Raw genomic sequence first — 91,785 nt, forward strand, 5'->3', positions numbered from 1 at the left:
TCGAAGTGGTGGTCCGGCTTCGCGACCTCGGCAAGCGTTATGGGGAGACCGCGGTCCTCTCCGGGGTCTCGCTGGAGGTGCGGCGCGGGGAGAAGATCGGCGTGATCGGTCCAAACGGCGCCGGCAAAACGACGCTGCTCCGGATCGTCGCAGGGGTGGAGCCGCCCAGCGCGGGGCTCGCTGAACTCGGTCCCGGTGTGCGGGTCGGTTACTTCGCGCAGCACGCCGAGGAGACGCTCGATCTCGAGCAGACGGTGCTCGACGCCGTCTTGGGAGACCGCGCCATGTCGCCGGAGCAGGTCCGGCGCGTCCTCGGCCGGTTTCTGTTCTCGGGCGAGACCGTGTACAAGTGCATCGGCGATCTGAGCGGAGGCGAGCAGCGCCGGGTCGCGCTGGCGCGCCTCGTCCTCGACCGGCCTGATCTGCTGTTGCTCGACGAGCCGACAACGCATTTCGATCTGGCCTCGCTCGAAGCGCTGGAGCAGGCGCTCGGCGCGTTCGAAGGCGCGATACTGCTCGCGTCGCACGACCGCTATCTGCTGGACCATGTGGCGCGGCGCCTCCTGATCGTGGACGCGGGCGGCGTGCGCGGTGTGCCGGGTCCGTATCACGCCTACCGCGAGGCGCTCACCGCCGGGACCGCGACGGCGGGGGCGGGTCCCGCGCCGGCCTCGGGCAAGCCGTCGTCGTCGCCCGCCGCATCGTCGGAGTCACGCCCCGCGGCATCCGGGCAGGACCGGGCGCGCGAAGCGGCCGGAGGTCCCGCGCGAGACAGGGGAGGAGCGCGACGCGGATTCGGCCGCGGCCCTTCCGCGGACGTCGTGGACGTCCACACGATGCTCGAGCAGATCGCGTCGCTCGAAGAGGAACAGAAGCACCTCAGCCGCCTGATGGGCGACCCCGAACTGTATCGGGACGCGGCGCGCGCCCGCGAAACCGTGCGGCGGTACGAGGAGGTCAACACGGAACTCGAATCGCTCTACGCGCGGCTGACCGCCGCTGAAGAGGGCGCCGGTGGATAAGGCTGCGCCGGCGTCGCCCCCTGAGGGGACTAGCCGGCGGGATGCGCCGGCGTCGCGCGACGCGGGCACCTGCTTTGCGTGCGGCCAGGCCAACCCGATCGGCCTTCGCCTGCGGTTCGAGGCGGACGGGGAGGGGATCCGCGCCGAGTTCACGCCCGGTCCGCACTATCAGGGATACGAGGGCGTGCTCCACGGCGGCATCATCGCCGCGGCGCTCGACGACGCGATGGCCAACTTGTTTCATATGCGCGGGCGCGAGACTGTGACCGCGCGGCTCGAGGTCCGGTACCGCCGCGAAGCGCCGATCGGACAACGGTTGATCGTGACCGCGCGGACGACGGGCGAGCGGGGCCGCTTCTTCACCGCGGAGGCGACCCTGGCGCTTCCGGACGGCACGTGTCTCGCCGAGGCGAGCGGGATGCTCGCGCGGGGCGGGTGAGGCGTGGCGGAGAAGAACGGCGACGGGGATCTCCGCGTCATCGCGACGAACCGGCGCGCGCGGCATGAGTACTGGATCGAGGAGACGCACGAGGCCGGGATCGCGCTGACCGGGACGGAAGTGAAATCGCTGCGGGCGGGACACGTGATCCTCGGCGACGCGTTCGCGCGGGTCGACCGCGGCGAGGCGTGGCTGCTGCACCTTCACATCAGCCCTTACGAGCAGGGCAACATCCAGAACCACGATCCGATGCGGACCCGGAAGCTGCTGCTGCACAAGCGGGAGATCATGCGCCTGGGCGCCCGCGTTCAGCAGCGCGGATACACGCTGGTGCCGCTCCGCCTCTACTTTCGCAACGGCGTGGCCAAGGTCGAGTTGGGGCTCGCGCGCGGGCGCCACACGTACGATAAGCGCGAACGGATCGCCGAGCGCGATGCCGAGCGCCGCATCGCCCGCTCACTCGGCGCGCGGGATGCCGGGCGTGGGCCGTCCCGCCGCGAACGCTGATGCCCACGCTGAGCGCGCTGGCGCTATACGTGCCGGTCGCGCTCGTCATGGCGGTGACGCCGGGGCCGGCGACCCTCTTCGTGCTGAGCCGCGCGTCTTCGTACGGACGCGAGGCCGGGCTGCTCTCCGCCGCCGGCCTGCTGACCGGGACGATGGGGCTCATCGCGCTGGCGGCCCTCGGTCTGACCGGCATTTTGGAAGGGGCGCCCTTCGCGTTCGACGTGGTCAAGACCGCCGGAGCCGCGTACCTCGTCTATCTCGGGCTGCGGACGCTCGTCGCGCCGAAGGACCGCGGCGCTCTGGGCGCGGTTCGCGGGCGCGGGGATGTGCCCGTCCGCTCGGGGCCGCTGCTTTTCCGGGACGGGATCGTGACGGAATTGTTCAATCCCAAGGCCGCGCTGTTCTATGCCTCGGTCTTGCCGCAGTTTGTGGACGCGCGCCGGCAGGACGTGCCGCTGCAGATGTTCGCGCTCGGCGTCATCTTCGTCGTCTTCGGCGCCCTGTCGCTGGGTTCTATCGCCTTCTTCGCCGGCACCCTGCAGGCCAAGGTCCGCCGCGGGGGAGCCTGGCGGGGCGTGACGCGGTGGGTGTCCGGCGGCGTGCTCGTGGCACTCGGTCTGCGCCTCGCCGTCAGCCGAGTTAGATAACGCTGAGCCTGAACCTCGCGCCGGTTCCGCCCGGACTTAGGTTGTTCTGCCTGGGGAGTTAGACGTGCGTGATATAATAGTGGTGCCGATCACGGGACGCGCGGGTGTGGGTCCGCGCGCCTACTAGTCTAGGGGGCGAACGGTCTCGACTGAGCTCGCAGAAGCAGGGTTGCGCGCCGAGGTGGTCCGGGTCCTCGTTAAACAACCGGACGGCGCATACACGCCGATACACAGCTCGCACTCGCTGCTTAACTAAGTAGCGACGCTCCCCCCGCAGCGCCGGCGGGCGGGGAGTGGGCGCCACTCAGCCGGCTGCTCCGGGCCTCCTCGCTCCGGGAGGACCGGCTAAGACCTAGAGAGCTAGCGGGATCGGTATCCGGTCTGCGGGAGACCGGTTCCGCGAATTCAAAGCGCAGGCTACGCGCGTAGACGCTCTGCCCTCGCGGCTCTAGGACGCGGGTTCGATTCCCGCCGCCTCCACCATCTCGAGCCTTCGATTTGGCAACGCTCTTTCGCAACGAAGGCTGGACACTTGACGTCACCGTCGGCTGCGGGTAGAGTAACGCCAAGATGAAACCTTGCTCCGAGATCGGGCATTACGAATCGCCGCGAACGGCGCTGCGGCGACTTCGTGTGACTCTTTCTATGCCGCCCGTCCGGACGGAGCGTCCATGCACATAGGCTAGAGAGCAAGACTCGGTACGCGGTCATACCGGCTACGGGTGGTGCAGCCCGTAGCCGGTTTGTTTTTGTTCCGTACGAGTCACACGAGCCGAAGGCGTGGAGGCGGTGAGCATCATGGAAGACTACAACCACCGTGCGATCGAACCCAGGTGGCAGCAACGGTGGCTCGAGGCCCGCCTCTACGCGCCCGATGTGCGACGGGCAACGCGGCCCTTCTACAACCTCATGATGTTCCCGTATCCCTCCGCCGAGGGACTCCATGTCGGGAACGTGTACACGTTCTCCGGCGCCGACGTGTACGGTCGGTTCAAGCGGATGCAGGGATGGGACGTTTTTCAGCCGATCGGCCTGGACGGGTTCGGGATTCACTCTGAAAACTACGCGATCAAAGTCGGCGAACATCCGGCACGCGTCGCCGCACGAACGCGGCGCCGTTTCTACGCGCAACTTCAGGCGACGGGCTGTGGGTTCGCATGGGAGCATCGGCTCGAGACGTACGATCCGGCCTACTATCGCTGGACGCAGTGGCTATTTGTCCAACTGTTCAGGCGCGGTCTGGCCTACCGCGCCGCAGCCCCGGTCAATTGGTGTCAGAGCTGCCGTACGGTGTTAGCCGACGAACAGGTCATCGACGGCATCTGCGAGCGGTGCGGCACCACCGTCGTGGTGCGTCAGCTGGAGCAATGGTTCTTTCGGATTACCGCGTATGCAGATCGGCTGCGCGACAATCTCGAGCAGCTGGATTGGTCGGACAAGATCAAGAACGCGCAGCGACAGTGGATCGGCGAGCGCGGCGCCGGGCTGCACTTACGCGACTGGCTGATCTCGCGGCAACGGTACTGGGGCCCGCCGATTCCGATGGTGTTATGCTCCGTGGACGGCTGGGTCCCGGTGAAGGAAGCAGACCTTCCGGTTCTGTTGCCCGAAGCGGAGCAGTATCAGCCGTCGGCTGATGGCCGCACCCCCCTGGGCCACGACGAAGCTTTCCTTCAGGCCACATGCCCGCTGTGCGGCGCACCGGCGCGTCGCTCGGACGAGGTCTCCGATACCTTCCTGGACTCCGCGTGGTACTTCCTGAGATATCCATCCGCCGATGTCCATGACCGGCCGTGGGATCCTGAGATCACGCGCCGCTGGCTTCCTGTCGATATGTACATCGCGGGCGCGGAGCACGCCGTGCTGCACCTGCTGTACACACGCTTCATCACCATGACGCTGTACGACATGGGCCACCTCGAGTTCGAGGAACCCTTCCGGCGGTTGCGCGCCCACGGCCTGCTTCGCAAGGACGGCGCCAAGATGAGCAAGTCGCGCGGCAACGTGGTTGCACCGGACGACTACATTCGGACGGCCGGCGCCGACGCGCTGCGAACGTACCTCCTGTTTACCGGCCCGTTCGATCAGGGGGGCGACTTTCAGGATAGGGGGCTGCGAGGCATCACGAGGTTTCTCGGCCGCGTATGGCGGCTCACATGGGAGGCGGCCGGCGTAGCGGGCCGGGCGCGGGACTCGACGCTCGCGGGCGCGCTGTCCGATACTGTTCGCAAAGTCACCGCCGACGCGGATGATCTGCGGTTCAACACCGCGATCGCGGCACTGATGAGGTTCGTCAATGTGTGGGACGCGAACCGTGAACGAGCCGCGCGCGACGTGCCGCACGTGTTCCTGAGACTGCTGGCGCCCTTCGCCCCGCACCTGACCGAAGAGTTATGGGTGGCGGCCTTGCGCGAGTCGCCGAGTATTCATGCATCGTCCTGGCCGCAGAGTGACGCCCAGTGCCGCCAGGGCACGACGGCGATCATCGCGATACTCGTCAACGGGAGGGTGCGGGATCACATCGAGGTGCCCTTTGCCGCAACCGAGGAGGACGTGATCGCTCGGGCGCTCCAGCGCCCGGCCGTGCGCCGGCTGGTTGTCGGGGATCCAGCACGGGCAGTATACGTACCGGGGCGCGTGCTCAACATCGTGGCGCGTGCTTGACCTTCGCTTCCCGCAGCACGGCGTGGAACGGAAGTTCTGCCGTAGTTCGAATTCTTTGCGTCCGGGTCCACCATGCAACGAATTCGAACTGCCTTCTGCGGGCGCAGGCATATCCGAGTCCGCGACTTTTCGCCGCTACGGGTCCGCCAATAGCAAACAAGTGTTCGATATGATACGATTAGCTCGGCGCGGGATTCTACAATAAACCTAAGCGGTTGGGTATAATCGTAAATAGTGGTCACAGTTCACGCTCGAGGCGTTGCCTTTCGAGTGTATCCTCAAGACCACGGGCGTCGTCACGTACACGGTCTATATGCGGGGGTCGCAGTTATAGTAAGTCTAAGAGTAGATGGTACCGTCGCTCTCGCGAATCGTAAGGATCGCGTCCGACCTGGCAACGCGAAACGTAGCGACGTACGATGGGTGTTGGAGACCGCGGCAGAGCAGTTCGAAGCCCTTGTTGCTGCGTGGGAGGCTATGCACAAATGACGCGGCACCGCGTCATCACAACGGATGCAGAAGTCGACGCCGCCATCGCGGAAGCGCGTGCGCAACAAGATGATCGGGCGCGTGCGGTTGCGGCGTACTATGATGCGTCGAACGATAGGGTCGTTATTCGTCTCGCTTCAGGTGTTGATGTTGCTATTCCCCGTAGGCACCTGCAAGGTCTTGAGAACGCCACAGACGCCCAGGTCGCCAATATCCAGATTGAAGGGGCAGGATCTGGGCTGCATTGGGCGTCCCTGGACGTGGACCATTACGTTCCTGGGCTCCTGGCAGGTGTGTTTGGAACAAGGCGTTGGATGAGCGAACTTGGACGAAAGGGCGGCTCTGTCAGAAGCGTGGCCAAGACGGCGGCCGCTCGCGCCAACGGCCGCATGGGCGGGCGTCCTCGTCAACACGCCCGTACGGAGACTGGAAAGGGGGAGCGTGTAATGTCTCGCGGACTGGATGAACGTTATAGAGACAAAGACGGTGAGATCCGACGGAAGCAAGGCAACACCAGAGTGAGCACACTACGTCAAGTCTACGGGGAGGATTTTGCGCCCGACTTTCGCAGCGACGCGAAGCTAGAAACGGTCCTCGAGGAGACTGGCTGCGAATCGCTTTCTGAATACTTGAAAACGCGCCCGCACCGGTAACGATGGAACTGAGGTCATGCGCGGGTTAGTAAGGCGTGATTTGTTGAGGGGAACGAGACTCCGCCAGCCGGAGACGAGCCGTCTGCGCGATCGGATCGACCACCGCGCAGTAGCCGTGGCTAGGAAGACCCTTGGTTTCATGTTAGGTCCGGCCGCTGCTTTGATCGCTTCGCTCTTCCGACCCGCGCCATGCCCGCCGAGTCACTGGTGCTCGAAGTCCCAACGGGCTGCCTGCATAAGTGCGGTCAGCATATCATCGTAGGATCGTTGCTCGTCGGCACGGAATCCGAACTCGCGTAGAAGCGAGTGGACCCGCGCGCCTGCCATCCAAACCTCCTCCAGATTGTGTCCTCTGGCTCGCGCAAGGTTACAGGCGTCGAGCGCGACAAGTCGGCTGTCATTATCGGGCAGCCCCCGCACGAACGCGGAGAGATTGCGCAGCGTCGCGACGACCCGATCCAAACTCGCCAGCATCTCATCGCTCTTATCCTCGGCCGTCAGGTCCGAGAGCGTCGGCCGCCTCTCGCGTTACGAGCGTCGTCGCGCTGCGCGGCGACATCTCTAGTCTCGTCTTCGATGGCCTCGGCCACAAGTTCCGCGATCGTCCGCTTCACGCGCGTCACCCCTTCACCGACTGCCTGTCCTGCGTCTGGCAGTTGGGTCGATATCCTAGGAAAACCTAGATCGAATTGCAGCGACTAAGCTGACGGGAGCTTTTTCAGGATAATTCACGATTCCGGCCGCTTGACCTACGGGAGAGAGTGACTGTAATCTTGCGGCATGAGGTACGGTCGTCAGCTCGAGTTGAAGGCCAGATTGGACAAACTGGTACCGCGTGGTCTCCGGGGTAGCATACAAAACCGCTTCCGCGCACTCGTTTCGTTCTACGCCAGCCAGCCACGCTACTCGTTCGAAGATGGTCTGACTCTAGCGCTGGCTTCTATTAGAGAGAGCGATCCCAAATTTGTTCCGCTAATCAAACCTGACAGCTAGAAGTCGCCGTGAGGCAATTCTAGGGCATCGGTTAAATTGCGCGCCTCAAGCCAGGCAACTGCTTTCGCTACAGTCTTCGGGTCCACTTCGAGTCGCCTCGAGATTGTTGAGAAGTTCAGGCGCAGCTGAGACAGCCGAAATGCCTTGGGAGCGATCTATTGGTAGAGCGCCCTCGCGTTCGTGTCTAGCAACACAGAGTTGAGGGATAATTGGGCTGTGGTTCGAATTCTTTGCGTCCGGGTCCACCAGTTCACCTTGCCACGTCAGCCCGCCGGTTTGATGTTCTGGTTCACGCGGAACACGTTGGCCGGGTCGTACAACTTCTTGATCGCGGCGAGGCGCGCATAGTTGCCGCGATAGGTCGCTTTGATCCGGTCCTCGCCCTCGTCCATCATGAAGTTCACGTACGCTCCTCCGGCGGAATACGGGTGCAGCGCGTCCCAGTAATCCTTGGTCCAGTCGATGATGCGGCCGTTGTTGGCGGGATCCGGATCGACGCCCACGATCACCATGGCCCACGTGGCATCGCGATAGCTCCAGGCTGTCTCGTTGGCGCCCACGCGGTGTGCGGCGCCGTCGATGGGGTAGAGGTGCATCGTGGAATGCATGGTAGGCAAGAGCGCGCCGTGCGTTGTATGCTCGGCGATGGCCGCGTCGCTCAATTCGCGGACAAAGTCCGCGCGCCAGTACCATTGCAGCCCGGGCGGATACAAGGCATCGAAGATGGTCTGCAGTGCCGGGTGCGGCATCGGCCCCACCAGTTCCAGCGCCGGCGGTTTGAAGCGGCGCACCGGCGCAAACGTCTGCTCGAAGCGCTCGGCCGGGCCGGTGTAGCACCACACCACACCGCACATCTTTCTCAAGTGTAGGTGCTCCGGGAAGATCGGCGCCGGTGGCACCGTGAGGAAGGCGAAGAACCCGGTCAGGTCGTCGGGGGCGTTCGGGAGGAACCCGCGGTACCACTGCATGACTTCGGCGGCGTCGTCGAGGTCCCAGAGCATGGGACCGGCGCACACGGTGTCGATCGGATGGAGCCGGAACAGAAACGACGTCACGACGCCGAAGTTGCCGCCGCCGCCGCGGATCGCCCAGAACAGGTCGGGCTGCGACTCCGGGCCGGCCGTCACAACGCGGCCGTCCGCCAGCACCACGTCCGCCTCCAGAAGATTGTCGATGGCCAGGCCGCACCGCCGCGTCAGATGGCCGAGCCCCCCGCCGAGGGTCAATCCGCCGACGCCCGTCGTCGAGATGACCCCGCTCGGCGTCGCCGCCCCGAAGGCGTGCGTGGCATGGTCGACGTCCCCCCACGTGCTGCCGCCTCCGACGCGGACAGTGCGGGCCGCCGGGTCGATGCGCGCATAGCGGATCGGCGACAGGTCGATCACCAGGCCCCCGTCGCACACGCCGAGCCCGCCCGCGTTGTGGCCGCCGCACCGCACCGCAATGAGCAGATCGTGCTCGCGCCCAAACCGCAGTGCGGAGGTCACGTCCGCCACGTCCGCGCAGCGGGCGATGAGCGCGGGGCGCCGATCGATCATGGCGTTGTGCACGCGGCGAACCGTGTCATAGGCGGCGTCGCCGGGCAGGATGAGTTGTCCCCGAAACTCCTGTCGTAGCGTCTCTATGCCAGCCTGCATCGCCATGGCGGTCCCCTCCGTCGCCGATTTTGTAGGCTATTTGACCAGCGTGGTCGCTTCGGCGCCGAGCGGGAGCAGGATGCTCACCGCGACGCGGGTCGTGAGGGCGCCGCGGTTGACCACTGCGTGAACGGTGCCGGTCTGCTCGCGGAAACTCTCTCCGGCTTTGACCACCTGTTCCTGGCCCGCCTGCTGAAGGACGAGCTGACCGGTGAGCACGGTGGCCACCACCGGCCCCCCATGGATGTGCTTGGGAATGCCGGTGCCCGGTGCAAAGTCCAGCACCAGATTGATCAGGTCGTAGGGCTTGTCCGCGGCCGTGACCGGAAACGCGGCTTGGGACACGGTGACGGGGCCCGCGGACGTCGCGTTCCCCGCGGCAAGGGGACCGGCCGCCGCTGCGGCCAGCATGCCGATGGCAAGCACCCAACCGATGTTCCGCCGAGCGGATCGCATTTCTCAACACCTCCCGTGTGGTCGCGCTCGAGCGCGCGTGGCGTCGAACCCGTGTTGGGTCCGATCGGGGACACCATACGGGGAGAGGCGTTCGCGAAGCGTTCGCCGCGGCGTTCGCGGCGAGGATTGCCGCGGGGGGCCGGCGTCAGGAGGCGGGCTCGGGCGCGACGGCTAGGGGATAGGCGCGGTCTGCGAAAGTGCTGCGCGGGCGTCCCGGAGGTCGGGCGTCTCGAACCCCTCGGTGAACCAGCCGAAAACAGGGGCGAGCAGCGCTCGGGCTTCGTCATGCCGCCCCCCGGCCGCCCACCGGCGGGCGAGGCTCAGGGCTGCGCGCAGCTCGAGCGACTTCGCGGCCTGGGACTGGGCCACGTCCAGCGCCTTGAGAAACAGGGGCTCCGCCGCCTCCGGGCTCCCAAACTCGCCTTTCAGACGATAGAGCTCCGCGGTCCACCACACATCGCCGTTGTGGGCCGCGGTCGCAAGCGCCGCATCCACGACGGCCTCAGCCTGCGCCCGCCGCCCCGCTCGGGCGTGGACCTCGGCGAGCAAGGCGAGGAAGTAGGGCCGGCGCGTCTCGGCATGAATCGCCCGCAGACGGTCGAGCGCGGCCTCGATCTCGCCGACAAGTGCGCCGGCCGGCTCGGTGCCGGACCGCGCCCAGGCGCGGAGAATATCGCACCACTCCGCATAGTAGACGAAGCTGTACTTTCGGCAAAGCTCGTGGACCTCTTCGGCGTGCGCGAGGCTTCGCTCCGTTTCCCCGCGCAGCTGGAACAGCACGGCGGCATACGCACGCACCAATACCTGGCTATACGGATGGCCGAGATCGTCGGCAATCGCCACCGCCCGAAGGCAGCGCTCCGCGGCGAGATCGGGGTAGCCCAGCAGCCACAGCGTGTGCGACTCCCACGCCAACAGGAACACGCCCAGGTTGGAACCGAAAGGCGTCGGCCGCGGGTGGGCGAAGTCGTAAAGCGCGATCGCCTGCTCAAAGTAATCGCGCGCCTGCGCGAGCGCTCCGGCGCTCGCGAGGCCGCCGGCAAGTAGATGCAGGCTGTCGATCAGGAACCGGCCGTCCTTCTGCGCCAGCCGGTAAAACGTTGTCGCGAGGGTATGCTGCTCGCGAATGTTCCCTCGGACGAATTGCATGCCGCACAATCCCCAGAGACAGCGCATCACGGCTTCGGTGTCACCGAGCCGCTCGCCCAACGCGCGGACGCGCTCCAGCGCGGCCTCGATCTCCGGCGTCGCGTATCCGGACACGGCGTTGAGGGGAGCTGTCAGCGCGAGCTGCAGCGAGAGTTCGCGCCGGTCGCGCTGTGCGCTCTCCGGCAGCCGGTGGAGCAGGGCGAGCGCCTTCCGGAAGTGCTGGATGGCCCCCTCGCTTGCGGAGAGTCGCGTGTCTTCCCGCGCGGCGCGCTCGTAGAACTGGATCGCCCGGGCTGGCACACCGGCCTGCTCGTATTGTGAGGCAATCTGGGCGCTGGCGGCGTCGAGCTCGGTAGCATACAGTAGTTCGAGGGCCTGGGCGATCCGCCGATGCAGGAGCCGGCGCTTGGGCAGGGCGACCTCGGCGTACGCGACGTCGCGAATCCGGTCGTGGCTGAAGTCGTACGCGTCGGCGGCCTGCTCGCGAAGTATGCGACGCCGCCACAACTCATCGAGCGCGCGGATAAGCTCGGGCTCCTCGAGATCGCTGGCTTCGCGGATCACATCCAGGCGAAACTCGCGGCCGATCGCGGCCGCAAGGCCGGCCAGATCTCGGGCCGGAGGGGACAGCTGCGCGAGGCGCGCGGCGATGACCGCCTGGACCCTGGGCGGCAGCGTGGCCGGCCGCGTCCGGTCGTCCGCGCCGTCGCGAAACGGCAGGCCGGCACGGATGAACTCGACGAGAAAGAGCGGATGACCCTGGGTGCGGCGGAAGACGTCGGCAAGGGTCGGCGCGTCCAGCCGTCGCTCGGCCGTCTGCTGGGCGAGGGCCGTCGCCTCCGCCTCGCCCAGAGAGGCCAGCTCGATCTCCTCGCACTGGCCGGACTGGCGCAGCGCCAGCAACACTTCGGACAGCGTCGGATTGTCCGCCTGTTCTTCCGTACGCACCGTGCCGAGGAGCAGGAGTGGCGCGGTGGGGTCGAACCGGAGCAGGAAGCGGAGCCACTCGAGGCTGTCCCGATCGCACCACTGCAGGTCGTCGAGAAACAGCACCAGCGGCGTTGTCGCAAGCGCGCCGCGGGCGAGCGCCTCGAAGAGGCGCCGGCGCTCCCAGCCCTCGGGTGGCGCTCCGGAGGGCGCGAGGCCGGGGCGGTCCGCCGCCAGTTCGGGCAGCAGTCGCGCGATCTCGGCCCGCCAGACCTCTTCCAGCGCGACAAGCCCGGCCTTGAGCGCCGGTGCGCGCAGCCACTCCGCGATCGGGCTGTACGCGAGCCGTCCCTCCGCCGCGTACGAGCGGCTGCGGACCGCGGGGATACGCTGGGCTGCGCACCACGAGAGAAACTCTTCGGCCAGCCGTGTCTTTCCTATCCCCGCCTCCCCGTAGATCACGCAGCAGACGGACTCGCCGGCGGCCGCGCGCCGCCAAGCGCCGAGGAGATGCCGCCACTCCTTTTCCCGGCCCACGAGTGTCGAGGCCGCCCCCGGTGCAGGACCCGGGGCCCCGGATGTCTCGAGCTCCAAGAGGCGCCGGTAGGCGTCCTGCGTCGCGGCGTCGGGGTGCACGCCCAGGCCGCGCTGCAGAGTGGTGGCACACACGTGGTAGAGTTGTACGGCCGCGGCTCGGTCGCCGTTCAGCGCGAGGAGTCGCATCAGCCGGCGGTAGGTCGCCTCGTGCAGCGGGTCGAGCTGCAGAAGTCTGCGGGCGTGCCGCGCCGCATCCGCGTAGGCCCGCCGGGCCTCCAGCAGCTCGGCAAGATCTTCGAGCGCGCGCACGCACCGCTGCCGCAGCCGCTCCCGTTCCTCGAGTACCCAATCGTCGTAGCTGTCCGGGAGCAGATCGCCCGGATACAGGGCCACCGCCTCCTCGAGCGCCTCGCGCACCGGCGGCTGACCGTCCGGGTACGCGCGGCCGATGGCCTCCTCGAGCAGGCGCACGTCCACCGCACAGGGGGCGTCCGGCCGCCATCGCAGCATTCTCTCGGAGACATCAAGGCAGGCGTCCGACTCCGGCAGGGCGCGGCGGAGGTGATGGAGCTCGCGGCGCAGGTTGGTGAGCGCCTGGGCTTCGTCGGAGTCCGGCCAGAAGAGGAACGCGAGCCGTTGGCGCGGCTGCGGCTGATCACGACGCAGGACGAGATACGCCAGCAAGGCTTGCTGCCGCGCCGTCCGGATCCCGGTCACTTGATGTCCGTCGCGGGTCACGCGGAATCCGCCCAGTAGATCCACGCGAAGACCGGAGCCGGCCATACGAACCTCCCCGTGCCCGCACGGCGCGATTCTGCCTTATTCGCGCAATCGCGCCGCATTCCCCGGCCGCGACGGGCCGCTCCTCGTACGACGAGAAACCGATCGCTTGAGGCGAGGTTCTGTCGTGTTCGTTATGTGTACCTCAAAGCATGCTTGGGCGGCGGTTCGAATTCTTTAGCCCCGCGCTGGGCGCTCAGGGCTAATCGGCCGAAGATTATGCCGAAGCCAATCTTGGCCATCCTGAGTCATCAGGACGCTTGCAACTTGTATACAAGTGTACTACAGTACAGATCAACGTGGTGGCTGTGTCGGACTTTTCACGCTACGAGACTGCGCGCAGCCGAGGCGCGCGCCTCTATGGGCATCTGTACGCCGATATCCTAAGCGGCCGGCTGCGGCCGGGGGAGGCGCTGTCGGAAACGCGCCTCGCCGAACAGCACGGCATCAGCCGGACGCCGGTCCGCGAGGTGCTCCAGCGGCTCGTCAAAGAAGGCCTGCTTCGTGTCGTTCCGCAGATCGGGACATTCGTCGCGCCGATCAACCTCTCATCGGTCAACGGCAGCCAGTTCATTCGCGAGGCTCTTGAGTGCCGCGCCGTGCGCCTCGCCGCCGAGCGGGCGACGCGGGCGCAGATCGCCGAACTGCGCCGGCAGATCGTCAAGCAAAGGCAGGCGATCAAGTCCGAAGATCACCTAACGTTCTTTCAGCTCGACGAAGTGATGCACCGCGCAATTTTGGATATTGCAGGCCAGCCGCTGGTGTGGAGCCTGATCGCTTCGGTGAAAGCGCAACTCGACCGCGTGCGACATCTTTCCCTGGAAGATCGTGAATGGCTGACCATGATCTTCCGCCAGCACCGCGAGATCATCGGATGCATCGCACGGCATGATCCGGTCGGTGCCGATCACGCCATGCAGGATCATCTTCGCACGGTATTCGGCGCGATCTCGCGCATCGCGCAGCGGCACCCGGAGTTCTTTGAACACGAGCCGCCGCTCGCGCTCAAGCAAGACTTCGCCTGAACGAGCGATCGCGATGGAACAGACGTGGCGTTGGTTTGGTCCGGAGGATTCGGTCGCGCTCTCGGAGATTCGTCAAACCGGTGCGGTCGGAATCGTCACGGCGTTGCACCAGATTCCTTACGGCGTCGTCTGGAGCCGTGACGAGATCGCCGAGCGCAAGGATGCGATCGAAGCGGACAAGGCGGTTGGCTTGCGTTGGAGCGTCGTCGAAAGCCTGCCGGTCGCCGAGGCGATCAAGCAGGGCGAAGGCGACCTGACGGCGATGTTCGACAACTACCGGGCTTCGTTGCGCAATCTCGCGGCGCTGGGCGTCAAGACCGTCTGCTACAACTTCATGCCGGTGCTCGACTGGACGCGTACGCAGCTGGCCGCGCCGTGGCCTGGCGGCGGAACTACTTTGCGTTTCGATGCGCACGAATACGCGGCTTTTGACTGTTTCATCCTTCAGCGTACGGGCGCCGAGGCGGAGCAGTCGCCGGAGGTTCTCGCCGGCGCCCGCGCCTGGATACGAACCGCGTCGGAAAGCGATAAGGACACGTTGCTCGCCACCATCATGGCGGGGCTCCCGGGTGCCCATGAGCGTTACGATGTGCCGGGCCTGCGCCGCATGCTCGATCGCTATGCGGACATCGACCATGAAGGCCTGCGCCAGAATCTCGCTCGGTTCTTGCGTGAGGTGGTGCCGGCCGCCGAAGAGGCCGGCGTCCGCCTTTGTATTCATCCCGACGATCCGCCGCGCCCAGTGTTCGGCCTGCCGCGCATTGCCTCGACGCGGGACGATCTTGATTTCATCGTGAAGGCGGTAGACAGCGCGGCAAACGGCATCACGCTGTGTACCGGATCGCTGGGCTCCCGTCCCGGTAACGACCTGCCGGCAATCGCGCGGCGGTTCGCGCACCGCATCTATTTTGTGCATCTTCGCAATGTCACGAAGGAGCCGGACGGCTCGTTCGTCGAGGCCGATCATCTCGGCGGTGATGTCGATATTGTCGCGGTTGTGCGGGCCTTGCTGCATGAGCAGGCGCGCCGCAAGAGTGCGGGCGACCCGCAATGGCGCATTCCGATGCGGTCGGATCACGGGCACGAACTGCTGGATGACGCAGAGCGCAAGACGCATCCGGGCTATCCGCTGATTGGCCGCATGCGCGGTCTGGCGGAATTGCGCGGCGTCATGACCGCAATCGCATCGACGGAGAGGTTGCCGCTATGACGCCGCCGGCGTCCGCTTGCATCGCTCACGACCCTCGGCGTTCGGGGGACGCTCCACAAACGGAGGGAGAAGCGTCATGAGGAAAGGACTGACGGGAATGCTCGCAATCGCCGCCTTGCTGGCGGCGGCATTATCAGCGACGGCGCAGGACGTGCCCGCGCCCGGCAGGAGCCCCCGGATCGATGCGATCAAGAAGGCCGGTGTGCTGCGCGTCGGCGTGCTGGCCAACGCGCCGTGGCTGGTCGAGAATACGACGGGCGCCGGCGCGCATTGGTCCGGCCCCGCGTGGGACCTGGCGAAAGAATATGCCAAACGCCTCGGCGTGAAGCTCGACCCGGTGCTGGTGTCGCACGAAACGAAGATCCCTGTTCTGGCGTCAAATCAGGTCGACATCTCGATCACGCCGCTGGCCGAAACGCCGGAACGGACCCGGGTGGTTGACTTCATTCTCTACTCCAACACCAGCGTCTGCATGTTTGGTCGCGCGGACAATCCGAAGTTCACCAAAGCCAAGACGGTGGACGATCTCAATTCGCCGGACATTACCATTGCGTATTTCATCGGTGGCGCCGAGGAAGCCTGGGTGAAACAGCGTTTCCCGAAAGCGAAATACCTGGGTGTCGCCAATTCGGGGGCGACCGCGCCGCTGGAAGAGATCATGGCGAAGCGGGCCGATGCCGCGCCGATCAACCGCATTCCCTATGTGCCGATGAGCCGCAAGGTGAAGGGCTTGGCGGTGTTGCCGAAGGAGAACAATTGCCAGAACAGCACCGAAAAGGCCCAGCCGGTCGGGGTCGCCATCGATAAGAACCAGCCGGCATTCCTCGCGTGGGCACGCGCGGTGGAGAAGGCGATCCATCCTCAGCTCGCGGCGTCCGAGCAGAGGGTGATCGACACCATGAAGTAGTGCGGCTTCACTACTCGCACGACAGGCGGCGCGGTCCGGCAATGACGGGCCGCGTCGCCGGCCTTCGCAGTGAGGTGGGGTTCCCACGGCCATAAACCTCGATTTCACCCCGGTCTTGGACAGCGCCGGGTTCCTGCTCGGCGGGTTGGAGCTGACGCTCGCGCTCTCGCTCCTGACGATGCTGAGCAGCCTGATTCTCGGCGGCGCGATCGGCCTGGCGCGCTGCTACGGGCCGGCGTGGCTGCGCTGGCCTCTGGTGTTCTACATCGACTCGATGCGTTCGGTGCCGGTATTCGTGGTGCTGGTCTGGACGTATTTCGCGCTGCCGCTGCTCACGGGCGTAATCCTGCCGCCGTTCTGGGCGGCGCTCGCCGCGTTGACGGCGCACGTCGCCGCCTACGTGGCCGAGATCGTCCGCGCCGGCGTCACGTCCATCCGCCCCGGCCAGTCGCGCGCCGCTTTCGCGCTCGGCATGTCGCGGTCGCAGGCGGTTCGCACCATCATCCTGCCGCAGGCGGTGGTGCGCATGCTGCCGGCGTTCGGCTCGATCCTGTCGATCACCATCAAGGATACGGCAATCGCCGCCGTGATCGCCGTGCCTGAGTATATGAACAAGTCGCAGACCGTCGCCGGGCAAAGCTTTCACCCGATCGAGGTTTTTCTGGTGGCGATGGCAGTCTATTTCATCATCCTGTTTCCCGTCACCCGCGTCGTCGACATGATCTACGCGCGGGTCGCGTATCTTGGCCGGTCATGAATTTCGATTGGTCCGTCGTGTGGCACAACGCCGGCGCTTTGGTGGAAGGCACCAAGCTCACCGTTTTGCTCGCGGTGACAACGATGGCGATCGCCATTCCCGGCGGCATCCTGCTCGCGGTGATGCGGCTGTCTCGCGTGCGCGTTCTGGCGGTCGCCAGTGCGAGTTTCACGGAGCTGTTCCGCAATCTGCCGCTGATCCTCGTGATCTACACGGCCTATTACGTGATGCCGGTCGCGACCGGCCTCAGCCTATCGCCGGTTGTCACCGGCATCATCGCGCTGAGCCTGAACGTTGCTGCCTATAATGGCGAGACGTTCCGCGCCGGCATCGCCTCGATTCGCATGGGCCAGAGCGAAGCGGCCTATGCTCTCGGCATGACACGCTGGCAGACGATGCGCGATGTCGTGTTGCCGCAGGCGGTGCGCCGGGTGCTCCCGGTCCTGGCGAGCACCTGGGTATCGCTGTTCAAGGACACGTCTCTGGTATCCGTCATTTCCGTGGCTGAGCTCGCCTACACTTCGATGCGCGTACGCTCGCAGACGTTCCGCGTGCTCGAAATGCTGACGGCGATGGCGGCGATATATTGGATGCTGGGTTATCCGCAGGCCAAGCTCGTCGACTGGATCAACCGCCGCTACTCGGTCAAGGAATGAGTGCTGGCATGGATACCGCCGACCCCACGACGTTGCGGAAAGGAAGCAGCCAGGCGCCGGTCTTGGTTTATCGCAACGTCGTCAAGCGGTTCGCCGGCTTCGTGGCGTTGGCGGGCGTATCGGCAGAGGTGCGCAAGGGCGAGGTGGTGTGCTTGATCGGGCCGTCTGGCTCCGGCAAATCGACGCTGCTTCGCTGCACCAACGGGCTCGAACTGATCGACGACGGCGAGATCATGTTCGACGGCGAACTCCTGCCGCGCGACTGGGAAGGCATGCGGCGCGTGCGGCAGCGCATGGGTATGGTGTTCCAGAATTTCGAGCTGTTCCCCCACAAGACCGCGCTGGGCAACGTGACCATCGGGCCGACGACCGTGTTGGGGCTGTCGCGGGAGGCCGCCGAGAAGCGCGCGCGCGCTTTGCTCGAAAAAGTCGGGCTCGCGGATAAGGCCGCAAGCTATCCTTCTCAGCTATCGGGCGGAGAGCAGCAGCGCGTTGCCATCGCCAGGGCCCTGGACATGGAGCCGGAGGTAATGCTGTTCGATGAGCCGACCTCGGCGCTCGACCCCGAGACGATCGGCGAGGTGCTCAACGTGATGACTCAGCTTGCCCGGGAGGGCATGACCATGATCGTGGTAACGCACGAGATGACGTTCGCGCGTCTGGTCGGCGATTGGATCGTCGTCATGGACCGCGGGGCCATCATCGAGCAGGGACCGCCGAAGCAGATTTTCGAGGCGCCCACGGTCGAGCGCACGCGCGACTTCCTCAGCCATCTCGGCTGGTCGGGCTGAGGCGTCAGCGAAGAGAACCCATCCTCCGCCTATCTCCTGGCGCGCTCCAAAATCACAACGGGGATTTCGCGCTTGGTCTTTCGCTCGTACTCGGCGAAGTTTGGGTAGCCCTGTTTCTGCGCACTCCAGATCCGCGACCGCTCCTCGCCTCGCGCGACTCTCGCCGTAACGTCGAACGTCTCGTTGCCAAGTTCAACCGTCGCGCGCGGGTTCGCCATAAGGTTGTGGTACCAATCGGGATTCGTCGGCGCGCCGCCCTTGCTGGCGAACACGGCGACCTGTTGGTGTCCGAGATTCAGATACATCAGCGGGTTCGTGCGTGGCTTGCCCGACTTGGCGCCGACAGAATGAAGGATGAGCAGCGGTGCGCCCGCAAACGGTCCGCCGACTTTGCCGCCGTTGCCGCGAAACTCCTCAATGATCGCTTTGTTCCAGTCCTGGGCCATGGCGGCCTCCCGAAAAAGGCGTACCCCCCACCGAGCACTCCGGTTCCCTGTCCTGCGAAACGCCCACGGTCGTCAAGACGCTTCCCTCCGCCGGGCTCATCAAATGGCCGAAGCCTATCCTCGGTCAACCCGTCACTTCGACCTCGACCACCTGCAGGGTAAAGGGCTGCACTCTCACGATGACCGATTTCTCCGCGAGGTCCGGCGGCCGAGCAACGAGGCTCCCGCCGGCGATGAATCGTGCGTGCTCAGCCAAGGCAAACGACCGGCCGTCGCTGAGGACCAAAGTTCGGTCGGTCGCCGACGCGACGCGTCCCCTTTCTTCGCGCACCAGCACCTCTCCGTGCCGGATCGTCCCGCGAGGGCGCGGTCCCCCGCCGACTTCCACGACGAGGCTCACCGCGTCGCCGGAGAAGACTTGCCGGAGCTGGATCGGCTCGATGCGGTTTGTGTTGAGATCGCGACGAAAGAACGCGGTGTCGGGAGCGACGGTGAACGTCCGGGTCTGGTTTCCATACCAGGTGATGACGATATCCGGCGAACGGGCGGCGAGGTCCACTCGCACTACGGTTCCCTCTGCGGGCCCTGTCTTGGGCGGCACCGGCACCGCCGCCGGCGGCGAGGACGGCGGGGCCGGTCCGGGCGTGATCGACACGATGTGAAGCTCAGGATCCCATGCGACCGCCGCCCTTAACGCTTCGCCGACGAACCGCAGGGGCACGTAGACGCGGCCTGCGACGATGATTGGTGCCGCGTCCAAGGTGACGGGCGAATCATTGATGAACGCCTGGCGGCTGCCGGCCATGAGCCTGACCTGCGTGCCCCCGCCTGCCGGTACGTTGCGAGAGACGATGACGGCATGTGTTGACGGATCTTCCCAGGCCAGCGTGGCTCCGAGTTGTTCAAATAGTCCTCGCACGGGCACAAACACGCGGCCGTCGACGATCAGAGGGGGACGCTCGAGTGTGACCTCGTGTCCGCCAATCACCACACGAAGCCCCGAATCCGCAGGAGCCGGGAGCGCCGCGCTCAAGACAATCGCCAGCGCGGGGAGCGAAGCCACAAGGCTTCTACTCACGTGGTTCGTACCCGCGCCTCCCGGCCCCACGCGTCTGCCCGGGGCGTCAGCTATGGCGTCGTCACCTGCCATTTATAGTTCGGCGTCAGCACCTGAAGGTTGTACCTCGAGTTGTTCGTAAAGCACCACCCGGTCGACCACGCATACGAGTTCGACGAGTTGGCGTACGTCCAGGTTCCCCCCATCAGCGCCTGAATTTGGTCCGCGACGATCGGTGGGAGGGAGGGGCAAGCATTCGCCTGCTGCATATCGTTTTCGTGGACCGACCAGCCGCCGGAAGTGTCCGGCAGCTGAGTTGTGCTGACCTCGTACGCGAGATCCCACTGGCTGGTGTTGAAGTTGTAGATCATCGCATCATAGGTGACGGATGTCGCGCCGTCCGGGACGGCGGTCTGCACGAGCTCGACCCAAAAGACGTTGGCGCCGTTATAGTACGTCAGATAATTGCTCATGAACGTCGAATCCATCGGAATGGACGTGCCGATACCCTGGGCCATGCAGTGGTCCCAGACCCAGACCGCGCGCGCGGTTTGGGTGTCGCCGGGATACCGTGTGTAGGCCGTGGTCCATTCCAGGCACGAGTTGGCGTTCATGCCGGTCGGCGCGTAAAGAAAGGCCGGCGTCTGCACCGGCCCGAGTTCGAGGTCCGGGGAGGCCGCGTGCGCCGCGTAATATCCCACCGCCGTGCCCAGCGCCGTGTCCATGCCGAGATCGGTACCAGCGTCGCCGTCGCCAAGCGCCGGCCGAGGCGGTGTGCCCCGCTTGGGAAACCGGCGTTTCGGTGGACTTGCGAAGTGCGGCCGCTTCATCAGCAATCGATGCGCGGTCTTTCGATATTGCGCCTGATTTGTGACCGGCCTGGGTGGACTGGTAATGGTTCGCGCCGCGCGAGGCGCCCCCGCCACTTCGGAAATCGGGCCTACCGCTCCAAGCATCGTCAGACTCAGGGTGAGACTCAGGAGAACCCTAATCGGCCATCTCATCAACGCAATCACCGTCCCATTTGCCCCCTTAATTATGGTTTTGCCCAGCGTCCGTGGGGTCCACAGCCCCCGTTCTGGGCGGGCCGCCGACGCCCGGCGGCGAGTGCCATGTCCATGGGAGGAGCCCAGGCGCCAAAATGGTCAAGCTTGTGCCTTCGCCGACAGCGCGGTCAAATCCGTACGGCATGGTGATCAGCTCGAAGGGCATTCCCTATTTTGCGGAGTTCGGCTCGAACAAGATCGCCAGCATCGATCCGAAGACCCTGGAAATTCACGAGTACGCGCTGCCGCATGAAGACAGCCGGCCGCGGCGCGTGGCGATCACTACGGACAACGTGATCTATTACACCGATTACTCGCGTGGATATCTGGGCCCGTTCGATACGAAGACGGGCGCGATAACGGAATGGCCATCGCCGGGCGGGCCAAAGTCGCAACCCTACGGAATCACGATCGTGAACGGAGTCGTATGGTACAGTGAATCGAACACGAAGCCGAACACGATCGTTCGGTTCGATCCTGGGACGGAGAAATTCCAAACGTGGGCCATTCCCTCCGGGGGAGGAGTGGTGCGGAACATGGTACATGCGTTGTGGATTGCGTGCAGCGGCATGAACCGCATCGGGCGAGTGGAAATCAAATAGATCCCGCTCGCCGCGCCAAACTTGCCGTTGAACTTCAAATGAAGTTACGTTGACACGCGAGGATGGCGTGTGTACAGTAGCGGCACACGCAGGTACGAGTCGGTCCAGAGTTGCTCGACACATCATGATAGAGCGGCGGATACGCGCCGCCGTTGGTCGGTCGACAAAGGCAAACCCGCGGTAACTCGGGGGCGCAAAGCCACGGGACCCTTCGTAGGGTCAGCCGGGCCGCCAAAACCGGCAGCAGTGGAACGGTTTGCGGGGGCAGCCGGGTTGCCGAAGCCGGACGACCATCGTCGTTCGGCCTTATTATTTCCGGGTTGAAAGATACCGGACTCGTCCAAGTAGAGACACGCACGGCGATCAATCCGCACCGGGGGGGAGCGGGCATGGCTTCGGCGCCCATCACGGGGGCCCCAAACGGTGTTGCGCGGCGTGGGGCATCGTTGGCGCGCCTCACGGCGGCCCGCGCATGACGTGACGCGATACAGCGTGATCGACCGGGACTACGCGCCCACGACGTCGTTCCCTTGGCGCCTGCTTGGGCTGCCGGGCCGGATCGGTCCCGACCCGGCCGGTCCGCGCGAGCCCCGCTGGATCAGCATTATTCGCATCCTCTTCCTCGTCACGCTGATCCCGGCCTCATGGCTCGGCATCATCCACGTGGAGGAGCCGGCGGTCGCCGTCATCATCGTGCTGTTGGGCGGCTACGTGATCGTACTTACGCTGGGGCTGCGGTGGCTGCCGCCGGTTCAGCGAGCCGACCTCGCCGTCGTCCTGGATATCCTGGTGGTCACCATCATCGTGGTCATCTCCGGCGGACTCGGCAGTCCGTTCTTGTATCTGTATTACTTGGCCATCGTCGAAGCCGCGGCCCAACTCACGCTGCGCGATGCGCTGGCGGCCGCGGTGGTCACCGCGGGCACGATGCTGCTGTTGTGGGTTCAGGCTGGGCACGCGCAAGTGTTGAGCGCCCCCGGCTTTCGCCTGGGGGCGCTCATCGCGGGCGGGTTCTTTCTCGCGCTTCTCTTTGGGACCCACATTCAAGAGTTGCGCAGCGCGACGGCGCTCGCCCTCGCGTACGAGTACGCGATCGAAGGGTGGGCCCGCGCCCTCGACCTCCGCGACAGGGAGACGGTGGGCCACAGCCGGCGTGTCACGGAGACGACGCTGCGGCTGGCCCGGGCGCTCTGCGTGCCCCGGAAGGACCTCGCCTATATCCGCGCGGGGGCGCTGCTGCACGACATCGGCAAGATGGCCGTGCCGGACCGCATCCTCCAGAAGCCGGGCTCCCTCACACCGGACGAGTGGGAGGTCATGCACCATCATCCGGTGTGCGCCAACGAGTTTCTCTCCGCGGTGCCGTATCTGCAGCCGGCGACGGACATTCCGTACTGCCACCACGAGAAGTGGGACGGCAGCGGTTATCCGCGGGGGCTCAAGGGCGACCAGATCCCGCTGGCCGCGCGCATCTTCGCGGTCGCCGACGTGTGGGACGCGCTTCGCTCCGATCGGCCGTACCGGCCGGCGTGGACGGAGGGGGCAAGCCGCGCGTACATCCAGGAGCAGGCCGGTACGCACTTTGACCCTCAAGTCGTGGAGATCTTCCTGACGATCGAACCCTGCGCCCCACGCCGTCCGGCGGGAGGTCCGTCGTGATACGCTACAGCGTTCTCCGCCGCGCAAAACGCGGAATGCCGGAAGGAGGCGACGTGCCTCGTCTATCCGCCTCCGGCGGCCCGGACAAGACCGTCGCCTTCCTCGCTAATTTCGCCAGGAAGTTCACCGCGATCCTCAGCCTCGAGGCCTTGCTCCAATACGCGCTCCGGGCCCTGCGTGACGACGTCGGATTCGAGGCCTGCTCCGTCGCCCTGATCGACGACAACGGTGAGGGCGCGTTTGTCATTCGGGCCGCCTCGGGGCTGTGCGCACGCAGCCGCGGGCTCGCGATCCCTCGCGGGAAGGGTGTTCACGGCGCGGTGGCCCGCGCCCGCCAACCTCTGCTCGTGTCCGACATGGCCGCCGATGCGCGGGTGTACTGGCGGGACATGGGGGCGGGTTCCGGCATCTATGCGCCGCTCATGGCCCGCGGCCGTGTGACCGGCATCCTGAGCGCGGTGCGCCGCCAACCGGCGGCCTTCGATGAAACGGACCTGGACGTGCTCGTCGCCGTGGCGGGCTATCTGGCGGCGGCGCTGGAAGCGGCCCAGCTTCACGAGCGGCTTCGGGAGCAGGCGACGACGGACGGTCTGACGGGGCTCGCGAACCACCGGGCCCTCCGTCGGGCCCTGGAACGGGAACTGGCACGGTCTCGCCGGTCCGGGCAGCCGGTATCGGTCGTGTTCGTCGAAATCGACGGGTTCAAGAAAATCAACGACGAATTCGGGCATCTCCACGGCGATCAGATACTGCGGGCGGTCGCCACGGTGCTGCGGGGTTCATGCCGGGAGACGGACTTGGCCGGCCGCTTCGGCGGAGACGAGTTCGTGCTCTTGCTTTCACAAACCGAAGCGGAGCACGCGGTGCGGGTCGCGGAGCGGGTGCGGCGGCGTCTGGCCGAAATCGAGATTCAGCGTCCACGCGTGACGGCGAGTTTCGGCATCGCGACGTGTCTCAACCACGGAGTCTCCGCCGACGCCCTGTTGGAGGCTGCCGATCGCGCCATGTACCAGGCCAAGCGGGCCGGGGGCGACCGCGTACGCGTCACGTGAGACGGACACGATGTGGAACCGCGGCGCGTCCGGTTGTTCAGGCTAGCGCAGAATCAGGTGCCCCGTCACCGCGAGAATAAGGCCGGCCATCAGCAGAAAGACAAGGAACATCGCGTCACCCTCCTTGATTGGATAGTCTCCTGATTTTTCGAAGCTACCGCCCGGAATTCCTCGAACAAAGACGGCCGCCGTCCGCCGGTTCGCGCGGCCTGACGGCTAGTCCGGCCTGCCGTGGCCGGAGGCGACGCGGAGCACGCCCCGGCAGATATCGCGAAACGCCTCGTCGAAGCTGACGCCCTTGATGCCCCATGCGTAGCCGGCGCCCCGCCGGCGCCACCGCCAGGTCCCGACCCAGCCCGGGAGCGACTCGTTGAACTCGAGCGTGCCTGTGACCAGCGCTTCGTCCGCGGCCCCCGTCGTCTGAGGGGCCGGGAAGCGGCCGGGGCGGAGGCCCCACGCCGAGAACTGGGCTTGGGTCGGGAAGCGCACGCGCAGATCGAAGTCGCGGGCCATGTCGGCGAACGAGGCGCGCTGCGCGGCCCCGTCCGGACCGTCGGCGCTCAGCAGGTAGGACGCGGTGCCGATGCGCACCGCGAGCACCGGGACCACCACCGGGCGCGGTCCGCGCCAGGGCTGCTGCCCGAGATCCGCGACCATGTGGTCGACCCGCGCGGGGATGAACTTGACCGTGAGGTTGTAGGGACGATCGCGGGTGCCCTGCTCGTCGTGTACCGGTCTCCCGGCCATCCGATCCACGTAGGAATACGAGGCGACCAGCGCGTCCGCGCGCGCGGCCAACGCCGAGACGCGCGGGTCGTCATGCAGCCGGGGCTCGCCCGTGACGTTCACGAGCACCTTGCGCAGCGCCTGCGCGAAGCCGATCGGCCGGCTGCGCGCGTCGGTGCCCGTGACGATGACCGTCGCCTGATAGAGATCGTCCGCCGGCTGTGCGCCGCCGGGTGATCCGGTCGCGGCGGCGGCCGCGATTAGGACCGCGATCAGGGTCGCTCTCATCGCCTCGAGATGCCTCTGACCACCGTTTTTTTTGCCTCTAACCACCGTTTCGTAATCGGAGGTTACGGGACCTTTAGGGAGACGAGCCGCAGGAACGTCCGCTCCTCGGCGGCGATAAACCGCTGCTCTTCGGCGAAGCGGAAATTCGCGGCGGCATCCGGATCCGTCCGCAGCCGCGCGCGATAGGCTTCGTACGCCGCGAGGCTCTCAAAGGAGATCAGGCCGTACGCGACGTCGTTTGTGCCTTCGTGCGGCAGCCAGTACCCGACGACCTCGCCGCCGCACGTGGGGATGATCGTCAGCCAGCGACGTGCATACGTCTCGAACGCCTCCCGCTTGAACGGATCGAGCCGGTACCGGATGAACACCGTGATCGTCATATTGCGCCTCCCGTGAGGGGGTGTCGAGGCGAATTCTACAGGCGAGACGTTACGTGGTATCGTGAAATGTGATGGCCGACGACTCCGAGCGTCTCGAGTTTCCCGCCGCCGGCGGGGCGGTGTCCGCGTTGTGGACGCCCGCGGCGCGGGCGATCGCCGTGGCGGCCATCGCGCACGGGGCGGGAGCCGGTATGACCCATCCGTTTATGATGGGCGCCGCGGCCGGCCTTGCCGGCGGCGGCGTCTCCGTCCTGCGATTCAACTTTCTCTACATGGAGGCTCGCCGGCGCGTGCCGGACCGGACGCCTGTATTGCTCGACGCGTGGCGCGCGGCGACCCGGGAACTCGCGCGCCGCGGCGCCGGGCTTCCGATAGTCATGGGCGGGAAGTCCATGGGCGGCCGCATGGCGTCCATGCTGGCCGCGGAGGAGGGTACGGAGTTCCCGGGGGCGGCGCTGGTGTTCTTCGGATACCCGCTGCACCCGGCGGGGGCGACCGACCGGCTTCGGGATGCGCACCTCGCGGAGATCCGAGTGCCGATGCTGTTCATCCAGGGTACGCGGGACGCGCTCGCGCACGCCGACCTGATCGAGGGTGTGGTCCGGCGCCTCGAACCGCTGGCCCGGCTGCATGTGGTGCCGGACGGGGACCACTCGTTTCACGTGCGGGGGACAAAGCGTCCGGACCGCGACATCGGATACGACCTGGGTCGGCTCGCCGCGAGCTACGTCGGTGAGATCGCCCGGAGCCGGCGGGTATGATCGGGCTGTGAGCGCCTCCCCGGCCGCGTCATTCCCGATCGCGCCGCCGATCGATCCGATGCTGGCCGCGCCGGCCGAGGCGCTGCCGTCCGGCGACGGCTGGCTGTACGAGCCGAAGTGGGACGGCTTCCGCGCGTTGGTTTTTCGCAGCGCCACCGACGTCTTCATCCAGAGCCGCGACCTGCGGCGGCTCGACCGGTATTTCCCTGAACTGCACGACGCGCTGCTCGCGCAGCTGCCTGCCGGATGCGTGCTCGACGGCGAGATCGTGATCGTGACGGAGCAGGGGCTCGACTTCGCGGCGCTGCAGCTCCGGCTCCACCCGGCGGCTTCGCGCGCGGCGATGCTGGCGAAAGCGACGCCGGCCGCCTTTGTGGCATTTGACGCGCTCGCGGCGGCCGGCCGGGACATTCGAACCCTCCCGCAGGTCGAGCGCCGCGCGGCGTTGGAGCGTCTGCTGGGCGGCGCGACGCGGCCGATCTATCTGACGCCCATCACGCGGGATCGTGAAACCGCGCTCATCTGGCTTCGCGAGTTCGAGGGGGCGGGCCTCGACGGCGTCATCGCGAAGCCGGCCGCGGGAACGTACCAGCCGGGCAAACGGGCGATGATCAAGGTCAAGCACGTGCGGACCGCCGACTGCGTCGTCGCGGGGTTCCGCTGGCACAAGAGCGGCCGGGACGCGGTCGGATCGTTCCTGCTCGGCCTCTACGACGACCGGGGGACGCTGCACCACGTGGGCGTGGCGTCGGCGTTCCCGATGGCGGTGCGCCGGCAGCTGGCCCAAGAGCTCACGCCGCTGCGGCGGGACGCGCTCGCCGACCATCCGTGGCGCGAGTGGGCGAGTGCCGATGCCGCCGGGCTCGTCCGCATGCCGGGCGGTCAGAGCCGCTGGAGCGCCGGCAAAGACCTGTCCTGGGAGCCGCTGCGGATCGAGCGCGTGTGCGAGGTGAAGTACGATCACCTGCAGGGCCGCCGGTTTCGCCACGCGGCGCTGTTCCTGCGGTGGCGGCCGGACAGACGGCCGGCCGACTGCCGGTACGATCAGCTGGAGACCACGACGCCGTTCGAGCTGGCGCGGGTGTTCGGAGAGAGCCGCCGTCAGGCGTGACGCCGCGCCGGCCGGGCCGGCACCTCGTTCGGATCGGGGACGTCCGGCTCGGGGCGCAGTTCCACCGGTACGCGGCGCAGGTTGACTCGAATGCGCGTCCACGTGCTGGACCGGCCGCGCATCGCGTCGACCAGGATGTCGTCCGCGCCGAGGTAGCCGGCGGCACCGGCATGGCGCGCCCGCCAACGCTCCAGGCCCGCGAGCGCGTCCTCTTTGCGCTGCGCTCTCGCGATTTCGATCAGAGGGTACACGGGGGTGCGCGTCGCCGACGTCACAGCTGACGGCGGCGATGTCCGCCGGCGGGACGGCTGCGCCCGCGGCGGCTCCCCGGCCTGTTTGCGGTAGTGCGGCGGCCACGGCGCATCCCCGAGGCCTTCGCGCGCGTGCCGCACGGAGAGCTCGAGCAGCTCGACGAGCGAGCAGGGCGAGGCATCGATCGCGGCGTGCCGGTCGCCCACCTCCCCGAAGCGCCGCGGCATCGTCGCGAGCGTGAAGTCGCGGGGATCGCAGTCCCCGACCTCGTCCCAGGACAGCGGCGCCGAGACCCGCGCGTCCTCGGTCGGCCGCACAGAGTACGCCGCGGCCACCGTGCGGTCCTTGGCGTTCTGGTTGTAGTCGACGAAGACGCCGTGCCGTTCTTCCTTCCACCACTTGCTCGTCGCGAGCGCCGGCGCGCGGCGCTCCACCTCGCGGGCGAGGGCCAGGGCCGCCCGTCGGACTTCGTCGAACGTCCAGCGCGGCTCGAGCCGGACGAGCACGTGCATGCCGCGCCCGCCCGACGTCTTCGGCCAGCCGGTCATCGCGAAGTCATGGAGCGCGGCGCGGACGACCTGCGCCGTCTCGCGGACCTGCGCCCACTCGACGCCCGGGCCGGGGTCGAGATCGATGCGGAGCTCGTCGGGATGGTCGAGGTCCTCCGCGCGCACCGGATGCGGATGCAGCTCGAGGCAGGCGAGGTTCGCCATCCAGACGAGGGCCGCCGCGTCGCGCGGCACCACTTCGTCGGCGCTGCGACCCGAGGGGAAGCGAAGGGAGACCACCTCGATCCACTCCGGCCGGGTCCGCGGGGCGCGCTTCTGGAAGAAGAAATCGCCGCCGATGCCGTTCGGATACCGCACCAGCATGTTCGGGCGGCCGCCCGCGCCGCGGAGCGCGCCGTCGGATACGGCGAGGTAATAGCGGACGAGATCCAACTTGGTATAGCCTTGGCGGGGAAACAAGATCTTGCGCGGGTTGGACACCGCCACGCCGCGGCGGCCGGCGACGATCGTCTCTCGCTCGACGGGGGCGCCCATAGCCCGCTATCACCTTACCACGGCGATTCGCGCGGGTAACCTGACGGGGCGCGTCCCGGCCGGGACCGGGGCTACGCCTGGCGGGGAGCCGCGGCGGAGACTTCGTCCCTCTTGGGCCGCCGGTTTGCCTGCAGCACTTTCTTTCGCAGGCGCAGCGCCGCGGGCGTGATCTCGACGTATTCGTCGTCCGCGATGAACTCGAGCGCCTGTTCCAGGTTGAGCGCCCGGGGCGGCACGAGGCGGACTGCGATGTCGGATGTGGACGACCGGATGTTGGTCATCTTCTTTTCCCGCACCGCGTTGACGTCGAGGTCGTTGTCGCGCGCGTGCTCGCCGATGATCATGCCCTCGTAGACGGCCGTGCCCGGTCCGACAAACAGCTCGCCGCGCTCCTGCAGATTGTAGAGCGCGTACGCGGTGGTGACCCCGGGCCGGTCGGCGACCAATGCGCCGGTCGGACGGCGGGGGATATCGCCCGTCCACTCGATGTAGCCGTCGAAGAGCGAGTTCATGACGATCGTGCCCCGGGTCTCCGTCAGCAGTTCGTTGCGGAGCCCGATCAGGCCGCGGCTCGGCAGCCGGAATTCCAGCCGCACCCGTCCGGAGCCGTGATTGCGCATGTTGACCATCACCGCCTTGCGCGGGCCCAGCTTCTCCACGACCACACCGACAAACTGCTCCGGCACGTCGAGGAAGAGGCGCTCCACCGGCTCCATCAGCCGGCCGCCGCTCAGCTTCGTCACGATCTCGGGCCGGCCGGCCATGAGCTCGTAACCCTCGCGGCGCATCGTCTCGATCAGAATCGCGAGCTGCAGCTCGCCCCGGCCCATCACCGCGAACGTGTCGGGCGTCCCGCCGTCGGCGACCCGCATCGCAACGTTCGTGAGCAACTCCTTCTCCAGACGCTCGCGCAGGTTGCGCGACGTCACGTACGCGCCCTCGCGCCCCGCGAACGGAGACGTGTTAACGCAGAACTGAATGGCGATGGTGGGCTCGTCGATGGCGACCCGCGGCAGGGGGGCGGGCGCGTCGGGGTCGGTGATGGTGTCGCCGATCGCGATGCCCGCGACCCCCGCGACGGCGATGATGTCGCCGAGATCGGTGGCCTCGATGTCGGTGCGGTGCAGCCCACTGAACGAAAACAGCCTGGTGATGCGGGTCCGCGACACGGTGCCGTCCACTTTCGCGATGCCGGCGTCCGCGCCGGTCCGCAGTGTGCCGTTGAACACGCGGGCGATCGCGATCCGGCCGAGGTAATCGCTGTAGTCGAGGTTGGCGACGAGAATCTGCAGCGGGCCGTCGGCGTCGCCCCCGGGCGCGGGCACCGTCGACACGATCGTGTCGAAGAGCGGGCGCAGGTCCTCGCCCGGCTCCGCGGCGACCGGCGACGCGGTCCCGGCTCTGGCGTTGGCGTACAGGACCGGAAAGTCGAGCTGGGCTTCGCTGGCGTCCAGATCGATGAACAGGTCGTAGATCTCGTTCAGCACCTGCGGCGGGCGGGCGTCGGGCCGGTCCATTTTATTGATGACGACGATCGGCGGCAACCCGGCCTCGAGAGCCTTGCTGAGCACGTATCGCGTCTGCGGCAGGGGCCCTTCGCTCGCATCGACGAGCAGCATGACGCCGTCGACCATTTTGAGCGCGCGCTCGACCTCGCCGCCGAAATCGCTGTGACCCGGCGTGTCCACGATGTTGATCTTGACGCCGTGGTAGAAGACCGCCGTGTTCTTGGCGAGGATGGTGATGCCGCGCTCGCGTTCGAGCTCGTTGGAGTCGAGGACGCGGTCGACCACCGCCTCGTTGGCGCGAAACGTGCCGCTCTGGCGCAACATCGCATCGACCAGCGTCGTTTTGCCGTGGTCGACGTGCGCAATGATCGCGATATTCCGGATGGCCTGTGTCACCGTGCGCTCCAATCTGCTCTCAATTACCTGAGTATAAGCCATCGCACCCGCCGGACGCGGTGTCGGACGTCCGTTCGCCCCGGGCGGAAACGAATTGCGCACGAATTGTGAAAATTGGCCGAATCCGGGGGAAAAGTAATGCGTTCGGGGGGCAACGGGGAGAACTGTGGCTCGCTTCTTCTTCGGCAACGCGGTCTGGGGGTGTCTGCGTCTGCGTGACATTCCGGACCGAGGCCCATGGCATCCGGCCCGGATCGCGTATTGGGACGAAACCTACCTCGACGGTATCTCGCGCCTCGCGCTGATCGGCCAAAAGGTGCGTTCGGCGGCGGAGCTGGACGACGCCCTCAGCGCGTCCCGTCGCGCGCCGGGCATCCGGATGCTGTGGATTCACGAGGACCTGCTCGATGAGGTCCAACGCCGATGGGGAGACGCGCAACAGGCGGTGGCCGTGCCGCGGGGGGCGCACGCGCCTGCCGTGACGGCGGCGGCCGCTGCCGCATCGGCCGCCGCGGCGGCCCTCCTCGTCGTTGGTCTCCTGAGTATGGGGCGGACTCCACAGACTCCTACACCTCTGCCGCTGCCGAACCGGCAGACGGCGCGGGTGATCGCGGCGGTGCCGGGCGTCACCGCCCGGAGGATCGTCGGGCGCGCCGTCGCGTCGTACGCGTCGGCGATCGCAGCGCTCCGGCCGGCCCATCGCCCGCGGTCCGGCGCGGTCTACGCGGTCAGCGTCGGGACGTTCGCGAGCTCCATGACCGCCGAACGGATGAAGCATCTGGTCATGAGCAAAGGGTACATCGTGGTCGTTGTGCCTCACGGCGCGGTCTCCCAGGTGATGACCCCGCCATATCGGACACGCGCACAGGCCGAATGCGTCATGCGCGGACTCGAGGGGACCGGTCTGCCGGCGCATCTCGCGGCGTTGTAACGGCGCGATCCGGCGCGAAGGATTCGCGGCGCCGCTGTGTCCCCGCGCTAGTTTCCCGCGGCCTCCGGCACGGCGGCCGGGCGTTTCACGTCCGGGACGAAGAGCACAGCCACGTTCGCCACGAGCACCGTCGCGGCGATCACGTAGAAGATCGACAAGAGGCCGTACCGGTCCCCGAGATAGCCGCCGATGAGAGGCATCGCCGTCGGCAGCAGCGCCTGCGTGGTGAAGAGAATGCCGACGGTCGTGCCCTCGTATTCTCTCGGCACAACGCCGAGCGCCCACCGGAAGATGGCCGGCCGCATCGAGTACGTGAAGAAGCCCAGGACCGCGAGGGCGGCGACAAAGGCGGCGCCCAGGTTGAGCGCGGCGAATCCGACCAGGACGACGCTCGTGCTGAACATGCCCACCGTCGCGACCCGCTTCGGCCCGATGCGGTCCGAAAGCGTGCCGGCGATCGGGGTGGCAATCATGCCCGACCCCTGCACCACGGCCAGGTAGATGCCGATCAGGGCCGGCGACAGATGCTGCGCGTTCAGGAGGTACAGCGGCAGAAACGTGCTGAGACCGATCTGCGTCATCGCGCGGACGCCCGAGATCATTGCCAGCGCGAGCAGCCGGCCGTTCCGGGCGAGCAGCGCGAGTCCGGCCAGGTAGTCTTTGACCGTCGGCCCGCGCTCCGCGCGGCCGCCGTACCGGCGGTGCGCGTGGGCCATGACGCGCGTGATCAGCAGCGTGAGCAGCAGGCCGGCCGCCACGATGATCAGCATCACCTGCCGCCAGTTGAGCGCGGCGAGCAGAAACCCTGCTGCGAGCGGGGTCAACGTGTCGCCGAGGTTGGCGCCGAGCTCATGAAGGGCAAGCCCGTATCCCCGCCGGTCCGGGTACATCTCGGACAGCGCGGTGATGGCCGCGGGATGCCAGAGGAAGCTGCCGAGGCCGACGACGCCGACCGCGAGGAGGATGACGGCGTAGCTCGACGTGAGCCCGACGACCAGGTACGGCAGGGAGGCCCACGCGAGGGACACGCTCATGAAGAGGCTTCGCCTGCCGAGCGTGTCGACCACCGCGCCGGCGGGCAGGTTCACCAGCGTGCTCATCAGCTGGCGCAGCGACACGATCAGGCCGACCTGCGCGTACGAGAGGCCGAGGTCTTTGGCGAGGAACGGCAGCAGGAGGTAGAACGCCGCGGAATAGGCGTGCGTCATGCCGTGGCCGGCGCCGATCGCCCACATCCCGGCATTGGACCGGTCGGGTTTCGGAAGGGACCACGCCGGTCTGCGGACGCGGTTCACAGCAGAAAGTCTTTGGTGTCCTGCCGGGGAGGACCTCCGCGGGGCGAACGGTTCTAGACTAAGCCCCTCCGGACCGCGAACGCGGCGGCGTGGGCGCGATTGCGGAGACTGAGCCGTCCGTAGAGCGCCCGCAGGCAGTTCTTCACCCGGGACTCGGAGAGGCCGAGCTTCACCGCGATCTCCTTGTCGCCCAGGCCCAGCGCGACCTCCACGAGGATGTTCGTCTCGCGCGGCGTGAGCCGGTGAGGCCGGCGCGGGGCGCCGCCCGCGGCGGCGGCCTCGTCCTGCGCGAGGCCTTCGACCATCTGTCTCGCGAGAACCGGGTTGATCATGGTGGCGCCGGACTGCACGGCCCGGATGGCGTTCGACAGATTGACCGGCGAAATGTCTTTGAGGACGTAGCCGACGGCACCGGCGGCCGCGGCCTCGCGGAAGATCTCCTGGTCGGTCTGCGCCGTGAGCACGAGCACCTGCGTCGCGGGACACCGCGTCTTGATGGCGCGAATCGCGCCGATCCCGTCGGCGGCGGGCGCGGCGATGTCCATCAGCACGACGTCCGGCTTCGAGGCCGCCACCTCGTCGACCGCCGAGGCTGCGCTGCCGGCCTCGCCGACGATCTCGAGGTCGCCTTGCGACCCGAGCAGCACCCGCAGGCCGTGCCGGAGCAGGGCGTGGGGGTCGATGAGAAACACCCGGATCGCGTCGGCCGATCGCGACGACGCCGTCTCGCGGGGGCCGCCGGACGGTCCGTCGGGGGTGCCAGGCGGCGCGAACGGGTCCGGTCGCGGAATTGCCCTGAGTCGCGGTTTGAGCGGATGCAGCCCGAACTTTGCCGGATCCATCAGATGTTGTGTGCCCACGCGCGATGATCCGCAGACGCCGACTCGAAACGATTGCCGCGGGTACTCAAACGAGCCGGCGCGCGGACGCAAAATCCTCGCCGGCGGGCCCGGACGAACGCAGGCCGGCGCTGCGCAGATTTCCAATTAGCCGGGCGTGATCACCACATCGCGCGCGGCGCCGAACGGAGTCGGGGGCCGGCGCGCACATCGGAGGCAACGGAGACGATGACCGTGAAATCGCAGAGCGATCGCGCAGTGCGGGAGTTTCAGGCGGCGTACGCGGCGCTCCGCCGCATCGGCGGGGAGGACGCGCGCCTCTCGGTGCCGTACGCGCCGGTGCTGCCGCGGCGGGACCTCAGGAAGGCGCACGGATCCGACGTCTGGCTGTCCCGGTGCGCGGCGCCGGCGGCGTCCATCCAGTTCGCGCGCCTGCGGGCGGCCTGGGAGATGCTGCCGGACGGCGCCCGGTCCAAGGCCCACCTCATTCTCGCGGTCGAGCGGGCCGGATAAAGCGGGAGGTCGCGTACGGGTGTGCGGACGGCCGGACGCCGGATTTTGGTGAAGGCGTGTCTCAACGGCGGCCGCCGCCGGGCCGAGCACGCCGCGGTACCCCTGACCGCGGAAGAACTGGCGCAGGACGCCGCCGCCGCGGCAGCCGCGGGCGCCGCGGCGCTCCACATCCATCCGCGGGGGACGGACGGGGCCGAGACGCTCGATGCCGCGGACTGCGGAGCGGCGATTTCGGCCATCCGCGCCGCGTGTCCGGGGCTCCCGGTGGGCGTCAGCACCGGCGCGTGGATGGCGCCGGACCCGCGCGTGCGCGCCGGGTTGATCGAAGCCTGGATCGTGCTCCCCGACTACGCGTCGGTCAACTTCTCGGAGATCGGCACGGCGCATGTGTGCGAGGTGTTGATGCGCCGCGGCATCGGTATCGAGGCGGGTCTGTGGTCCGTGGACGATGTTCGGTCATTTGTCGCCAGCCAACTTGCCGCGTGGTGCCTGCGCGTCCTGGTCGAGGCGCTGCCGCGGGATCCGGAGCAGGCGGTCGCCGCCGCGGCGGCGATCGACGCGGCGCTGGACGACGCGGGGATCTGGCTCCCGCGTCTTCATCACGGAGACGGCGTCGCGACCTGGGCCGTGTTGGACGCGGCCTTGGATCTCGGGCGCGACATCCGCGTCGGTCTCGAGGACACGCTGCTGCTTGCGGACGGCGCCCCCGCTCGAGACAACGCGGACTTGGTGGCCGCGGCCGTACGGATGGTGCGCCGGCGAGGCGATCAGCCGGCCGCGGTGTGAGTGCGGAGATTCCCCCGCAGAATGCCGCACGGCCGCGGCATACCACGTGAAGGTCGGCGGAAGATTTGCCGGCAATAGCCGCACCCACGCCGAATTCTCGCAGGTCTAAGCTCTCTCCGCAGCGGGCAGAACCCCGGGGTGAGGGCTCCTCATTGTCGATAATCCGGCTCCGCAGCCTATGCCGTCGGGCTCGATGTAGCGAGCCCGCCACCGGCGTGAGACAGGCACCGAAGGGGTTCTTTACCGGAGCCTCGGTAGCGAGCCGTTCCTTCGAGGCCGCCGTCTTTGTCGCGGCGTTCGCCGCCGCGGCGTGGTGCTGCCTGCTGCCGGCCGCGGCGCCGCCCGGGGGGACGACGCCGACGGTTGCGCTCGACGGGCCGGCGGGCACCGTCGCGGCACTGCTCGCGGCCGCGGCCGCGGTTGGACTCGGCGGCATGTACCAGTTTCCGCTCGGCTCGAAGATCTTCTTGGTGCTCGGTACCGGCGCGTCGTTCGCGATCCTCTTGAGCTTTCCGGTCCACCTCGCGCTGATCCCGACGACAATGGGCGCGGTCATCGCGCAGTTCGCGAACCGGCGCCGGCGGCGGCTCAGCCTCCCCACGATCGTCTTCAACGTGACGCAGTACCTGTTGACCTGGAGCCTGGTTATCATGCTCTTCCACCGGCTCTGGGCCGACCTGGCGTGGCTTCCGGCTCAGGCGCGGCTGTCGATCGCGGCGGCCGGCGCCGGACTCGCCTACCTGCTGATCAACACCTGGCTGGTCGCGACGTGGTCGGCGCTGCGCAAGCGGACCGGTGCGTGGGACCTGTGGCTCCGGGCCCTGAAGGAAGGCGGCGCGGGATACGCCGGGACACTGCTGTTGGGCGCCGCCGCCGCGCGGCTCGCCGTGATCCATCCGTTCTGGGTCGTGCCGCTGCTCATTTCCGTGCTCGCGATGTACTGGGGCCAGGCGCGGGTGGCGGGGATGCGGCGGCGGCAGATCGCGGCCACGCTGTCGTCGCTCGTCGAGTCGGACGAGAGCCTGTCGCCGTTCATGCACGAGCATTCGGAGCGGGTCGCCTGGTGGGCGGAGCGGCTGGCGCGGCAATTGGGGCTCCCGCCGTCCGAGATAGAGCTGGTGGGGGTGGCGGCCAAGCTGCACGATCTCGGAATGATGCTGCTCCGGCGCGATCTCGAGGCGACGCCCGCCGTGTTGTCCGACGCGCAAAAAGCGCTGATGAAGCGGCATTCCGCGATCGGCGCCGACGTACTGGCGAGGCTTCCCGGCATGGGCCGTGTCGCGCAGTACGTCCGATCGCATCACGAGGCCTACGATGGCAGTGGGTACCCGGACGGCCTGCGGGGCGAGCGGATTCCTCTCGGCGCGCGCATCATTCGGGTGGCCGGCTCATACGATGCCCTCTGTTCCGCGCGTCCGCATCGCGCGGGGTATCCCGCCGAGGGCGCGCTGGCCCGCATCACGGCGCGCGCCGGCGGGGATTACGATCCGCAGATCGTCCAGGCGCTCGAGCATATCGTCACCACGACGGACGCGGTTCCATCGTTCGCCAAGATCTTCGGCGCCACGGCGCCGCACCCGCGACTCGCGTTCGCGACGGCGGCCCCGGCCGGCAATGCGGCCTGGGAGGCGTGGCAGTCGCGGCTTCCGGCGGTGCACGGCAGCGCGGGAGCGGCGCCCGATACGTCCGATGTCCGGCCCGGCGGGCCGGCCGCGTCCGCGGCGCTCCGGGGGAACGGGACCCCCGCGGTCTCGGATGCCGCGCCGTACCTGGTGGCGATACAGGAGACCGAACGGCGGCGCATCGGGCGTGAGCTCCACGACGAAATCGGTCAAGCGCTGACAGGGCTCAAGCTGACCCTCGAGGCGCTGCCGCCGCGGCGCGACGGCCGCGCGGACGGGAGCCTCCAAAACGCCCGCGACGTGGTCGCGGATCTGATGACGCGCGTCCACGACATCTCGCTGCGACTGCGTCCCGCCGTGTTGGACGACCTTGGCCTTCTCCCCGCGCTGCTGTGGCACGTGGAGCGATACCAGGCCCAGACCGGCGTACGGGTCGCCTTTACCCACGCAGATCTGGACCGCCGGTTCAGTACCGGCATTGAGACGGCGGCCTACCGCATCGCACAGGAAGCTTTGACCAACGTGGCGCGGCACGCCGGCGTCTCGGACGTGCGTCTGCGCGTCTGGGCGGCGGACCACACGTTGTCGATGGAGATTGAAGACCGCGGCCGCGGGTTCGACCCGGCCGGGGTCGAGTCGAACGGTCTTGTCGGCATGCGGGAACGGGCGTCCCTCGTCGGCGGGCGCCTGGTCCTGGAAACCGGCCCTGGGACGGGGACACGGATCACGGCCACGCTGCCGATCGCGATCGTCGGGATGCCGCGACAGGCGTGACGATGCCTGTCACGATCGTCCTGGCGGACGACCATCCCGTGGTCCGGCAGGGCCTGCGGGCGGTCCTCGAGGCCGAGCCGCTGTTCTCAATCCTCGGCGAAGCGGGGGACGGGCTCGACGCCGTAGATCTCGTCGCCGCGCTCAAGCCCCGCGTGCTCGTCGTGGATCTCATGATGCCCGGGCTCACCGGGCTCGAGGTCACCCGGCGCGTGCGCAAGGAATCCCCGGGTACGCAAGTCGTCGTCCTGTCCATGCACGCGAGTGAGCCATACGTGCTGGAGGCGCTGCGCAACGGCGCGGGCGCGTACGTCCTCAAGAACTCCGAATCGGAGCATCTCGTGCGGGCGGTGCGGGAGGCGGCCGCCGGCCGGCGCTACCTGAGTCCGACGCTGTCGGAGCGTGCCATCGCCGCGTACGGGGGCGGCGCTTCGGCGGGCGCCGGTCCCACCGACGTCTACGACACCCTGACGGACCGGGAGCGCGAGGTGCTGCACCTCGCCGCGGAGGGCCGCAGTCACCGGGAGATCGCGCAGCGGCTCGGCATCAGCCCGCGTACCGCGGAGGTCCACCGCGCCAATCTCATGCGCAAGCTCGACCTGCACAGTCAGACCGACCTCGTCCGCTACGCCATCCGCCGCGGCATCGTCGCGGAAGAGTAGACGCTTATCGCGCGATGCGCGCGAGCATCCAGATCGCGAGTCCGATGGAGGAGGCGCCGAGCACGCGTGTGAGCGCCGCCGACACGCCCGAGTCCGGCACGACGAAGTCCGCGACCAGCCCGACGAGAAAGGCCGCCCCCACGACCAGTTGTGAAAATCCACTTGGTGATCGCATGACGGCTTCATTTTGCCCAGGAATCGCCCGCGTGTGACCGCGGCCGGCCGCCCCCGAGCGGCTGGACGCCGCTCCCCGAACGGGGGAAAACGCATGCGATGAAGGTGTGCGCCGGGGCACCACGACCCGGCGTAGGGAGAGCAACGGCATCACGTATGGCGATTCGCAAGAGCGACGCGGAATCCGGCGACCCCGCGCCGGGCGGGACGGAGCGGTCCGGCGGTGAGCCGCAGCTGCTCGCCGGCCGCTTCGAATTGCGCGAAGTGCTCGGCAGCGGCGGGATGGCGACCGTGTACCGGGCGTGGGACCGGCAGCGCGACCGCGCCTGCGCGGTCAAAGTGCTCGCGGAGAACCTCGCCCGCGACGAAGAGTTCCGGGAGCGGTTCCGCCAGGAAGCGGAGGCGGCGAGCGCCCTGGTCCATTCGCGGATCGTGCGGGTGTACGCTCACGACGGCGCGGAGTCGACGCCGTACATCGCCATGGAGTTCGTCGAGGGCGGCACGCTCCGCGATCTGATGCGGCGGCGGGAGCGGCTCTCTGAAGCGACCGCGCTGCGGATCGCGGCCGAGATCGCCGACGCGCTCGCCTATGCGCACGCGCGGCGCGTCATCCACCGCGACGTCAAACCCCACAACATTCTGCTGACGCCGGACGAGCACGTGAAGGTCGCCGACTTCGGCATCGCGCGGACGCTCGACGCGACGTCGCACACGCGGACCGGCACCGTGCTCGGCTCGATGCAGTATATTTCGCCCGAACAGGCCGCGGGAGAGCAGGCGGGTCCGGCGTCCGATCAGTACTCTCTCGGCGTCGTGCTGTACGAGGCGCTCGCGGGACGGCTTCCGTTCGACGAGGCCGAGGCGCCCGTCGCGATGGCGCTCAAACACATCCACGAGCCGCCGTTCGATCTGCAGTGGATTCGGCCCGACCTGTCGGAGGCGACGGTCGCGGTCGTCCGCCGGCTGCTCGCGAAATCGCCCGACGGACGGTACCCGAGCGCGGGCGAGCTCGCGGCGAGCCTGCGCCGCATCTATGCACGGCTCGGCCGGGACGAGGCTGCGACAAAGGTACTGCCGATCCGTCCGGGCGGCCGGCACGGAGCGGCCCCGGGTGCGGCGGCGTCGAACGGGCTCGCCGCGGCGCTCGCGCGGGGCGCCACGGTCCGTCTCGCGCCGGTCGGACGTTCCTCGGCCGGGCTGCGAGACACGGCGCGGACGCCGGTTCTGTCGGCGCGATACCGGCGCCGAACCGCCGCGCCGCAGGCCGCGGTCGTGCTGGTCGGACTCGTTGGTCTTTGGCTGATCGCCGCGGTCGCCTACCAAGGCTACCAGTTCGTCGCACACCGGCCTCCCGCCGGCCCGCGGGCGCCGTCCTTCGTGGGACAGACGCTCGCGGCGGCGCAACAGGTCGCCGCGTCGGATCATTTCACCCTGGCCGTCGAGAGCCGCCAGGACCCGACCGCGAGCGCCGGGACGATCGTGGCGCAAGATCCGCCCGCCGGCGGTGCGGTCGCCGGCGGAGCCGCCATTCACGTTGTGGTGAGCCAGGGGTCGGGCGTGGTGCCGGACCTACGCGGCGCATCGCCCGCGGACGCCCAGCGGCGGCTTGCCGCGGCCGGCCTGCGGGCCGGCAACACGAGCTACGCTCACAGTGACAAAGTCCCGGCCGGCATGGTCGCCTCGCAGTCCGCGAACCCCGGGGCGCACCTGGCGCCGAAGACGCCAATCGATCTGGTGGTGAGTCAGGGACCAGGCCAGGCCTCGACGCCGTCGTCACCCGACGGCGCCCAGCCCGGCGCGCCGCAGAGCACGCCCGGCGTGCAGCCGGCGTCGTACTCGGGAACGGCGGTCGTACCGAACGTCACCGGCGTGTCGCTCGCGCAGGCGCAGTTGCAGCTGCGGGCGGCGGGTCTGCAGGCCGGTCAAGTCAGTTACACGTATGACGACCGGGTGCCGGCCGGCACCGTCATCCGTCAGCAGCTGGCGGCCGGCGGTCAGGCCTCCGGCGGCGACGCGGTCGATCTGGTCGTGAGCCAGGGACCGCCGCCGCAACCGCCGGCGCAGAGCGCCCCCCCGGCGCAGCCGGCTCCGCCGGATCAGACGGCTCCGCCCGCCCAGAACCCGCCGGCGCAGACGCCGCCGTAGTGCGGCGGTCCATCCAAGGAGGACACCAGGGTGAAACGGCTGCCCGTCAATCTGTACCGTCATAATAACCGCGTCGTCGTGACCGCGCCGTCTCCGGGCCTCGAGCCGGCCAACATGCTGATCGAAGTCCGGGGCCGCCAGCTTTCCATGGAGCAAGAGGCGCGCGGGCCCGGCCAGAAGCGCGTCGAGCACGTGCGCCGGGAATGGAGCACCGGGCCGGCCCGTCGGAGCGTGGTGCTGCCCGCGCCGGTCGACGCCCGCCGGGCGAACGCGACGTACGACAACGGGGTGCTCACCGTGATTCTGCCGGTGGCGCCGAAGGCGACGTCCGGCGTCATCGAGATGCCCAAGGTGGGCACGGCCAAAGGCCGGGCGATCCGGCACGTCGGCCGCGAGCTGCGGGCCGCATCGTAGTCTCACGCCCCCCAGGTCCTGAGCCGCTCGGATCCCGGCGCATACGCGAGCCGAGGGGCGCATCCGCATCCCGGCGAATAGCGACTGCGAATGCGTGCGCTTGTGATCGGAGCCGGCGTGATCGGCGCCTCGGCGGCCTGCCGTCTGGCCCGGGGCGGCGCCGCCGTCACGCTTCTCGACCGCGGCCGGATCGGCGGCGGGACCTCCGCCGCGAGTTTCGCCTGGACCAATTCCAACCAGAAGACGCCGCGCGCCTACCACGAGTTGAACGTCGAAGGGATGCGCGCCCACGCCGCGCTTCGAGCCGACTTCGGCGCCTGCCCGTGGTGGCACGGCGGCGGGAATGTGCACATGGCGGCGGGCGATGCGGAACGCGCGGCGCTCCGGGAGCGCATCGACCGGTTGCGCGCCTGGGACTACGCGGCCGAGGAGATCACGCCGGCCCGCGTGCGCGCGCTCGAACCGGACATTCCGGACGCGGCGCTCCGCGACACGACGATCGGGTTCTTTCCGGAGGAAGGGTGGGTCGAGACGACCGTCTACGTCCATGCCATGGCACAGGCGGCGGCGGCGGCGGGGGCGCGCGTTATGGCGGAGACCGGCGTGCGTGAAATCCGGCGGGCGGGGGACCGCGTCACCGGCGTGCGCACGGAGTCCGGCGAAGTGCACGAGGCCGATGTCGTCGTCAACTGCGCGGGACGATGGGCCGGAGGGCTCGGGGCGTCGGCGGGCCTCGGCATCCCGATGGCGCCGAATCGCAGCGTGCTCGCGATCACGCCGCCGGCGCTGACCCGGCTCGGGCGCGTCGTGCACGCGCCGGCGTGCCAGTTCCGCCCCGACGGCGGCGGGCGTGTCATGGTGCAGGCGGACGACGTCGACGACGCGGTGACCGCGTCCGGTGTCTCCGAGGCGCCGCCCGATCTCGCGGCCGCGCTGGTGCGGCGCGCGGCGGCGTTACTGCCGGGCCTCGACGGGGCCGGCGTCGAGTCGAGCCGCCTCGGCATCCGGGCGATGCCGGCGGACGGCCGAACGGTGATCGGTCCGCAGGGCGGGGTGGCGGGCTATTACGCGATCGTCACGCACAGCGGCGTGACCCTCGCGCCGTACCTCGCCGCCGCCGCGGCCGGGGAAATTCTCGCGGGCCGCCTCGACCCGCGCTTGTCCGCCTTTCGTCCCGACCGGTTCGGTTCGTCGAACCGGTAGCGCCGCCGCGAGCGTTCTTAGAGCACCGTGACGCGAAGGTGGGTGACAACCGCCCTGGCGCCTCGCTGGCATGAAACGGTGACGGGGTAGGGGCCCGGCTTGGCGATGCCGGGCACCCGGACGTTGAATGTCACCACGCCGGACGGATCGGCCGCCCGAGTCGGCAGCGACGCGATGGTCCGTCCGGGATCAGTCTGGGCTTGGACGGACGCGCCGCACTGCGCGTACGGCGCCGTCTGGACAACGAGATGCCCTTCCGTCCCGCGCGCAACGGGCGTCGTGACCGACACCACCTTCACCGCCATCGGGGCTGGAGCGGCCGCGGCCGCGCAGGCGATCGCGAAAGCGCCGGCGAGACCAATGGACCGGATAATCGTGGGATGTGAGAGTCGCATAGTACCACGATTTTTCCCGGCCGGGCGGGATGCCTAAACGCGGGAACGCCCTATGACTTGGACAGCTTCCCCCAGGCGCTGTAGCCCTGCATCAACAGAATCCAGCTCTTGTCACGCAGATCCATCGGGAGCAGCTCATGGATCGCGTGCAACTCGTCCAGCTTGGCTTCCATCGCGCTCTGGACTTGCTTCTTGCTTTCGGCGTCCATATACGCTTGATCGAGAATGCGCAGCTGGCGGTGAATCCGCAGCAGCGACGGGATAACGTTCATCGACACGCTCATTGCCGTATGCCTCCCTGTGGGCTAGCCAGATCCGTTCGGGCGATCGCCGCCGCCGCGGCCCCACGGTGCGTCGGAACCCGACTCGGCGATCGCGTCATCAACGGTGTCGTGCACGGGAATCACGGTATCGAACCGCAGGCGCCGGAAGAGCGCGCGAAGCGGGGCGTCGGACGACATGACGAGCCGGAGCTGGCGCCGTCGCGCGCGGAGATCCTCCGCCAGGTCATATAAGAGACGGATCGCGGCGCTGTTGAGGTAGGTGACGCCGGTGACATCGACGGCAAGCAGCGTTTGGGACGTGAACTCCGTCGCGGCCGCCCGCAGCTCCCGCTCGACTTGGGGCAGACTGACCAGATCGAGATCGCCCTCTACGCGGGCCACCGTGGCGCGCGGTGGCTGGTGCACCGTGACCTTCGCCTGCGCTCTCATAGTTGTCCCGGTTTTGGATATACCCGTGCTCCTTACACGCATAAACGCCGCGCGGATGTTCCATAAGAGGCTAACGCGCCGGTGACGGGAAGGAATCCCGGCCGCCGAGAGCCGAAAGCCGGTGCGCGGCGTACCCTCGGGAAGGTCGGTCATGGCCCGATCGATCGTGTTTCTGGGTTTGACGGCCGTTTTGCTCGCCGCCGCGCCTCCGGCGCCCGCCGCGGGGGCGGCGGCGTTGAGCGTTACCGTAGACAGCTTCCAGACGGGCCGCGTGATCCCGCCGATCTACGGCTTTTGCGTCGCGGCGGCGGCGGGCCGCACCGCACCCGGCCCGAACGTCAGTCCGCAGATCTCATGGTCCCACGGCCCGGCCGGGACGGCGTCGTACGCGATCCTCGCGGTCGACCCGGACGTGCCGGCGGCGTTCACCGATGCCGACAAAGAGGGCCGGGTGATTCCCGCGGGCGTCAAGCGGCGTCCGTTTTATCATTGGGTGCTCGTCGATATCCCGCCGTCGAGGACGGCGCTCGCGGAAGGCGAGGACTCGAACGGCTCCGCGGCCAAGCCCGCGGGGCCGACGGGCCACGGCGCGCGGGGGCTCAACGACTTCGGCGACGGACGCGCGGGCTACGATGGACCCTGCCCGCCGTGGAACGACGCGATCGCGCACCACTATCACTTTCAGGTGTACGCGCTCGACATCGCGCATCCGCCGCTTGCGGCCGGCTTCACCGGGTCCGATGTCCGGAACGCGATCGGGGGCCACGTGCTGGCCCAAGGCGAGGTCGTGGGCCTCTACGCGCTCAATCCGGCCGTCGCGCGAACGCTGCCCCGCTAGCCGGCCGGGCTACGCGCCGGACGCGGGCGGCGTTCGCTCTTCGGCGAGGCGGACAAACGCGTCGAAGGCCGACGGGTTGGCGAGCGCGTCCCGGCTGGCGGCGCGATCGGGCGGTGCGCCCGCCAGGATGCGCTTGACCGGAACTTCGAGCTTCTTGCCGTTCAGCGTCCGGGGCACCTCCGCGACCTGATGGATCTCGTCGGGCACGTGGCGGGGCGAAAGCTGGGCCCGCAGGCGGTCCCGGATCGCCGCCCGCAGCCGATCGTCGAGGGCCGCGCCGTCTTTGACGACCACGAAGAGCAGCAGCCGGCCCTCGCGGCCGAGCTCGCCGGTGTCGATGACGAGGCTGTCGAGCACTTCGGGCAGCTCCTCCACGACCCGATAGAACTCGCTTGTGCCCATCCGCACGCCTGCCCGATTCAGGGTGGAGTCCGACCGGCCGTAGATCACGCAGCTGCCGCGCGGCATGATCTTGATCCAGTCACCGTGGCGCCACACGCCCGCGAAGCGCTCGAAATAGCTTTCGTGGTAGCGCGCGCCGCCGGGATCGTTCCAGAAGCCGACCGGCATCGACGGCATCGGTTCGGTGATGACGAGCTCGCCGACCTCGTCGATCACGGGCCGGCCGTGCTCGTCCCACGCCTCCACCTTCGCGCCGAGGCCGCGGCACTGAATCTCGCCGGCGCGCACCGGGAGGAGCGGGCAGGACAGCACGAAGGCCGTCGCCACATCCGTTCCGCCGCTGGCCGAGCCGAGCAGCAGCGACGGGCTCACGTGTTCGTACACCCAGGCGAAGCCTTCCGGAGTGAGCGGCGCGCCGGTTGACCCCACGCCGCGGAGGCGGGACAGGTCGAACGTTTTCCCCGGCTCGAGCCCGGCCTTCATGCAGGACAGCAGAAACGGTGCGCTCGTCCCGAAATACGTCATGCCGGCGTCCGCTGCGAGCCGCCATAGCGCGCCGAGATCCGGGTAGGCCGGGCTGCCGTCGTACAGGATCGCCGTCGCGCCGACCAGCAGACTCGCGACGACGACGTTCCACATCATCCATCCGGTCGTCGAGAACCAGAAGAAGCGGTCGTCCGGCCGCACGTCCGCGTGGAGCGCGAGCCACTTCAGCTGCTCGAGCAGCACGCCCCCGTGCCCGTGCATGATGCCCTTCGGCAGCCCGGTCGTCCCCGAGGAGTAGAGGATCCACAGCGGATGGTCGAAGGGCACCGGCTCGGGGGTGAAGTCGCCCGCCGCCCGGGTCATCACGTCGGCCCACGGCCGCGCGCCGTGCAGTCCGGTGAGATCCGCCCGCTCGTTGAGATACGGGACGACGACCACGGCCTCCAGCGTAGGGAGCGCCGCGGCGATCTCGCGCACCGCGTCCATGCGATCGTAGCCGCGGCCGTTGTACCGGTAGCCGTCGACGGCGAGCAGCACGCGCGGCTCGATCTGCCGGAAGCGGTCGACGACGCTGCGAGTGCCGAACTCCGGCGGGCAGCTCGACCAGATCGCCCCGAGCCCGGCCGACGCCAGCAGCGCCACCGCGGCCTCGGGCCCGTTGGGCAGGTACGCCGCGACGCGGTCGCCGCGCCGCACGCCGAGCCGCCGCAGGCCCGCCGCGGCCGCGGCCACGTCGCGCCCGAGGTCGTCACGGGTCAGCGTGCGCGGCGGCCGCGTTTCGGAGTAGGCGAGCACGGCCGGCGCGCCGCCGCGGTGCCGGAGGGCCCGCTCGGCAAAGTTGAGCGTGGCGCCGGGAAACCACCGCGCGCCTTCGGCGCCGCGCCCCCGCTCGAGGATCGCGCCCGGCACCCGCGCGCCCCGCACCTCGAAGAAGTCCCAGATCGACTCCCAAAATGCCGCGATGTCCCGGACGCTCCACTGCCAGAGGGCGTCGTAGGAATCGAAGACGAGGCCGCGCGTCTCGCGCAGCCACGCGAGGTACCGCGTGATTTCGGCGCGCGCGCGAACCTCCGCCGTCGGTTCCCACAGCACGGTGCCTTCGGCGACGGGCGCGGCGTTGATGACGTGGCGGCCGGCCGGGTGCCGGCCGGCAGGGCGGCGCATCGTGTGGAGCGGGTTCGACTAGGCTTCGATCAGCCCCTTGCGGATCGCGTAGCGGACGAGCTGCGTGCGGTCGTGGAGCTCCAGTTTCTCGAGGATGTGGGCGCGGTGCGTTTGGACCGTCTTGACGCTGATAAACAGCTGCTTGCCGATCTCCTGGTTGGTGGCGCCGTGGGCGATCAGCGTAAGGATTTCCTTCTCGCGGGCGGTGAGGCCGTCGTACGTCTCCCGGTTCTCGCCGCTCTCGACACGCGTGAGGTAGTCCTCGGCGACCGCGGTGGCCGTCTGCGAGTAGAGGAACGCCTCCCCGCGCGCCGCGGATCGGATCGCTTCGATCAGGTCGGGCGCCGCGTCGTGCTTGAGCACGCAGCCGGACGATCCCGCCTTGATCAATTGGAACACGTAGCTGTCGTCGGCGTGCATGGTCAGCGCGATCGTATGCGTCTCGGGCAGCGCGGCGCGAATCTGGCGCGTCGCCTCGATGCCGTCGAGCCGCGGCATGCTGATGTCAAGCACCGCGACTGTGGGGCGCAGCTGCTTGGCCAGGGCGACCGCCTCGGCGCCGTCCGACGCTTCGCCGATGACCTCGATGTCGGGCTCGCCGGCGAGGATGCGCTTGACGCCCTCCCGGACGATCGCGTGGTCGTCCGCGAGCAGCACTCTGATCTTGCCGCCCCCCGCCTCGCCGTTCATCACGCCCGGTCCGTCACGCGGTCTGTCCGCGGCTGGCCACAACCGCGGGAAACTCGGCCACGACCTCGGTCCCGCCCTCGGGCCGCGAGGCGATCCGCACCGTCCCGCCGAGAGCGGCGGCGCGCTCCACCATGCCGCCGAGGCCCACGCCGACACGGCCGCGCCGCTCCGGGGGCGCGGCCCCGGCCGTGAGCCCCCGCCCGTTGTCCCGAATCCGCATCAGCAGGCGGTCGCCGGTGCGGGACAGGTCCACGTCCACCCGGGAGGCGCCGGCGTGCTTGACGGCGTTCCACAGCGCCTCCTGGGCGATTCGGAACACCGTTGTCTCGAGCGTCGGGTCGAGGCGCCCGCTGCCGAGCCGTTCGCTTAGGGTGACCTCGAGCCCGCGGGAGGCGATCTGGCTCTGCGTATACCACCGCAGCGCCGGCACAAGGCCGAGATCGTCGAGAACCGCGGGCCGAAGGTCGTAGATCAGCCCCCGGACCGCTTCCACCGTCCGCGCCGCGAGACGGCGGAGGCGCGCGAGCGTTTCCTGGGTCACCGGCGTGCCGCGGGCGTTCTCGAGCCGCGCCGCCTCGAGCTCCAGCATCAGACCGGCGAGGGACTGGCCGGCCTCGTCGTGCAGTTCTCGCGCGATGCGCTTGCGCTCGTCCTCCTGCGCGCTGAGGAGCCGGCGGATCAGGTCGGTGCGGTCGAATTCCTTGTCGCGCAGCTCGTCGAGCAGCTGCGCTTTGTCCATCGCGAGGCTGACCTGCGCGCCGATCGCGGATATCAACGACAGCTCCCGCCGCGTCGACAGCCGGCCGGACGGTAGGACGAGGTTGAGCACGCCGGCGGTACGAGCGCTGCGGAGGGGCACGCTCGCGTGGCGCAGTGTCGTGCCCGTACTGGTGAAACGGTCGCAGTCCACCACGCTGCCCTGCGCGGGCAGCCGTCCGGCGCGGAGGAGCTCGAGGCACCGGCACGAGCCCGTTGCCGCTCCCTGGCCGTTGCGGGCGAGGGGACCCGAGAGCCCGAAGGCGGCCGCGGTCTCGTACCGGCCGCCGCGCTCGAGGAACACCCAGCCCGAATGCGACTGCACCATCACACCGGTGGCCCGCAGTACGTCGGTCAGCATGTCGCTCACGTGGCCGGCCTGGTGCAGCGCCGCGCTGATGCCGCTCATCACTTCGAGCGAACGCTGCCGTTCGAGCGACCGCAGCTGCACGCCCGTGCCGAAGGTCGCCGCGCAGACCGCGCCGATCAGCTCCGAGATGCCGGCGTCGGCGGTCGTGCGTGGAAGGAACGACCAGCCGGCGAAGTTGATGCCGATCGCGACGAGCGCGATGAAGATCAGCCGGATAGCGGTGTCGCCGGCCGTCCCCTCCGCATGGTAGTAGCCGCGGCCCGCGAGGACGAACGCGAACGCCGCAGCGAGCCCCGCGACGGCGCGCGCCGCGCCCGCATGTCCGGGGCCCAGCGCGATGAACAGAGCGGCGGCCGTCAACAGGCCGCCGTAGCCGATGGCGCCGAGCAGCACGGTGTCCCGGGCGTTGGGGTCGCGCGCGACCGACCCGGTGAGAAAGCAGCCGGCCGCGGCGAGGATCAGAATACTCGGAACGAGGGCGAACGGCGCCGGCACGGCCCTCGATACGAGCGCCAGTTCGGTCGCCGACCGCGCCGCCAGCGCGGCGGTGCCGGCAGTCCACCAGATCACGTACGATAGGCGGGTCTCCACGTACTTGCCGAGGAGCAGCAGCACGATGGCGACATGGATTCCCACGGCAAAATCCAGCATGAGGACCGGCATGCCCAGTCCGCCACCCCCGTCAGGTCCCAGGGACCCTTCTAACCGCTTCATTCCCCGCCGCAGCCCGGAATAATCTCCGGCCGGAGCGGAGGGGACCCTCGCGCCCCCCGGCTCGCCCGGCGGGCCCTTTGGCCGCATCGGGTCCAGACCCGATTTCGGCCCCAATAGGGCCCTCGCCCGATTATCTCCGGAGCCCGCTGCTGGTAGAGTCGCGGTGAGATGTTGAGGAGCACGGACCGAGTGATGCTGACGATCATCTACGGAGTACCGTTCGCCTTGCTGTCGGTAGGGTTTATGGGGTTCCTTCGACTCGCTGCTACCCGCCGGCATAACCTCCACCACTTGTCGAGACGGAGACTGTCAGGCCGGGCCTCGTAACGGGGGGAAACGAGGCTCGGTCCGTTTGCCGGCCGGCGCTCACAGAGCGCCGGCCGGCTGCGTTTATGGGCACGACACACAGAAGGAATGCCCCGTCGTCCGCCCAACGTTGTTCCGAGAGGAGGTGATGAGCATGGATTCGCCGGTCGAGCATGGGCACGCCACCCCGCGGCACGCTACCCCGCCCCGCGAAGACGGTAGAACGGCGGAGAAGCCGCTCCTGCTCTACGAGGTCAGAGACGGGGTGGCCGTGCTCACCCTCAATCATCCCGAGCGGCGCAACGCGCTCTCGCGCGCGATGCTCCAGGACCTGAAGCGGTCCCTCGACCGGGCGGCGGCCGACGACCAGGTCCGCGCCGTCGTCATCCGCGCGGTCGGGCCGGTCTTCAGTTCCGGCCACGACCTTCGCGAGCTCGTCGGACAGCCGGAGGCGGACGTCTCCGCGCTCTTCGACGTCTGTACCGACGTGATGGAGACCGTGCGGATGCTTCCGAAGCCGGTGATCGCGCAGGTGCACGCGCTCGCCACCGCGGCCGGGTGCCAGCTGGTCGCGACGTGCGATCTCGTGGTGGCGTCGGAGAACGCCACGTTCGCCACCCCCGGAGTCAAGAACGGTCTCTTCTGCACGACCCCCGGGGTGGCGGTCGCGCGCGCGGTCGGGCCGCGCAAAGCAATGGAAATGCTGCTCACCGGCACGCCGATCAGCGCCGAGGAGGCCCGGCGGGCCGATCTGGTCAACCGGATCGTTCCCGCAGACCGGCTCGAGGAAGAGACGATGGCCCTCGCCCGGCAGGTGATCGCGGCGAGCGCCTATACGCTCGCCATCGGCAAGCGGGGCTTCTATCAGCAGATCGCCAAGGACCGGCCGGAGGCCTACGCGGTCGCCCAAAAGGTGATGGTCGAGAACGCGCTGGCGCCGGACGCGCAAGAGGGGATGCGGGCGTTTCTCGAAAAGCGCCCGCCGCGGTGGCGCCATTAGCGCTGTGACGCGACGGGCCGCCGCGCTGGCGGCGGGGATCGCAATCGGCACGATCGTGGGCATCTGCCTGCCGGGCGATCTTCCGTCGGCAGCCATGAAATTAGAGCCGGCCGGCTTCTCGCTTCGGGCCGCCCAGGCGGCCGTTCGCGCGCCGGACTTCCGCCTGCCGCTGCTCGGCGGGGGCACCACCGGTCTCGGCGCATATAAAGGAAAGCCGGTGATCCTGCTGTTTTGGGCGCCGTGGTGCCCGACCTGCAACGGCGAGGCCCCGGGATGGGAACGGGCGTACGGCGAGGCCAAGGCCAAGGGCGTGGCGATGCTCGGTATCGGGCTGCTTGACGGCCGGGAGGCCTGTCGGGGGTTCGTCGCGCGCTATCATCTCACGTTTCCGAACGCCTACGATGCGGACGGACGCGTGGCGAAGGCCTACGGGTTCACGTATCAGCCGTACTGGGCCCTGATTTCGCGAGCGGGCGTGCTGGTTCGTCATGAATACGGCCCGGCGAGCCAGGCCGAACTGCGCACCACGATTGACACGCTGGCGGAGCGGTAGCGGCGGCCGATGCATCTCTCTTTGCTGATCGCTTTTCTCGCGGGGGTACTCGGGTTCTTCTCTCCGTGCATCGTGCCGCTCATTCCCGGCTATCTGTCCTTTGTGTCCGGCGTGTCGCTGCTCGAGGTCGGAGCGGCGGAGCGGCGCCGGCACGTCTGGCGCGTCGTTGGGACGACGCTCCTGTTCGTGCTCGGATTCTCCCTCGTGTTCACCGGACTCGGGGCGTCGGCGTCTCTGGCCGGCGGCTTCATCCTCGGCAATCGGGAGCTTCTCGGCCGCCTCGGCGGTGCCGTCGTCATCGTGTTCGGCCTCATCATGCTGGGCGTGATTCGCGTGCCGGGGCTGTCCCGCGAGCGGCGCTTTGCCGTTGCGGAGCGGCCGGCGGGACTCGCCGGGATCGTGCTCGTCGGCATGGCGTTCGGCTTCGCCTGGACGCCCTGCGTCGGACCGGTGCTCGGGGCCATCCTCACGCTGGCCGCAACCACCGCCCGTGCCGCCGACGGCGCGCTGCTGCTTTTCGCGTATTCCCTCGGTTTGGGGCTGCCGTTTCTCGTCACCGCCGCGCTGCTCACGAGCGCGTTCGGCGCACTGCGCGCGATCGGGCGCTACGCGCACGCGATCGAAGTCACCGGCGGGGCGTTCCTCGTCGTGATGGGCGCGGCGCTGCTGTTCGATTGGATCTACCGCCTCAACGCGTGGATCCTTCAAGTGTTTCCGGTCCGGCCCGCGCTCTAAGCCCCCCGCAGCAAAGGACTCACCGCCCGTCGCTTCGTAGCCATAGCGTGTGGGCGACCCGGTCGGAACAAGGGGGCCGCAGTGACCGATGATCGCTCGGCAGGCGCGTCCGCGCCGGCCGACGTGCGACCGGCAACCATGAAGTTTGAGCCCGCGGCCACGTCGTGGATCGGGAAGAGCGTGCGGGCGCGCGAGACGCTGCGGCCGATTCGCGGCCTCGCCCACTACGTCGACGACCTCGTGCTGCCGGGCGCGGCCCACCTCGCCGTTGTTCGAAGTCCCGTCGCCCACGCGCGCATCCGCCACATCTCGACGGAGGCGGCGCGCCGGGCGCCGGGCGTGCTGGCGGTCGTCACCGGGGCCGACCTGGCCGGCCGCACCGAGGGCTTCCCGGTCAACGTCCAGGAGGGCGCGAAGGTAACGGCCGTGCCGCTCCGCGCGCTCGCGACCGGCACCGTCCGATACGCCGGCGAGCCGGTGGTCGCGATCGCCGCGGAGACGCTGGCGGCCGCGCTCGACGCCGCGGCCCTCGTGGAGGTGGCGTACGAGGACCTGCCGGCGGTCACCGACCTGCGCGCGGCGCTCGGCGGACCCGTCGCGGTGCACGACGCGGCGCCGGACAACGCGCTCCTCCGCTGGCGCCGCACGCACGGCGACGTCGACGCGGCGATGGCGTCCGCGGCCCACGTCGTGCGGGCGCGGTTTCAGATTCCGCGTATGGCCGGCGCGCCGATGGAGCCGCGGGGCGGAGCCGCGGCCTATGACCCCGGCACGGACGTCCTCACGGTGTGGTGCTCCACGCAGGATCCGCACCGGCCGCTCGCCCAGTTGAGCAGGGTGCTCAAGCGGCCGGAAGACCGCCTCCGGATCATCGTGCCCGACGTCGGAGGCGGCTTCGGGGTGAAGGGGAGTCCCGCGCCCGAGGTCGCCGTCGCGGCGCTCCTGGCGATGGATCTCCGCCGCCCGGTCAAGTGGATGGAGACGCGCCGCGAGAACTTTCTCTCGAACTACCAGGCGCGCGGCATCGACGCCGACGCGGAACTGGCGCTCGATGCGGACGGCCGGTTCCTCGCCCTGCGCGCGCGCGTGCTCGCCGATCTCGGCGCCTACATGTACCCGGCGACGACGACCGTGCCGCTGACCGCGGCGATTTTGATGGTGAACACCTACACGACGCCCGCCGCGGACGTCGAACTGATCGGCGTCGCGACGACCAAGCCGCCCACCGGGCCGTACCGCGGCGCGGGACGGCCGGAAGCGGTGTACATCATGGAGCGCCTCGTCGATCTGGCGGCGCGCGAGACGGGCGTCGATCCTATCGAGATCCGGCGGCGCAACTTCATCGCCCCCGACCGGTTTCCGTACCGCACGCCCCTCGGCTGGGTGTACGACTCCGGCCAGTACGAGTTGTGCCTGGACCGCGGACTCGAGGCGATCGGATACGCGCGCTGGCGGCGGGAGCAGGCGCGCGCGCGCGCCGAGGGACGGCTCCTCGGCATCGGCGTCGCCGCCTACGTCGAGCGCGCCGGCACCGGCCTGTGGGAAGCCGCGGCGCTGACCGTCGCGCCCGACGGCCGCGTCGTCGTGCGCATCGGGTCGACGCCGCAGGGGCAGGGCCACGAGACGACGTTTGCGCAGATCGCGGCCGACGCCCTCGGCGTGCCGCCCGAGGCGATCACGGTCGAGCACGGCGATTCCGCCGTGGTCCCCCGCGGGATGGGCACGTTCGGCAGCCGGTCCATCACGGTCGGCGGCTCCGCGCTGTGGGTCGCGGCGCAGAAGGTCCAGGACAAAGCCACCAGGATCGCGGCCCACCTGCTCGAGGCCGCGCCGACCGATCTCGTCCGCGACGGAGACCGCTACGCCGTTCGCGGCGCGGCCTCCCGCGGCGTCTCCTTCGCCGAGGTGGCGGCGGCGGCGTACCAGCCGGGCCGCCTGCCGCGCGACATGGAGTTGGGGCTCGATGCCTCGGCGACGTTCTCGCTTCCGAGCCCGGTGTTCCCGTCCGGCGCCTACGTCGCGGTGGTTGAAGTCGAACCCGAAACGGGCGCTGTTCGCATCCTGGCGCTCGTTGCCGTCGACGACGGCGGCCGGATCGTCAATCCGTTCCTTGCCGAGGCGCAGGTCATCGGCGCCGTCGCGCAGGGGATCGGCGAGGCGCTGCTGGAGGAGTCGGTCTTCGACGAGACGGGCCAGCCGCTCACGACGACCTTCGGGGAATATGCGATGCCGCGGGCGGCAAACACGCCGGCGGTGCACGGTGTGTTCGTCGAGACCCTGTCGCCGTTCAATCCGCTCGGCGCCAAAGGCGTCGGCGAGGCGGGGGCGATCGCCGCGCCTCCGGCGGTGGCGAACGCGGTGATGGATGCCCTGGCGCCGCTCGGCATCCGCCACCTCGACCTGCCGCTGCGGCCCGAACGGATCTGGCGGGCGATTCGGGACGCGAAGAGCCCCGCAGGCGAGAGTTTCCATGAACGCTGAGCGGGGGAGAGAACGATGCTCGACCACATTATTCTAACCGTCAGCGATATCAAACGTTCGCTGGCCTTCTATGAGGCGGCCTTGAGGCCGCTTCATATCAAATTCTTCATGCCGTACAAGGGCGAAGACGGTCATCCCGATCTGTGGGGATTTGGTGACGGCAAGAAGGCGATCTTCTGGATAAAGCAAGGGAAGCCTGATCCAACAGCCATTCACTGGGGTTTCGCGGCCGAAAATAGAAAAAAGGTCGATGAATTCTACGAGGCCGCCATGTCCGCTGGCGCCAGGGACAACATTTCTCCCCGCGCACGCCTGGAATACTATCCGGGATACTATGCCGCCGATGTATTCGACCCCGACGGGTATTCGTTCGAGGTCGTACATAAGAGCGAGCGCTGAAGCCGTGGCCGCCGGGCGACCAATTGGGGGTGGGGGATGAAACGGCATCTGGCACTCATCACCGCGTTGGTGGTTGCGATGCTCGGCGCCGCCGCCGTCCCGCCCGGGACCGCGGCCCCCCAGTTCCCGCCGCCGGGTCCGCGCGACAAGGTCATCTTCGGACAGCCGACGGCTCCCCCGAACGTGGTGCACTCACCCGTGGAATTGGCGAAGGCGTTCGGGTTCATGGACAAGTTCAACGTGGACCTGTCCGTGCTCGACTTCGACGGCTCCACGCGGGCGCTGACCGCCGCGATCGCAGGCGGCGTCAACGTCGGGCTGATCGACTGTCAGGTCGCCAACGGGAACGGCGTCCAGATCGCGGCATTTTACGCCCCGGCGCCGCGGACCGACTTCGTCCTGGTCGCGCGCGACACCATTAAGACGCTCCAAGACCTCAAGGGACGCAAGATGGGGCTCTCGGGCGCCCCGGGCGGGATCATCGACCGGATGAACCGCGCCATCCTGGCGACGGCGGGCCTGCGGGCCGAAGACGTGAACTTCGTGCCGACGACGACGGCCGGCCGCGTGGCGGCGCTGGTTACAGGACAGAACGACACGGCGCTGTTCCACCTGGAGCAGGCGAGCAAGGTCCTGCGGACCCAACGAGGGTTCCACGTGCTGTACGACTTGTACAAGGCACTGCCGGACTATGAGTACAATGTCTACTGCGGGCTCCGGCCCTGGGTGCAGGCGCACCGCGGGGCCGTGGTCGACATGACGGCGGCGACCATCCTCGCGGTGCGGTACGCGTACACGCATCGCGTCGAGGCGATCAAGGCGATCACGGACATCACACACGAGGATCCCGAGGACGTCGCCTACGCTTACGGCAAGATCGTCACCGGCTGCATCTGGGCCCGCAACCTCGGCCTCGATCTCAAACGGCTCGACTGGACGACGCAGTTCGAGCATCAGGGCGGCAACCTCCGGAACGTCTACGATGCCCGCCAGATCGTGGATATGGGCATCGCCAACGAAGCGCTCGCCAAGGCCGGCGGCGCGATCCCCGTTCCCGAGGGCTGCGAGTAGGCCTCGGGCTGCCGCCATCGCAGGCCGCGGTCATGCCTGACGAGACGATCCGGTACGTGGGCCGGACCTGGGAGCCGCGGCTCGTCGCGAACGGCGTCGATCCGAGCGACTACCGCCGCGTCGTCGGCGGGCTCGAGACGTGGGATCAGTGGTACGGTGCGTGGATGGCGCTCGGCCGGACCCATGAGGGCCTCGCGCGCGACGCCGAATCCGCCGGACTGGCTGTGACCGCCGGGGAGGCGTACTACCGCGCGGCGCTCGCCTACCACTTCGCCGTATTCAGCTGGACGGACCATCTCGACGAATACACCCGCGGGCACGAGCGCTGCGTCGGCTGCTACGCCCGCGCGCTCCCCTCGCTCGATCCGCCGGGCGAGCGGGTCGAGTTTCCGCTGGAGGCGGTCCGGATCCCCGCCTACCTCCGGCGGCCTGCCGGAGCCGGCCCCGCACGTCCGCCCGTCGTATTGTTCCTGTCCGGTCTCGACTCGGTGAAGGAAGAGCATGCCACCTTCGAGCGGTTCTTCCTGCGCCGGGGGCTCGCCACGCTGACCCTGGACGGGCCGGGTCAGGGCGAGACGTGGTACCGGATGAAGATGCGGGTCGACTGGGAGGTCACGGCGGCGGCGGCGATCGACCATCTGCTCGCACGGGACGACGTCGACGGCACGCGGGTCGGCGTGTGCGGGGTTAGCCTCGGCGGGTATCTGGCGCCGCGCTGCGCCGCGTTCGAGCCGCGCCTGCGGGCCGTCGCCTCGTGCGGGGGGCTGCACAGCCTCGAGGAGGGGCGTCTGCACCGCGGGCTGCATCTCGCGCGGTGGCTGCACATCTGGGGCGCGCGCGACCCGTCCGACCTCGCGGCGCGCAGCCGGGGCGCGACGCTCGCGGACTGCGCCGGCCGTATCACGGCGCCGCTGCTCGTCGTGCACGGGGCGCAGGACAACCTCATCCCGCCGGACGACGCCTACCGCACGTACGAGCGGGCGGCCGGGCCGAAGCGCTGGGTGCTGTATCCTGACGGCAACCACGTCTGCAACAACATCGCCTATAAATACCGGCCGCTCGTCGCCGACTTCATGGCGGAGCACCTGCGGTGAAGACCAAGATCCAGATCGACAACGCGTGCCGCATGTTCGCCGGCGGGACCGTCAGCGCGTTCGAAGGGCTGTCGTTCGACGTCTACGACAACGAGATCTTGTGCATCGTCGGCCCGAGCGGCTGCGGCAAGACGACGCTGCTGCGATGCATCGACGGCCTGGTGCCGCTCTCCGCGGGGCGGATTCTGCTCGACGGGTCGGCGGTGACGGCGCCGCCGTCCCGGATGGCGATGGTGTTTCAGCACTTCGGCCTGTTCCCGTGGAAGACGGTGGAGGCCAACGTGGCGTACGGTTTGCGCCTCGGGGGCGTCTCCCGCTCGGAGGCGGCGGCCCGGGTGCGGCGCGTGCTCACGCTCGTCGGCCTGCAGACGTTCGCGGGATATTATCCGTACCAGCTCTCGGGCGGCATGCAGCAGCGCGTCGGGCTGGCCCGGGCGCTCGCGATCGACCCGGAGGTCCTGCTCATGGACGAGCCGTTCGCGGCGCTGGACGCCCAGACGCGCGAAATCCTGCAGGAAGAGATGCTCCGCATCCTCGAGCAGGAACGAAAAACGATCGTCTTCGTGACCCACAGCATCGACGAGGCGCTGGTCCTGGGGGACCGCGTGATCGTGCTCACCGCGCGGCCGGCGCGGGTGCGCGAGGTGCTCACCGTGCCGTACGCCCGGCCGCGGTCGGTCGCGGCGGTACGGGCCGATCCGGCGTTCGGGGCGCTGCGGTCCCAGGTCTGGAACCTGCTGCGGCAGGAGATCCAATGAGCGGCGAAGCGGCGCTGGCCGTATCGGCGCAGCAGCGGGCGGTGCAGGCGGCGGCCTCGCGCCTGCGGCGGCGCCGGCGGCTTCACGACGCGCTCGTCCGCGTCGCCTCGGTCTGTACCGTCCTGGCGATCTGGGAAGCGGGCGCCCGCGCGATCAGTCCGCTGTTGTTCGCGCCGCCGTCCCGGATCGTCGTCGCCGGTGCGGCGATGATCGCGTCCGGCGAACTGTGGCCGTATCTGAGCCTGAGTTTCCGCGTGGCCGCGATCGGCATGCTGCTCGGTACGATCGTCGGCGTCGCGGCCGGGGTCTTGATCGCGCGCGTGCGGCTGCTCGATCTGTCGCTGGAGCCGTTCGTGATCGCGCTGTACTCGACGCCGATGGTGGCGTTGATCCCGCTCGTCGTCATCTGGGCCGGGTTCGGGGACTCCGGCAAGATCGTCGTGATCTTTCTGTTCGCGGTGTTTCCGGTGCTCCTGAACACATATCAGGGCGTCCGCGGGGTCGACGCGCGGCTGCTCGAGGTCGCACGCTCGTTCCGCACGTCGGAACGCGCGTTGTGGGGCGACGTGATCCTGCCGTCCGCGCTGCCGTTCATCGTGGCCGGGGTGCGCCTCGCGCTCGGCCGCGCGCTCATCGGCATGGTGATCGCCGACCTCTACACGTCGGTCTCCGGCATCGGCTATCTGATCGTGCGCTACGCGCAAAACCTGCAGATCGACCGGCTGCTGGTCCCGGTCGTGATCCTGTCCATCACCGGCGTGACGCTCGTGCAGGCGCTGCGCTGGGTGGAGATGCGGATCGCGCCGTGGCAGTTTGCCGGGCGCGACGACTGAAGGAGGTCGCATCCGGTGTCGTCCGACGACTTCGAGGCGGTGCGCGGCGCGCTCGACAGCGGCGCGCATTTCGGCCGGCTCTCCGGCACGCCGTACTACGCGGACGCGGTGTACGATCGCTTCTCGGACGACGAGCAGCGGCGCCGGCTCGCCGCGGTCCGCGCGAAGATGGCCCGCCTCGGCCTGGACGGCCTGGTCGCCTGCGGCGGGCCGAACCACTGGAGCTACGGGGCCGGGGTGTTCTGGCTCACCAACCACCGCGAGTGGCACGCGCTGTCGGTGTACCTGTACGTGCCGCGGGACGGAGAGCCGGCGCTCGTGTACGGGATGGGCGGCACGCACATCGAGGCGACGCGCCGCGCCGTCGCGGTGCGGGACGTGCGCCCGGCGTCCGCCGGGCAGTTCGGCGAGGTGCTGGCGGCCGTTGCCCGCGAGCGCGGGCACGCCGGCGGCCGGATCGGGATCGCGGTGATCGATCCGCGGTACGGCGACTACCTGCCCCTTAACCAGTACCGGCGGCTCGCCGCGGAGCTCCCGGACTCCCGGCTCGAGCTCGTCGGCGACTTCTTCCATGAGCTGCTCGTGATCAAGAGCCCCGAAGAGCGCGCGCGCGTGCGCCGCGCGGGCGCGCTGTGCGTCGCGGCGCTGCGCGCCGTCCGCGACGCCGCCCGGCCCGGCGTCGCCGAGTACGAGCTCAAAGCCGCCGCCGCGTCGGCGATTCTCGCCGGCGGCGGCGAGCTCGATTTTCTGATCATCGGCAGCACGCCGATGGACGAGCCGCGCATGGTGTTCGGGAACCCGCGGCCGTCGGGACGCCGGCTCCGCGCCGGCGATCTCATTCTCAACGAGCTCGCGGCCGGCTACGAAGGGTACACGGCCCAGATCGGCATTCCGATCTGCGTCGGCCGGCCCCCGGAGCGGGTGCGCCGGATGTGGGATGAGATCGTGCGGCCGGGCTTCGACCTGCTGGCCGCGGAGCTCCGGCCGGGGAATACGTTCGAGGCGATGCAGCGGCGGACGAGCGTCTTCCGCGAACGGGGCTATCAGTCCCGTCCGATCGTGATGCACGGCATCGATCTGACGAGCCATCATCCCGACGTCCGCGTCGACGGCGTGCACGCGGACCCCGCGGACCGCGTGATGCGTCCGGGCATGGAGCTGATGCTCGAGCCGAACCCGATCACGGCCGACGGCCTGCTGGGACTGTTCTACGGACACACGTTTCTCCTGAACGATTCCGGCCGGGAACTCGTCACGGACGGCCTCCCGGACGACCTGCTGGTGGTCGAGGGCTAAGTTACCTAGTCGAACGAGTTTTTCGTTTTCGCTCCCGCGCGGGGTCAACGAGGGAAGAGTAAAAGGGGGGGCACTTCCGTGCCGCCCCGTCATGTCATTGTAAGTTTGCCGGAAGTTCTCCCACGTCGCAGCGGACGTAGTGCCCTTGGCGAATCCTGTGACCGGTCAGCAGAAGGGCTTCACGCTCTCCCACTTGGCGGCCGTGGTCGAGTCGACCGACGACGCCATCTACAGCATGACGCTCGACGGCGTCATCCTGACGTGGAACCGGGCCGCCGAGCAGATGTACGGGTATTCCGCGGCCGAGGCGTCCGGCGCGTCGGCGATGCTGCTCGTGCCTCAAGACAGCCTCGACGAAGCGTCCGAGATCCTCGCGCGCCTGCGGCGCGGCGAGCACGTCACGCACTACGAGACGGTCCGGCTGCGCAAAGACGGCCGGCGCCTCGACGTGTCACTGACGATCTCGCCGATTACGGACGCGTCCGGACGGGTCATCGCGGTCTCGGCGATCGCCCGCGACATTACGCGGCGCATCGAAGCCGAGGCGGCGCTGCAGCGCCTCAACGCGGACCTCGAAGAGCGGGTCGCGCAGCGCACGCGCGAGCTCCAGGCGATGAACGAGGAACTCGAGGCGTTTTCATACACCGTCGCCCACGACCTGCGCGCTCCGCTGATCACCATCGCGGGGTTCGCCGAGATTCTCCTCGAGGACTGCGCGGGCGGACTCGAAGCGGATTCACAGCGCCGCCTGCGGCTCATCACGGACAACACGCGCCGGATGGGGCGTCTGATCGACGATCTGCTCGCGTTTGCCCGCCTGGGCCGCCGGCCCCTGACCGAATCCGTCGTGCAGCCCGCGGAGATCGCCCGGCGGGCGTGGGACGAGCTCGACGGCGTCCGGGGCGGCCGGCGCGTCGAGCTGATGATCGGAGACCTGCCGCCGTGCCGGGCGGACGGCGCGCTGCTGCAGCAGGTGTTCGTCAACCTGCTCGGCAACGCGCTGAAATTCACACGGGGCCGGGACCGTCCGCTGATCGAGGTCGGCCGGCGGGCCGACGCCGAGCGCCCCCACGAATACGCGTACTTCGTCCGGGACAACGGTCCCGGCTTCGATCCGCAGTACGCGCACAAGTTGTTCAAGATCTTTCAGCGCCTGCATTCGATCGACGAATTCGAGGGCACCGGCATCGGGCTGGCCACCGTGCACCGCATCGTGCTGCGCCACGGCGGCCGCGTGTGGGCGGAGGGCGACGTCGCGAAGGGAGCGACTTTCTTCTTCACGTTGAGCCGGCCCGACCCGCGCGGGCCGGAGGACGGCTGACCCGGACGCATGGACGAGACCCGCGGGCCCCGCTCCGCGCCCCGCGCCGCGCCGCGGCCGCTGCGCGTGCTCATCGTCGAGGACGAGCCGCCGCACGCCGAGCTGGAGATCGAGGCGCTGCGGCGCGCCGGGTTCGCGCCGTCGTGGATCCTGGTCGGCAGTGAAGCGGCGTATCTCGCCGCGCTGTCCCCCGCGCTCGACCTCATTCTGGTCGACAACAGCCTGCCGCAGTTTAGCGCGCTCAGGGCCGCCGAGCTTCTGCGGCAGCGCGGTTTCGACGTCCCCCTGATCGTGGTGTCCGGCACGATCGGCGAAGAAGCGGCGGTCGCGCTGATGAAGCAGGGTGTCGCGGACTACCTTCTGAAAGACCGCCTGGGCCGGCTCGGCACCGCGGTCGACCGGACGCTCGAAGCCCGGCGCCTGCGCCGGGAGAAGGACCGGGCGGACAACGAGCAGCGCGAGCGCATCGAGCGCTTGGAGGCCGTTCGCGACATCGACCGGGCGATCAGCAGCAGCTTTGACCTGCACACGATCTTCAACGTGGTGCTCGAGAAGGTGACGGCGCGCCTCGGGGTGGACGCGGCGGCGATCCTCCTCGCGGGTCCCGCCGCGCCGATGCTGTCGCACGCCGCGTCGCGGGGATTTCGGATCGAGCCGGGACGGCCGGCCGAGCGGCGATTCGGAGAAGGCCACGCCGGCCGCGCGGCCCTGGACCGCCGGCCCGTATACATCCCGGACCTTGCCGCCTCGCCCGGAGAGTTCGCCGGCACGCAGGTGCTGGCGGAGGGGTTTGCCGCGTATCACGCGGTGCCGCTGGTGGCGAAGGGCCGCGTCGTGGGGGTGCTGGAGCTCTTCCACCGCCGCGTCCGGGTCGACGATCAGGAATGGCTGTCGTTTCTCGAAGCGCTGGCCGCCCAGGCGGCGATCGCCATCGACATCACGGCGATGTTCGCGAACCTCGAGCGCACCAACATGGACCTGGCGCGGGCCTACGATACCACCCTTGAGGGTTGGTCCCGCGCGCTCGATCTGCGCGACCGGGAGACGGAGGGCCACAGCGAGCGCGTCACGCGGCTGACCCTCCGGATGGCGCGCGCGATGAACCTGCCGGACGCCGAGTTGGTGCACGTCCGGCGGGGCGCCCTGCTGCACGACATCGGCAAGATGGGCATCCCGGACCACATTCTGTTAAAGTCCGGCCCGCTGAGTCCCGAGGAACGCGACCTCATGCGCCGCCACCCCGTGTTCGCCCACGACCTGCTTGCGCCGATCGCATATTTGCAGCCGGCGCTCGACATTCCGTATTGTCACCACGAGCGATGGGACGGGACCGGATACCCGCGGGGGCTCAAAGGCACCCAGATCCCGCTGGTGGCGCGGATCTTCGCGCTCGCCGACGTCTGGGACGCGATTCGATCGGACCGGCCGTACCGGGCGGCGGTGAGCCGCGATGAGGCCCTCGCCTATATCCGAAGCCAGTCCGGCAAGCATTTCGACCCTGAGATCACGGCGCTGTTCCTTCGGTTGGTGGACGAGCAGCCCGATTGAGCCGGGGAGCCGGCCGTGTCACGGAGCGGCGCGCGGCACCCGCCGTCTCCGCAGCAGTATCACGGCGGCGGCGGCGGCCGCGAGCACGACCGCGGCGCCGGCGCCGTACGGCAGCCACGAGCTTGACCCGCCGCCCGCCTGACGCGCCGCGGCGAATACGCCCAGCCGATCCGAGGCCGCGAAGATCTGCAGGGCCGCCTGCACGCGCTTCGTGTCGAGCGCCGTCCAGGCGCCGTCGCTCCAGCGGAGCAGGACCGTGGCGTGGCGCGGATAGCGCAGTACCGGGGTGACGGAGCGGCGCAGGGTGATCGGGCCGTCGTTCTGGTAGGTTGCTTCGACGCGATACCCGTTGCCGTCGAACACGAGGCCCGCCGGCGGCGGCGCGACGGCGGCGGGATCCACCGGGGCGATGCGCACGACGGCCGTCGTGACGCCGGCCTTTGGGGCTACCGCGTCGTGCGGGAAGATCACCCCGGCCTGCGCATCGTCCGTCAAGACCGACGCCGAGCCGGAGCCTGTGGGGTTCAACCCAATCTGTCCGGCGCCGCCCGTCGGCGGCTGATTGTCACGCGCGACCTCGGGCGGCGGATGCACCCACCGGTACGGAGCGGGCGGCGCCTCGCCTTCGTACAAGAGGCGCGCCGGGACGGCGCGCCAGACGGCGGGGGCAACGGCGAGGTAGAGCAGCACGGCCGCCAGCCCCCACGCCGCGGCCGCGGTGCGCCGCATCCCGCGAATGGGGCGCTCCGGCGTCACCATGCCGCCTGCAGCACGTTGGCCGCGGCGTGCGTGACCGCGGACGCCGTCCAGCCTCCCGACGCCCACCGCTGCCAGCCGAAGACCAGGCCGGCGGCGAGATCGACCGGCAGCGCCGCGATCCCGTAGGCAGGCACGTGGACCGCGGCAAAGACCGCGGCCGATCCGGCCACGGCGAATGCCGCGCCGTAGATCGAGAGGGCGCCGTAGAGCAGGCGGCGGAACAAGAGTTCCTCGGCGATGCCGGCCACGGCGGTCGCGGCGACGGCGAGCGGCGCCATCTTCGGCGCCAACGGGTGCTGCAGGATGCGCGCGACGGCAAAGGCGGCCACGCCGACGGCGGTGACCGCGGGCCACGCGAGGCGGCCGTTCGGGCCGTCGCGGGCCGATCGGGGCAGTGGCGTCACCGCGCCGATCACGCCGGTGGCCAGCGTGATGGCGACCGACGCGACGGTGGCCGGCGGACGCAGCGCGAGCGCGGTACTGCCGAGCAGCCCGGCGATGAGAGGTAAGAGAACGTCCAACGGGTAAGGACATACAACGCCGTGACGCCGGACTCCGCTTGTCCGGCGTCGATCCACATCGGATGCCGGCGGCGCGTCGGCCGGCACCAGTGCACGCTCGTGCGGGGAGGCGTCGGTGGCACACCTCGGATTCGTCGGCCTGGGGGCCATGGGCGGCCGCATCGCCAAGCGGCTGCTCGATGCCGGCCACCGCGTGACGGGCTACAACCGCACCGCGGCCAAGGCGCAGTGGCTCGCCGACGCGGGACTGCGGCTCGCGCCGTCGCCCCGCGCGGTCGCCGAGGCCGCGGAGGTGACGTTCTCGATGGTCACCGACACCGCGGCGCTGCGCGCCGTGACCGATGGACCCGATGGCATCCTCGCCGGACTTGGACCGGCCAAGATCTACGTCGACATGAGCACGGTCAGCCCGGAGGTCAGCCGTGAGCTGGCCGCGCGCGTGCGCGAGCGCGGGGCGGCGATGCTCGACGCGCCGGTGTCCGGCAGTCTCGTCACGCTCCAGGAGGGCCGGCTTTCGATCATGGTCGGCGGCGAGCCGGAGGTGGTGGAGCGGATCCGGCCGATGCTCCTCGCGATCGGCCCCGTCGTGACGCGCGTCGGCGGGAACGGCCAGGCGGCGCTCATGAAGGTCGCCACGAACCTCAACCTCGGGGCGCAGATGCTGGCATTCTGCGAGGCCGTGCTGCTCGCGGAGAAGGGCGGCATCGACCGCGCCACCGCCGTGCACGTGCTCCTCAACAGCGCGATCGCCTCGCCGATGCTCAAATACCGCGGCCCGTTCGTGCTCGAGATGCCGGACGAGGCGTGGTTCGACTGCACGATGATGCAGAAGGACCTGCGGCTCGCGGGGGAGGCGGGCCGCGCGCTCGCGGTGCCGCTGCCGACGACGGCGATCGCCGACGAATGGCTCTCCGCGGCGCGGGCGATGGGATTCGCAGCACAGGACTTCGCGGCGATGTTCGACGTGCTCGCGCGCTTGGCCGGCGTCGAGGCGCGGCCGAACGGGGAGGGTAGCGATGGGGATTAAGACGTTCGGCCTGCAGACGGTCGACTGGGAAGAGCGGGTCAACTACGAACGCCTCCGCACGGAGCGGCTCGCCCGAGTCAAGCGGTTCCTCGACGCGTCCGAGTTCGGGGCGCTGCTGTGCTTCGACATGAACAACATCCGGTACATCACCGCGACCCACATCGGCACGTGGGCGATCGACAAACTGGTGCGCTTCACGCTCCTGCCTCGCGGCGATGAGCCGATCCTGTGGGACTTCGGATCCGCGGCGCGGCACCATCGGCTGTACTGCCCGTGGCTCGGAGAGCGCTCACGCGCTGGCATCTCCACACTCCGCGGCGCGTACCCCGAGAGCGCGCGCGACGTCGCAAAGAAGATCCGCGTCGAGCTCGAAGCCCGCGGGCTGCACACGCAGCCGCTCGCGGTCGATATCATCGAGCCCCAGGTGTTGTTCGCGCTGCAGGCCGAGGGCCTTCGCATCGTCGACGGGCAGACCCTGATGCAGGACGTCCGCAAGATCAAAACCACGGACGAGATCGCCCTGATCACGACCGCGGTGATGATGGTCGACGCGGCGTACGAAGAGCTGTACCAGGCGATCCGGCCCGGAATGCGCGAGAACGAGTGCGTCGGCCTCGTGGCCAAGGTGCTCTACGACCTCGGGTCCGAGCACGTCGAAGGCGTCAACGCGATCTCGGGCGAGCGGTGCAGTCCGCACCCGCACGTGTACACCGACCGCGTGCTGCGGCCGGGTGATCCGGCGTACTTCGACATCCTCCACGCCTACAACGGCTACCGGACCTGCTACTATCGGACGTTCTGCGTCGGCAGCGCGTCGCACGCGATGGTGGACGCCTACCGGCGCTGCCGCGATTACCTGGACGCGGCGCTCGCCCTGATCCGGCCGGGCGTGACGACCGGCGATGTCGTCCGCGTGTGGCCGAAGGCGGAGGAATTCGGGTTTGCCGATGAAGAGGCCGCGTTCGCGCTGCAGTACGGGCACGGCGTCGGCCTGTCGATCTGGGAGAAGCCGATCTTCAGCCGGCTCGTCTCGCTCGACCACCCCGAGGTGATCGAAGAAGGCATGGTCTTCGCCCTCGAGACCTTCTGGCCGGCCGCCGACGGCTGGTCCGCCGCGCGGATCGAAGAGCAGCTCGTGGTCACGAAAGACGGCTGCGAGGTCATCACGCGCTTTCCGGCGGAAAAGCTGCTCGTCGCCGGCACGCGCTACTGGACCGCCGCGGGGCCGCTCGACTCGACCCGCGAGGCCCAGTCCAACCTGAACCGCGCGGTCGCCCCACCGTCCCCCGCGGACCGGGTCGTCGCCGGCGCGCGGACGGAGGGCCGGGGACGATGAGGCCCCATCGCGCGGGGGTCCGCGGATGACCGCCGGCGCCGCCGTCGTCGATACCCACGTCCACATCATCGTCCCGGAGATCACGCGGGAGCACGGCCCCGAGCCGTGGCGGCCGCGGATCATCCGCGACGGCGACCGGCAGCGCATCGAAATCGGGGGCGTCGAGGTCCGGTCGGTCCGCCACGAGTTCGTGAACCCCGAGGGGGTGCTCGCCGAGACCGCCGCGGCCGGCAGCGACCGGGTGGTGCTCTGCCCGTTTGTCGGCCTCTTGCGCTACGACGCGGAGCCGCGGGACGCGCTCGAGTCCGGAGGCATCCAAAACGCCGCGCTAGCGAGGCTGGTGCGGACGCATCCCGGCCGCGTCGCCGCGCTCGGGACGGTCCCGCTGCAAGACGCGGCGCTGGCCGCGCGCGAGCTGGAGGCGGCGGTGCGGCTGGGGCTCGCCGGCGTGGAGATCGCGGCGAGCGTCCGCGGCGTCTATCTCGGCGACGACCGCTTCCGGCCGTTCTGGGAGGCGGCCGCGGCCCTCGGGGCCGTCGTGTTCATCCATCCGACGACTCGCGGCTTCGATATCCCGGCCTTTACGCGCTACCATCTGAGCAACGCGGTGGGCAATCCCTTCGAGACGACGATCACCGCGGCCGATCTGGTGATGAGCGGGGTGCTCGAAACGTTTCCGAGCCTCCGCATCATCTTGGCTCACGGCGGCGGCGCGGTGCTCGCGCTGCGCGGCCGTCTTGGGCACGCGTACGAGGAGGTCCACGCGGCGCGCGCGCGCCTGCGGATGCCGCCGGACGAGTCGCTGCGGCGCTTCTATTACGACACGATCGTGCACGATACGACGCTGCTCCGGCAGCTCGTCGCCTATGCCGGCGCCGATCACGTGGTGCTGGGGTCGGACTACCCGTTCGATATGGGCGTCGAGCGTCCGGCCGACCAACTCCGCGCGGCCGAGCTCGGCGCGGACGACGAGCGCCGGATCCTCGGCGAGACGGCGAACGAGCTGTTCGCGGGGACGGCGGCGTGATCAGGCGCGCGGAGCCCGCCGCTTGATCAGGACGAGCGCCACGAACACTGCCACCGCCGCCGCGACGGCCGCATACGCCGCCCACGGCGGTCCCGCCCGGTAGGGCGTTCCCGCGGGCGCCGCGGGTGCGAAGGCCCCCAGCGTGGGTACGTCGGCCACCAGCAGGTGCAGGTGGCCGGCGTACTGCACGGCGTGAATCGGCTGCCAGGCCGGGCCACCGCCGGATGACGCCCGGACGATCTGCGTGCCGCCGGTGGCGTACCGGAGCACAATGGTGACCGGACGGGTGAAGCGCGGCACGGCGCCGCTCTTTCCGTAGGCGGCGTCCAAGCGGCAGGCGTTGCCGTCGAAGCGCATACCCGGCGGCGGCGGCCCGATCGTGGCGGGGTCGAGTTGAGTGATCGTCACCGTGATCGTGCTCCCGAGCGGTCCCGCGGCAATCGAGCCGTCGTTGAGGATGACGGTGCACTGCGCGTCCCCGGTCGCGACGGCCCCCGGGGACCGTCCGGTTGGATCCAGGTCCCGCGTGGCGCGTCCGGGCTCTGGCGGCCGGTTATCCTGTGCCAGTTCACGGGGCGGGTGCACCCACTGGTAGGGCGGAAGGGGCGTGACGCCGTCGTAAAGCGCGCGCCCGAGCCGTACCGGACCCGGCGCGGCGAGGACCACGGCGATGAGCACGCCGGCGGCGAGCATCCCGGTCGCGACGAACCCGCGGGCGGCGCGGCGAGCGTGCCGGGCGACCCGCGGCCGGCCACCGTCAGGCCGACGCCGGTTCAAACGGTCTTGCTCGGGCGCCGCGTCACTTGACGGTGAAGGTCGCGCTGGTCACGACGCGCGGGTTGAACGGGAAGTGATCCGTCGCGACGAACTCCGCCTGCATCAGATGGTCGCCCGGCGTCACCGGCACGGTCTGTTCCAGACCGTACGACATCGAGACGACCCGCCCGTCGAGGATCAGGTGAATGTGTCCTCGGTCGGGCTTCAGATTGGTCGACGTTTCGGGCGTGATCGTCGCGCCCGTGAGCTCGAGCCGTGCCTGGAGGGTGCGGCCCGTTACCACCGCGCCCGGCGCGGGAGTCAGGATGCGCAGCGTGGCCGTAGACCGCGGGCGCTGCGCGGCCGGCCGCGCCGGGCCGTTTTGGGCGCGCGGGCCGCACGCGGCGAGGAGCAGGATCGCGAGCAGTAGGAGCACCGGCCGGCCGGCGGCCGGCAGCGGTGAAATCAACGTCGGCCGCTTCATAGCGTCACATCGAGGTACGCGTCGAGCACCGTGCCGTCCTGGGCGGTGCCTGAGAATTCGACCCGCCACGCGCCGCGGCTCAACTGCGCGTCGCCGATAAAATGTCCGGTGCTGAACCGGCGGACAGGCAGCGGCCGGACCGTCCCACCGGACCGCCCGATCGCGATGGCGATCGGCCGAGGGACCGGCAGTTCCCGCCCGTTCGCACCGATAAAAGTCGCATGCACCTCGTTGAACCCCGGCCGGCCGGGATCCAGGTACGTATTGAGCACGACGCCTCCTCCGAGATCGATGGTGTAGAGTGTCGGTTGGCCCGGCGCGCGGATCTCTCGGATCGCCTGGGGCCGCGACTTCGGTGTGACCGCGAGCGGCACGTCTACCGAGGTCGCGGCGCGCTGCAGCAGGGTTGTGACCGCCCAGGGACCGCCAAGAGACAGGTTCGCGCCGTCGCCGGCAAACACCCCGCTGCCGGTCGGGCGCAGCTCGAGGGTCGACGTGCCGAGGTCCGGCCGTTCCACGCTCCGGAAGCTCAAGCTCACTCGGTTGGCCGCGACCGGCCGGCCGGTATCGTAGTCCGCGGCGCGGAGCACGAAGTGGTTCGCGCCGGGGAGGCCGGGCGCGATCTCGAGCCGCACGCGCACGGACGTGGCGAAGTCGTTCCCAGTCACCACCAGCGGACGCGCGGCGGCGGTTGCTTCCGCCTGCTGCCGCGCCGGCGCCAGGCCGGTCAGCAGTCCGGTGATAACGAGCACGATCGCGCCCAGCGCGAGCTCCGCGGCGGCGACACGCCGAAGGATGCCGGCCGCGCCCGTCATGCGCGGAATGACGCGGTACCGGTTGACGGCGCCGAGCGCGGCCAGCGCGAGGAGCAGGGCCGCTTTGATGATCACGAGGCGCCCGTAGTCAGTCGAGATGAGCGCGTCCCAGGCGCCGACGTTGTCGACGGCGCGCAGCACGCCGGTGACCACGACCGACAGAATGGCGATGCCGGCGACGGTCGAAAACCGCCGCGCCGCGGTTACCGCCTGCTCGGCCGGCACGCGGCCGCTCGCGGCGAGCAGCGCCGCCAGTCCGCCGAGCCAGACTGCGATGCTCAGAAAATGCAGCCACTGAACGCCGATGTTCACGACACGCAGCGCACCGGGGGTCGCGCCGGCGTGGCCGGCGTTGACGTGGGCCAGCATCGCGGATGCGGCCAGCAGACCGACCGCGGCCAACCCCGGTCTCCGCGCGGCGGAACGCCGCGCCGCGACGCCCAACGCGAGGGCGGCGAGCGCGACCGGGAGGGCCCGCAGCAAGAGGGACAGCCCGAGCGGGGTGGAGAGCAGCCGGGCGATGCCGACGCCCGCGGCTTGGGCCTGCGAGAAGCCGATGCCGATCACACCGGCGAGGGCGAGAAGGCACCACGCCCAGACGTAGCGCATCGAGCCGGCCGCCGCGGCGGGGGCGGCGATCGTCCATACCCAGGCAACGCCCGTGAGCCCCGCGAGACCCGCGTAGAAGAGCCACCGCGAAACAATCGACGCGGCGGAAGGCGGCGGCCCGGCCGCCGCGGGTAATACCGCGGCGGCCGGGGAGACCCCGACACCAAAGGCGAAGGCGCCACCGGTGACATGCCCGTCGACGCGGGAGACCGTTCGCCAGGACACCGTGTAGACGCCGTTTCCGGGCGCTTGAATCGGCACCCGCAGAGCGAGGGCATTGCCCGGTACCGGCGCCGCGGGGCCGCTGCTTATGGTGCGCCCGCTCGCGTCCACGACCTGAATCGTCGACAATGCGGGTTCCGGCTCTTCCGTGAAGGTGAGCGTGAGGGCATCCGGCGCCTGCTGCAATACTGCGCCCGAGGCCGGCTGGGACTGTCGCAGCAGGGCGTGGGCCGAGGCCGCGGTCGCGAGCGATAGCGCGGCGGCAACGCCCAGGAGCGCGCCGCGGACGCTGCGCGGGACCGATAATCCGAGGGGCTGCGTGTCGATGCCTGACGAGTTCGTCGTTAGCCCGGCCGTCTCCGCCGCATCGCGCCGAGTCCGACGAGGATGCCCAAGAGTCCGGCGACGAGTCCGATCGTCCCGATCGTGTTGGCGCGGGCCGCGGCCGACCCGGCCTCCTCCACGCGCGGACCGAGCCGCTGCACCAGGCCGTTCAACTCCGCCGGCGACGGATCCTTGACCGGAAACTCGATCGCGCTCGCGTCCTGCACGTTGTCGAAGGTCTTGTCCGAGGACGTAAACGTCTCGTCGATCTTTTGGTTGTCCACGGTCCCACTGAAGTGGAACGAGTATGTGCCCGGCCGAGTCGGCACAATCTGCGCGCGGTAATCGCCCTGCCGGCCGAACGCGCGGCCGAAGACCCGCTCGATATCGAGCGGATCGCTGGTCTGGGAACCGAAGCGAACCTCCACCTTGAGCGTATCGGTCAAGTCGACGATAGGCTTGCCGGCTTTGTCCGCAAGGAGGAGCTGCACGCTGTTCTTGATGCCGGTAAAGGGCGGCTCGTCCCCCCAGCCGACGGTCATCACGATCGATCCCACTGTGCGATGTTCGTGGGCCGGCGCGGGCAGCGCGCCCGCCGCCAGGATACCGGCGATGCCGGCGATAACAGCCGCCCAACGGGACGCAATCCTCGACATGGGTCCCCCCTCAGCGTCCGCTCCCGTCCGGCTTTGTAAGACCCTGACGGACGGCAAACGTGGCAAGTTCGACACGGTTGCGCAGATGCAGTTTGGCGAGGATGTTTTGCAGATGCCGCTTGACCGTGCCCTCGACGATCCCCAGGGTATCGCCAATCTCTTTGTTCGGCAATCCGCGCGCGACCAGTGTCAGGATCTCTTCTTCGCGCGGCGTAAGCGTCGGCAGGGAGAGAGAGGCCGTCCCGCGTTGTGTGAACTCGCGCAGGATGCGGCCGGCGATGCCCCGCGAGATTCTCGCATCCCCGTGGACCAGTGCTTCCAAGTATTCGAGCCAGAGTTCGGGCTCAACGTTTTTGATCAGGTAGCCTTGCGCACCGCATCGGATCGCCTCGAAGAAGTCCTGCGGGTCGTCTGAGACGCTCAGAACCACCACCAGGACCGCCGGAAACTGCTCCTTGATCGCGCGGATGGCTTCGAGTCCGCCGAGTCCCGGCATCCGCAGGTCCATCAATACCAGATCGGGATGGAGTTCGCGGACCTTCGCGACGGCGGTCTCCGCGTTGGTCGCCTCGCCGACGATCTCGAAGGTGGGCGATCCGGCCAGAACTGTTCGAATGGCGCGCCGGGCAAGGTCGCTGTCGTCGACAATCAATGTGCGGGTCATGACGCGACCCGGTACGGCATTCGGAAGGTCACCGCGGTTCCGGCGTCGTCTGTTCCTGCCGAGAGCCGGACGGTGCCGCCTGCCGCGCGCGCGTGCTCCGCCAAGGCCGCCAGGCCATAACGGCCCTGCGCGGGTCCCGCCGGCGAATCTGGGAGCCCGCGTCCATCGTCGGACACGACGACGGTGAGCTCCGTGGGGCCCCAGGCAATCCGGACGAGGAACGTCCGGGCCTGCGCGTGCTTGGCCACGTTATGAAGCGCCTCACGAACGACCGCCATCGTGTGAAGCTGCTGCTCGAGGGACAATTCTCGAGGGAGTCCGTCCTCCTGCACTTCCCCGGCGACGCCGTGGAGCTCCACGAACCGCTGCACATAGCCGCGGATCCAGGCATTCAACGGTTCGCCCGGCTCCGGGCCGGTGCGGAGGTCGAAGATCGCATCTCGAACTCGCAACGAGGTGTCTTGAACCGCCCTTGCGATCTCGGCGGCGATCGGCCGAGCCTCACCCGGATCAGCCGGCTTTATTGTCGCGTCCGCGCGTGGCGAGTCCGTCGGCGCAAGCGACCGTTCGAGCGCGGTCGCTTTGACGTTCAAGAAGAACAGCGCCTGCGCCACCCCGTCGTGCAGCTCTCGTGCGAGCCGCTCGCGTTCCGCCGACACCGCCTGCGCAATTTGCGTGGCCCGCAACTGTGCGTCCGCTGCCTCGAGCCGGCGATAGATTGGCAGGAGGATGATCGCGGAAATCACCAGGGCGGCCGCGCCGGTCAAGACGTTCCCGAGCATTTCCGGGAGCGCATCGTGCAGGTACTCTGGCAGCACTTCGTGCCGGAGTACCTCCGCGGCAAAAACGAACAGCGCTGGGACCAACACCGTCCACACGCGAAACGAAGCACGCCCCGCACGTCGCGCAATACCCGCGCTGCGCGCGCGAGGCCGTGTGGCCTCCGGCCACTCGTGCGTTACGTCGCCGGCAGGCGGCATACGTCCATTATAGTGTCCGCGCGCGGCACACTGCGGCGGCGCGCCGAAGAGCCGGTCCAACCTCAGCCGGTGATCACCCGACGACCGTGAACGTTACCGTTTGCGGGGCGCCGGCCGTTTCGTGGCTCTTGTCGTCGGCCCAAAAGACCTTGATCGTGTGCGTGCCGGCCGTGAGCTTGCCCGGCACGGAATACTCGTACCGGGTTGGGCCGACCTTCTTCATCTGCTCGGCAGTGGGCATGAACGTCTTGCCGTCGACGGTGATGTGCAGGTGCACTTTCGGACCCGTGGACGCCATCCCGCCCATGGGCGCCATGCCCTTGCCCAACGTTAGCTGAGACATGTCCCCCGGCGTCTCGATCAGCAGCGCGACCGGATTCTTGACTTGCGCCCGGTTGGCCGGTGCGATGAGATGAAGCGGCGGTGTACTCGTCGTCGCCCCGGCCGGTGCCATCGCCGTGCTTCCAACAGAGAACCTGAACGAACCTTTGTGTGTGTTGCCGTCGTCGGCGGAAATGGCTACCCACTGGACGACATAAGCGCCGGGGGCGAGGTGAGTCGGTACGATCTTGAGCACCCGGTGGCTGGACACGCCGGCATCGAGACCGCCCGAAGCGAGTAATTTCTGATGCCCGTCGTAGAGGCGCATGATGCTGCCCTTCGCCAACTCTTCGCTGAACGCCGCGAGAATGACGGCCGGCGCCTGCGCCACCGCCGCGCCGTTCATTGGTGACGACTTGACCAGCTCGGCGTGGCCCGACGCGAACCCCGACGGGGCAAGCGCGAGCGACACCGAGGCCAAAACAGCAACGAGTCTTGCCACACCCCTTCTCAAGGACGACACCTCCGCGCAGGATAACGCCCGGTCCCTCTTCAGCCCGAGGACGCGCAGCCACTGGTATGAACCATAGTCTCCCGGCCGAGAGTTCCGCAATGTGCCGAAAGTAGTAAGGTCTGATGGACAGGGCCCGCGGGCCGCCCGCGCTGTCCCGCAGAGTATCATGGATGAAACTGCCACGGAAGAAGGGGGACGGAGACGGTGACGAGGCGACATCGACCGGCGCTCGTACAGGTTTGGGCTGTCACGGCGACGGCCTTGCTCATTACATCGCTCATTACATCAGTGGGATGGCCCGGGGCGCTTCGCACCGCGGCCACGACCCTGACCGAATACACCCGGCCGCGGGCCGCGGAGGCGCAGCCGGCGGGCCCGCCGGCCCGTCTGGAGTGGCTCGGATGGCAGTTCTTTCGCGTGACGACGCCGCGCGGGAAGGTACTGCTCTTCAATCCGGCGCTCAACGATCCGCGGGCGGCGTTCCGGAATCAGGAGTCGCCGCTCAGCCTCGAAGACATCGACAAGGCCGATCTCATTCTCGCGACCGACGGCCACGCCGATGACCAGGGGATGACGGTCGAGATCGCGCGCAAAACGGGCGCCGCGGTGATCACCACCTTCGAGCTGGCGACGTGGATGGTCGGACGCGGCGTCGACACGAGCAAGATCCTTCGCAGCCAGCCCGGCTTCCGGTTCGATGTCGACGGTATCAAGGTCCAGGTCGTCAACGCCGTTCACGGCTCCGGCGCGCCGGCTCTCCCGAACATTCCGGCCGCGGTCTACGGCGGTCCCGCGCTCGGCTTCATCGTGACGCTCGAGAACGGCGTGCGCATCTACCACGCCGGCAGCACCGCGCTGACGATGGACCTGCAGATGTACGGCCGGCTCTACCGCCCCCAGATCGCGCTGCTGCCGATTGCGTCGGGCATGCTGCCGGACGAGGCCGCGATCGCGGCGGAGTTCCTCCGGACCGACAATCCCGACCTGGTCGCTGTGTTCCCGCAGCACCACGCCTCGTCCATGCCGGCCGACCGGCGCGGCCGGGCGTTCGTCGACGCGGTCAACGCGCGGCCGGCGCTGCGCGGGCGGGTCCGCGCCTTCGACCCGAGGCCCGGTCAGGAGTTTCTCCTCACGCCGTCGGGCGTTCGGGTGCGATAGCCGTGCGTGTCGCCGTCATCGGCACCGGCGGGACCGGCGGCTATTTCGGCGCGCTCCTCGCGCGCGCCGGCCACGAGGTGATCTTCGTGGCGCGCGGCGCGCACCTCGACGCGATCCGGTCGCGGGGGCTCGCGGTGAATTCGCGCCTCGCCGGCAACTTCACCGTCCGGGCCGCGGCGACCGACGACATCCGCTCGATCGGCCCGGTGGACCTCGTGCTCGTCTGCGTCAAGACCTACGGCATGGACGCGGTGCTGCCGCTGCTGCCGTCCCTGGTCGGCCCCAAGACGATGATCGTGTCGATGCAGAACGGGATCGACAACGAAGACCGGATCGCCGCGGTGACCGGACCGGAGCCGGTGCTGGGGATGGTCGCGCAGGTGTCGTCGTTTATCCAGGGGCCCGGCGTCGTCGGTCAGACCGGCGGCCCCGGGAAGCTGATCTTCGGTGAGCTGGCCGGCGGCGAGAGCGCGCGCGCGGCGGCGCTGCTCCGGACGTTCCAGGACGCCGGCATCGCCGCGGAGGTACGGCCGGATATCCGGCTCGGTCTCTGGGAGAAGTTCATCTTCATCTGCGGCGTGAGCGGGGTGACCGCGCTCACGCGGCTGCCGATGGGTGTGATCTTTGCGGATCGTGAGACGGCCGCGCTGATGCGCGCGACGCTCGAGGAAGCCGCGGCCGTCGCCCGGGCGGAAGGCGTGGCCGTCGCGCCGCGGTTTGCGGAGCAGTCGGCCGCGCTTATGGCGAAGATGGAGCCGTGGTTTCGAGGTTCGATGGCGCAGGATCTGCACGAGGGGAGGCCGCTGGAGCTCGAGACGCTCAACGGAACGGTCGTACGTCTCGGACACGCGCGCGAGGTCGCGGTCCCGGTCAACCGCACGATCTACGCGGCGCTGCGGCCCTTCGCGGGCGGCGCGCCGGCGACGCCGGCGCCTCCCGCCGGCTAATCCCGCGTGAGCGGGGAGATTCCAAAGCCGGGGTAGCGCGGGCCGGCCCGGGGCGTGCGGCGCGGATGTCCGCGGGGTCTTGCGCGCGGAAAATATCCTGTGGCATACTCGAATTTGCATCAGCAGGCTGAATAAGTCGGTTGGTAGCACGGCACGGGTAGGGGTGGGAGTGAAGATGGCGGCAGGGACGGTGAAGTGGTTCAGTGCGGAGAAGGGATACGGGTTCATCACGCCGGAGACCGGCGGCAAGGACCTGTTCGTTCACTACAGCGCGATTCAGGCGGACGGCTACAAGAGCCTGAACGAGGGCGACAAGGTGGAATACGAGGAGACTCAGGGCCGCAAAGGCCCGCAGGCGTCCAACGTGCGCGTTGCCCGCTGACACGGCGGCGCTGCCATACGACAATTGATGTCGACGGGGACGGCCGGGAACCGGCCGTCCCCACGTAATTCCCCGCGAGCCACGCGGGCACGCACGCCACGCGATGATGAGGGGGGGGACGCGGATGAGCGCTGGCGGCTCCGGTCACACCACGTACGCGACGCGATTCGGACTCCGGCCGGTCGTCTACGGGCAGCGGGGTGTGGTCGCGACGGCCAATCCGCTCGCCACGATGGCGGGCGTCCGCATGCTCGCGCAGGGCGGCAACGCGGTCGACGCCGTGGTTGCCGCGGCCGCCTCACTCGGGGTGGTCGAACCGTACATGTCGGGGCTGGCCGGCTGCGGGACCTTGATGCTGACGCGGCCGGGCCAACCGCCGAAGGCGCTGGTGTTTCTCGGCCGCGCGCCGTCCGCGGCCGCGCCGGAGCGGTTTGCCAAGGGCCTTCCGGATACCGGCTATGAGGCCGCCGCCGTACCCGGCAACCTCGCCGGATGGGCGCGCGTGCTGGCGGAGCACGGGACCATGCCGCTCGCGCGCGTGCTCGAGCCGGCGATCGAGTACGCGGAGCGGGGCATTCCGTTCACTCCCTTCGACGAGATGATGTTTCGCGAAAGCGCCGGGCGCCTCACCCAGGAGGGTGTGGCGGCGTACCTGCACGGAGGCGAGGTGCCGCGTCCGGGGACGCTGCTCGTTCAATCCAACCTCGCGGCCACGCTGCGGCGGATCGGCGCCGACGGCGCAGGCTACCTCTACGGGGGCCCGCTTGGGCAGGCGATCGGCCGGCTGATGCGGGAGCGCGGCGGGCTGGTCGGCGAGCAGGACCTGCGCGACTATCCCGAGTCGCTGCATTGGGCCGACCCGATTTCCATTGACTATCGGGGCGTCACCGTCTTCGCGCCGCCGCCCCCGACGAGCGCCGTGCAGGTGCTGGAGACGCTCGGCATCCTCGGCGGGTTCGAGCTGGGCCGGACGGAGCATCTCGGTCCCGAGCACGTCGGTCTCGTCGCCGACGCCGCGCGCCTCGCGCGGCTCGACACCGACCGCTACGTGGGCGACCCGGACACCGCCGCTGTGCCGGTGGCCCGGGTGTTGTCGGCGGAGCACCTCGAGGGCCTCCGCGCGCAGATCGACGCGCGTGCCTGGTCCGACGGCGGGTCGCGCGCCGCGGCGCCGCCGGCGGGCGAGGCCGCCGGCGGCAACCGTTCGACGACGCATCTCGCCGCCGCGGACGCCGGCGGGCTCGCCGTCAACATCACGCAGAGCCTGGGGCACGCCTTCGGCTGCGGCGTCGTCGTGCCCGGCACCGGCGTCTGCCTGAACAACGCGATGCATTGGTTCAACAACCGTCCCGGCCATCCCAACCAGGTCGCGCCGGGGAAGCGGCACGAGTGGCCGATCGCGCCGGTGCATCTCTTCCGCGGCGGCCGGTTCTGGTCGACGGTGGGCACGCCGGGCTCGTACGGCATTCTGGTCACCACGGTACAGGTGCTGGTGAACCTCATCGACTTCGGACTCAATATTCAGGATGCGATCGCGGCGCCGCGGTTCCGGTGGATCGACGACGTCGCCGACGCGTTGCCCGCGCGGGCGCTACGGATCGAGTCGAGGATGCCGCAGGCGACGCGCGAGGCCTTCGCCCGCCGCGGCTACGGCGTCGACACGCTGGGGCCTTGGTCGATGCGGGTCGGCGGCGTGCAGGGCGTACAGATCGATCCCGAGACCGGCTGGCTGGCCGGGGCCGCGGACCCGCGACGCAACGGGTACGCGGTGGCCTGGTGACGGCGATGGGGATCTCGCGATCGGGCGCGACCGTCGCCGAACCGATCGTCATCGTCGGCGCCGGTGCGATCGGCGGCACCATCGGCGCGCATCTCGTGCGGCAGGGACGCGAAGTGCTCTTCGTTGACGCGGCCCGCGAGCACGTCGAAGCGGTGAACCGCGACGGCCTCCGTATCGAGGGCCGGGACGCGTTTACCGTACGGGTCCCGGCGGCGACGCCGGACGGCCTCCCCGCCGCGCTCGGCGGCCGGCGGCCCGGCGTGGTGATGCTGGCGGTCAAAGCGCTTCACACCGATGCGGGACTCGACGTCATCGCGCCGGTGCTTCCCGCGGACGGATACGTCGTCTCGATGCAGAACGGCCTGAACGAGCGGCGGATCGCGGCGCGGCTCGGCGCCGCGCGCACGGTGGGCGCGTTCATCAACTTCGGCGCCGACTATCACGGGCCCGGCCGGATCATGTACGGCGGACCCGGCGCGCTCTACCTGGGTGAGCTCGACGGCGCGATCACGCCGCGGGTTGAGGCACTAGGCGACATGATGCGGGAGGCCTTTCTCCCGAACACCACGATCACGCCGAACATCTGGGGTTATCTCTGGGGGAAGATGGGCTACGCGTCCATGCTCTTTGCGACCGCGGTGGTGGACGAGACGATGGCCCAGGTACTCGGCGATCCCACCAACACACTGCTGCTCGCCAACCTCGCCGCGGAAGTGACCCGCGTGGCCGAGGCGGAAGAGGTCCGGTGCGAGGCCTTCGACGGCTACGAGCCGGAGGCGATGCGGTTCCGGGAGCCGCGCGATTGGGCCGGCATCCGGCGCAGCCTTGCCGCGCTGGTGGAACACAACCGCGGCTCGCTCAAGCAGAAGAGCGGCATCTGGCGGGATCTCGCCGTCCGGCGCCGCCGCACCGAGGTCGACGCCCAGATCGGCGAGATCGTCGCCATCGGCCGGGATCGCGGCCTCGACCTGCCGCTCAACGCCCGCCTCGTGGAGATGATTCACGACCTCGAGGCCGGCCGGCGCGCGATGCACCCCGACAACCTGGCCGAACTGCGGCGCCTCGACGGCGCGACCTACGGCGGAGGCGGCCGGTGAGCCTGAGCGCCTACCGTACCTTCGTCGACCGTCATCTCGACGAGATCCTCGCCGATCTCACGGCCCTCGTGGAAGTGGAGTCCCCGACCACCGTGAAGGCGGCGGTCGACCGTGCGGCGCGCCATCTCGCCGGCCGCTTCGCGGACGCCGCGGGCGCGGAGATCGTGTGGCATGCGCAGCCGGAGTGGGGCGACCACTTCGAGGCGAGGATCGGCCGCGGGCCCAGACGGATTTTGTTGTTGGGCCACGTGGACACGGTGTGGCCGCTCGGCACGATCGAGCGGCTGCCGTGCCGCATCGACGGCGGGCGCATCACGGGGCCCGGCTCGTTCGACATGAAATCGGGCGACATTCAGGCCCTGTGGGCGCTCCGCGCGGTCATCGAGCAGGGGGCCGCGGCCGACAAGACGTTTGTGTTCTTCGCCAACACCGAGGAGGAGGCCGGGAGCCCGACGTCCCGGCCGATCATCGAGCAACTCGCACGCGAGTCCGAATGCGTCCTCGTCCTGGAGCCGTCGGTGGGCTCCGAAGGCGCCGCCAAGCTCTGGCGCAAGGGGGTCGGCATGTTCCGGCTCGAGGTCACGGGCCAGGCGAGCCACGCGGGCGCCGATCCGGAGAAGGGCCGCAGTGCGGTTCTGGAGTTGGCCCGCCAGATCGTGGATCTCTACGCGGCGGTCCCGCTCGCGGCCGCGGGCACGACGCTGAACGTCGGCGTCGTCCGGGGCGGCTCGCGGTCGAACGTCGTCGCGGCGTCCGCCGAGGCGCTGATCGACCTACGCGTCCGCACCGCGGCGGAGGCCCGGCGCGCCGAGGCCGTCATCCGCGAGCGGCCGGCGTTCGTGCCGGGGACGACGGTGCGCGTCACCGGCGGCCTGAACCGGCCGCCGATGGAAGAGACCCCGGCGTCGCGCCGCCTCTACGAGCAGGCGCGGGCGATCGCCGCGGACGAGGGATTCGAGCTGCCGGCCGGCGGGACGGGCGGCGGCAGCGACGGCAATTTCACCGCCGCCATCGGCGTGCCGACGCTCGACGGCCTCGGCGCGGTCGGCGGCGGCGGACACGCGGACAGCGAGCACGTCCGGCTCGCCGCGGTGGCGCCGCGCACGGCGTGGTTTGCGCGCCTCCTGGCGGAGTTGTAGGCTCCTAGGGAATTCCGGCCACCACTTCGATCTCGACCTTCAGCTCCGGCCGTGCGAGCGCGCTCACGCCGACGGTTGAGCGCGCCGGCAGGTCCCCGGGAAACGCTTTGCGGTAGACCTCGTTCATCGCCGCGAAGTCGGCCATGTCGGTGAGAAACACGGTGGCCTTGAGCGCGTGCGCCATGTTCGTCCCCGCGGCCTCGAGCACGGCCTGGATGTTGTCCAGGCAGTTCTGCGTCTGTTCCCGGATGCCCGGCGGCACCTGCCCGGCCGGGTCCGCGCCGACTTGCCCCGACGTAAACACAAGGTTGCCGTACTTGATACCGGGCGAGTACGGCGACGCGGGGCGGGGACGGCTTGACGGAAACACGGACTGGCGGGCCATCGATCACCTCCGGAGTGTGACGGCTGGCTGTCATGACGTGGTGGCGCAGGGCAGCCGGCCGGGATGTCCTTGACTTCGTGGACGCCGCGGGCCTTCCCCCTGACGGGGACTAGGCCGCGGAATGCGCGGCCGTCGCCTGTGGCCTGCGCCGGAGGGGCGCGTCTACCGGTTGCGAAGGTAGTCCCGCGCCGCCGGAAGCGACGGTGCGATTGCCACCACGCCCTTGAGGCCGAGAATATCGAATAAGCGACTTATCGCGGGATTGGAGACGACCACCACAAGGCGCGACCCGTACGCGCGCGCGGCGCCCAGGAGTACGCGGATGCCGGAGGCGTCCAAGTGTCGAAGGCCGCTCAGGTCCACGATCACGCGGGAACCCCTCGCGAACCCGTCCGCGATCGCGTTCGCCAGCACCGAGGTGGTGCCGAGGTCGACCTCTCCCGAGGCGACAACGGTGACATTCCCGGGACCGACCTCGACCCGCGTTTGAAGGTACTGCACGTCCCCACCCCTGGCCCGCCCGTGCCAAGGCGATAATTTAGGGGACGGGCGGCGAGTGCGCAATACTGCGAAGGCCCGATCTAGCGGAACCCGAAACTGCCGCGGATCCCGTCGAGTATGATCCGAGCACAGCAGCATCCCGAACGTCAGTGCGGGCACCGCTATCCGCCGCGCATGAACGACGGGTAGAGCGTCATCCCGCCGTCGACGAAGAGCGTCGTTCCGGTCACATAGGCCGCGGCGTCGGAGACCAGCACGACCACCATGCGCGCGACCTCGTCCACCGTGCCGACGCGGCCCATCGGGATCTTGCCGAGAAGGTTGGCGAGCTGCGCCGGGTCGCTCCACACGTCTTGGTTGATCGGGGTCTGGATCGCGCCCGGGGCGACGGCCACCACCCGCACGCCGGACGGCGCGGCTTCCTGGGCCAGCGTCTTCGTCAGCATGCTGAGGCCGGCCTTGCTCGCCGTGTACGCGCTGTAGCCCGTCCACGGAATTCGCTCGTGCACGGACGTGAGGTTCACCACGACCCCCCGCTTCGCCGGGACCATCCGCCGCAGCGCTTCGCGCGCGCACAGGTAGGCGCCGGTCAGGTTGATGTCGAGGACGCGGCGCCACGCGTCGGGCGCCTGCTCCCACCCCGCCGCCCGCGGGCCGTCGATGCCCGCGTTGTTGACCAGGATGTCCAGGCCGCCCCAGGCCCGGTCGACCTGCGCGAACATGCGGCCGACCTGCGCCGGATCGGCCACGTCCGCCTGCGCGGCGATCGCGGCGCCGCCCGCCGCCGTGATCTCCGACACCACGGCCTGCGCCGCGTCGGGATGCGTGACGTAGTTGATGCAGACGCGGGCGCCTTCTCCCGCGAGGGCGAGGCCGATCGCCCGTCCGATGCCGGAGTTGGCGCCGGTCACGAGGGCGCGCCGGCCCCGCAGATTAAGATCCACGCGCCGTCTCCGCGACGCTCGGCATGTGCCACGCGTGTCCATCGCGCTGCGGGAGGGCGTCCACGGCCTGCGGCCCCCAGGTGCCCGCCGGATATGCCGGCAGGCCGTCCGGCGGCGCCGTCCGCCACGCGTCCAGCACCGGCTGCACGATCGACCACGACGCTTCGATCTGATCCGCGCGCATGAACAGCGTGGCGTCGCCCCACATGACGTCGAGCAGCAGCGTCTCGTACGCCTCGGGCGGCTCGCCGCCGAACGCGCGGCAGTAATCGAACTCCATGTCGGCCGTGTCGAGGTGCATCACGGGGCCGGGACGTTTCGCCTGGAACCGCAGCATCACGCCCTCGTTGGGCTGGATGCGCACGATCAACTGATTGGGCCGCCAGTGCTCGACGGTCGCGGGCGGAAAGGGCAGGTGCGGCGCCGGCTGAAACTGGACGAGCGCCTCGGTCGCCTTGACCGGCAGGCGCTTGCCGGTGCGGAGATAGAACGGGACGCCCTGCCACCGCCAGTTGTCGACGAACAGACGGAGCGCCGCGAACGTCTCGGTCGAGGACTCGGCCGCGATGCCGGGTTCGGCCCGATACCCGGGGACCGCCGCGCCGTCGATCGTTCCCGGGCCGTACTGGCCGCGCACCGCCGCGGCCGCCACGTCGCCCGTGAGGCGGCGCACCGCGCGCAGGACGTCCGTTTTCTTGTTTCGGACCTCGTCGGCGTCGAACGACACCGGCGGCTCCATCGCGACGAGACACAAAATCTGCAGGAGGTGGTTCTGCACCATATCGCGCAGCGCCCCGGCCTGATCGTAGTACGCGCCGCGCTGCTCGACCCCGACGGTCTCGGCGACCGTGATCTGCACGTGGGCGATATACCGGCGGTTCCACACGGGCTCGTAGAGCGTGTTCCCGAACCGCAGCGCGAGGATGTTCTGCACGGTCTCCTTGCCGAGGTAGTGATCGATCCGGAAGATCTGCCGCTCGGTGAACACGCGCCCGATCGCCGCGGTGAGGGCACGCGCCGAGTCGAGGCCGCGCCCGAAGGGCTTCTCGACCACCAGGCGCGCATGGTCCGCGAGGCCGGCGGTGCCGAGGCCCGCCGCGATCGGCTCAACGGCCGCCGGCGGAGTCGCGAGGTAGAGGACACGCTGCGCCGGCGTGCGCCACAGCCGTTCCAGCGCTGCGATCGCGTCGGCGAGCGCCCGTCCTCCCGCGGGGCTGGATAGATCGCCGCGAAGCCGCGTGATCGCCGGGGCGAGCGCGTCCCAGCGCGCCGGCTCGGTGCGGCCGCGTCGCGAAAAGCGGTCTACCGCCTCGCGGACGTGGCGCCGGAACGCGTCGTCGTCCATCGGACCGCGATCCAGGCCGATCGCGGCGAAGCGTTCGGGCAGCCAGCCGTCGACCGACAGGTTGTACAGGGCGGGGAACAGTTTGCGCGCCGCGAGGTCGCCGCCGGCGCCGACGATCACCATAATTGTCGGGCCCGGGCGCGCCTCCGCGTGGGTCTCGTGGGCTCCTGACGGCGGCCCGGCCTGCGGACTCACGTCGCCGGAAACTCGCCGGCGGCCGCCAGCGCCGCGGCCGTCAGATCCTCGAGGCGCTCGAGCGCGGTGTCCACCGGGCCGCGCAGGTGCACGCGCAGCGCGCGCTGGCCGTGCCGGCGCAGCGCCTCGAGGTCGCCGAGCGCCTGTGCGCGATTGAACACGCCGAACGTGTACGGCTGGCCGGGCACGGGCGCGTCTTCGGCGTCGTCGGCGGTGATCAACAGGAACAGTCCGTGTGGCGGGCCGCCCTTATGGTACTGCCCGGTCGAGTGCAGGTAGCGCGGACCGTACCCGAGCGTCGTCGCCAGGCGCGTCGCATCGCGCAGCCGAGCGCGAATCGCCGTGAGGCGCCGGTGCGTCTCGGGCGCCTCGGTGAGATACGCGAGCAGGGCGATGTAGCCACCCGGGCGCCGCGCCCGGAAAAACTGCGCCAGCGTCGCCGCCAGGTTGGCCTCGGGCGCGTCCGTGTACACGGCCAGCGTGCCGTCGATCTGGGACGGCGACGGTTCGGGCAGGCGGCGCTCGCGGCGGACGACGTCGAGAAGCCGGTTCGTGTTGTCTTTGCTCTCCTGGACGTTGGGCTGATCGAAGGCGTTGATGCCGAGGATCGCGCCCGCGGTGGCCGTCGCGATCTCCCATCGGAAGAACTCCGGCGCGACGTCGATCGTGTCGCTCATCTCGACGGTCACCAGGGGATGGCCGGCGCTCCGGAGCGCGCGGAGCCGCGCCTCGACCGGGCCGCCGGTGTCGCCCCGGCGGCGGAGGTTCACGAACAGCCGGTCCGAGCCGTACGCACCGACGTCGCCGAGCGGCTCGTCGGCGACCGGGAGCAGGCCCGTCCCTTGTTTTCCGGTGCTTTCGGCGAGGAGCTGTTCGAGCCAGGTCCCGAACGTGGTCACGGCTTCGGAGACCATGAACGTCACTTTATCGCGGCCCCGCCGGGCGAGCTCGCCCATGATCGCGCCGAGGCGCACGCCCGCGTTCCGCTCGGGCGGATTCGACGGTCCGCACGCCTCGGCCATACCCACCGCCCGTTCAAGCATCCGCGGCAGGTCCAGGCCGGCGAGGGCGGCGGGGACGAGTCCGAAATACGTGAGCGCGGAGTACCGGCCGCCCACATCCGCGGCGTTGGTGAAGACGCGGCGGTAGCTTCGCGCTTCGGCCTGCCGGGCCAGCGGCGTGCCGGCGTCGGTGATCACAAGGAAGTCCTCGCCCGCGCGGTCGCCGGACGCGGCCTGCCGCTTCGCGTAGAAGTACTCGCCGAACGCGAGCGGCTCCGCGGTCGTGCCGGACTTGCTCGCCACGATGAACAGCGTTTGGGCGCCGGCCGCCCACCGGTCCTCCGCCAGGATCGTCGCGGGATCGGTCGTGTCGAGCACGGAGAGCAGGAGACCGCCGGTCTGGGGGAACGTCCGCTCGAAGACGAGAGGCGCGAGGCTGCTGCCACCCATCCCCATGTGCAGGACCTGACGATAGCCTGCCCCTGTCGCGACGGCGGCGAAGCGGCGCAGATCGGGCAGCGCCTCAGTCATCGCCGCCGGCGCGCGCAGCCAGCCGAGGCCGTCACGCACCACGGCCTGACCCGCGGGATCGCTCGTCCAGAGCGCGGCATCCCTCGCCCACAACCGCTCCACGAAGCGCTCCCGCGCCAGCGCCTCGAGGCGCTCGTCGACGGCCGCTTCGTCCTGGGGTGACGCCGAGAACCCGAACGTCAGGGGCATGGGTCTCCTCAGATGGTGGCGCGCGGGATGGCCTGCCCGATCCTGTTCGGTCCCGCCGCCGCGTGTCCTACCGCGGCAAGGATCGCGCCGCATCCGGCCCGTATTCGTCCCCGGGCGTCCCCGCGCCGACATCCTCAAGGAGGCCGCCATGTCCGCACAGCGCCGAGCGCCGCGTCCGGAAGATCTCGCCGACCTCGTGATCCTCTCCGACGCGCAGATCTCGCCGGACGGAAGCCGCGTCGCCTTCGTTCGCACCGAAATCGACGCCGCTACCGACGAGTACCGCTCGTCGATTTGGGTCGCCGGCAGCGGCGGCGGCGAGGCATCTCTTCAGCTAACGCGCGGCCGGCGCGACAGCGCCCCGCGGTGGTCGCCGGACGGCCGGACGCTCGCGTTCCTCTCCGACCGCGACGGCGCGAACCAGTTGTATCTGCTCCCGCTCGAGGGCGGTGAGCCGCGCCGCGTGTCGGCGCTTCCATACGGGGCCGGACCCGCGGTCTGGGCGCCCGACGGCGGCCGCATCGCGTTCCGCGCCGACGTCGACGCAGGTCCCGGGTCTCCCGGGGGTGCCGCGGCGGCGGATCGGGCGAAGGACGCCTCCTGCCCGCGTCTCGTCACGCGCGCGCAATACAAAGCCGACGGCTTCGGCTACACGTTCGGCCGGCGCCATCACGTCTTCGTGCTCACCGTGGCGGACGGCCGCGTCACGCAGGTGACTCATGAGGACGCCGAGCACGCGGGTCCGGCGTGGTCTCCCGACGGCCGCCGCCTCGCGTTCGTTCGCGCGCGCGCCGGCGCGGCCGATTACAGCCTCTTCGACCTGTGGACCGTGGATGCGTCGGGCGGCGAACCCCGCCGGCTGACGAGCGAGATCGGCCGGGCCGTGGCGCCGGCGTGGTCCCCCGACGGCGCGTGGATCGCCTGCTTCGGAGGAGATGAGCAGGAGCGGGGGTTCGGCGACCCCATGGCGCGGGTCTGGCTCGTGCCCTCCGCGGGGGGAGCGCCTCGGCGTCTCACCGGCGGGTACGATCGCGGCGCGGTGCTCGCGCGGCCGCACGAGGTGTCGGCGCCGCCGATCTGGTCGCCCGACGGCCGGGCCATCACGTTCCTCGCCGCCGATGCCGGCCGCACGCACGTGGTGCGCGCCGCGGTGCCGGACGGCGCGGTCGCCACGGTCGTCGGCGGCGATCGCCAGATCCAGAGCGTGACGGAAGCCGGGGGACGGCTCGCCTACACGGCGTCTGATCCGCAGATCCCGGCCGACCTGTTCGTGTGCGGCGCGGACGGCTCCACGGAGCGGCGGTTGACCCGCGTCAACGACGCCTGGCTGAGCACGCTCGCGCTGCCGCGTGTTGAGCACCGCCGGTTCTCCAGCCCGCACGGCGGCGAGCTCGACGGGTGGGTGACGCATCCGGTGGACGGCCGCCGCCCCGCGCCCCTCCTGGTCGAGATCCACGGCGGACCGGCCAGCTACGCCGGCCCGCTGTTCCCATCGGGGCTCTGGCACACCTACGTCCTCGCCGCGCAGGGCTGGGCCGTGCTTCAGTTGAACCCGGTCGGCTCCGGATCGTACACCAAATCCTTCGCGCTCGGTATCCGCGGCTGTTGGGGTGAGCGAGACCTACCGGAGCAGCTGGCCGCGGTCGACGCGCTGGTGGCCGACGGCACCGCGGACGCGCACCGGCTCGCCGTGTCCGGCTATTCCTACGGCGGCTTCATGACCTCGTGGACGATCACGCACACCGACCGCTTCAAAGCCGCGGTCGTCGGCGCGCCGGTCGTGAACGTGGAGTCGTTTCACGGAACCTCCGACATCGGGCCGTGGTTCGGGGAGTGGGAGATGCGCGGCGACGTGGTCACGCAGCGGGAGACGTACCGCCGCCTCTCGCCGATCAACTATGTCGAGCGGGCGACGACGCCCACGCTCATCGTGCACGGCGAGGCGGACGACCGCTGTCCGATCGGGCAGGGGGAGGAGTTGTTCGCGGGGCTGATCGCGGCCGGCCGGGCGCCGGTGGAGTTCGTGCGGTATCCGGGGCAGAGCCACGGCTTTCGGGGGACCGGACGCCCGAGCCACCGCGTCGACGTCGTGCGGCGTGTCGTGGAGTGGATCGGGCGGTACGTGCGGCCCGCGGAGTAGCTCCCGGCTCACCGTCGGACCCTCCCGCCAGGAGAGATCTCCGCGCCGTACGCGGCGGCGCCGTCCGCGGTGATGTAGCCGTCGTCGACGTCGGCTTGGATCTCCGGAACCGGCCGCGTCGCCGGGTCGCCGAAGCCGCTGCCGCCCGCGATCTCGATCGTCGCGCGCTCCGCGGTGCCGCGCAGTTCGGCGACCCCGACGGTGGCGCTCGCCTCGCGGACTTGTCCGTTCTCGACGACGAACGCGCGGGCCCGGCGTCCCGGCAGGCCGCCGTGCAGCCCCGGCGTCGACACGAGCATCCCGTGCGGGCGGAAGTCGACCAGCACCGAATTAGGGCTCGGCCGGCGCAGGCCCATGCGGACGCGCTGCCCGAGGCCGCCGCGGTAGCGGCCGGGCCCGCCGGAATCCGCGATCAGTTCCTTGCACTCCACGATGAGCGGCGTCCGGCTCTCGAACATCTCCACCGAGACGTTGGCCGCCGACGTGGGATAGAGGAGGGCGGACGTGCCGTCGCCGTGCGCGCTCCCGCCCTGGCCGCCGCCCTGGAAGAGATGATCGTTGAACGGACGTCCCTCCGCGTCACGGCCGTAGCTGCCCATGCCGATCGGGAGTCCCGTGAACGCCTGCACGCGCTCCGGCAGGACGCCGGCGAGCGCGCGGAAGACGGCGGGCCCCAGATACCAGCCGGTGTGCGTGCGCTCGTTGACCGACGCCGGATGCCGGCAGTTGAGGACCGAGCCTTCCGGGGCGATGACCCGAAACGGACGATAGCATCCGGCGTTGGACCGGATTTCCGGCGTCAGGATCGACTTGAGCGCATAGGTCGTGTGGGCGGCCGTGTAGTGGTAGGTGCAGTTCATACCGCCGCGGGGCAGCTGTGGGGGCGCGCCGGTGAAATCGACGGTGATCTCGTCGCCGGCGACGACGACGGCGCAGGGTAGACACAGCGGCTCGTCGAGGCCGTCGTACCAGACCTCACTGCGGTAGGTGCCGTCCGGCACCGCGCGAATCGCGTCGCGCATCGCCTGTTCGGCCCGCGACTGCACGGTGTGGGCCAGCGCCGCGAGCGAGTCGAGGCCGTACTCGTCCATGAACCCGAGCAGCCGTTCCGCGCCGATCCGGTTGCTCGAGACCTGAGCCTGGATGTCTCCGAGCACCATCTCCGGACGGCGGACGTTGGCGCCGATCACCGCCATGAGGTCGTCGTTGAGGACGCCCTGCCGGTACAGCCTGAGCGGCGGGATCTGCAGCCCTTCGTCGTAGACCTCGCGCGCGTTGAGGGAGTCGCGGGTCCCGCCGATGTCGGAGGCGTGGGCGATCGAACCGACAAGAGCGCACACGCGGCCCCGCCGGAACACCGGCGTCACGACGGCGAGGTCGTAGAGATGTCCGGCGCACATCCACGGGTCGTTGGTGACGAGCACGTCGCCATCGCGCAGCGTCTCCTTCGGGAAGGCGCGCAGCATGTGGCGCACGGCGAGCGGCAGCGACAGGTTGAACACCGGCATTGACCGCGGCGAGTGCGCGATCGACTCGGCGTCCGCGTCGAGCAGCTCGCACCCGAAGTCCTGGGCCTCGCCGATGATCGTGCTGAAGGCCGTGCGGAGAATGGTGATCCAGCATTCCTCCGCGATGTTGATGAGGCGGCTCCACATGATCTCGAGCGAGATCGGATCGAACGGCGAATCGCCGCGGGCAGGAAGCCGCGGAGCGTCAGTCCGCGCCATGGCCGCGGCCTCCGTGAAGAGAAGCCGGCTGTCTCGCCTGCCGGGCTACGGCCAGCCGGAGATTGCCGGCCGCGTCGACCGTGAGCCGGTCGCCCGGGCCGACGACCGTGGTGGCTTCGCGTTCCTCGATGATCGCCGGCCCGTCGGCCCGCATGCCGGGGCGCAGCAGATCGCGGTCGTATACCGGTACCTCGACGAATCCGCCGCTCTCCGGGAAGTACGCCGGCCGCCGCGTCCGCACGGCCGCGCTTGCGTCCGCCGGGCCCGGGTCACCCGTGCGCAGCCGGACGTCCGGCCGGGGGCCCGTCACGCTGAGCCGCCAGTTCAGCGCCTGGATCGGGCGGTCGGAGAGAAAGACGCCGTAGCGGCGGCGGTATTCCGCCTCGAACGCGGCCGCCAATCGCGCGGCGACGTCGGGGCCGAGGGGTCCGTCCGGGACCGGCACCTCGATGTCGTGGAACTGGCCGAGGAGGCGCATCTCCGCGCGCCGCTCGCGTACGATCAACCCGGGCGCGACACCGGCGTCCCGCAGCGCCCCGAGGCCTTGGGCCTCCATCTCCGCGTACAACGCGGCCACGCGATCCCACGGCAGGCCGTCGAGCGGTCCGGGCAGGGAGTGCACCAGCTCGACGCTGACCGGCGCGACGAGGAGCCCGAGCGCGGAGGCCACGCCCGAGGCCGGCGGAACGATGACATCCGACATGCCGAGGATGCGCGCGACGCGCGCGGCGTGCGACGGGCCGGCGCCGCCGAAGGCGATTAGCGCGAACCGCCGGGGATCCTGCCCGCGCTCGATCAGATAGACCCGCGCCGCGGCCGCCATGTTCTCGAGGACGATCTGGTGGATGCCCCAGGCCGTCCCCACCGCGTCGAGGCGCAGCGGCTCGCCGAGGCGCTCCAGCGCGGTGACCGCGGCGGGCCGGTCGAGCGGCATCGTGCCGCCGAGAAACGATGCTTCATTGAAGTACCCGAGCGCGAGGCAGGCGTCGGTAACCGTCGGCGCCCGGCCGCCGCGGCCGTAGCACGCCGGACCCGGCTCCGCGCCGGCGCTGTGCGGTCCCACCTTCAGCAACCCGAGCGAGTCGATCCAGGCGATCGAGCCGCCGCCCGCGCCGATCTCCATCATGTCGACCGTGGGCACCGTCACCGGCAGTCCCGAGCCGCGCTTGAAGCGGTGGACGCGCGCGACTTCCATCTCCGGCGCGATGGCCGCCCGGCCGTCGCGAATGAGGCAGATCTTCGCCGTGGTGCCGCCCATGTCGAAGCCGACGAGATCGCGCAGCCCGAGGGGCCCGCCGAAGAACGCGGTCACGAGCGCGCCGCCCGCCGGACCGGACTCGAGCAGCCGGATCGGGAAGCGCCGTGCGGTGTCCGGCGCCGCGGCGCCGCCGGTCGACTGCATCAGCGTGAACCGGCCGGTGAAGCCGCGCTCGCCGAGCGTCGACTCGAGGCGCCCGACGTAGCGGTCGAGGAGCGGCTGCACGTACGCGTTGCAGACGGTTGTGCAGGTGCGCTCGTACTCGCGAATTTCGGGGACGACGTCGCTCGACAGCGACACGGCGACGCCCGGGGCGGCGTCGCGAATCGCCGCGCGCGCGGCCTGTTCGTTCGCCGGGTTGCGGTACGAATGCAGGAACGCCACGGCCACGGCTTCGATCCCGTCGGCGGCGAGCCGTTCCGCGACGCGCCGGACGGCGTCGCGATCGATCGGGGCCAGCAGCTCGCCGTCGGCCGCGACGCGTTCGTCGACCTCGAGGCGGTCCCGCCGGGGCACGAGCGGGTCAGGGAAGCGCAGGAACAGATCGTAGATGTCGTAGCGCTGTTCCTTGCCCATCTCGAGAATGTCGCGGAAGCCCCGCGTGGTGAGCAGGGCGGTGCGCGCGCCGCGGCGCTCGATGATCGCGTTCGTCACGAGGGTCGTGCCGTGCACGAGGACGGTCACGTCGCCCACGGCGACCCCCGCCGCGGCGCAGAGCGCCAGCAGGCCGGCCAGGGCGGCGCGGGCGGGATCCTCGGGCGTCGTCAGAACCTTGTGCAGGCGCAGCTCGCCGGTCGTCTCGTTGAGCAGCACCAGGTCGGTGAAGGTGCCGCCGATGTCCAGTCCGACACGGTACCAGCCACGCGCGGAGCGAGGCGCGGCCGTCATTGACGAGGCGGTGCGTTCCGCCGCTGCACGAACCCGATGTAGTCGAGATCCTGCGCGGGCACGCCGAGTTGGCGGAGGATGGCCATGGCCTGCGCGCGGTGGTGCACGTCGTGGAGCAGCAACTGCGTGGCGATGTCCGCCTTCGTCGCGGTCAGCGTAATGGCTCTGTCCGGCCAGCGGAGTTCGGAGGTGACCTCGCGGTCCCAATCTGCGGTCTGCTCGAGGACGGCCTGTACCCGGCGCATCTGCGGCTCCCACACCGCCTCGAGATCGGAGAATGCCGGCTGGCGATCCTCTCCAATCGGCCACTCCGACATCGGCGGCAGCGGACCCGCTTCCAGGCGGGCGCTCAGATAGAATTCGGTCGCCGCGATCTCGATCAGCGTAGCCCGGAGGGTGGCGAGGCCGAATGGGAACGGGCGGATGTACTGCGCCTGCGTGAGCGGCCGGACCCAGTCGAACAGGCGCCGGCGGGCCTGCGACTGGACTCCGTAGACGCGGGCCGCGTCGATCGCGCGCGTCGCCATCGCGATGTCCGGGGAGACGCCGATGCGCGCGGCGTCAGGCCCGGGGCGCTTTGTCTTTGGGATACTCCTCGCGCCGCGCCACGAACCCGATATAGTCGAGGTTCTGCGCCTCGACGCCCAACTGTTTGAGCATGGCCATCACCTGGGCGCGGTGGTGCACCTCGTGCATCAGCATCTGGACTCCGATCTCGGCTTTGCTGACGGTCACGATTGCCACCTTATCGCCCTGCTCGAGCCGCCGGGTTACCGTCTTCGACCAGTCGGTGGTGCCGGCGAGCGTCGCCCGCGTCTGCGGCGCTTGGGCGGTCCAGACCTTCTCGAGGTCCGCGAAGGTGGGCTGGCGGGTTTCGTTGATCGGGAAGTCGTCATTGAGGGGCGGCGGCGGCAGGGGTTCTCCCCGCAGCCGCATGCTGTAGAGTAATTCCACCCTGGCGATTTCGATGAGGGTCGCGCGTATCGTCCCCATGCCGAACGGGAACCGCTGCGTGTATTGTTCCTGGCTCAGCGGACGCACCCAGCCGAAAAGACGCTGCCGCGCCTGGGTCAGGACGTCGTAGACGTGCGCGTAATCCATCACGGCACCTCCGCGCTAGCGAGTCGGCGCGCGCACCGGTGTGCGCAGGCGCCGCCTATCCGATGACCGAACGGATGACGTCTTCCACCGCGCCATACCGGCCGACGAACGTGGGCGTGTCGCGCAGCGTATACGGCCGGGCCGCGGTGCTGCGGAGCACGGTGACGAGCTCAGAGAAGCGCGCGAGATCGTCGGATTCGTATCCGACGAC

The 91,785-nt window shown here is 69.5% G+C and carries 87 protein-coding genes, 1 other RNA gene and 1 riboswitch; of the genes, 49 read left to right on the forward strand and 39 right to left on the reverse strand.

All coding sequences use genetic code 11. The annotated features are described in order from the left end of the window. From VKT83_01135 to VKT83_01165, 7 genes are all read left to right on the forward strand, one after another. Positions 1 to 1,022 (forward strand): ATP-binding cassette domain-containing protein (locus tag VKT83_01135; GenBank protein ID HLY21050.1); only part of this gene is annotated, 1,022 nt, incomplete at its 5' end. Next, positions 1,015 to 1,461: a PaaI family thioesterase gene (locus VKT83_01140; GenBank protein ID HLY21051.1), complete on the forward strand. Its 447-nt coding sequence runs from the start codon at positions 1,015 to 1,017 to the stop codon at positions 1,459 to 1,461. The genes VKT83_01135 and VKT83_01140, both read left to right, overlap by 8 nt. A gap of 3 nt (positions 1,462 to 1,464) precedes the next feature. Then, complete coding sequence (gene smpB, locus VKT83_01145) at positions 1,465 to 1,968, forward strand: SsrA-binding protein SmpB (GenBank protein HLY21052.1); 504 nt, start codon at positions 1,465 to 1,467, stop codon at positions 1,966 to 1,968. After that, a complete protein-coding gene (locus tag VKT83_01150) occupies positions 1,968 to 2,615 on the forward strand; it encodes a LysE family translocator (protein HLY21053.1) in 648 nt (215 codons plus the stop codon). The genes smpB and VKT83_01150 overlap by 1 nt, the downstream gene beginning before the upstream one ends. Positions 2,616 to 2,746: 131 nt before the next feature. Then, positions 2,747 to 3,098, forward strand: a transfer-messenger RNA (tmRNA) gene (gene ssrA / locus VKT83_01155). Positions 3,099 to 3,413: 315 nt separating this feature from the next. Further along, positions 3,414 to 5,279, forward strand: a complete 1,866-nt coding sequence (locus VKT83_01160; protein HLY21054.1) for a class I tRNA ligase family protein — start codon at positions 3,414 to 3,416, stop codon at positions 5,277 to 5,279. A gap of 485 nt (positions 5,280 to 5,764) precedes the next feature. Continuing rightward, positions 5,765 to 6,421: a DUF2442 domain-containing protein gene (locus VKT83_01165; GenBank protein ID HLY21055.1), complete on the forward strand. Its 657-nt coding sequence runs from the start codon at positions 5,765 to 5,767 to the stop codon at positions 6,419 to 6,421. A 201-nt stretch (positions 6,422 to 6,622) separates the two neighbouring features. Here the strand turns inward: VKT83_01165 and VKT83_01170 are convergent, their stop codons facing one another. The 4 genes from VKT83_01170 to VKT83_01185 all read right to left on the reverse strand — a co-directional run bounded on the left by VKT83_01170 (position 6,623) and on the right by VKT83_01185 (position 12,903). After that, on the reverse strand, positions 6,623 to 6,895 hold the full coding sequence (locus VKT83_01170; protein ID HLY21056.1) for a hypothetical protein: 273 nt from the start codon (positions 6,893 to 6,895) through the stop codon (positions 6,623 to 6,625). Positions 6,896 to 7,677: 782 nt separating this feature from the next. Next, positions 7,678 to 9,057, reverse strand: a complete 1,380-nt coding sequence (locus VKT83_01175; GenBank protein ID HLY21057.1) for an FAD-binding oxidoreductase — start codon at positions 9,055 to 9,057, stop codon at positions 7,678 to 7,680. 30 nt (positions 9,058 to 9,087) lie between these two features. Continuing rightward, complete coding sequence (locus VKT83_01180) at positions 9,088 to 9,507, reverse strand: cupin domain-containing protein (GenBank protein HLY21058.1); 420 nt, start codon at positions 9,505 to 9,507, stop codon at positions 9,088 to 9,090. Between the two features lie 171 nt (positions 9,508 to 9,678). Continuing rightward, positions 9,679 to 12,903, reverse strand: coding sequence for an AAA family ATPase (locus tag VKT83_01185; protein HLY21059.1), 3,225 nt, complete (start codon positions 12,901 to 12,903; stop codon positions 9,679 to 9,681). Between the two features lie 296 nt (positions 12,904 to 13,199). On the opposite strand from VKT83_01185, the gene VKT83_01190 reads away from it, so the two are divergent. The 6 genes from VKT83_01190 (at position 13,200) to VKT83_01215 (ending at position 18,246) form a co-directional block, all read left to right on the forward strand. After that, entirely contained in the window at positions 13,200 to 13,925 is a 726-nt protein-coding gene (locus VKT83_01190; GenBank protein ID HLY21060.1) for a GntR family transcriptional regulator, read from the forward strand. Positions 13,926 to 13,938: 13 nt separating this feature from the next. After that, on the forward strand, positions 13,939 to 15,135 hold the full coding sequence (gene uxuA, locus VKT83_01195) for a mannonate dehydratase (GenBank protein HLY21061.1): 1,197 nt from the start codon (positions 13,939 to 13,941) through the stop codon (positions 15,133 to 15,135). 76 nt (positions 15,136 to 15,211) lie between these two features. Beyond that, complete coding sequence (locus VKT83_01200) at positions 15,212 to 16,042, forward strand: transporter substrate-binding domain-containing protein (GenBank protein HLY21062.1); 831 nt, start codon at positions 15,212 to 15,214, stop codon at positions 16,040 to 16,042. A gap of 115 nt (positions 16,043 to 16,157) precedes the next feature. Continuing rightward, on the forward strand, positions 16,158 to 16,799 hold the full coding sequence (locus VKT83_01205) for an amino acid ABC transporter permease (GenBank protein ID HLY21063.1): 642 nt from the start codon (positions 16,158 to 16,160) through the stop codon (positions 16,797 to 16,799). Next, on the forward strand, positions 16,796 to 17,455 hold the full coding sequence (locus VKT83_01210) for an amino acid ABC transporter permease (GenBank protein HLY21064.1): 660 nt from the start codon (positions 16,796 to 16,798) through the stop codon (positions 17,453 to 17,455). The genes VKT83_01205 and VKT83_01210 overlap by 4 nt, the downstream gene beginning before the upstream one ends. An 8-nt stretch (positions 17,456 to 17,463) precedes the next feature. Next, positions 17,464 to 18,246 (forward strand): amino acid ABC transporter ATP-binding protein, encoded by a 783-nt coding sequence (locus tag VKT83_01215; GenBank protein HLY21065.1) that lies wholly within the window; start codon positions 17,464 to 17,466, stop codon positions 18,244 to 18,246. Between the two features lie 29 nt (positions 18,247 to 18,275). On the opposite strand, the gene VKT83_01220 is transcribed toward VKT83_01215, so the two are convergent. The 3 genes from VKT83_01220 to VKT83_01230 all read right to left on the reverse strand — a co-directional run bounded on the left by VKT83_01220 (position 18,276) and on the right by VKT83_01230 (position 20,474). Beyond that, entirely contained in the window at positions 18,276 to 18,692 is a 417-nt protein-coding gene (locus VKT83_01220) for a nitroreductase family deazaflavin-dependent oxidoreductase (GenBank protein HLY21066.1), read from the reverse strand. A gap of 124 nt (positions 18,693 to 18,816) precedes the next feature. Continuing rightward, positions 18,817 to 19,755 carry a copper amine oxidase N-terminal domain-containing protein gene (locus VKT83_01225; protein HLY21067.1) on the reverse strand — a complete coding sequence of 313 codons (939 nt, stop codon included), beginning with the start codon at positions 19,753 to 19,755 and terminating at the stop codon, positions 18,817 to 18,819. 65 nt (positions 19,756 to 19,820) lie between these two features. Continuing rightward, positions 19,821 to 20,474, reverse strand: a complete 654-nt coding sequence (locus VKT83_01230; protein HLY21068.1) for a hypothetical protein — start codon at positions 20,472 to 20,474, stop codon at positions 19,821 to 19,823. 416 nt (positions 20,475 to 20,890) lie between these two features. Between VKT83_01230 and VKT83_01235 the strand changes: the two genes are divergently transcribed. From VKT83_01235 to VKT83_01245, 3 genes are all read left to right on the forward strand, one after another. Then, positions 20,891 to 21,397: a hypothetical protein gene (locus VKT83_01235; protein ID HLY21069.1), complete on the forward strand. Its 507-nt coding sequence runs from the start codon at positions 20,891 to 20,893 to the stop codon at positions 21,395 to 21,397. A 158-nt stretch (positions 21,398 to 21,555) separates the two neighbouring features. Then, positions 21,556 to 21,633, forward strand: a riboswitch (cyclic di-GMP riboswitch). Between the two features lie 241 nt (positions 21,634 to 21,874). Then, the gene (locus VKT83_01240; protein ID HLY21070.1) at positions 21,875 to 23,056 is read left to right on the forward strand and encodes an HD-GYP domain-containing protein; all 1,182 of its coding nucleotides are present in this window, start codon (positions 21,875 to 21,877) and stop codon (positions 23,054 to 23,056) included. 53 nt (positions 23,057 to 23,109) lie between these two features. Then, entirely contained in the window at positions 23,110 to 24,108 is a 999-nt protein-coding gene (locus VKT83_01245; GenBank protein HLY21071.1) for a sensor domain-containing diguanylate cyclase, read from the forward strand. Between the two features lie 216 nt (positions 24,109 to 24,324). Here VKT83_01245 and VKT83_01250 read toward each other — a convergent pair whose 3' ends face one another. Then, positions 24,325 to 25,122, reverse strand: coding sequence for a DUF2066 domain-containing protein (locus tag VKT83_01250; protein ID HLY21072.1), 798 nt, complete (start codon positions 25,120 to 25,122; stop codon positions 24,325 to 24,327). A gap of 62 nt (positions 25,123 to 25,184) precedes the next feature. Next, positions 25,185 to 25,502, reverse strand: coding sequence for an NIPSNAP family protein (locus tag VKT83_01255; protein ID HLY21073.1), 318 nt, complete (start codon positions 25,500 to 25,502; stop codon positions 25,185 to 25,187). Between the two features lie 71 nt (positions 25,503 to 25,573). On the opposite strand from VKT83_01255, the gene VKT83_01260 reads away from it, so the two are divergent. Next, on the forward strand, positions 25,574 to 26,263 hold the full coding sequence (locus VKT83_01260; GenBank protein HLY21074.1) for an alpha/beta family hydrolase: 690 nt from the start codon (positions 25,574 to 25,576) through the stop codon (positions 26,261 to 26,263). A 7-nt stretch (positions 26,264 to 26,270) separates the two neighbouring features. Continuing rightward, positions 26,271 to 27,374, forward strand: coding sequence for an ATP-dependent DNA ligase (locus VKT83_01265; protein HLY21075.1), 1,104 nt, complete (start codon positions 26,271 to 26,273; stop codon positions 27,372 to 27,374). Here the strand turns inward: VKT83_01265 and ligD are convergent. Both ligD and typA read right to left on the reverse strand, forming a co-directional pair. Next, positions 27,365 to 28,669, reverse strand: coding sequence for a non-homologous end-joining DNA ligase (gene ligD, locus VKT83_01270; protein HLY21076.1), 1,305 nt, complete (start codon positions 28,667 to 28,669; stop codon positions 27,365 to 27,367). The genes VKT83_01265 and ligD overlap by 10 nt on opposite strands. 71 nt (positions 28,670 to 28,740) lie before the next feature. Further along, the gene (gene typA / locus VKT83_01275) at positions 28,741 to 30,573 is read right to left on the reverse strand and encodes a translational GTPase TypA (GenBank protein HLY21077.1); all 1,833 of its coding nucleotides are present in this window, start codon (positions 30,571 to 30,573) and stop codon (positions 28,741 to 28,743) included. Positions 30,574 to 30,739: 166 nt separating this feature from the next. Between typA and VKT83_01280 the strand changes: the two genes are divergently transcribed. Next, on the forward strand, positions 30,740 to 31,504 hold the full coding sequence (locus VKT83_01280; protein HLY21078.1) for a hypothetical protein: 765 nt from the start codon (positions 30,740 to 30,742) through the stop codon (positions 31,502 to 31,504). A 47-nt stretch (positions 31,505 to 31,551) separates the two neighbouring features. Here VKT83_01280 and VKT83_01285 read toward each other — a convergent pair whose 3' ends face one another. Together VKT83_01285 and VKT83_01290 are read right to left on the reverse strand one after the other, a co-directional pair. After that, positions 31,552 to 32,739: an MFS transporter gene (locus VKT83_01285; protein ID HLY21079.1), complete on the reverse strand. Its 1,188-nt coding sequence runs from the start codon at positions 32,737 to 32,739 to the stop codon at positions 31,552 to 31,554. A 113-nt stretch (positions 32,740 to 32,852) separates the two neighbouring features. Further along, entirely contained in the window at positions 32,853 to 33,659 is an 807-nt protein-coding gene (locus tag VKT83_01290; GenBank protein HLY21080.1) for a response regulator transcription factor, read from the reverse strand. Positions 33,660 to 33,866: 207 nt separating this feature from the next. On the opposite strand from VKT83_01290, the gene VKT83_01295 reads away from it, so the two are divergent. The 4 genes from VKT83_01295 to VKT83_01310 all read left to right on the forward strand — a co-directional run bounded on the left by VKT83_01295 (position 33,867) and on the right by VKT83_01310 (position 37,992). Continuing rightward, a complete protein-coding gene (locus VKT83_01295; protein HLY21081.1) occupies positions 33,867 to 34,151 on the forward strand; it encodes a hypothetical protein in 285 nt (94 codons plus the stop codon). 21 nt (positions 34,152 to 34,172) lie between these two features. Continuing rightward, positions 34,173 to 34,937, forward strand: coding sequence for a 3-keto-5-aminohexanoate cleavage protein (locus VKT83_01300; protein HLY21082.1), 765 nt, complete (start codon positions 34,173 to 34,175; stop codon positions 34,935 to 34,937). A gap of 215 nt (positions 34,938 to 35,152) precedes the next feature. Then, the gene (locus VKT83_01305) at positions 35,153 to 37,333 is read left to right on the forward strand and encodes an HD domain-containing phosphohydrolase (GenBank protein HLY21083.1); all 2,181 of its coding nucleotides are present in this window, start codon (positions 35,153 to 35,155) and stop codon (positions 37,331 to 37,333) included. A gap of 2 nt (positions 37,334 to 37,335) precedes the next feature. Further along, positions 37,336 to 37,992 carry a response regulator transcription factor gene (locus VKT83_01310; GenBank protein ID HLY21084.1) on the forward strand — a complete coding sequence of 219 codons (657 nt, stop codon included), beginning with the start codon at positions 37,336 to 37,338 and terminating at the stop codon, positions 37,990 to 37,992. Positions 37,993 to 37,996: 4 nt separating this feature from the next. On the opposite strand, the gene VKT83_01315 is transcribed toward VKT83_01310, so the two are convergent. Continuing rightward, positions 37,997 to 38,167: a hypothetical protein gene (locus tag VKT83_01315; GenBank protein ID HLY21085.1), complete on the reverse strand. Its 171-nt coding sequence runs from the start codon at positions 38,165 to 38,167 to the stop codon at positions 37,997 to 37,999. Between the two features lie 155 nt (positions 38,168 to 38,322). On the opposite strand from VKT83_01315, the gene VKT83_01320 reads away from it, so the two are divergent. The 3 genes from VKT83_01320 (at position 38,323) to VKT83_01330 (ending at position 41,928) form a co-directional block, all read left to right on the forward strand. Then, a complete protein-coding gene (locus VKT83_01320; protein HLY21086.1) occupies positions 38,323 to 40,311 on the forward strand; it encodes a protein kinase in 1,989 nt (662 codons plus the stop codon). 30 nt (positions 40,312 to 40,341) lie between these two features. Next, positions 40,342 to 40,725, forward strand: coding sequence for an Hsp20/alpha crystallin family protein (locus VKT83_01325; protein ID HLY21087.1), 384 nt, complete (start codon positions 40,342 to 40,344; stop codon positions 40,723 to 40,725). A gap of 90 nt (positions 40,726 to 40,815) precedes the next feature. Continuing rightward, on the forward strand, positions 40,816 to 41,928 hold the full coding sequence (locus VKT83_01330) for an FAD-binding oxidoreductase (GenBank protein HLY21088.1): 1,113 nt from the start codon (positions 40,816 to 40,818) through the stop codon (positions 41,926 to 41,928). 17 nt (positions 41,929 to 41,945) lie between these two features. On the opposite strand, the gene VKT83_01335 is transcribed toward VKT83_01330, so the two are convergent. The 3 genes from VKT83_01335 to VKT83_01345 form a co-directional block, all read right to left on the reverse strand. Continuing rightward, positions 41,946 to 42,233: a hypothetical protein gene (locus tag VKT83_01335; protein HLY21089.1), complete on the reverse strand. Its 288-nt coding sequence runs from the start codon at positions 42,231 to 42,233 to the stop codon at positions 41,946 to 41,948. 140 nt (positions 42,234 to 42,373) lie between these two features. After that, complete coding sequence (locus tag VKT83_01340; GenBank protein HLY21090.1) at positions 42,374 to 42,607, reverse strand: hypothetical protein; 234 nt, start codon at positions 42,605 to 42,607, stop codon at positions 42,374 to 42,376. 21 nt (positions 42,608 to 42,628) lie between these two features. Next, positions 42,629 to 43,012 carry an STAS domain-containing protein gene (locus VKT83_01345; protein HLY21091.1) on the reverse strand — a complete coding sequence of 128 codons (384 nt, stop codon included), beginning with the start codon at positions 43,010 to 43,012 and terminating at the stop codon, positions 42,629 to 42,631. Between the two features lie 175 nt (positions 43,013 to 43,187). Here VKT83_01345 and VKT83_01350 point away from each other — a divergent pair, with 175 nt between their 5' ends. Then, the gene (locus VKT83_01350) at positions 43,188 to 43,874 is read left to right on the forward strand and encodes a YbhB/YbcL family Raf kinase inhibitor-like protein (GenBank protein HLY21092.1); all 687 of its coding nucleotides are present in this window, start codon (positions 43,188 to 43,190) and stop codon (positions 43,872 to 43,874) included. 9 nt (positions 43,875 to 43,883) lie between these two features. Here the strand turns inward: VKT83_01350 and VKT83_01355 are convergent, their stop codons facing one another. Genes VKT83_01355 through VKT83_01365 form a run of 3 tightly spaced genes read right to left on the reverse strand, consistent with a single transcriptional unit; the run spans position 43,884 to position 48,405 of the window. Continuing rightward, complete coding sequence (locus tag VKT83_01355; GenBank protein HLY21093.1) at positions 43,884 to 45,926, reverse strand: acetoacetate--CoA ligase; 2,043 nt, start codon at positions 45,924 to 45,926, stop codon at positions 43,884 to 43,886. 18 nt (positions 45,927 to 45,944) lie between these two features. Then, positions 45,945 to 46,616 carry a response regulator transcription factor gene (locus VKT83_01360; GenBank protein ID HLY21094.1) on the reverse strand — a complete coding sequence of 224 codons (672 nt, stop codon included), beginning with the start codon at positions 46,614 to 46,616 and terminating at the stop codon, positions 45,945 to 45,947. A gap of 13 nt (positions 46,617 to 46,629) precedes the next feature. Further along, the gene (locus tag VKT83_01365) at positions 46,630 to 48,405 is read right to left on the reverse strand and encodes a sensor histidine kinase (GenBank protein HLY21095.1); all 1,776 of its coding nucleotides are present in this window, start codon (positions 48,403 to 48,405) and stop codon (positions 46,630 to 46,632) included. A 511-nt stretch (positions 48,406 to 48,916) separates the two neighbouring features. On the opposite strand from VKT83_01365, the gene VKT83_01370 reads away from it, so the two are divergent. The 12 genes from VKT83_01370 (at position 48,917) to VKT83_01425 (ending at position 61,851) form a co-directional block, all read left to right on the forward strand. Continuing rightward, a complete protein-coding gene (locus tag VKT83_01370) occupies positions 48,917 to 49,762 on the forward strand; it encodes an enoyl-CoA hydratase (GenBank protein ID HLY21096.1) in 846 nt (281 codons plus the stop codon). Positions 49,763 to 49,766: 4 nt separating this feature from the next. Next, positions 49,767 to 50,315 (forward strand): TlpA disulfide reductase family protein, encoded by a 549-nt coding sequence (locus VKT83_01375; protein HLY21097.1) that lies wholly within the window; start codon positions 49,767 to 49,769, stop codon positions 50,313 to 50,315. A 9-nt stretch (positions 50,316 to 50,324) separates the two neighbouring features. Continuing rightward, positions 50,325 to 51,050, forward strand: coding sequence for a cytochrome c biogenesis protein CcdA (locus VKT83_01380; protein HLY21098.1), 726 nt, complete (start codon positions 50,325 to 50,327; stop codon positions 51,048 to 51,050). A gap of 138 nt (positions 51,051 to 51,188) precedes the next feature. Further along, entirely contained in the window at positions 51,189 to 53,531 is a 2,343-nt protein-coding gene (locus VKT83_01385; GenBank protein HLY21099.1) for a xanthine dehydrogenase family protein molybdopterin-binding subunit, read from the forward strand. Between the two features lie 15 nt (positions 53,532 to 53,546). Beyond that, entirely contained in the window at positions 53,547 to 53,930 is a 384-nt protein-coding gene (locus tag VKT83_01390; protein HLY21100.1) for a VOC family protein, read from the forward strand. Positions 53,931 to 53,966: 36 nt separating this feature from the next. Further along, on the forward strand, positions 53,967 to 55,001 hold the full coding sequence (locus VKT83_01395; protein HLY21101.1) for an ABC transporter substrate-binding protein: 1,035 nt from the start codon (positions 53,967 to 53,969) through the stop codon (positions 54,999 to 55,001). Positions 55,002 to 55,033: 32 nt separating this feature from the next. Then, entirely contained in the window at positions 55,034 to 56,095 is a 1,062-nt protein-coding gene (locus VKT83_01400) for an alpha/beta hydrolase (GenBank protein ID HLY21102.1), read from the forward strand. Beyond that, a complete protein-coding gene (locus VKT83_01405; protein ID HLY21103.1) occupies positions 56,092 to 56,853 on the forward strand; it encodes an ABC transporter ATP-binding protein in 762 nt (253 codons plus the stop codon). Before VKT83_01400 ends, VKT83_01405 begins: the two co-directional genes overlap by 4 nt. After that, the gene (locus VKT83_01410; protein HLY21104.1) at positions 56,850 to 57,686 is read left to right on the forward strand and encodes an ABC transporter permease; all 837 of its coding nucleotides are present in this window, start codon (positions 56,850 to 56,852) and stop codon (positions 57,684 to 57,686) included. Before VKT83_01405 ends, VKT83_01410 begins: the two co-directional genes overlap by 4 nt. A 15-nt stretch (positions 57,687 to 57,701) precedes the next feature. Then, positions 57,702 to 58,982, forward strand: coding sequence for a M24 family metallopeptidase (locus VKT83_01415; GenBank protein HLY21105.1), 1,281 nt, complete (start codon positions 57,702 to 57,704; stop codon positions 58,980 to 58,982). Between the two features lie 145 nt (positions 58,983 to 59,127). After that, a complete protein-coding gene (locus tag VKT83_01420) occupies positions 59,128 to 60,303 on the forward strand; it encodes a PAS domain S-box protein (protein ID HLY21106.1) in 1,176 nt (391 codons plus the stop codon). Positions 60,304 to 60,312: 9 nt separating this feature from the next. Beyond that, positions 60,313 to 61,851 carry an HD domain-containing phosphohydrolase gene (locus tag VKT83_01425; protein HLY21107.1) on the forward strand — a complete coding sequence of 513 codons (1,539 nt, stop codon included), beginning with the start codon at positions 60,313 to 60,315 and terminating at the stop codon, positions 61,849 to 61,851. An 18-nt stretch (positions 61,852 to 61,869) separates the two neighbouring features. Here VKT83_01425 and VKT83_01430 read toward each other — a convergent pair whose 3' ends face one another. Together VKT83_01430 and VKT83_01435 are read right to left on the reverse strand one after the other, a co-directional pair. Next, a complete protein-coding gene (locus tag VKT83_01430; GenBank protein HLY21108.1) occupies positions 61,870 to 62,580 on the reverse strand; it encodes a hypothetical protein in 711 nt (236 codons plus the stop codon). A 23-nt stretch (positions 62,581 to 62,603) separates the two neighbouring features. Then, positions 62,604 to 63,131, reverse strand: coding sequence for a CPBP family intramembrane glutamic endopeptidase (locus VKT83_01435; GenBank protein HLY21109.1), 528 nt, complete (start codon positions 63,129 to 63,131; stop codon positions 62,604 to 62,606). Between the two features lie 115 nt (positions 63,132 to 63,246). Here VKT83_01435 and VKT83_01440 point away from each other — a divergent pair, with 115 nt between their 5' ends. From VKT83_01440 to VKT83_01450, 3 genes are read left to right on the forward strand one after another with little or no spacing between them, the layout of a single operon-like run. Further along, positions 63,247 to 64,158: an NAD(P)-dependent oxidoreductase gene (locus VKT83_01440; GenBank protein HLY21110.1), complete on the forward strand. Its 912-nt coding sequence runs from the start codon at positions 63,247 to 63,249 to the stop codon at positions 64,156 to 64,158. Then, on the forward strand, positions 64,148 to 65,494 hold the full coding sequence (locus VKT83_01445) for a Xaa-Pro peptidase family protein (GenBank protein ID HLY21111.1): 1,347 nt from the start codon (positions 64,148 to 64,150) through the stop codon (positions 65,492 to 65,494). The genes VKT83_01440 and VKT83_01445 overlap by 11 nt, the downstream gene beginning before the upstream one ends. A gap of 25 nt (positions 65,495 to 65,519) precedes the next feature. Further along, positions 65,520 to 66,521 carry an amidohydrolase family protein gene (locus tag VKT83_01450; protein HLY21112.1) on the forward strand — a complete coding sequence of 334 codons (1,002 nt, stop codon included), beginning with the start codon at positions 65,520 to 65,522 and terminating at the stop codon, positions 66,519 to 66,521. On the opposite strand, the gene VKT83_01455 is transcribed toward VKT83_01450, so the two are convergent. From VKT83_01455 to VKT83_01485, 7 genes are all read right to left on the reverse strand, one after another. Then, positions 66,522 to 67,298: a hypothetical protein gene (locus VKT83_01455; protein HLY21113.1), complete on the reverse strand. Its 777-nt coding sequence runs from the start codon at positions 67,296 to 67,298 to the stop codon at positions 66,522 to 66,524. A gap of 22 nt (positions 67,299 to 67,320) precedes the next feature. Next, a complete protein-coding gene (locus VKT83_01460; GenBank protein ID HLY21114.1) occupies positions 67,321 to 67,761 on the reverse strand; it encodes a hypothetical protein in 441 nt (146 codons plus the stop codon). After that, positions 67,758 to 69,734, reverse strand: coding sequence for a copper resistance protein CopC (locus tag VKT83_01465; protein HLY21115.1), 1,977 nt, complete (start codon positions 69,732 to 69,734; stop codon positions 67,758 to 67,760). Before VKT83_01465 ends, VKT83_01460 begins: the two co-directional genes overlap by 4 nt. A gap of 17 nt (positions 69,735 to 69,751) precedes the next feature. Then, positions 69,752 to 70,387, reverse strand: coding sequence for a hypothetical protein (locus VKT83_01470; GenBank protein HLY21116.1), 636 nt, complete (start codon positions 70,385 to 70,387; stop codon positions 69,752 to 69,754). 10 nt (positions 70,388 to 70,397) lie between these two features. Continuing rightward, entirely contained in the window at positions 70,398 to 71,051 is a 654-nt protein-coding gene (locus VKT83_01475) for a response regulator transcription factor (GenBank protein HLY21117.1), read from the reverse strand. After that, positions 71,048 to 71,929, reverse strand: a complete 882-nt coding sequence (locus tag VKT83_01480; protein HLY21118.1) for a histidine kinase — start codon at positions 71,927 to 71,929, stop codon at positions 71,048 to 71,050. The genes VKT83_01475 and VKT83_01480 overlap by 4 nt, the downstream gene beginning before the upstream one ends. Positions 71,930 to 72,104: 175 nt before the next feature. Next, positions 72,105 to 73,085, reverse strand: coding sequence for a copper resistance protein CopC (locus VKT83_01485; protein ID HLY21119.1), 981 nt, complete (start codon positions 73,083 to 73,085; stop codon positions 72,105 to 72,107). Positions 73,086 to 73,127: 42 nt separating this feature from the next. Here VKT83_01485 and VKT83_01490 point away from each other — a divergent pair, with 42 nt between their 5' ends. The 6 genes from VKT83_01490 to VKT83_01515 all read left to right on the forward strand — a co-directional run bounded on the left by VKT83_01490 (position 73,128) and on the right by VKT83_01515 (position 79,369). After that, positions 73,128 to 74,024: an MBL fold metallo-hydrolase gene (locus VKT83_01490; protein ID HLY21120.1), complete on the forward strand. Its 897-nt coding sequence runs from the start codon at positions 73,128 to 73,130 to the stop codon at positions 74,022 to 74,024. Positions 74,025 to 74,026: 2 nt separating this feature from the next. Then, positions 74,027 to 74,971 (forward strand): 2-dehydropantoate 2-reductase, encoded by a 945-nt coding sequence (locus VKT83_01495; protein HLY21121.1) that lies wholly within the window; start codon positions 74,027 to 74,029, stop codon positions 74,969 to 74,971. 175 nt (positions 74,972 to 75,146) lie between these two features. Further along, a complete protein-coding gene (locus VKT83_01500) occupies positions 75,147 to 75,353 on the forward strand; it encodes a cold-shock protein (protein HLY21122.1) in 207 nt (68 codons plus the stop codon). Between the two features lie 124 nt (positions 75,354 to 75,477). Continuing rightward, entirely contained in the window at positions 75,478 to 77,133 is a 1,656-nt protein-coding gene (locus VKT83_01505) for a gamma-glutamyltransferase (protein HLY21123.1), read from the forward strand. A gap of 5 nt (positions 77,134 to 77,138) precedes the next feature. Continuing rightward, complete coding sequence (locus VKT83_01510; protein HLY21124.1) at positions 77,139 to 78,230, forward strand: 2-dehydropantoate 2-reductase; 1,092 nt, start codon at positions 77,139 to 77,141, stop codon at positions 78,228 to 78,230. Beyond that, positions 78,227 to 79,369, forward strand: coding sequence for a M20 family metallopeptidase (locus VKT83_01515; GenBank protein ID HLY21125.1), 1,143 nt, complete (start codon positions 78,227 to 78,229; stop codon positions 79,367 to 79,369). Before VKT83_01510 ends, VKT83_01515 begins: the two co-directional genes overlap by 4 nt. 4 nt (positions 79,370 to 79,373) lie before the next feature. On the opposite strand, the gene VKT83_01520 is transcribed toward VKT83_01515, so the two are convergent. From VKT83_01520 to VKT83_01540, 5 genes are all read right to left on the reverse strand, one after another. Continuing rightward, entirely contained in the window at positions 79,374 to 79,754 is a 381-nt protein-coding gene (locus tag VKT83_01520) for a RidA family protein (GenBank protein ID HLY21126.1), read from the reverse strand. Between the two features lie 162 nt (positions 79,755 to 79,916). Then, complete coding sequence (locus VKT83_01525; GenBank protein HLY21127.1) at positions 79,917 to 80,255, reverse strand: STAS domain-containing protein; 339 nt, start codon at positions 80,253 to 80,255, stop codon at positions 79,917 to 79,919. A gap of 161 nt (positions 80,256 to 80,416) precedes the next feature. Beyond that, positions 80,417 to 81,199 (reverse strand): 3-oxoacyl-ACP reductase FabG, encoded by a 783-nt coding sequence (fabG, locus tag VKT83_01530; GenBank protein HLY21128.1) that lies wholly within the window; start codon positions 81,197 to 81,199, stop codon positions 80,417 to 80,419. Further along, a complete protein-coding gene (zwf, locus tag VKT83_01535; protein ID HLY21129.1) occupies positions 81,189 to 82,739 on the reverse strand; it encodes a glucose-6-phosphate dehydrogenase in 1,551 nt (516 codons plus the stop codon). The genes fabG and zwf overlap by 11 nt, the downstream gene beginning before the upstream one ends. Further along, on the reverse strand, positions 82,736 to 84,460 hold the full coding sequence (locus VKT83_01540) for a glucose-6-phosphate isomerase (GenBank protein HLY21130.1): 1,725 nt from the start codon (positions 84,458 to 84,460) through the stop codon (positions 82,736 to 82,738). The genes zwf and VKT83_01540 overlap by 4 nt, the downstream gene beginning before the upstream one ends. 148 nt (positions 84,461 to 84,608) lie before the next feature. On the opposite strand from VKT83_01540, the gene VKT83_01545 reads away from it, so the two are divergent. After that, positions 84,609 to 86,600 (forward strand): S9 family peptidase, encoded by a 1,992-nt coding sequence (locus tag VKT83_01545; GenBank protein ID HLY21131.1) that lies wholly within the window; start codon positions 84,609 to 84,611, stop codon positions 86,598 to 86,600. Between the two features lie 8 nt (positions 86,601 to 86,608). Here VKT83_01545 and VKT83_01550 read toward each other — a convergent pair whose 3' ends face one another. From VKT83_01550 to VKT83_01570, 5 genes are all read right to left on the reverse strand, one after another. Further along, positions 86,609 to 88,327: a hydantoinase B/oxoprolinase family protein gene (locus VKT83_01550; protein ID HLY21132.1), complete on the reverse strand. Its 1,719-nt coding sequence runs from the start codon at positions 88,325 to 88,327 to the stop codon at positions 86,609 to 86,611. Beyond that, the gene (locus tag VKT83_01555; GenBank protein HLY21133.1) at positions 88,314 to 90,473 is read right to left on the reverse strand and encodes a hydantoinase/oxoprolinase family protein; all 2,160 of its coding nucleotides are present in this window, start codon (positions 90,471 to 90,473) and stop codon (positions 88,314 to 88,316) included. The genes VKT83_01550 and VKT83_01555 overlap by 14 nt, the downstream gene beginning before the upstream one ends. Beyond that, positions 90,470 to 91,000 (reverse strand): DinB family protein, encoded by a 531-nt coding sequence (locus VKT83_01560; protein ID HLY21134.1) that lies wholly within the window; start codon positions 90,998 to 91,000, stop codon positions 90,470 to 90,472. Before VKT83_01560 ends, VKT83_01555 begins: the two co-directional genes overlap by 4 nt. 34 nt (positions 91,001 to 91,034) lie before the next feature. Then, complete coding sequence (locus VKT83_01565; GenBank protein HLY21135.1) at positions 91,035 to 91,574, reverse strand: DinB family protein; 540 nt, start codon at positions 91,572 to 91,574, stop codon at positions 91,035 to 91,037. A 55-nt stretch (positions 91,575 to 91,629) separates the two neighbouring features. Beyond that, positions 91,630 to 91,785: chlorite dismutase family protein (locus tag VKT83_01570; GenBank protein HLY21136.1), on the reverse strand; the 156-nt coding region annotated here is incomplete at its 5' end.

It is taken from the genome of bacterium, from assembly GCA_035308905.1.
GTDB lineage: Bacteria > Sysuimicrobiota > Sysuimicrobiia > Sysuimicrobiales > Segetimicrobiaceae > DASSJF01.

Bases quoted from the DNA above. Each gene is read 5' to 3' on its own strand.
- VKT83_01380 (HLY21098.1), top strand. From the start codon at position 50,325: ATGCATCTCTCTTTGCTGATCGCTTTTCTCGCGGGGGTACTCGGGTTC.
- VKT83_01175 (HLY21057.1), bottom strand. From the start codon at position 9,057: ATGGCGATGCAGGCTGGCATAGAGACGCTACGACAGGAGTTTCGGGGA.
- VKT83_01210 (HLY21064.1), top strand. From the start codon at position 16,796: ATGAATTTCGATTGGTCCGTCGTGTGGCACAACGCCGGCGCTTTGGTG.
- VKT83_01160 (HLY21054.1), top strand. From the start codon at position 3,414: ATGGAAGACTACAACCACCGTGCGATCGAACCCAGGTGGCAGCAACGG.
- VKT83_01395 (HLY21101.1), top strand. From the start codon at position 53,967: ATGAAACGGCATCTGGCACTCATCACCGCGTTGGTGGTTGCGATGCTC.
- VKT83_01285 (HLY21079.1), bottom strand. From the start codon at position 32,739: ATGTGGGCGATCGGCGCCGGCCACGGCATGACGCACGCCTATTCCGCG.
- VKT83_01370 (HLY21096.1), top strand. From the start codon at position 48,917: ATGGATTCGCCGGTCGAGCATGGGCACGCCACCCCGCGGCACGCTACC.
- VKT83_01335 (HLY21089.1), bottom strand. From the start codon at position 42,233: ATGGCGGTGAAGGTGGTGTCGGTCACGACGCCCGTTGCGCGCGGGACG.
- VKT83_01500 (HLY21122.1), top strand. From the start codon at position 75,147: ATGGCGGCAGGGACGGTGAAGTGGTTCAGTGCGGAGAAGGGATACGGG.
- VKT83_01215 (HLY21065.1), top strand. From the start codon at position 17,464: ATGGATACCGCCGACCCCACGACGTTGCGGAAAGGAAGCAGCCAGGCG.
- VKT83_01320 (HLY21086.1), top strand. From the start codon at position 38,323: ATGGCGATTCGCAAGAGCGACGCGGAATCCGGCGACCCCGCGCCGGGC.
- VKT83_01540 (HLY21130.1), bottom strand. From the start codon at position 84,460: ATGCCCCTGACGTTCGGGTTCTCGGCGTCACCCCAGGACGAAGCGGCC.
- VKT83_01560 (HLY21134.1), bottom strand. From the start codon at position 91,000: ATGGCGACGCGCGCGATCGACGCGGCCCGCGTCTACGGAGTCCAGTCG.
- VKT83_01565 (HLY21135.1), bottom strand. From the start codon at position 91,574: ATGGATTACGCGCACGTCTACGACGTCCTGACCCAGGCGCGGCAGCGT.
- VKT83_01350 (HLY21092.1), top strand. From the start codon at position 43,188: ATGGCCCGATCGATCGTGTTTCTGGGTTTGACGGCCGTTTTGCTCGCC.
- VKT83_01165 (HLY21055.1), top strand. From the start codon at position 5,765: ATGACGCGGCACCGCGTCATCACAACGGATGCAGAAGTCGACGCCGCC.
- VKT83_01255 (HLY21073.1), bottom strand. From the start codon at position 25,502: ATGACGATCACGGTGTTCATCCGGTACCGGCTCGATCCGTTCAAGCGG.
- VKT83_01365 (HLY21095.1), bottom strand. From the start codon at position 48,405: ATGCCGGTCCTCATGCTGGATTTTGCCGTGGGAATCCATGTCGCCATC.
- VKT83_01180 (HLY21058.1), bottom strand. From the start codon at position 9,507: ATGCGATCCGCTCGGCGGAACATCGGTTGGGTGCTTGCCATCGGCATG.
- VKT83_01230 (HLY21068.1), bottom strand. From the start codon at position 20,474: ATGGACACGGCGCTGGGCACGGCGGTGGGATATTACGCGGCGCACGCG.
- VKT83_01185 (HLY21059.1), bottom strand. From the start codon at position 12,903: ATGGCCGGCTCCGGTCTTCGCGTGGATCTACTGGGCGGATTCCGCGTG.
- uxuA (HLY21061.1), top strand. From the start codon at position 13,939: ATGGAACAGACGTGGCGTTGGTTTGGTCCGGAGGATTCGGTCGCGCTC.
- VKT83_01545 (HLY21131.1), top strand. From the start codon at position 84,609: ATGTCCGCACAGCGCCGAGCGCCGCGTCCGGAAGATCTCGCCGACCTC.
- VKT83_01470 (HLY21116.1), bottom strand. From the start codon at position 70,387: ATGTCGAGGATTGCGTCCCGTTGGGCGGCTGTTATCGCCGGCATCGCC.
- VKT83_01430 (HLY21108.1), bottom strand. From the start codon at position 62,580: ATGCGGCGCACCGCGGCCGCGGCGTGGGGGCTGGCGGCCGTGCTGCTC.
- VKT83_01340 (HLY21090.1), bottom strand. From the start codon at position 42,607: ATGAGCGTGTCGATGAACGTTATCCCGTCGCTGCTGCGGATTCACCGC.
- VKT83_01330 (HLY21088.1), top strand. From the start codon at position 40,816: ATGCGTGCGCTTGTGATCGGAGCCGGCGTGATCGGCGCCTCGGCGGCC.
- VKT83_01310 (HLY21084.1), top strand. From the start codon at position 37,336: ATGCCTGTCACGATCGTCCTGGCGGACGACCATCCCGTGGTCCGGCAG.
- VKT83_01410 (HLY21104.1), top strand. From the start codon at position 56,850: ATGAGCGGCGAAGCGGCGCTGGCCGTATCGGCGCAGCAGCGGGCGGTG.
- VKT83_01445 (HLY21111.1), top strand. From the start codon at position 64,148: ATGGGGATTAAGACGTTCGGCCTGCAGACGGTCGACTGGGAAGAGCGG.
- VKT83_01550 (HLY21132.1), bottom strand. From the start codon at position 88,327: ATGGCGCGGACTGACGCTCCGCGGCTTCCTGCCCGCGGCGATTCGCCG.
- VKT83_01220 (HLY21066.1), bottom strand. From the start codon at position 18,692: ATGGCCCAGGACTGGAACAAAGCGATCATTGAGGAGTTTCGCGGCAAC.
- VKT83_01390 (HLY21100.1), top strand. From the start codon at position 53,547: ATGCTCGACCACATTATTCTAACCGTCAGCGATATCAAACGTTCGCTG.
- VKT83_01400 (HLY21102.1), top strand. From the start codon at position 55,034: ATGCCTGACGAGACGATCCGGTACGTGGGCCGGACCTGGGAGCCGCGG.
- VKT83_01425 (HLY21107.1), top strand. From the start codon at position 60,313: ATGGACGAGACCCGCGGGCCCCGCTCCGCGCCCCGCGCCGCGCCGCGG.
- VKT83_01250 (HLY21072.1), bottom strand. From the start codon at position 25,122: ATGAGAGCGACCCTGATCGCGGTCCTAATCGCGGCCGCCGCCGCGACC.
- VKT83_01520 (HLY21126.1), bottom strand. From the start codon at position 79,754: ATGGCCCGCCAGTCCGTGTTTCCGTCAAGCCGTCCCCGCCCCGCGTCG.
- VKT83_01510 (HLY21124.1), top strand. From the start codon at position 77,139: ATGGGGATCTCGCGATCGGGCGCGACCGTCGCCGAACCGATCGTCATC.
- VKT83_01315 (HLY21085.1), bottom strand. From the start codon at position 38,167: ATGCGATCACCAAGTGGATTTTCACAACTGGTCGTGGGGGCGGCCTTT.
- VKT83_01460 (HLY21114.1), bottom strand. From the start codon at position 67,761: ATGAAGCGGCCGACGTTGATTTCACCGCTGCCGGCCGCCGGCCGGCCG.
- VKT83_01150 (HLY21053.1), top strand. From the start codon at position 1,968: ATGCCCACGCTGAGCGCGCTGGCGCTATACGTGCCGGTCGCGCTCGTC.
- VKT83_01505 (HLY21123.1), top strand. From the start codon at position 75,478: ATGAGCGCTGGCGGCTCCGGTCACACCACGTACGCGACGCGATTCGGA.
- VKT83_01170 (HLY21056.1), bottom strand. From the start codon at position 6,895: ATGCTGGCGAGTTTGGATCGGGTCGTCGCGACGCTGCGCAATCTCTCC.
- VKT83_01295 (HLY21081.1), top strand. From the start codon at position 33,867: ATGACCGTGAAATCGCAGAGCGATCGCGCAGTGCGGGAGTTTCAGGCG.
- VKT83_01475 (HLY21117.1), bottom strand. From the start codon at position 71,051: ATGACCCGCACATTGATTGTCGACGACAGCGACCTTGCCCGGCGCGCC.
- VKT83_01355 (HLY21093.1), bottom strand. From the start codon at position 45,926: ATGCGCCGCCCTGCCGGCCGGCACCCGGCCGGCCGCCACGTCATCAAC.
- VKT83_01360 (HLY21094.1), bottom strand. From the start codon at position 46,616: ATGAACGGCGAGGCGGGGGGCGGCAAGATCAGAGTGCTGCTCGCGGAC.
- VKT83_01235 (HLY21069.1), top strand. From the start codon at position 20,891: ATGGTCAAGCTTGTGCCTTCGCCGACAGCGCGGTCAAATCCGTACGGC.
- VKT83_01450 (HLY21112.1), top strand. From the start codon at position 65,520: ATGACCGCCGGCGCCGCCGTCGTCGATACCCACGTCCACATCATCGTC.
- VKT83_01555 (HLY21133.1), bottom strand. From the start codon at position 90,473: ATGACGGCCGCGCCTCGCTCCGCGCGTGGCTGGTACCGTGTCGGACTG.
- VKT83_01385 (HLY21099.1), top strand. From the start codon at position 51,189: ATGAAGTTTGAGCCCGCGGCCACGTCGTGGATCGGGAAGAGCGTGCGG.
- ligD (HLY21076.1), bottom strand. From the start codon at position 28,669: ATGGGCGCCCCCGTCGAGCGAGAGACGATCGTCGCCGGCCGCCGCGGC.
- VKT83_01200 (HLY21062.1), top strand. From the start codon at position 15,212: ATGAGGAAAGGACTGACGGGAATGCTCGCAATCGCCGCCTTGCTGGCG.
- VKT83_01485 (HLY21119.1), bottom strand. From the start codon at position 73,085: ATGTCGCCTCGTCACCGTCTCCGTCCCCCTTCTTCCGTGGCAGTTTCA.
- VKT83_01260 (HLY21074.1), top strand. From the start codon at position 25,574: ATGGCCGACGACTCCGAGCGTCTCGAGTTTCCCGCCGCCGGCGGGGCG.